The organism is Leptolyngbya sp. BL0902 (assembly GCF_016403105.1).
Lineage (GTDB): Bacteria > Cyanobacteriota > Cyanobacteriia > Phormidesmidales > Phormidesmidaceae > Nodosilinea.
In genome coordinates, this window is record NZ_CP046155.1 from 3,440,436 (window position 1) to 3,555,778 (window position 115,343).

A 115,343-nucleotide genomic window follows, 5' to 3' on the forward strand; every position below is an offset into this window, starting at 1 on the left:
TCCCACCGACCAACCCCACGAAAAGTTTGTATTCCCCGAAGAGGTACTGCCACGTGGTAACGCTCTCTAGTAATTCCTTTATCGCGGGGCGCGACCAAGAGTCCACCGGGTTCGCCTGGTGGTCTGGTAACGCCCGTCTGATCAACCTGTCTGGCAAGCTGCTGGGTGCCCATGTGGCCCACGCTGGTCTGATCGTATTCTGGGCCGGGGCCATGACCCTGTTTGAAGTGGCCCACTTCGTTCCCGACAAGCCTCTGTATGAGCAGGGCTTCATTCTGCTGCCTCACCTGGCCACCCTGGGCTGGGGCGTTGGCCCCGGCGGTGAAGTAATTGACACCTTCCCCTACTTTGTGGTGGGTGTGCTTCACCTGATTTCCTCCGCTGTGCTGGGTCTGGGTGGTGTGTACCACGCCGTGCGTGGCCCCGAAGTGCTGGAAGAGTACTCCTCCTTCTTCGGCTACGACTGGAAAGACAAGAACCAGATGACCAACATCATCGGCTACCACCTAATCCTGCTGGGTTGTGGTGCCCTGCTGCTGGTGCTGAAGGCTTGCGTCTTCGGTGGCGTATACGACACCTGGGCTCCCGGTGGCGGCGATGTTCGCGTCATCACCAACCCCACCCTCAACCCCGCTGTGATCTTCGGCTATCTAACCCGCTCCCCCTTCGGTGGTGAGGGCTGGATCGTCGGCGTGAACAACATGGAAGACATCATCGGTGGCCACATTTGGATCGGCCTGATCTGCATCGGTGGTGGTATCTGGCACATTCTGACCACCCCCTTTGGCTGGGCTCGTCGCGCCTTCATCTGGTCTGGCGAAGCTTACCTGTCCTATAGCTTGGGTGCGCTGTCCCTGATGGGCTTCATCGCCTCCTGCTATGTGTGGTTCAACAACACCGCCTACCCCTCCGAGTTCTACGGCCCCACCAACGCCGAGTCTTCCCAGGCTCAGGCCATGACCTTCCTAGTGCGCGACATGCGCCTGGGTGCCAACATCGGTTCCGCCCAAGGCCCCACGGGTCTCGGTAAGTACCTGATGCGCTCCCCCACGGGTGAGATCATCTTCGGTGGTGAAACCATGCGCTTCTGGGATTTCCAAGGCCCCTGGCTGGAGCCCCTGCGTGGCCCTAACGGCCTTGACCTCGACAAGCTGACCAACGACATCCAAGATTGGCAGGTGCGCCGCGCCGCTGAGTACATGACTCACGCGCCCAACGCCTCCATCAACTCTGTGGGTGGCGTGATCACCGAGATCAACTCTGTGAACTTCGTGAACCCCCGTCAGTGGCTGTCTACCTCCCACTTCGTGCTGGGCTTCTTCTTCCTGGTCGGCCACCTCTGGCACGCGGGTCGCGCTCGTGCGGCTGAAGCGGGCTTCGAGAAAGGCATCGACCGCGAAACCGAGCCTGTGCTGGCTATGGGCGACCTCGACTAATCCTTGAGGTTCACCCTCAAGCGAGTCTAGTTATGGGCTCTTACAGCCTGATGACATAACTGATAGCCCTTGTCCTAGGACAGGGGCTTTTTTGTCCCCTATCCCCGCTTTTGTGGGCCTGCGGCCACCCAGGACAGGACTTTCTGGCAAGCTTTTTCGATATAGTAAGGGCTTGCAGAAACGTTGGGGTTAAGGATCATGGCACGGCTGGCACTACTGAGCGTATCGGACAAAACGGGCCTAGTGGAGTTGGCCCAGGCGCTTGTCAACGAGTTTGGGTTTGAGATTGTCAGCAGCGGTGGCACGGCTCGCGCCTTGGCGGAGGCAGGGCTTCCCGTCACCAAAGTGTCGGACTATACGGGGTCGCCGGAGATTTTGGGCGGACGGGTAAAGACCCTGCATCCCCGCATCCACGGCGGCATTCTGGCGCGGCCCGACATGGCCCAGGATGAGGCCGATCTCGCCGCCAATAACATTCGCCCCTTTGACCTCGTGGTGGTCAACCTCTACCCCTTCGAGCAAACCATCGCCAAGGCAGGCGTCACCCTGCCGGAGGCCATCGAGCAAATCGACATCGGTGGCCCCACCATGGTGCGGGCAGCGGCCAAGAACCATGCCTATCTGACCATTCTTTGCCAACCTAACCAGTACGCCGATTATCTGGAAGCGATGCGGGCTAATCAAGGTCAGGTGCCGCTGAGCTTCCGCCAAGCCTGCGCCCAGGCCGCTTTTTGGCACACCGCCAACTACGACCAAGCCATCGCCACCTACCTCACCCAGGCCAATAGCGAAGGCGAAGGAATGCCGACCCAGTGGGCCATGATCGGCCAGCAGCACGCCACCCTGCGCTATGGCGAAAACCCCCACCAAAGCGCCGCCTGGTATCGCACCGGAGCAACGGCCACGGGCTGGGCCGGAGCCGAACAACTCCAGGGCAAAGAACTGAGCTACAACAACCTGGTGGATCTGGAAGCTGCCCGCCGCATCATTGCGGAATTCCCCGACGACCAACCCGCCGCCGCCGTGCTGAAGCACACCAACCCCTGCGGCGTGGCCATGGGCGACAGCCTCGCCACCGCCTACCAACGGGCCTACGACGCCGATTCCACCTCGGCCTTTGGAGGCATCGTGGCGCTGAACCGGGTGATTGACGCCGACACCGCCCAGCAGCTTACGGGCACCTTTCTGGAATGCATCGTTGCCCCCGGTTGCGATGCGGCGGCACGGGAAATCCTGGCCAAAAAACAAAACCTGCGGGTGCTGGTGCTAGAAGATCTGCTGACCGGGCCACAGCAAGCGGCGATGGCCATTGCCGGAGGCTTTTTGCTGCAAAACCCCGACACCCTCCGCGACGACCCCGCCACCTGGCAGATCGTCACCGAGGCCAAACCCACCGAGGCTGACCTGTCCGAACTGCTGTTTGCGTGGCGCGTGGTGAAGCACGTTAAATCCAACGCCATTGTGGTGACGAACCAGCACCAAACCCTCGGCATCGGTGCAGGCCAAATGAACCGGGTTGGCTCCGTCGGCATTGCCCTCACCCAGGCCGGGGACAAGGCCCAGGGCGCGATCCTCGCCAGCGATGGCTTCTTCCCCTTCGATGACTCCGTTCGCACCGCCGCCGCCGCTGGCATTCGCGCCATTGTGCAACCCGGAGGCAGCCGCAAGGACGACGACTCCATCAAAGCTGCCAACGAACTGGGCATCATCATGGCCCTCACCGGAGTGCGGCACTTCCTGCACTAGGCAAGTTTTTCGCAATTTACCTGAACGATGCCCTATCCGCGGTGTGGCAGGTGGCCAGCCAGAGAGTGCAAGCGGCCCAGGCCAAGTTATAACAGACTCCATCCCCAGCAAATCCAGGAAACCAAGCGAGCTCCCTGGGCCAATATCACCCCCCGCCCCCATGCGGGCTGTTTCCTAGGCAGTTAACCCCTAGGCTAGGATGGAGGCGTTGCGCGTGTTTGATGCCCTATGGTTCCTACCCAGTGGTTGGCCAACAGCCGTTTAGCCCTGCCCACAAATCCGGTGGAGGTTGAGGATTCAATCTTGCTGCGGACGTTAGTGCAGGGCTTAGTAACGGTGGGCATTGCCTCGGTAGCGGTGGCGGCGGTGGGGGTCACGCAGGCATCGCTCTGGAACTTGCTGGCGATTCCCCTCAGCGGGGTGGGGGCCTGGGTGAGCTGGCAGCGGCGGCGCAAGCGCAACATTACCCTCAAGTTTGCCATTGCCCTGGGGATGCTGATTGCTCTGGCCGCCTTCTTTTCGCGGATTATCCAGGAACCGGGAGATACCCGCATTATCCTGGCGGAACTCCTAATTCAGCTCCAGGTGCTCCACAGCTTTGACTTGCCCCGCCGCAAGGATTTGGGCTACTCGATGGTGATTGGCCTGATTTTGCTAGCGGTGGCGGCCACCATTAGCCAAACCTTTTCCTTTGCGCCAATGCTGCTGCTATTTTTAGCCTTGGCGCTGCCCATTCTGGTGTTGGACTATCAATCGCGCCTGGGGTTGAAGCCTGCCCCCTGGCGGCAAATGCGGGTGGGGCCAACGTTGCGGCAATTTCTGGTGATGATGGGTATCACCGTTAGCCTGGGGCTGGTGATTTTTATCTTTTTGCCGCGTCTGCCGGGGTATCAAATTCAAAACTTTCCGGTTAGTTCCACCATTGATATTGATGAGGGTTTTGATGGTCAGTCGATCATCAATCCGGGCTATCTCAACGATGCTGGCCAGGGGGAACAGGGCTTTGGGGAAGGCGGCGGCGGCACGATTCAGGGGCGAGGCCAATCCACAGGGCCAGGGAATGTAGATAGCACCTTCTACTACGGCTTTAACCAAACCATGAACCAAAACCTGCGCGGCACCATGACGCCCCAGGTAGTATTGCGGGTGCGTTCCCAGGCCCCAGGGTTTTGGCGGGTGCTGGCCTTTGACCGCTATACCGGGCAAGGCTGGGAAATTTCTCGCAACGAAGAGGTGCAAACCTTACCCCGGTCTCGCTTTGCCAACAAAACCCTGCTGCCCATTGAGCCCACCCTCAACCGCAGCCGGGAGGTGGTGCAGACCTACACCGTGGTCAACAGTTTGCCAAACCTAATTCCGGCCCTAGCCCAGGCGCGGGAACTGTACTTCCCGACCCGTGAGGTGGCCATTGATCGGGAGGGAAGTCTGCGGTCGCCCGTTGGCCTAGAGGAGGGGATTACCTACACGGTGGTATCGCGGGTACCCTTTCGAGATCGATCCCTGCTGCGCGAAGCGGCAACGGAATACCCTGCCGAAATTCGTCAGCACCATCTGCAAGTGCCGGAGGCCATTCGTGACCGCGTTCGCCAACGTACCGAGGAACTCCTAGCCACCTCCCCCACCCCCCTCACCGATCCCTACGAAAAAGCCCTCTACTTGGCCCAAGCCCTCAAACAGCGCTACACTATCCAGCCTGACCTGCCCTTTTTTGCCGACGATCAAGACTTAGTCGAAGCCTTTTTGTTTATCACCCAGGGCGGCTACCCCGACCACTTCTCAACGGTGCTCACGGTGATGCTGCGCTCCATTGGTATTCCAGCTCGCCTCGTGGCAGGGTTTGGTGAAGGCCAGTTCAACCCCTTCACCGGGTTTTATGTGGTGCAAAACACCGATGCCTACGCCCTCACGGAGGTCTACTTTCCCCAGTACGGCTGGTTTGGGTTTGACCCCATCCCCGGCCATGAGCTGCTGCCCCCCAGCCTGCGCGAGTACGAAACCTTTAGCACTGTGCGCCAGGTGTGGAACTGGGTGGCGGGCTGGCTTCCCTCCCCCGTGTTGAGCTGGCTAGACGGTCTGCGACAGCTTGCAACGGAGGCGATGGTCTTTGTCCTTCGCGCCCTAGGCGGGCTGTTTCGCCTAGGCTGGGTGGGGATTGCCCTAGGGCTGGCCGGAGCCACGGCCCTCGCTTTTGTAGGCTGGCTGGCTTGGAACTGGCTGCGGCTGGGCTGGCGACGGTGGCGATGGCGGCAACTGCCCCCTACCGAGCGCCTTTATCAACAAATGCTGACCTGGTTGGAGGAACAGGGCCACCCCAAGCGCCCCAGCGAAACCCCCTCGGAATATAGCCAGCGCCTATATCAGCAAATCCACGCCACCCAGGCCCAGGCCGCTGGAGAAATTGCCCAGGCCTATGTGCGCTGGCGCTATGGTGGAGAAGCCCAGAATGCGACCTATCTCGCTGAAAAACTCACCCTCATTCGCCGTAGCTATGCGGCCCAAAATCGTCCCCGCTGGCGATTGCGTCAGGGCTAAAGGCATCAGGCCCTGAGGTTTTCCTAGGAAGACTGAAAAACCAGAGGCTCTGCCCGCCAGACGACACCACCTCCAAGCGACCGATCCGGTCAGTCGGGGGACGGCTTGGCGGCGGCCAAGGAGTCATCGCATTGCAGGTTGAGTGGTTCCCAACGCGTCCAGATGAAGCCCCTGGGCTGCTTGGGCCAGAGATTCTAGGGATTCGGGGTTTTCTAGGTAGGGGCACACCCCGAGGACGGGAGTCTGCGTGAGTCGGGTGATCATCTCGGCGGGTGCCCAGCGTTCAAGATCCTCTGGGCTGAGGGGATGATTGCAGTTGAGAATGATGCCGCGCAGGTCAACCTTTTGTTGACGGGCGAGGGCCACGTTAGCCACCGCCTGGGCGATGGCTCCCAGTTTCACAGGCACTACCAGCACTACCGGAAGGTGCCATGCCGCCGCTAAATCCGCTACGGTCATTTCGTCGGTAACGGGGGATCCAAGTCCGCCCAAACCTTCTACCAAAACGCGATCATGGGTTTGAATCAGGGTTTGCAGCCGATTCCAAACGACGCCTAGGTCAATGGGGCGCTGCTCTAGGGCGGCGGCGAGGGGCAGAGCCAGGGGAGCCTCAAAATACTGGGGGGCGATGGCATCGAGGGGCAGATCCGGGAAAAAGACCCGCTGGTAGAGTTCGCGATCTCCCTCCCCGGACTGTAGGGGCTTGAGGATGCCGATGGATTGCTGGGGATAGTATTTTCGCCAGTAGGCCAGCAGGGCACTTGTCACCACGGTTTTGCCCACCTCGGTGTCGGTGCCTGTAATTAACAGCGCATTCAAAGCAACCATGGCTAGATATCCAAATCCGCTAGCTTCATTTTGGGGCCGTAGGTTTCGATGAACTCGCGGCGGGGGGCCACCCGATCACCCATCAGAATCGTAAAGATCCGGTCGGCCTCGGCAGCGTCTTCAATTTCTACCCGTTTCATGGTGCGAGTGGTGGGATCCATAGTGGTTTCCCAGAGTTGCTGGGGCATCATTTCCCCCAAACCCTTAAACCGCTGCACGGTGTAGTTGGCGTTGGCCGGAAACTCGTTTTGAATGAGCTGTTGCAGCTCCCACTCGTTGTAGCAGTACCAATGGTTGCGGCCCCGCTCTACCTTGTACAAAGGCGGGCAGGCGATGTAGACATAGCCCTGATCTACCAGTTCCCGCTGGTAGCGGTAGAAGAAGGTGAGCAGCAGGGTGCGAATGTGAGCACCGTCTACGTCGGCATCGGTCATCAGGCAGATGCGGTGGTAGCGCAACTGCGACATATCGAATTCTTCGCCCTTGATGCCTAACCCTAGAGCGGTAATTAACGCCTGGATTTCAGTGTTTTTATAAATCTTGGCATCGTCGGTTTTTTCGATGTTGAGGATTTTACCGCGTAGAGGCAAAATGGCCTGAAAACGACGATCTCGACCCTGCTTTGCACTCCCACCTGCAGAGTCGCCCTCGACGATGAAAATTTCTGATTCGCTGGGGTCGCGGCTGCTGCAATCCGCCAGCTTACCGGGCAGGGTGGAGGATTCTAGCACCGACTTGCGGCGCACCAGTTCCCGTGCTCGTCGGGCAGCTTCGGCGGCGTTGAAGGCTTGGATGGCTTTTTCGAGGATGGAATCCGCCACGCCGGGGTGGAAGTCCAGGTACTCGGTCAGGGCTTCGCCGACGAGGGAATCCACGATGCCGCGCACCTCGGTATTGCCCAGCTTGGTTTTGGTTTGGCCCTCAAATTCAGGATCGGGTACCTTTACCGACACAATGGCCGTTAGCCCCTCGCGGATGTTTTCCCCGGCCAGGTTCGATTCGGCATCCTTGCGTTTGTTGCGCTTGCGGGCAAAGTTGTTGAGGGTGCGGGTCAGCACCGCCTTTAGCCCCTCTAGGTGGGTACCGCCGTCGATGGTGCGAATGTTGTTGGCAAAGCCCAGCAGGTTGTCGGAGTAGGCATCCACACACCATTGCAGCGCCGCTTCCACCTGCACCCCGTCGCGCTCGGCGGCAATGTGGATGATCTCATCATGGATGGGTTGTTTATCGTGGTTGATGTAGGCGACGTATTCGGTGATGCCGCCCGCATAGTGGTAGGTGGAGACCCTGGGCTGATCGGACTTCAGCAGTTCCAGTCGATAGTCGGTGAAAACAATTTCAATCCCGGCGTTGAGGTAGGCCAGTTCTCGCAGGCGACCGGAGAGAGTGTTGTAGTCGAACTCGATCCCGGTGGTAAAAATTTGGGTATCGGGCAGAAAGGAAACCGAGGTACCGCGCCGCTTTTCGGTCAGCGGCGTGACAACCAGTTCGCCCATGGGCACACCCCGTTCGTAGCGCTGTTTGTGGGCCTTACCCTCACGCCACACGGTCACTTCCACCCATGCCGACAGGGCATTGACCACGGAAATACCCACCCCGTGCAGACCGCCAGATACCTTGTAACCGCCGCCACCAAACTTGCCCCCGGCGTGGAGCACCGTCATCACCGTTTCTAGGGCCGACTTGCCCGTGCGGGGGTGAACGTCGGTGGGAATGCCGCGCCCGTCGTCGGTGACACTGACGGAACCATCGGCATTGAGGGAAATATCGATGCGCTTACAGTGCCCTGCCAGCGCCTCATCGACGGAGTTATCAACAACCTCGTACACTAGGTGGTGAAGGCCGCGCGGCCCCGTGCTGCCAATGTACATCCCTGGACGTTTACGAACAGGCTCAAGCCCTTCCAGTACTTGAATCTGATCGGCACCGTAATCGGTTGTCATTCGGGTACGCTCCAAAGGTGGGCTTAAATGGGGGCCTGAACGGGCTTATAAGCCACCTGCTTAACAGACAGGCCAAAACGCCCTGAAATTATAGCACAAACCCGTCACAGAGGATTCTAAAGCAGACTGAGATGCAGATTGATCTGGGGATGGAACCCACAAAATTTTCGGTTGTAGAACCTAGCCCATTTTCAGGGAATTTTGTTGATTCAAGTGTACCATTTTTGCTGGTGATCGGCGGCGCAACGGCCACGGGAAAATCTGGATTAGCGATGGCTTTGGCCAAACGCCTCAACGGTGCGATTCTGAGTGCCGATTCCCGACAAGTATACCGAGAGTTTGATATTGGCACCGCCAAACCGTCCCAGGCTGACCAAAATCGGGTGCCCCACTATTTAATCGACCTCTGCGACCCCACCGAAACCCTCACCCTGGCGGAGTATCAGCAGCAGGCCCAGGGATTGATTCGTCAGTTTCACCAGGCTGGGAAATCTGTTCCCCTGCTGGTGGGCGGCACCGGACTTTATATTGATGCCATCGTGAAGGGACTGAAAATTCCCCCCGTGGCCCCTCAACCCGCCCTGCGACAGCAAATCAGCGATCTCGGCCAGTTCCACGCCTACGCGCTGTTGCAATCCCTCGACCCCGCCGCCACCCAGCGCATCCATCCCAACGATGCCGTTCGCACCGTCCGCGCCCTAGAAATTTTCTATGTCACCGGGCAAGCGCCCTCGACCCTACAAGGGGAGAATCCGCCCACCTATCCGATTCTGTACCTAGGGCTAGATGGCGACCCTGATACTCTGCACCGCCGCATTGCCCAGCGTGCCCACGCCATGATTGAGATGGGCCTTGAGGAGGAGGTGCTCCATTTAGCCAAAAAGTACGGCTTTGATCTGCCCTTACTGCAAACTCTGGGCTATGCCGAAATGCTGCCCTACGTGCGGGGTGACATTGCGCTCAACACGGCCATTGAGGCCATCATTCTCCACACCCGGCAGTTTGCCAAACGTCAGCGCACCTGGTTTCGCAATCGGGCCACGGTGCAGTGGTTTAACCTAGGGGCAACCGATTTAGTTGATCAGGTGTGGAACTGGCTGCTGGCAACCGAGTTATTAGAGGTCAAGTAGGGCTGATGGAAGCACCCTAGGGCTTACCCAAGACGTGACGTTAGTGTTTCTAAGAATGGAGCTAAGCGGATTCGAACCGCTGACCCCTTGCATGCCATGCAAGTGCTCTACCAACTGAGCTATAGCCCCTTGTGCGCCTAGCGCATCATCAATAGTGGCCTAAGAGGGGGGCACTCGTCAACCCCATTTTTGGGCAAATTTTGCGGTTAGTGGTGTGGTGGCTCCTTGGGTGATTCATCCCGCCGAAACGTAGGCCCCGTTTTCGGGCGCTGGCTGGGTTCCAAAGCCTCGGGCTAGAGAGTGAGTCTAGGTGTTTGGCCAGACTTGACCCAAGGGTGTTCCAAGAGTTTGCCCCAAGTTTTGCATCGGGTGAGGCGGCAGGCCGTCATCCGCGATAGAGTCAGGAGAGAGAAGCGTGATCCTGTCCAATCGGTTATTGACTATGGTGTTTTCTGGTTCTGCCCCCGTCCCCGATGCTGAGGCCGTGCAGGATATTTTGCTGCGGCTGCGACGCAAGCAGGGCACCTGGGTCGATTGGGCGCAGGGGTGTCAAGCTTTGCAGCGGGCTAAGTTTACTCCCCAGCAGATTTTTGAAGAAACGGGCTTTGAACCCATCCACCAAAACCAAATCATGGTGGCAGAGCAGGTGTATCAGTCCATCCTCAAGGTGGGGGTGACGGAGGCGACCCAGGCCCACTTTACCGAGCGGGGCAGCGATGCCCTCTACGAACTGCGGATTCTTTCCCAGACGGATCGGGCCAGCGTGGCGGATTTTGTTCGGCGGCACGGGCTGGACTCTGAAGAGGTGCGCGACCTAGTAAAGCCCATCAAGGAGTACAGCTACCGTAAGGAAAATCCTCCCGGCTTTGGCGATGGCCCCGGCGAGGCGGTGGCCTTTCACTTTTGGAAGCTGGCCCGCCAGAAGGATGATTTGCAGGATCGTTCGCGCCTGATTGCCCAGGGCTTGCGCTTTGCCGAAAGTGCCGAATCGCGTCAGCAGATTGAGCGACTCCTGACTGATTTTACGGTGGTCAAAGCCCGTACCGCCCCCCGTCTGCCCCTCTACCGGATTGAGTCGGAAAGCGAACTGCCTCGGGTGATTCCGGTGGTGGGGCAACTGCCGCTGTCGGTGGATGACCTGAAGGCCGTCCCGGTGGCCTTACCGGAGGATCCCTTTGGCCTGGTGAGCGCCACGGGGCCAAGCGCCTGGGCGGCGGTTCCTGGCTGGCAGGTGATTTTTCGGGCCGAAGACCCGGTGGGGTTGCTCACCCAGGCTAACCAGTTGCCCAATATGCCCGCCGATGCCCCCAACGAAATGGTGCTGGTGGTGGTGGATCGGGCGGATCGTACCTGGCATGAAGACAGCTATTTTCTTACCGATGAAGACAGCCAGTTGGGGTTGGTGTGGTCAGAAACGCCGCTGGAGGGCGGCATCCTAGGTCGGGTGATTTTGGTGCTGCGGCCCAAGCGCATTTTGGACGAAGACTACAACCGGGAACTGTGGCAACTTGAGGAATAGGGCCGCTCATCCCTTGCCGTGAGCCCCCTTTGAAATACGTCCCCTTAAAACCGAAATTCCATCAATGACAGGAGCGAATTATGGGCATTGAACGACGGATGTCGCGGGCGATGTTTGCCCCCACAGAAATGGTTGAACTGCGGCAGACTTGCTTTACGCCGGGACGTCTGTTTGAGCCCGGAAAGTATATCGTTGGCGACCTGCCCGATATCGCCTTTGAGATGGGTCTGGTGGATAAACTGCCCCCGGTACGAGGCAAAAGTGAGGAGATTGATCCCCAAACCTAGGGCGGGGTGATTCGTTCAGGAAAGGCCGTATGATGAAGGGCGGCGATGCCACTGTTTTCACCCTTAGCGGGCCGTTCTCTCCATGAAGATTACCTACGATCCAGAACGCGACATTTTACAAATTGCCTTCAGCAGCGGCGACATTGACGAAACGGCCCGTCTTTCGCCCAATCTCATCCTCGACTACGACGACGATGGCCATGTGCTAGGCATGGAAATTCGGCAAGCTTCCCAGCGCGTGGAAAGCCCCATGACCGTCTGCTTCACCGTTGGCCCTGCCAACATGGACAAACCACCGATTTAACCCACCGCTCTGCCTAGGATGCCCCCAAGCTGCTGGGGCACAATGCTGGCTAAAATGCCCGCCAGACTAGGGTTCTGGTGGATAGCACGTCAGCGATCCGTCGTTTAGGAGCCAGGGTCAGAGGCGGGGCTATCCGGCCTCGGAGGGGAGTTGTTTAGCACCTGGAATGATTGCAGGGAAGGCCACTTGCCACCACTGTTTAGCTTCCTCTGAGGCAGCCTGGATCATGGCATCACCTAACCGAATAGCCTCAGCGTATTGACGTTCGGCCTCTTGCCCCAAGCCGCCTGCCTCTACATGGCGAAGAATGGACTGGACAATGGGCAACGCAATGCTGATGCCAAACAGGGTATTAAATCCAGCCATCACTGCGGGGGCAGATAGCAGAACGGTCAACTCTGGAAAAAGTGCTATGGCAGCCACCAGAATCAGAAAGAAAATGGGTGCTGCAATACCAGCACTGACGGCTGCATCTGTGACCTTGCGGCGAAATTCTTCGGCGGTAATGTCTCCTCGGTAGAGATCAAGGGTGTGGGCCAGGGCTGTAACCAGGGCTTGGGTAACTATGGCCGTTCCTGTGGACGCAATTCCCAATTTGGCGATGGTGGTCGAGTTCTTGAGGACAGAATCTACCGCATTGGCAAATCGGATATAAATCTGTTCTTGCCCAGTCATCGGGTTGGCCCCCCGCCGTAGATTGGCCGTACCGACCTCCCAGACAATGTTGCTGGCTTCATTCCCTCCACCTTGGGCATGGGCACGAATATGACTACCGTGCTTATCGGCCAGGAAAATCCGCATATCGCGTTCACTGGCTCCCAGCTTAGATGGGCCGGGGATTTTGTTGAATAACCCCATAACATCGGCTTCAGTACGCGGGGTATCTCCCGCCCGAACGCCAGCCGTCTGCATCCGTCGCGCCAATTTGGGCATCTCTTGGGCTAGCTCTTGGGCTGTACGGGGCAGATCTTTTAGGGCTTGGGTAACAACTAGGCCAGAGGTGGCGGCTCCGGCCACAGCGGCTTGCCAGGTTGTGATGGCATCGCCAATATCTTGCCATGACAGATCTCGAACAGCGGTCTGAGCTTGCTGCTTGGCCTGGGCGAACTGTTCTGGCGCTTGGCTCAGCGTCTCCAGTCCTTTTTGCACCGTTTCTTGGCCCAGGGATTGTATTTGCTGGATTGGCCTTGTGCCCGTTGCGGTTGCTTCGTCGAGGGCGGTCTTAGCCGCTTGGGTCGCTTGACTCACCTGATGCCCCAAGGATTGGGCCGACTCTGCTGCTGCGCTCGATAGTTGTTTCGCTTTGTCAAACAGGTTCATAGGGTTGAGTCCTCAAGAAGTCCCATGGCTTGGAGTCGTAGATCTAGGATGCCCAGGCTGCCGCCGTAAATCACGATGCCAGCATTACCCCGGCGTTCTAGGGCCACCGGGAGATTGAAAAGAAGAGGTGAGCCCAGAGTCCTGCGTTGTTTGATAGCGATGGGTACGCTCGGCTACCTAGGCAACAGCAGCCTCATCAGCGGGATCTGAAGCCTATAGCCCGCCCACAAACTGGGCAAGGCGACTCATCCCTTCTTCGATGGTGGCCATATCGGTGGCGTAGGACAGGCGAATGGTGCCCTCGGCTCCAAAGGCAATACCAGGGATGGCGGCGACGTATTTTTCGTCGATCAGGCGGTTACAGAACTCTAGGGACGGAATACCGAGAGCCTGGATGTCAATATAGAGATAGAAAGCTCCTTCCGGCTCACCGCAGCTTAGCCCTGGAATTTGGCGGCAGCGGTCGATAATGACCTGACGGCGTTCTGCAAAGGCTTTGCCCATAATTTCGATGCAGTCCTGGGGGCCTTCTAGGGCGGCGATAGCGCCGTACTGGGCAAAGGTGCAAACGTTGGAGGTGCTGTGGCTTTGAATAGTGCTGACCGCCTTGATGATGGGCTCTGGCCCCGCCAGGTAGCCCAACCGCCATCCGGTCATAGAATAGCCCTTGGCAAAGCCATTGCTAATGATGGTGCGCTCGAATGCCGCAGGGGAAACGGCCCCAATGCTCCGATGAGTCGCGCCGTTGTAGAGGATTTTTTCGTAGATTTCGTCGGAGACAACCCAAATATCCGCCGCCACCACCACCTCCGCTAGGGCGGCGACTTCGGCAGGAGAATAGACCATCCCCGTGGGGTTGGAGGGGGAATTGAGCACAAACAGCTTGGTTTTGGGGGTAATCGCCTGCCGCAGTTGATCGGGGGTAATGCGATAGCCTTGCTCGGCGGTGGTGGGCACAATCACCGGAGTACCGCCCGCCAACTGCACCATCTCAGGATAGCTGACCCAGTAGGGCGCAGGGATGATCACCTCATCGCCCTCCTCAATGAGGGCCATGATCAGCCCGTAGAGGGAGTGCTTGCCGCCGTTGGTGACAATGATATTTTCTGGGCCATAGCAGAGGTTGTTGTCCCGTTGCAGTTTGCTGGCAATGGCTTGGCGCAGGGCAGGTTCTCCGGCGGCGGGGCCGTAACGGGTTTTACCTTGATCAAGGGCAGCTTTGGCGGCAGCTTTGATGTGGTCGGGAGTATCAAAATCGGGTTCCCCGGCGCTGAAACTGCATACGGGCAACCCTTCCGCTTTCATGGCTTTGGCCTTGGCCGCAATGGCGAGGGTCATGGAGGGAGTAACGCGCGTCACACGGCTAGCAAGGGCAAGCGAAGGCATGGCCAGAGCAGTAGATAAACCAACATTTCACCTAGGGTAGCGTCGTTCTGGCTATTTCTACCGCCTTTTTTCCTGACATTTCTGCCTATTTCAGATGCCGCTGGGGCCAAGGCCAGCGGGGATAGGGGCAACGTTGGGCGCTGACCCAGGGGCCTGGGCATGGAGAGGGGGCACGTGGGGAGAGCCGAGATGGGCGACCCATCCTAGTCACGATCCGCGTCACAATCCGCGAAGTTATGAAGGCAGAGTTTTCCTGACCGAGGTGATGGGGGGCTGTAACAAGGACTAGACGCGCTAAAAAGTCAATTCACTATGCAATCTTTCTCCGCTTGGCCCGTTCGCTGCTGCTTGGTCGGTGTTGCGGGTTTTACCCTAGGCGTAGCCCTCGTGGTTAGTGATTCTCCGTTGACGGCAGGCCAGTCCGCTGAGCCTCGCTCATTTTTTCTAGAAGCCCAGGGCGAGGATCGGGGCAGTGGTCGCCTCCATCAGCCCGCCTTGATCCATCAGGCCGCCATCCGGGGCAGTGGCCGCATCAGTCCTACCCCCCCGACACCCGATGTTCAAGCCCAGACCACGGCCTACCGGGGCAGTGGTCGTATTGATCCCCACAGCCCCAACCGAGTCTAGCCGCTATCCTACCCAGCCCAGAACAGGCTACACTGCGTGTGGGTGCCTTCTTAAGATCTTGATTTTCCGTACCCATGGCTGATTCTGATCCGCAATCAACCGTTACATTTCCCGTTACCTACGATGAAGAACTGATTCGTCAGCTCAGCCCCAGCGCCATCGATCAAATTCTGCTGTATTTGGCCTTCAGTGCCATGCGGACTGGGGGGCACCGCCACGGGGCTTTTCTCGATGCGGCGGCCACGGCGGCCAAATGTGCCATCTACACCACCTACCTAGAGCAGGGCGAAAACCTGCGGATGACCGGGCATCTACACCACATCGAGCCGAAGCGGGTGAAGGCGATTGTGGAGGAAATTCGACAGGCGCTGGTGGAGGGCAAGCTGCTGAAGCTGCTGGGTTCCCAAGAGCCTCGCTACCTGATTCAGTTTCCCTATGTGTGGCTGCACCGCTACCCTTGGCAGGCCAAACAGTCGCGGGTTTTAGGCACCTCCCTCACCCCCGATGAAAAGGCTAGTCTGGTCAGCAAGCTTCCCCCCCATAGCCCCCCAGCACGCATCATCAACTCCTTTCAGTTCCTAGAGCTGATTGAAGCCCTGCACGAAAAATCCCAAGAAGACTTGCCCTCCAGCCATCGCGTCGATCTCAGTGAAGCCCTCGCCGAACACATTCGCCGCCGCCTGATTTACTCCGGCACCGTGATTCGCCTGGATACCTATGGAGGAGCCTCCTACTATGCCCTAGCGCGAAGTTCCTATTCCCCGGCTGACTCGGAAGAACGCATGTACGCCATGATTGAGGATACGGCCCAGTATTTCCGCATGATGCGCGAATGGGCCAGCCATCGTTCGGGAACCATGCGGGTGCTAGAAGAACTAGACATTGCCGCTGAGGATGTGGATCGGGCCTTCAAGGATCTCGATGAAATGATTCGGGCCTGGGCCGATAAGTACCATCGTCCGGGCGGCGAACCCATCCTGCTCCACATGGCCGTGGGCCACCATGCTCCCTAGGGGTTAGCCCCCCAAACCCCACAGAGCCTAGACGATCCGCATTTGACCGTCGGCTTCGGTCGATCCCTCGTCGTAGCCAAGGTGGCGGCGGGCGGCGGCGGTCACTACTCGCCCCCGGGGGGTGCGCTGGAGGTAGCCAATCTGCATCAGATAGGGTTCGTAGACTTCCTCAATGGTTTGGGAATCTTCTCCGGTGGCGGCGGCCATGGTTTCTAGACCCACAGGCCCCCCGCCAAAGTGTTCGATCATCACCGCCATCAGCCGCCGATCTGTCCAGTCTAGGCCGCAGGGATCGACGTTGAATAATTCTAGGGCTTCGGCGGCGAGGGCTTCGGTAATCGGCCCCGTGGCCTTCACTTCCATGTAGTCGCGCACCCGTCGCAGCAGACGGTTGGCGATGCGGGGGGTACCCCTGGCACGGCGGGCAATTTCAGCAGCTCCAGCAGGCTCGATGGGGGTATTGAGTACGTCGGCGGTGCGCTGCACAATCTGGGTAAGTTCGTCGATATCGTAAAACCGCAGCCGCTGAATCAGGCCAAAGCGATCCCGCAGCGGAGAGGTGAGGGCTCCCACCCGCGTGGTGGCCCCAACCAGGGTAAAGGGAGAAAGGGGCAGGCTACGAGTTCGGGCCGACTGCCCCTTGCCAATCGTGATATCGAGGCGGGCGTCTTCCATGGCGGGATACAGAATTTCCTCCGTCACCCTGGGCAGGCGGTGGATTTCGTCAATGAACAGCACATCCCCCGGTTTGAGGTTTACCAGCAGTCCGGCAATGTCGCGGGGGCGCTCTAGGGCAGGGGCGGTGGTGATTTTACAGGCCACCCCCATTTCCTGGGCTAAAATCAGCGCCATGGTGGTTTTCCCCAGCCCTGGTGGCCCATAGAGCAGCAGATGATCTAAGGGCTCCTGGCGAGACTTGGCGGCTTTGATGGCGATGTCGAGCACTTCCTTTAGGGCCGACTGCCCGATATATTCCTGCAAGCGCTGGGGCCGAAGCCGCTCCTCCGGGGCCGTGGCTTCATCCCCCTGAGTTGCGCCTCCCTTCACCAAGGATGCCCCCGCCGTTGATAACTCTGGCGTTGATGACTCTGGCGTTGATAACTCTGGCGTTGATGACTCTGGGGGCATCTCCCCGGTCGGGCCTGGGGGCATCGGCAGGTCGGGCTGCACAGCCTCCTCTGGGGCAGCGATGGAGGTCTCTCCGGTCTGGCCAGACGGGGGCTTTGGCTTGCCTTTGCCCCGCCGCCCCTGGGCCGTTGCCGGGGAGGGGGAATTGGGGTCGGGCTGATGGGAGGAGACAATGGCCATGGGAAACCCACTTGCAGAAGGCTCCTCTATCATACGGCGGGCCGCAAAGCGGGTGTCTCGGCTCGGTCTAATCGGGGCTCACGGGGCTTGAACTTGTCCTAAGAATGTTGCTAAAACCGATGGAAACCAAGAACGGTGCCCCCGTTGAGGGCATAGTGGAGGGGAAGCCTTGGGGGAGAAGGGCATTGGTACTAAGGCCATGCTTCCCAGGGCCGTGGGTAATGCCCCCGTTGGCGAAGGAGAGTCCTATGGTATCAACCACGCTGCGAGAACTAATCCAACGGTACTACCAGGCCGGATCCCGGGATTTGCACGGGCTAGACCTCCAGGGCCTAGACTGGAAAGGTGCCCACCTGGCCGATGTAGATTTGCGACGGGCCAACCTCAGTAAGGCCAACCTGTTTCAGGCGGATCTCACCCACATCAACGGCTACCAACTGCTGCTGGCCCATGGCGACTTGCGGGAAGCCTCCCTGGCCGAGGCAGTGCTCATTGAGGCGGATCTACGGCGTATCCACGGGCACCGGGCCACCCTGGTCAATGCCGACCTTCGCAAGGCCATCTTGGCCCACAGCGAACTCAGCCACGCCAACCTAGAGGGGGCTAACCTCAGCCATGCCGACCTCAGCCACGTAAATTTCTACTGGGCCAACCTGCGCCACGCCAACCTCACGGGGGCCAACCTCACCGGGGCCGACCTCACCGGGGTGAAATGGCAAGACACCGTTATGCCTGATGGCACCCTGCGTTCTGACTAGGACAAACCGAGCCAGCTCGCGCCCCACCTGCTCCTAACCCTGACCAGGGGAAAGGGCTAATCCTCCGCAATTTGCAGTTCATGGATATTCCAGAATGCGCCGCCGATGGCCGTGTACTGCACCCCCTCCACGGTATTACGCACCGCCGCCAGGGAGAGATTGTTGATCAGGTAGATAAAGGGCAGGTATTCCTGGGTCAGTTGCTGGGTTTCCTTGTACAGCTCAAAGCGTCGCTCCTCATCAATTTCCTGGGCAGCCTGGATGTAGAGATCGGCGATGCGGCGTTCCCAGTCGGCAGCTTGCCAGCCCTCTAGGGGCGTTTGGCTGGGGCCAGCCTGTTGGTTAAAGGCGTGCAATGCGCCATCCAGCAGCCACACATTGGCACCGCCGTTGGGTTCTAGCCCCCCGGTTAGGCTCAGAATGCAGGCTTCCCACTCCAGGCTATCCGTGAGGCGATCGACCAGCACGTTGAAGGCAAGGGGCTGAAAGTCTACCTGAATGCCCAGTTGCTCCAGATCGCTTTTAATTTGCGCCCCGATGGCTTCGCGGATGCGGTTGCCAGAGTTGGTAATCAGGGTAAACCGCACCCGGTTGCCGTCGGGGTCTACTAATTGACCCGAACCATTGATCGAAAAGCCCGCCGAAATTAGCAGTTCCTTGGCTTTTTCGGGATTATAGTCGTAGGTGCGAAGGCCCATTTCCGGCGGCGCAAAGAAGGGGCTGGGCACGGAGATCGGGGAGGTTTGGACAGCCCCTAACCCTTGGAAAATGTTGTTGATCAGGGTGTCTCGGTCGATGCCGTAGGAAATAGCCTGCCGGAAAGTGACATCGTTAAACCAGCGGGAGCGAATGGGATCCACTAGGGGTCTACCGTTGCGGCTGGCCTGATTGAGGTTAAAAAAGAAAAAGTTGGTGCCCAGGTCGGGGCCACCGTTGTAAATGGTGAAGTTGCCGCGCTCCTCCTCCTGCTTCAGCAAGGAAAAGAAACCGGGCTGCACCCCAACGGAATCTAGGCCCCCGGATCGAAATTGCAGGAACGCCGTATCCGTCGATCCAACAATTTGCCAAACCACTTGATCGATGAAGGGCTGGGGGTTGCCCGTCTCATCCTTGCGCCAGTAGTGGGGATTACGCTCAAAAATCACGCGCTCCCCAGGGATGTATTGGCCGAGGCGATAGGGGCCATTGGTAATAATTTGAGCCGGGGGCGTATCGGTGCCCCAGGTGGATAGGAATAGGGGGGTGCCGTCGGAGCCTCGGGTTTCTACCGCTGGGCGCAGAATGTGGGCCGGGATGATTTCTGTGGCGGTGTTGCGCAGAATGGGGGCAAAGGGTTCGGGCAGGGAAAACTGCACCCGCCGCTCGTCCACCGCCGTGACGGTGGGCAGCAAGCCCTGGGTGCCGATGCGGAAGCTATCGCGGCCATTGGTGGGGATGTCGGGGTTAAACAGCACGTCGTAGGTAAAGACCACGTCCTCCACGGTCAGCGGTTCCCCATCCGACCACTGCAATCCCTCCCGCAGGGTAAACACAATGGTTTTGCCGTCCTCAGAAATGTCCCAGGTCTCTGCCAGGGCCGGAATCACGTCTCCGGTCAAACCGTCGGTGCCCGTCAACCCCTCAAAAGTCCAGGGAAAAATGTTGGGCGATTCCTGGCTCAAAATCGGGTTAAAAGTTTTGGGATCGCTGAGGGTGCTCAACACCAGACGCGGCACATTGGCCTCGGCCTTGGCAAACTGCTCTAGGCTGCACCCTCCCAGGGGCAGCATAAACACAAGGACGAGCAGCGCCGCTACCATCCCGCGCCACCGCCGCCAAGGCCGCGAGATCTGCCCCTTCAGACTGTGCCAGCCCCGCATGGACAGTTGTGCCATGGAATTCCCCTCTGCCAGTTACCTCAATCACTCACTATAGCGACTGAGGGCGCGATAATCCGTTCCCCCCAGGCCTGGGCAAACCGTGAACAAAGGTATCGCCAGGATTACTAAGGATGAACAAAGATTCTTTTTTGTGACAGCTTTTCATTTTGTGATTGTTTATACAGTTTTTCAGATTATTTTGATTAGTGAGGGGTCGTTCCATCCCCTGCCTGCGCTACTCCACCCTAGCTTTCTCCAGAGGTTCCGCCATGTCTGCCCAAGAACAAGCCCGTGCGCTGATGATGCGTCACCACCACATGATTAAGAATCGCCAGCAATCGATGCTGTGCCGCACCAACGAGGAAGTAGGAATGCCCGGTGATGCCCACCACTGGAGCAATATCCAAGGCAAGCCCTCCGCCAATGCCGCCCGCAGCTACGACCGCAGCGGATCGGCCATGAGCTAGGGGCCGTAGCGCCTAGGGGCAAACCCGCAGTTTTTGAGTGGCCTCATGGCATCCATCCCGCACCCTAACCCTCGTCCTAGGTGTTTACAGACACTCCAGGGACGGGGGTTGCTTGTAGGCTTGGGGGGGAGACGTTAGGCTGTCGTCCCCGCAGCCAGTAGGTTTCCATCTCGCCGCGCCCTTTGATGGGGATGGTGCCCCGCGATTCTAGGTGGTAGCGGTCTTTGAGGCACTCGTAGGTAGCGGCGGTCACTTGAATTAGCCCCGGTTCCCCAGAGGATTCCATGCGGCTGGCCACGTTGACGGCATCACCCCAGAGGTCATAGATAAACTTTTTGGTGCCAATCACCCCAGCCACCACCACCCCGGTATTGATGCCAATCCGAATGCTAATGGGGTCGTCTTCTCCGAGGTCAAAGGCGGCGACCACCTGCTGCATGGCCAGGGCCATTTCGGCCATGGCTTCGGCGTGGTCGGGGCGGGGGGTGGGCAGACCAGCGGCCACCATGTAGGCATCGCCAATGGTTTTGATTTTCTCTAGGCCAAACTGCTCGGCAAGGGCGTCGAAACTGGAGAAAATATCGTTGAGCATTTCCACCAGCCGAATTGGGGAGAATCGGCTGGAAAGCTGGGTAAAGCCCACAATGTCGGCAAACAGAATGGAGACCTCATCAAAATGCTGGGGCACCGAAGCCTGGGTCTTCATCAGTTCGTCGGCGATGGGTTCGGGCAGAATGTTCAGCAGTAGGGTTTCGGCCCGCTGCTGTTCCTCTTGCAGTTTTTCAGCGCTAACCTGTAGCTCGCCCAGCATGTCGTTGACCCGCTGGCTAAGCTGGCTGAGTTCGTCCTGGCCCTGCACCGCCACCCGCTGCGTTAGGTCATTCGAGCGGCCAATCTGCTGCACCTCCTGGCTGAGGTAGACGACCCGCCGCAAAATCACCCGATCCAGCAGCAGCAAAATCGCCCCGGTGGAGATGATGCAAGCCCCCAGCAGCGCCAAACCCAGGGATCGCTGACTGAGTTGCCCCTGGCGGTAAATGTCGCGGGGCAGGGTAACGTCCAAGAGCGCTTGGGGTTGGCCATAGATGTCGGGCCACAGGGCATAGCCTTTGATCAGGTGCCGATCTTGGACGTATAGCCGGGTGGGCGATGGAACCCGCCCCAGGGTGGGGATCTGGACTCGGTTGGCGGCTCGGCGGGTAGCGATTTCAGCCATCATTGGCTCTAGCAAATCCTGGAGGTCGGCATTCAGGAAGCGGCTGTCCCCTTGATTGTCGAGGGAGTCAACCTTTGGATGCACGGTCAGGCTAACCTGGGTGCGGCGGGAGAGATCCGCCACCACGGCCTGGTTCAGATAGCGCCCCATCAGCATGGCTCCCCTCGGTGGGCCAGTGGCGTCACTTCGCAAAATCGGCTCTACCACCGTCAGCATGAGGTGATCATCCGCGCGCATCAACCCCTGGTGGTGGTAGGCCACATGGGGAAACCTGAGCAGCGGGCTATCGGCCTCCAGTTGAGCCAGAATGCCGGGGGGAACGGGGGCAAACTCGCCCTTTTCTAGGTCGTAGGCGTTGCTGTAGATCACCTCGCCCTCGGTGTTCACCAGCACCAGAACATTCATTCTCAGGCTTTCAAAGGCGTATTTCTGAAAGTTGGAGGTCACGTAGGCCGCGTTGCCGTCGCGCATAAATTGGTAGGTGTCATCCCAGGCGGCCCAGTCTTCAGTGAGGCTGTGCAAATGGTTCAGATCACTAATGACCGCCTCCTCGACCCTCTGCACATTGCGCTGGGCGTCCTCCTGCTCTAGGCGATGGTAACTGCGCTGCAAAATTACCGACAAACTGGCATAGACCAACACCAGAAACCCCAGCAGGGGCACCGTCGTCAATAGGAGGGTCTTTTGGCGTAGGTTCATGGTGGGGCGTTCATCGGGCGTTGTGGCAAGGTGAGAGAAGCGGCCTAGGATGGACGGACAACACGGCCCCCCTTGTAGCCTACTTCCTGACTACCGTGGGTGACGAGGAAAATTCAGACAACCCACATAAAATGTAGGGCTTTCATTACCTTTGGCCCGTAGGACGCAGAATACACAGGCAGGGTTGCCCCGCCCCCCGTTGCCTGGTCGAGCCTTGAAATATTTGTTTACATTAAGACAGGGGTTGCTGACCCCAATGTCGTGATCACCTCATCGGGGAGTCTTCCGCCGTGACGATTTTTTCCACCTTTAGCCCAGCGGTGCGGGCCAATTTAGCCGTTCTCTTTGCCGCAGGGCTGTGCTTTTGGTCGGGATTGGCGGGGCTGTTGCCCACCCTGCCCTTGTTCATCGAAACCCTCGGCGGCAGCGGTCAGCAAATCGGCATTGTGATGGCCTCCTTTGCCATTGGCCTCTTGGTGGCCCGCCCCACCCTGTCCCGTTTGGCGGATACCCGTGGCCGCAAACTGGTGATGATCATTGGCCTGATCGCCGTGGCCATGGCCCCCTTTGGCTATCTGCTGGTGCAAATGCTGCCCCACCTCCAGGTTCCGGTGTCCCTGGCAGGGCGAGATTTTGTGGTGGATGGATCGATCCTCGCCCTGATTGCCATTCGTGCCTTCCATGGCCTCAGCATTGCCGCTTTTGTGGTGGCCTACAGCGCCCTAGTGGTAGATCTCGCGCCCCCCGCCAATCGCGGCGAACTGATTGGTTATATGACCCTGGTGAACCCCATTGGCCTTGCCCTGGGGCCAGCCCTCGGCGGCTTTTTGTACGAAGCATCGGGCTTTCGGGTAGCGTTTTTGATGATGGGCGTTCTGGGATTTCTGGGCCTCATCCTGGTGCTGCGCCTAGAGGAACCCCAACGTCCCCATGTAGACCGCACCAACACCGACGCCACCACCTTTTGGAGCCAGCTCTGGTCGGGCCGCGTGCGGACTCCCGCGATGATTTTGCTCTTGGTAGGTCTCGCCTTTGGCACCCTCAGCACCTTTGTTCCCCTCTACGTGCGCGAGGCCGGATTGGCCCTGAACGTGGGCCTGATCTACACCGCCTCTGCCGTGGCCAGTTTCACTTCCCGCATCGTCGTGGGTCGCGCCTCCGATCGTCACGGACGGGGACGATTCATTACCGCCAGCCTGCTGATCTACAGCTTCGCCATGGGAATGTTCTGGCTGGCCGATAGCGCCCCTCTCTTCCTGTTGGCGGGCGTCATCCAAGGCTTTGGGGCTGGAACCCTGATTCCCATGATTGCCGCCCTGATGGGCGACCGCTCCAGCCCTGCCGACCGAGGCCGCACCTTTGGCCTCGCCATGGTCGGCTTTGATGTGGGCATCGCCCTGGCTGGCCCCATCTTTGGCACCATTGCCGATGCCCTCAGCTATCGCGGCATCTTTGGCCTCGCCGGAGTGATGACCTTCGCCGGGCTGTTGATTTTTATCACCGCCTCCAGCAAAGACCTACCCCACTCGCTGCGCTTTGCCCTCGGTCAAGGGCGCGACATCTATGCCGTAGACGGCTGGCAAGGCCAAACCAACCCAGACTAACGCCTACCCACGGTACAATGAGAGCCTGATTGATTATCTCAGTGCTCAACGATTGCTCTCCCCGTTGGTCTGTCTGGGCGATGGTCACGCTGGGGTGTGGAATTTGTTTAGTCAACTCACCACCGTTGAGACCCGTTTAGAGATTCTGGATTGGTATCACCTCAAAGAAAACCTCTATAAAGTCGGTGGGTCGCTCAAGCGCTTAGCAGCGGCGGCAACGCTGCTATGGCAGGGTCAGGTGGAGGCGGCATGGCGCTCTTCGCCAACCATCGGCGCAAGCAAGCCCGCAATTTTGAAGCCTATCTGAGTACCCATCAGGCTCGTATCATCAACTCTGGGGTCTACCAGAGCGAGCAGCTCTGTTCTATTGGCTCAGGGGCGGTCGAGTCAGCGGTCAAACAGATTGGGCGACGCCTCCAAATCTCCGGTGCCCACTGGAATACGGCCTCTGTCAATGCGATGTTGAATCTGCGCTGTGCCTACCTCAATGGGCAACTCGCCAGTTGACTGTTTCATCGAAAGTGGGATGCTCCCTTTTGGGTCTGCTAAAAATGAAATATCGCTGATTTGATTGTCACTTAAATCCAGCGACGTGAGCCCCTTCAGGTCTGCTAAAAATGAAAAGCTCGGCAGGTTGACCTGAGATAGAAACCAATGCCTGATGTGGCTGAACTGCCAGAAAGGAAAGTCCACCAATAGCTCACTGGTTACAGGTCTCAAAAAGAGCCCACTAACGGTACCCTTCCTCGTGATAGAACAGGAGCCTTTTTCAATGCGGTCTGGACTCTTCCAATCCCGTACTGCCATTGCTTGACTGTGCCGTTCAAACCGGGCTTCAGGGATTTCTTCTAGGGGGCGGCCCAGAAGGTCTTCCAGTTGGCGAATGAGGGCTAGGTCAGACATGGGGGTTTAGGCGTGACAGTTCAGGGGAGGGATGGCAAGGCAAGGCTTTGTTAGGTCTTGATCGACAAACTTAATCTACAAACTTAGGCTAGACAGATCACTCATCCCCAGATTGCGCCTCAATCAACAAAAAACCACGGGTTTGGCCCGATACCGAATCTACGGTGTTGATCGCCTGCCACAGCAAATCAGCCTCCACCCACACGGGGGGATACTTGTAGCGCGACACATCCAAAATCAACAACTGGTCGGTATCGGCATCGTAGGCGGCGATGGGGGAAATGTGGCCACCCCGCTCTTGGCCGATGGTGCGGCGCAGGTAGTTGATCAGCACATAGTTGCCGGGGGTGTCGAGGTTGGCACGAATCAGGTCGCGAAATTCCCCTAGGCTGACCTCGCTGCCGTGGTGAATGTCCACCTGAACGGGGTAGGTGGCCAAAATTCCGGCTAGTTCCGCCAGGGTTAGCCCCTGCCGCGCAATGGTGGCCTGGGGAATAATCGCCTCGGTTTGGTCGTTAAACAGATTCTCCTGGGTGAAGTAGCCGCGTTCCCATTCCGGCGCGAGGGGGGCGGGCACATTCAAGGCATTCAGCACCATCACCATACTGGCCACACCGCAAAAGGCTTGGTTAATTTGGGTGACAAACTGGCTGGTCAGGGGCACGTAATCGGCCAGGGCTTCGCTGTCCCGCAACCGCGCCTGTCCCTCAGCAGAATTGAGGTCGGTGAGATGATCCGGCAAGGGCAGGGTTTGGGCCAGCAGCGGAGGAGCCGCGACCAACAGCCCAGCCAAAGGGGCCAGCCAGAGGGCGCAGAATCGTCGTTGTCCGAGCGTCATTAAGGTTTCCTCACATCATGCGAATAACAGCATCAAAAGTTCGATCATCCGCCACAAAGCTATCCAAGGCCATGTCTTCGGTATAACGTAATACTTTTTCTCCTGCGGTCAGAATATCGGTCAGATAAAGTCGAAGATCACGGGACATGGACGGCCTCTTTTTCTACTATCTCTTGTAGCTGAGGCTTAAGTGATTTCCAGCTTACAAGATCCACCTTTTTGCCCAGGTTGTCTTCTAGGTAAAACTTGATATCCATATAGCGATCAAAGGTGATCGGTGGTTCCAACTCAACCAGAATATCAATATCGCTTGTGGGGGTAGTTTCATCCCGTGCCACTGAACCAAATAGAGCAAGGGATCGCACTCCCAAATCCTTTAATGCCGTTTGATGTTGCTTTAAGAATTCCAGAACTGTCTCACGCTGCATCTTGTTTGGCCGACTCCATATTTGATGAACTCTAGAGGTAGGACAATTTCAATCAGTTTTTGCCCTAGGTCACAATCTCTTCACCTAGGGCGACAGTGAAAAACCCCGCTGTACCAAGTCAGCTTGGACGGATGACAGCACTTCCTGGGCCAGTGCCAAGGCAGCTTGGGCATCCTCTTGGGTTGGATCTTCTAGGCTGCTAGGATAGCGGCTCTCAACAGCCCATTCTGTCAACCTTGGCAGGTTAGCAAGTTGGCTACAGGCCCAGTCTTTGGGAAAAAGTGAGGCGAGAAGTTCCAAGTCGTGACGAAACGGAAACTCTATCTGGAGAAAAATTAGGGCTGCTTTTAAGCTTTTCTCAGCAGCTTGTTGCGCCAAAAAGCAAATTTGTGGAGCAAACGTATCCCCTTCACGCGCCAGGGTTTGCGCGGCGGTGAAGTCCCGTTGAGCATAGGCCATCCAGCGGCGAGTCTCAACGATAATTTTATTCATCTCGCTCATAAATCACCTTGCCTTCTCGGAGAGCAGGTCTGAGAATTGGGCCGACTAAATCTCCATACTCCTTAATTTCTGCCGGGGTTGTCACCACAATATCCTTAGCAACGGGTAAATCTGCCAAGATGCTGCGGATAGCGATGGTCGTTTCCCGCTTGTGTGTTAGCTCAGCAAACACCACCAGCAGATCAATATCGCTATCTGCCGTAGCGTCTCCCCTGGCATGGGAGCCAAACAGGATAATTTTGAGGGGATCAAACTGCTCAACGATGCGATCCGTCATCACCTGGAGCCAGGGAACCGGGGTGGGTGGCAAGGGCAAGGGCATAGGCCAGCGGGGGTTGGCAATAGTGGCATGATAGCCCCTGAGCAGGGCATCGGCGTATAGCATGGCGGCTAGCGCGTAGGCGACAAAGGCTTACCGTTCTTGCTTTCGATAGCGTCTAGGGATCCAAAATCTCTAGTACCGCCTTGGGTTGCAGCTTGTTTTTGAACCACACGATGGGCACAGGCACCTGGTTCACGTCCACCCCGGCTTTTTCGAGGTTCAGCCGTTCGGAGATGGCGAGGATCAGGTTGGTGCGGTCGGATTTGCGGACTTGGGCAATTTCTTTGAGGGTGTTCAACTAGGCTTATTGAGACTTAAACCATTCATAGCAAACTAACTGAATGTCATTATGGACAATGGATTCATAAGGCTGTTCTTCTTCATGCGCAGTCAAAAGGTCGCGCCCGATTTCCTGCTCCACAAAAAACTCATCTAAAGAATCTACTAGAGCAAGCCTGTTACCATGCTCTTTAAAGCTATTCCATATTACTCGAATCTCCTTATCGTAAGCTCTCAGCTCTTCATTCATCAGAATACTTGTGACCTTATCCAAGGAATCCATCGGTATATCATTGAGACTTTTTATCCAGTCTTGATCGGTTAAAGCTGTGTAAATGGTGTTGATAAGCTTATTCATTTTTCTAGGAATTCTGGATCTTGTCTGAACTTGCTTAAGTTCCTCTAGAACATTGTTGATTGCGTCCTCCAGAATAGGAAAAATCAAATAATCGAAAATTACTGGCATTAAATTATTAGGGTAGTCATTATATGTACATTCGATCATCTTAAAGATCTTCCGCTTTTCTTTGATAGCAGAAGTATTATCTGTAGATATCTTGCCATTGATTCGATGATAAAAATGCCAAAAATGACGATCTTTAGCTCGAAATGCGAGGAAAACCCCATCTATTCCGTCTGTTCGAGTGCTGTGAATTCCCATAGGAATATCCTCGATCATTTCTTGCCCTGACTGAGCTAGGAAATCTAAAAGAGGGAATCTCATCTGATCGGCAGAAATAAATTCAACACTTTGCTCTAGATCATTGAGTATAGCTGTTTTTTCGGCTTCGCTATCTGCCTGATTAAGACGTATTAGTTCGTCGATTGATCTGTCTGAGATTTCTTCTCCTAGAACACTACCATCTAAGCCGACTTCACTATCGATAGTGGCAATTCGATCTTGAAGACGCTTCACTAGATTGATCAGATTCTCTAGCCCCTCTTCGGGAAAGCAGTTGTAAATGAAGAGCAGGTCATGGAGAGTACCAATGCGATCAATCCTACCAGCCCTCTGAATCATTCGCACTGGATTCCAGTGCAGATCATAGTTAATGAGTATCCCAGCATCCTGAAGGTTTTGTCCCTCAGACAAGACATCAGTACAAATCAGAATATCTATAGGATTGTCCTGAGCATCTTGATATTGTTCTTCGTCTTCACAGTTGGAACTAGGCGCAAATCGTCTAACCTTTTCCCATCGTTGCTGCCCTGATGTTGCTCCAGTCAGTACGTCTATCCTAGGTTTGCGTTTACCCTGTTCATCTACTATCTCCATAGCTTTAAGCCACTCTTCATCCCGAAGGAGTTCTCTATGTAGATATAGAGCTGTTTCTTTGAAGTAGCTAAATACTAAAATTTTTCTGCCTTTCAAATCTGATCTTGTTAGATTCTTAAAAGCCATTAGCTTCCGATCATAGTCTTTTCCTTGCGCTACAGAATCTTGAATTCTCCGTAGCTTGTCGAGAATATCTTTCAAACTCTTAGAGTCATCAGATATTCTTTCTTTTAGCTGATGAATATCATAGTCTGCAATAGAGATATTTTCTAATGAATTCAAAAGTTCACTAATTTCAATATTGCTTTCTGGATCAGTTTCCGCTGCGATGATCTTGCGGAACATTTTTGAATTTAAAACCTTGCTATCATCTATGCAATCTAAAAATTTAGCTTGAAAATTTCTCTGTGTTTGGATACTAGCTTCAAATGCTGCAATTGAACTTTCTAATCGCTTTAGCCATAGAGACTGCATCAAGGCAACCAAAGCTTTATTTCGTTTTACTTGAATCTTCTCATCTCTGCTCTGCCTACGCTTAAAGGATTCAATATTATATGGAGCTAAGTGTAATTGCTCAATCTGTTTTCCGATTTCAGCATATAGCCCTTCAAAGCTATCTTCAAAGTTATAGGTAAATTTTTCTAGCTTTCGCTGGGGAAATCGAATCTCTTTTCCTGCAATCTTAATCTCTTCTCCTGCCTCTTGCCGCTTAATTACATCCTGCCGAGATCGTCTTACCATTGTTTGGAGTAGTAATTCAGTAATGTCAGCATTGCCCTTGGAAAGTGCATTAAAATAGCCTTTTAGATTATGGATTCCCCAGCTTCGATAGTATGAATCTATATTGCGAGCCATGAGTAATATCTGGTGATATAGATCGTAAATACTGTTATTGATAGGTGTTGCTGTTAACAGCACGATCTTTTTATCTCGCTTCCCTGCGCCCAAAAGTTTTTGAAGGTTTTGATAGCGATTTGTTCCAGAGTTTCTAAAATTATGTGACTCATCTATAACGATGATGTCATGATTCTTATAGGCTCCAACATTAAACGTGGTGCGCCCAAGTTCTTCTTGGGAAACGATATCAGCTTTAAGTCCAAACTCATCTAGTTTTTTGCGCCAAATTAAATTCCGAAGCTGAGCTGGACAAATGACTAAGGCACGGGGCACACGACCTGGTTCCCTATCTTTAACTAAGTAATGTTCAATCAGACGCAATCCAATAAACGTTTTTCCCAAGCCTACAGCATCGGCTATCATCACAGATTGGTGGCGATCTAATAGTCTAACGGCTCGCTCAAAACCCTCTTGCTGAAAACTGGCTAAATCTAGTACTGTCCGACCATCGCCGTTGTTCTGAATATCCTCTCGAAAAAGCTCAAATAATGCTTTAATAAAGACCTGATAAGGTGTGTATTGCTTGCTGCCAAATTTCGAGCTTTCTAAAATATCTAAAAGCTTGGGCTTGTAATCTTGATCGACCTCTGGATCGTTCCAAAATTTCTGAAACCAATTCTGTCGAAGATCCCGACTTATTGATTCTTGCTTAATCAGAATGTTTAACTCTGTATTGCCTGACAGACCGGATGGTGTCAAATTACTGGAACCAATGATGCTGTTATGGTCGAAGATATAAGCTTTTGCATGAAGGAATTTAGCACTTGCCCCCTCAGCACCACCATATAGTCTTACTTGTACGTGATCTTGTTTGAGAAAGTTAATTAAGTTCTCAATTAGTGCCTTATAGTCGCGATTAAAATCTTGTTGATCTAATTGCTCCTGGATATTACGACGATAATACGTCCTCAAATCAATGCGATCAATCTCTGCTGGTCTAACAGATGGCTCCCGACCAATCAGTAAGCGTAAGCCGTTTAACTGGTTAAATCCTTCCTGAAGCCTAGACCATACCTCCACCTGGAAATAGCCTGTAACAATGTCTAGCTCTCTCTCTGAATGATGCAGGATAAGCGTGCGGAGTACGTCTTCAAGTTTATGGAGATCATTATCAATATAGTCAGGTAGGTGCATGAGATTTAATCAGCTCCTTATCTAAGAATGACCAGTATATTGCGAGTCGATCCAGATATAAAAATATATTGAAAGCTATATTGACAAGGATTTTTCCTGAATTTCTTCAGATTCTTGATTACTCGTGCTTAGTAAATTATCTGGGGATTGATCATTTTTCTGCATACATTTCATCGAATATATTCCTTGAGAATGCTGTTGCGGTTGGGGTGGCGCAACTTACGCAACGCCTTCGCTTCAATCTGGCGAATGCGCTCGCGAGTGACGTTAAAAATCTGACCAATTTCTTCCAGGGTTTTCATCCGGCCATCATCTAGGCCGTAGCGCAGCCGCAGCACATCCCGCTCACGGGGGCTGAGGGTGCTCAGAACGCTTTCGAGATCTTCCCACAGTAAACTCTTGGATACCTGATCTTCGGGGGTTTCACCATCAAACTCAATAACGTCTCCCAGGCAAGTATCTTCCCCTTTATGAATGGGGGTTTCGAGGGAAAGGGGAAGCTGTTCTGCTTTGGCAATAAAGCGCAGCTTTTCAGTGGTCATTTCCATGCGGACGGCAATTTCTTCCTCGGTGGGCTTGCGTCGCAGTTCTTGGGAAAGTAGCTTGGTCGTCTTTTTAATGCGGGAAATGGTTTCGTACAGGTGGACGGGTAGGCGAATGGTGCGGGATTGATCGGCAATCGCCCGGGTGATGGCTTGGCGAATCCACCAGGTCGCGTAGGTGGAGAACTTGCAGCCTCTTTCGGGATCGAACTTTTCAGCGGCGCGAATCAGCCCTAGGCTACCTTCCTGGATTAAGTCTTGGAATTCAAGACCACGGTTCAAATACTTCTTGGCGGTGGAAACCACCAGCCGCAGGTTAGACTGCACCATTTTGTCTTTGGCCCGTCGCCCCACATGGACGCGATGGCAAAAGGCACCCACGGTAAAGGTGGTGCCTTCGTCCTGCATGACGGCAGCGGCCCATTGCTCCCACTCTTCAGCAGTCAGTTCCTGGGGTAGGCTCTGGAACTTTTCATCCCAGTTGTCAGAAATTTCATCAAAAATGCGCTCTAGCTTCATCAGGTCCGCAATTTTACGGGCCAGTTCAATTTCTTCCTCCGCCCTGAGTAAGCGAGTGCGGCCAATTTCTAAAAGATATATAAGTATACTATCAGATGGTTTTCGCGACCCTTTGCCGCGAGTTGATTCAGCTTTCTTGAATATATTTAAGTCACGAATTATCTGATGTTGTTGATAATGAATCTCGAAAGGTTTCTGATCTCGATTTAATCTAAGAGAATCAATGTATCTTAGTGATCTAAAATCAGGATATATGCGATCTACAGAGAGAAATGCAAAAAAAATTTTCCTTTCATGTCTTGGATTATTAGTAGAAGCACGAGCAGATGCAAATATTATGTTTTCATAGTTATATACTCCAACCAGTACTTTTCTTGATACATTATCTATGCTATCTAAGGCTCTATGTACTTTCTTTAAATATTCTTTTGTCTTCGATAATGTGAGGTCGATAAATCTAAAGTCTATAAAAAATATCTGAAAAATACTACTGCTATCTTTATAATCAGCAATTAAATAAATTTCATTAATGGCACTATTAAATACCGAATATCTAGATCGAATGTCTGCTTCTATTGGATATGGATTGTCTGAAGATTGATATCCGAGTTGTCTAAATAATTTGACAACACCCTCAACAGATATAATCTGGCTAATATCACTTTCGTCCACCAAAAACCCATTGGAGTTTTCATCTGAAGATTCTGAGACATCTTCTATTATCAATTCAATATCAGATGAGAATTCTAGCAGGTCAATCATTTTGGGTGACGCAGGTCCTTACATCCGAGGTATTACGGAGAACATGACTGAAAAATGCACATCAAGATTCAGGAATATTACTAGTCAAGACTTATGGGACTTCCTGACACCCGTTCTTTCTGGAGATGATTTTTATGATGTACAAAGTCTGTTGCATATTGCACAAGCTATAACCTAATAATAAGCGAGTCCATTTAAAGTGGCAACTCTCCTAAGCCGATAGCAAAAGCTTAGGAATTTTGCGTGTATTTACGGAATTATTGGTAAGTAGAGAATTAAGCCAATTCGCTTAGAAATTAGTTCTCAAGCTATATGTACTGTGATTCAGCCATCTATTCCTTCCTCTCTCCTATAATTCCAACACCTCCAAAACGGCCTTGGGTTGCAGCTTGGTTTTGAACCACACGATGGGCACGGGCACTTGGTTCACGTCCACCCCAGCTTTTTCTAGGTTCAGCCGTTCGGAGATGGCGAGGATTAGGTTGGTGCGGTCGGATTTGCGGACTTGGGCGAACTTTTTGCGGAGGTATTCCGGTCGCCAATAGCCGACGATTTCTAGCAGATATTCCCGCCCGTCGGTGTGGACGAGGCGAAAATCGGGAATCATGACGCTGCCGGGGATGGGGATGAGGTCTACTTCGCGCTCCAGTTTCCAGGGAGAATCGGCGGGCCAGCGGTTGACGAAGGATTCTTCAATCATGCTGTCGTAGGGCTTGCCGGGGGGATAGTGGGTGACGAGGCCGCAGTCGCTATCGAGGGTGAATTGGCGGCTGCGGATTTGCTGGCTGTAGCTGTCTTTGATTTGCAGGGTGGCGGTGAGTCGCCAACGGCTGACGTGCAAAATGGCGGGGATCAGCTTGGCGATATCGACCCCGTAGCGGGTGCTGGGTTTGAACAGGCTGGCGGGGCCGTCGATGGTGATGGTGAAGCCCTGGTCGGCGTCGCCTTCGATGTAGGTCATCAGTCGAAACAGCTTGAGGTAGCGGAACATCAGCTTGTATTCCCCCGGATCGTTGCGGTAGAGGTGCATCACCAAATCGCTGGCTTTGTAGAAGACGCCCTGGGTTTGGGAGAGGTTGTAGCGGTGCAGCAGGGCGTCGGGGGCGGGGGCGTCAAAGGTGGTGAGGATACGGTTTTCTTGCAGGTCGGCGTAGAGCCCCTGGCGCACCTCGTCCACGGTGACTTCGCGATCCAATTCCTGACTGAGTTGCTGGCTGAGTTGGTCATAGAGGCGCTGGCTGGTGTTGGGGGAAGGGGCCACCTGGGCGGCGAGGGCAAAGATGCGTTGCCGCAGATCCTCTGGTTCTAGAGGGCTAACCTGCTCGAAGGTGGTGAAGTGGTTTCGCAGCAGATGGGCCAGCCCTCGCCGGATGCGGTAGTTGGTGTCTTCCCCTTCCAAGTCCTGAAGTTGGCGGTTGAGGTCGCCCTGGGTTTGCCCCACTTGGGCCTGGAAAATGTCGATTAAGTCCGTGGCCATGGCCCGATTTGCCCCATTCAAGGCCAACCGATGGGGCTTAATGGCCTCTCCTTGGTAGCGATAGATCAGTAGGTCGCTGGGTAACGTGGCGCTGGCTCCAAAAACGACAGCTTGTTTCAACAGCCTATCGTCCCATAGGCAAGGGAGGCGCAAAAAATCCCAGAGTCCTTTCAGAACCCTGGGATTTAGCATGGGACAGCGTAAACGCTCTGAGGCTGGGAACCGCCCTAGAACACGAAGTTATCGGGGTTGCTGAGGGCCACGGCATCCACCCCTTGGAAGGTGATGAAGTTCGTGAACTGGTTGCGTCCGCCCCCGGTGCGGTCTAGGTCGATGGAAAGCTGGGCGCGGCCACTGTTGCCCAGGTTGCGGATTTGGATCAGGCCATCGGCGAGGGGGTTGGTGCCACCATAGCCGATGCTGGTCAGCAGGTCGGTGAAGACCAGTTGATCGGCCCCAACCTGGAAGTCGGTGATGGTGTCGCCGCTTTGGTTGAGGTGGGTGTAGACGATTTGATCGCGTCCGCCGCCCGTGGTAATCACGTCGGGGCCGGGGCTGGCCAGGATGCGATCCCAGCCGTCGGTGCCCAGCAACACATCGCGCCCGTTGGTGCCGGAGATGACGTTGAAGGGCGGCGGCGGCGGGGTGAACTCAAACACCGAAATAGTGTTGCTGACCTCGTTGGTGGTAATCAGCAGGGGCACGCCCGTGGGGCTCTGGTTGGCGCTGACGAAGGTGAGCCCTTCGATGCCCACATCCCCCGGCACGTTGATGTATTCGATGAAGGTGGGGCTGACCGGATTGGTGACATCGTAGACCACCACATCCCCGGTGCGCTCTAGGCCAATGAAGGCATAGGTGCGCCCGTTCACCACGCCGACCACCACGCCTTCGGGCTCTGGGCCTTTGTTGTCGCTGCGGGTGTCAAAGGTGTTGTCGGTGAAGCTGCCGTTGGAGTTGAAGATGCTGGGCACCTGGGCTAGGGTGAGGCGCTCCAGTTCGTCGCCGCTGTCGAAGACCAGGTTGCCGTTGCTGTCCCAAATGGAGAAGGAACGGGTGCCGAAGACCTCAATGCGGTCGAAGGTGCCGTCGCCGTTCAGGTCGCCCGTGGCGTTGGTGACAGTGAGGCGACCCAGGTTTTCCGGGCGCTTCAGTTCCGCCGCGTTGGGGAAGACGCTGGGGTTCAGCACGTAGCCGTTGGCCCCCACCCGCACCTCTTCCGCAAAGCCTGCGTAGTCGCGGGCATCCCCTTCGTTGGCGGTGATGAAGAAGGTCTGGCCGTTGACGGTGTAGCTGGCGATGGCATCGGGCTGGAACATGCCAAACACAGGCCAGTTTTGGAGGTTAACGCCGCTATCCCGGTCGCTGGCATCCAGGCTGTTCCCCGGCAGGCTGTGGTCTTTGTAGCCCAGGGGAATGATCCGGGTGACGGTGGCCGTGGCGATGTCTACCACCGCGAGGGCGTTGTTCTCTTGCAGGGTGACGTAGGCCAGCCGCCCATCGCCGGAGAAGGTGATGTATTCCGGCTCCAAATCCTGGGCCACGGTGGCACCGGGGCCAAAGATCCGTACCCCAGCGGCCCGCAGAGCATCGGCCTGGTCGTTAAAGGCCCGGAAGTCGGCGGTGCGTACCGTGGCGTTGGCCACCCCGTTGCTGATGTCGATGATGCTGACGGAACCTTCGGGGTCGAAGGAATCGGCCCGTCCGTAGCTGTTGGGTTCGCCCTCATCGGCGGTCAGCACGCGGGTGCCGTCGGGGGAGAACACCACCATATCGGGCAGGTAGCCCACTTCCACGGCGTTCAACAGGGCTCCGGTGGCGGCATCGTAGAAGCTGACCTGGCCTCGGCGCTGGGCTCCGGTGGCGCTGTCCACGATGGCGTAGGCGGCGGCGACGATGCCGTTTTTGATGGCGACGCTGTTGGGCAGCACATTCACCCCCGCCGGAGCGGCAAACCCTAGGGGCAGGTCGCCCACCAAGGACAATGCCCCCGTGGCGCTGAGGCTGAAGATTTCGATGCGGTCTCCGGCCACCACGTACAGCCGCCGACTGGCGGGGTCAAAGGCGGAGATTTCGGCCCCGTTAGCGCTGGTGATGGTACCCACCTGGCGCAGGCTACCCGTGGTGTTGTCCTCGATGGTGACGGTGGCGCTGGTGCTGGCCCCCAATCCGTAGTCCGTCGAGGATACCAGGGTGAGGATCACCGTCTCCGGCCCCTCGTTGGGGTTGGCATCGTTCACCGGGGTAATGGTGATGGTGGCGCTGGTTTCGCCCGCCGGGATGACAATACGACCACTGAGGCGGTTGTAGTCAATGCCGTTGGTGGCGGTGCCGCCCACGGTGTAGGTAACAATCAGATCGGCGGTGAGGTCGCCTTCGCGGGTAACGGTGAAGGTGCCCGTATTCACCACGGTGCCGGATTCTGCCGCATTGGCATCGGTGGCTACAAGGCTAACGGTGGCGGGGGGAGGGGCGTCGTTGTCGGCAATGGCAGCGGTGACGGCGCGAATCCCCAGCCCGTTGAAGTTGGCATCGGCACTGGAGACGCTGTGGGCAATGGTGCCCGTGTGGTCGCCCTCCACCAGGGTGTCATCCACCGCCGTAACGGTGATCACCTGGGGAATGTTCCAGTTGGCGGCGGTAAAGGTAACGGTGGTGCGATCCGTGGTGAGCTGACTGCCGGGATTCAGGGTAATCACCACATCGGCGGTGGGTTGGCTCCGCAGAACCAGGGTGTAGGTGTCGGATGCGCCGCCCTCGGTGACTTGGGTGGTGCCGCCGGATTCGATCAACGTCACCCCAAAGGTGTCGGACGTGTTGAAAATACCGGGGCTGGCCAGGTCGCCACCGCTGGAGGTGCGGGCATTTTGGGTGTTGTTGACCGTAGACGCCACCCAACCCGCGTTCACGGTCGTTGAGTCGAGGTTGTCTGCGGTCGTCCAGGCGCTAAAGCCTTGGGTGCGGGGGGTGCCGGGGAAAGCTTGGTCGCCGTAGGAGAGGCGATCCACTAGGTTGCCCTCAGCGTCATAGAGGTTGATTTCGTCGTTGCGGCCTAGGTTGTTGCTGCCCGCCAAGCCACCAATCACTTTCACCGACGCATCCAAGCCCCAAGCGGCCCGGAATGCCGCCGCCGTGGCCTCGGTCAAAATTACCGATTCACCCGGTTGCACAATGCCAAAGGCACTGAGGTCAAAGGACCCAGGGGTGCGGGAGTCGTCGTCAAAGCTCCATCCGGTCATGTCTACCGGAGCGGTGCCCACGTTGGTGAACTCGATAAATTCGCCGTTGGCCCCCTGGTACATGAACTCGGTAATCTGCATCCGGCCCACCAAAATCAAATCCAGATCCGAGGTCTGGGCATACAGAGTTCCGTTTAAATCCGTCGTCATAGCCTGTAATTCCCTGCTGAGTGATGTCACGACCTGCACGTTATGAAGGCGCTAAAAAATAGAGCAACCCCCAAAGAGGTTCCTCCTATTTCCTGCACGCAAAAAGCAATGTCAAAATTGACCGGGTCTTGGCAGAACTGCATGAAAACCGCCTTCCCTAGACCGGAAAAGCTGGGCTTCATCAGCTTGTTAGCCAACGCTTGCGATCAGCCCATGATCAAAAATCGTCGTCGCGATTTTGCTTAGAGCCGATCCTTGTTTCGGAGTTAATAACACACCAAAAACATCCGTATTTCCACATAAAACTGTAGCAGAATTAACGAAAGGTGTCGGTAAAACTTCGGTTAACACGCCGTTAAGGAGCCTGCCCCTAGCGGCCATCTAGGTTTGTGAGCTAGGTTTGTGAGCTAGTTTGACGACCTTGCGTGCAACGCGCTGACGTAGGAGCCGCCTGTGGGTGGCACCCGAATGAGTGCAGCCCATCCATGCAGCCCATCCATGCAACTCATCCGTGCAGCCCATCCGTGCAGCCCATCAGTGAAACCCCAGGTCGGTGCTTTTGCCCCCATGGACGAGGGCTAACTGGTAATACTTCTGGGCGTGTTCAATTAGATCAAGGGCTTGGGCTTCGGAGACCTCGCGGATGACCTTGCCGGGAACACCCATCACCAGGGAACGGGGCGGCACATCCTTCGTCACCACGGCCCCCGCCCCAATGATGCTGCCGCTGCCGACGCGCACCCCATTCAGCACCACTGCCCCAATGCCGATCAGGCTTCCGGTTTCAATGTGGGCGCTATGGATCACCGCCCGATGGCCCACGGTGACGCGATCCGCCAAATAGGTGGGCTGCCCCGGATCGCCGTGGAGAATCGCCCCATCCTGCACATTGCTGTAGGGGCCGATGGTAATGGACTCCACATCGCCGCGCACCACCGCCCCATACCAAATGCTGCACCCCTCCTGAAGGATGACCTGGCCCATCACCGTGGCATTGGGGGCCACAAAGGCTGCTTGGGAACAATCGGGACTGGGCCAAATCAAAGACATAGGGGAATGCTGACGCGCAGGACAATCATTCAATACAGTATCAGCCGGGACAAGTCCCTCTGGCGGTTCTGGGCCGGAAATTCCCCAGGATTTTAGGGATTTTCGCCCTTCCTCCGCCACGTTGGCTACGGAGTCTGCCGAATCCCAACGGTATAATACGGCTACAGCATCATCTTGATCAGCCCCCTAGAGGAAGTGTCTGGTTTCTGCCCAATGGTTAATTCCGCCCTGCAATACCCCATCTACGGCCCAGAAATCCAGTGCCCCCACTGTCGGCAAACCATCCCGGCCCTCACCCTGACGGATACCTACCTCTGCACCCGCCACGGAGCCTTTGAGGCCAACCCCGACACGAAGGATCTGGTGCATTTGCAATCGGGACGGCACTGGCGACAGTGGGAGGGGGAATGGTATCGCCAACACACCCACCCCGACGGCATCCGCTTTGAAATCCACGAAGCCCTAGATCGTCTCTATACCCAGGGTTATCGGGCGACCAAGGTGATCATTGCCGAGCGCTACAAGGATTTGGTCAACGGCTACCTAGAGCGTAACTCCCCCTGGCGCGGGCAGGCCGATGCCTCCGCCGCCCCGAAACTCTACGGTCTCCCGGTAGACTTTAGCCCCTCCGAAGCGGACGATCCCCAGTGGGCGGTCATTAACTTCACCCTCGAAAAAGAACCCGGAGTGCCCGTTCGGTATCCCTATTTTCGGCTGTTTGAATAACAGGATTGATGGAAGATTTGGATACTCATTTTTGGGGGACTGAGTGATTTTAAGGGATCGAAAATCAGCTCCTGTATTGTCCCCAAGCGCCACACCCATCGAGAGATAGGATTATCCGCCTATCCGATACTATGCTTCACCATGCTTCTATTCGCACCGCCGATATTCACCGGGCCATCGCCTTTTACGAACGGCTAGGCTTTGAGGTGCGGGAGCGCTTCACCACGGGCATGACCCTCGCCTGCTGGATGGAGGGCTTGGGTGGACGGATTGAGCTGATCCAAATTCCAGAGCCCCGTCCCGCCGCCGATGCCTTCCACGACGAGCACTATACGGGCTATTACCACCTGTCCTTTGATCTGACGGATCGGGTGGAGAGTTTGCCCCATTGGCTGGCGGAACTGCGGCAAGCCTTTGGCGTGGGGACCTCTGCAGTGGATGGCATGGCGGATTCCACCCCTGCTAAGGACGGGACGGCGGCGGGTATGCTTAGGGTACTCCTAGAACCCCAGCAGCAAATCATTGGCGATCACGTTTACGAGGTGGCTTTCCTCGCCGATGCCGATGGCCTACCCCTAGAATTTATCCGAGTCCTTGGCCATGTCCACACCCCATGAGGCGCTTCCCTTCATCGACAACTGGGCCTACCTAAAAACCGAGCTGGCTTGGCTGGATCGATTGTTGATGGTGGCGATGTCGCGCCAAAAGCGGGAAATCGAAGAGGTGGATGATTTTGCCATCTCCGATCAGGATCGGGTGACGAGCCACTGGTGGAAGGGGATCGTGTCCCTCAATGGCAAACCGGGCTATGACCATGCTCGTCCGCCCAAGGCCGCTGCTAACCGAGGGGCCAACTACGCCCAGCACCTCGAAGCCCGCATCCAGGCCAGCCAGCAGCAGGGGGTTTCCCTCGCTCTCCCCCAACTGCGGGATCAGCTCCAGCTCAGCGCCTTCGAGAAAAACGTGATTTTGATGGCCCTGGCCCCAGAAATTAACCAGCGCTTCGGGCGGCTCTACGGCTATCTGCAATACCAGCACGACGAATCGGAATGGGATTTGCCCACGGTGGATCTCTGCCTGCGCCTGCTCTGCCGCAACGACCAAGAATGGCGGCAGGCCCGCCCGATGATTGCCCCCAGCGGTCGCCTGGTTAGCCTGGGGCTGGTGGAATGGGCCAGCACCGAAGACACCACCCTGCTCAGCCGCCACCTGCGTCTGGCGGAACCCCTCACCACCTACCTGCTGTCCGAAAACCCCGACCCCAGCCAGATTCAGTCCTGGCTTACCGCCGCCCTGGCTCCGCCCCTGCAAGCCCTGCCCCCCACCGAGGCCGAGCCGCCCCTGGTGCTGCCCGACCCGGTGATCAGCCAACTGGATACCCTCTGCGCCCTCGTCCCATCCGAGGCCCATCCTGTGGTGCTACTTACCGGAGACAAGGGCACAGGCAAAACCCAAACCGCCCGCTGGATCGCCCATCGCCTTGGCCTACCGCTGACGGTGCTAGACCTAGCCGCCACCACCGAAGCCGACTACGAAACCCTCTTTGCTGCCCTTGCCGCCCTGCCCCCTGGGGTGCTGCTGATCAAAAATTCCCAGCCTTGGCTAGGCCGCACCCCCATCCTAGAATCCGCCCTGGTAGAACAATGGCTTACCCAGCGCCAAAGCCAACCGGGCCTAACGCTTTTTGCCGCCCACCCGTTGCACAGCATCAAACTGGCTTGGCGACAGCGCTGTGATGGTGTAATTGGCCTGCCAATGCCCACCGCCACCGCCCGCAAAACCCTCTGGAAACAAGCCCTTCCGGCAGACCTGCCCCTGCACCGCAACCTGCCCTGGACGACCCTGGCCCAGTTCCCCCTCAGCGGTGGCGATATCCAAACCCTGGCCCACACCGCCGCCGCCCTGGCCCGCCAAGATCAATCCCCCAGCCTTATGGCCACCCACCTCCAACAGGCGCTGGCCCTACACCACCCTCGCCTGAAATGGCCCAAGACCACCCAATCCTCCCAGTCCACAAAACCCTAACGGGGCCAATCTACGGATCCTCTAGGAATAGCCTGCGCCACCGTTCTAGGCCATGGAGCGGGGCCGTTTCCTATTCAATACTCACACCGCCAAAGGTTTCGGCGGCTTTGCCCGGTTTGGCGAGGGGGGCCTTTTCCATCTGGCGGGCCTGTTTGCGGTGGGATTGAAAATAGCCCAGCCATGCTGCCGGGGCATCCATGGTTTCGCCACCGTGCTTGGTTTTGCGCTGGCGCACCTGGCAAAGGACGGGGGTGTTGACGCAAGCCCCTGACACAATCACCTGGCCCTTGGTGAGGGAGGGCAGTTCTTGGAGCAAATCCCGTCCGGCGGCTTCCACGCCATACTTCAGGCTTTCCTGGTCTACGGGGTTCACAATCCGCATCAGAAATTGGCTCATGCACTGGGACAGCACATCGGAATCGAGCTTGCCGGGACGTTGGGTAATCAGGCCGACGCCCATGCCGAATTTGCGGCCTTCGCTGAGAATCGTCCGCAGAATTTGCTTGCAGCGGGAGGGTTCGTGGCCGGGGGCAAAGCGGTGGGCTTCTTCGACCAGGATAAACACCGGATAGGGCAGATAGTTTTCGTCGTCGGGGGCGATTTTGTCCTTGGCGGTGTTCATGCGGGCCTGGTAGCTTTGGCGCAGCACCGCCGCACAAATCACCTGCTGTTCTTCCTGGCTAATTTCGTTCATTTGCAACACGGTGACTTGTCCGGGGGCAAACAAATCCTTTGGGGCCAAGTGCTGCATTCGGTGAAAATAATCCGACCGTTCCAGCTTGCCCAATTTCCACTCTAGGGCGGGGGCAGAGGAACCCGTTTTTTCGTTGCCTTCGTCGTCGGTGCTGCGGTCGGATTCGTAGCAGGCGGCGATCAAATCCTGCACATCCCAGCGGTGGTCGCCCAGTTTGTGCTTGCCCAGCAGGCTAAAGGCTTTGTTGAGGATGGCCTGCTGGCGGTCGCTCATGTCGGGCAGCAGGGTCAAAATATCGTAGTAATCCAGGGAGGACATGCGAATGCGGATGTCGTCGGGGGTGAGGATTTTCACCGCTGGGCTATAGCCATCGTCCGCCGCAAAGGCCGGATGGCCGCGCATATCGGTGAGGGTGCCGTACTCGCCGTGGGGGTCAAAAATCAGCACCGCCGCCCGGTTGTAGGGGCTCATCAGTTCCTCAATCAACACCCCCGCCGTGTAGGACTTACCGGAACCCGTCCCCGCCAAAATCGCCATGTGGGTGCTCACCAGTTCCTTCACATCCAGGGCCACGGGCACCCGTCCACCGGGCCGCAGCAGCAGGGAACCAATGTGGGCCGACCCCGCCGCCTGGGGCTGCTTTTTGTTGATGATGGCCTGCAAACTGGCATCGTCCGCCAGGTAGACCTTTGCGCCTGGATCGGGGGCCATGCGGGGGTTAATAAAGCCCAGGGCCGGATGGAAATAGCCCACCACATCCACCGTCACCTCGTAGATCTCCGGGTTGGGATGGGCAAACCCCACCAGGGCGGCGATGGCCTCCGGGTTGATGTCGGGGTCGGCAAAGAGGCGGTCGGGCAGGTGGTCGATCAACGTCAGGGCCGAAATTTTGCCCAAAATCTCCGCCTGGGGCAAGTCCACCACATCCACCCGGTAGTAGACAAACTCGCCAATCTTCACCTGGCGATGGTCGGCGGTGATGAACAAATATTGGTTGCCCGTCTCCCCCGGCCCTTTCACCGTGCCAATCACCGGAAGCTCTGGAGGTTTGGGTTTGGGTGCCATCGGGATGTCCTACTCCGGGGGTGCCGTCCGATTCGTCACCGCAGGGGCCAACGACCAACGGCGGAAACCATTGCCAAAAAAAGTCTAGCACCCTTCTTTAGATCACCCGTACGTCTCTCACCCTAGGCCTGGGTTTGCCTAAAGCATTGCCGCCTCATCGGGCAGATCGGCCAAAAGGCGCGAGACTCGGTGCTGATAATCGGTATCAGTGAGAGCGGGGGTGCTGTCTTCTACACCGACGCTTTGCCCTAGTTCCACCCAGGAGCGACATCCTCGATAGCCGCTGTGCCACGGTAGCGTCACGGGGTTGTTAAACCGATAGGCCCGCAGCAACAGGCCGTAGAGCGGGCGTTCCGACTGCCACTGGAGGCGTTCTTGCACAAATTGGCTTGTCCAAATCAGGTCGGGCACGAGGTCTAGGGCGGCTTCGGTGGAGGGCAGGGTGAACCCGTGGGTAATTTCGGCCCAGCCTGAGAAGATTACGGATTCGGGCTTTTCGTCCGTTGGGGTGGGTTGCACCAGGTCTTGAAACTCTGGCTTAATCAGCCCTGGCTTTTGGTGCTCGAAGGTGGGCAGCAGCAACCCCTGGCGCGTCACCACCGAGAACTGCCCCTGCTGTTCCCGAATGCCGCCCTTCCGCAGCAGCAAAATTGTCTGTCCCTGGAGCAGGGCCGTTACCGCTGCATCCCATTCCTTCAGCGCCCAAGTCAGCATGGGTTATTCCTCGCGCAGGGGTGAATCCAAATCTCTAGCCCATGGTAGGTTAACCCGCCCAAAATGAAGCAGGGGGGAATCTAATCAGGCCAAGGGCGAGACGCAAGGGCGAACACCCGGATCTAGCGGCGATGGCTGAGGTGGCCGAGGGCTTTGAGATAGCCCAGCAGTTCCCGCTGGATCTGGCGGAGGTGCTGGATTTCGGCTTTGCTCAGCCCTGGGTTGAGGGTTGGGCTAGTGGCCTGGGTCAGGGGGCGATGACCCAGTTGGGCCAAGGCTTGGTAGGCTTTCTGGGCGTTGTGAAAGTGGGGATGGTGGCCGTAGTGCTGCTTTCCAGGGCCGTTGAACCAGATCTCTAAACGGCTGGAGGGGCCAGGGGGCAGGGTGGGCCGAAAGGGAGAAATTGGGGAACTTGTCCTCTGGCTGGGGGCTACCAGCTGCTTCACCCAGGTGGAAATTTCTAGGTGGGCCAACAGCAGGGGCCAGTCATCGCGGTTGAGGGGGTGCTGTCGTCGCCATACGGGGGCGGTTTTCCAGGTCTCTAGCCAGGTCAGCAACTCTACAGCGGGCATGGGACGGGCAATACTGTAGCCCTGGGCCAGTTCGCAGCCCAGTTGCAGCAGCAGCTTGCCATGGGCCAAGGTTTCCACCCCTTCCGCCACCACCTGCCGCCGAAACACCTGGGCAAGGTCAATCACCCCTTCAATGATGGCCAGGTCTTGGGGATCCCTCAGCATATTGCGAACAAAGCTTTGGTCAATTTTGACCTGGGCGACGGGAAGTTGTTTGAGGTGGGCTAAGGAGGTTGACCCCGTTCCAAAGTCATCCAGCGCAAACTGCACCCCCATCGCCTGACATGCCTCAATTACCTCGGCCATGCGATCTAGGTTTTTGATGGCATTGGTTTCTATCACCTCAATTTCTAGGGATTGCGCTAGGGCGGCGGGATAGGCGGCGAGGAGAGCCGTCAACCGAGCCACAAAGTCTGGCTGTTGCAGGTGTTGGGCTTCTAGGTTCACGCTAATGGTCAGCGGTAGCCCTGCCCCGTGCCACTGGGCCAACTGGTCTAGGGCGGTGGCTATTACCCATTCCCCCACATCTGTGGCCAGAGGATGTTCGGCTAGGGCCGGGAGAAATTGCGCGGGCAGCAGCAGCCCTTGGTCGGGGTGTTGCCAACGAATTAGGGCTTCGGCCCCCAGCACTTGGCCCGTACCCATATTCACCTTGGGCTGGTAGTACAGCTCAAACTGCTCCTGGGCGAGGGCTTGGCGGAGTTGGTCTAGGCTGGCACGGCGATGGTGGGCGCTGCGGTGGCCATCGGTATCAAAGAGGTAGCAGCGGTTTTTCCCCGATGTTTTGGCTTGGTACATGGCTTGATCGGCCTGTCGCAGCAATTGATCGGCATCGATGGGGTCAAGCTGGGGGTAAAACGTAGCTCCCAAACTGGCCGAAACCTGTAGGGTATCGCCGCCCCACTGCACGGGTTGGGCGGCGGCAGACAGGATGCGCTGCAAAATGGGCTGGCTACCCTCAGGGCTCCCCACATCCAACATCACCGCTACAAATTCATCTCCTCCCAAGCGGGCTAGGGTGTCCTCTTGGCGAAGGGCGCGGGTCATGCGCTTGGCCACAGTAATGAGTAGGTAATCCCCGGCTTCGTGGCCGTGGTTGTCGTTCACCGCCTTAAACCCGTCTAGGTCAATGTAGGCCACCGCCAAGCACTGACGATGGCGCATAGCCTGGGCCATGGCCTGGTGCAGGCGATCCGCCAACAGGACTCGATTAGGCAGGCTGGTGAGGGCATCGTAGTGGGCGATGTGCTCTAGTTCTTGCTGATGAATTTTTTGTAGGGTGATGTTGGAAAACAGGGCCACGTAGCGCTGGGTTTGACCCTCGGCATCGCAGACGGCGCTGATGGTCAGCAGTTCGGCATAGACTTCGCCATCCTTGCGGCGATTCCAAATTTCGCCACACCAGTAGCCCTTGTCCGCTAGGTCTCGCCACATGGCCCGATAAAACGGAGCCTCTTGCAGACCGGATTTCAGCAGGCGAGGATTGCGTCCTAGGGCCTCCTCACGGCTGTACCCGGTGATGTGGGTAAAGGCTTTGTTCACGTCTAGGATGGTGCCCAGGGCATCGGTAATCAAAATGCCTTCGCGGGCGTGGGTGAACACACTAGCAGCCAGTTCCAGTTGTTCGTTGCTGGTGCGTAGTTCCTGCTCAAGCTGCTTGCGGTAGGCAATCTCATTCGTCAACTCCTGGGTGCGATTCTCCACCCGTTCCTCTAGGTGGGTGAGGAGATCCTGAAGGCGGCGGTTTTTGTCTTGGATATCGCGCAAAAAAGCCCGATTTTCCAGCACCGTCGCCACAATATTGGCAATATTGCTGACATAGGGCCGATAGAGGTAGAAAATCTCCTCCGCATCGATGCCTAGCAGCAAATGGCCGTACTGGTGGCGCGGGCTAGATAGGGGAAAACTCTGCTGAACCAGGGGATTGGACGGTCTCGTGCCTAGGAGGGTAGGGCTGGGCTGAAGATGCCCCATCCCTTGGCTGGGGTAGACGATGCCCTCGACACACAGACTAACTTGGGCGACCCCCGGAATTTCCCGCAGGGCTGCCCCTAAAAAAACCGCCATCGCCCCCGAATCGGGCAGCACATCTAACATGCTGGGAATCACCAAGAGGCGACCCAACACCTCAGGCCGCACCGATAGGGGGACAGAGGTAGCATTAGCCATCGAGGGGCAATCCGTGACGGGTCAGGAACTCTTCGGGCGGGATGTAGTAAGGATTGCGGACGATCTGGCCGCGCACCACCATCATCGGATGCACTTGGAGGATCTCAAACAGGGTGGCCCCATCAAACTGGTTGGCATCGTACTGGCAGATGGCCGTGAGGGGATGGGTTTCCATCAGCAAATTGAGGCGAGACTCGTACTCCACCAGTTCTTCGGCCCCGGTGATGTGGGGAGACAGCGCCCAGGACATTTCCCCCGTCACCCGCACGTTAGGCCAGTGGTTTTCTTGGCAGGTATGATGGAGGTCTTTGAGACGGCTAATCATCCCCTTGGCCGTAAAGTGGCCATCGGGGCAATAGACCGTATGGGCGGGGCAGAACATCACATGGTCGCGGTGGCGGGCGTCGGGGGGATGAATGCCAATGGACATGAGGTATTCTTCTAGCAAATCGGCATTATCCAGATCGGCAAAATAGCCCACCAACTCCTCGCTAGTAATGCCGCTGTTGGTATAGCGGGCCACCACCTCGCGCCGCTCGTCCTCATCGTTGAAGATGTAGCACATGTGGGTATTGGCCGGAAAGGGCTCCGCCGTAAACCCCATATCGATAATCGGGCTGGTGGCTGCATCGGTATCAAGCCTGACGGTCGTAGTCATAGGGTAGTCTCCTTACCCAGCGGTAAAGTGCCCAAGTTGCCTCCCCCGCTGGGTGGCAATACAACAACCGGAGAGTTCCAGAACACGATTCCCCGCCCCTGCTATCACCACCCTGGTTTCGTGCTCGTAACCCTGGCTGGTTAGGGCCATATCCGCCCTAGGGGAGAAGATTCCCTAGAAGTCGCCTTATTACGAGTGTGCCCTGTTCTGAAGGCTTGGGCTCTGTGCCGAGCGTTAATTTTTGTAGGTTCTGGGCGGTTTGCTCAGGATTATCCCGGATCGGTCGGCTGGGGTGAGCCCCCCTGGAGGAGATCAATGATCATCCCCTCCTGCGCCAAGGCCGCTTGGGGAAAGGCCGCCTGAATATGGCCTTCAAGCTGGGCGAGGTAACTATCGCTGTGGCAGGGGTTGTGGTGAAACAACAGCAGCCGCTTAACGCCGCTGGCCTTGGCAATCTCCACGCCCATTTCCCACGGGGCTTGGTGATGGCTTTGTAGGTCGGCGTAGGCCATGTCGAGGTAGGTGCCGTCAAAAATCAGCAAATCGGCGGCGGCGGCCAAAAAGAGAAGGTTGGGGTCTGCCACTGCCGCATCGGGATCGGTGTCGCTGGCATAGACCATCGACTTTCCCTGCCATGTCACCCGATAGCCCAGGGCAGCGGTATGAGGATTGAGGCTGACGGTATCAATGCTCACGTCGCCAATCTTGAGGTGGCTACCGGGCTGGATGGTGTGAAAGGCTAGGTCAGCGGTCATCGCCTGCAACGGCTTAAAAAAGTTGGGCCGCAGCATTTGCTCGGTGAGGCGCTGCTTGATGGAGGCCCCATTCAGAGCGGTGGCCCCATAGATGTGTAGATGACTGTCCGCATCGAAGGCGGGATGGAAAAACGGAAACCCCTGGATTCGATCCCAGTGGGTATGGGTAAAAAACAGATGGGCCTCCACGGGCCGATCCTGCTGGGCTAACTGAAGCCCCAGGGATCGCAGCCCCGTACCGCCATCAAAAATCAGGCGTTGATCCGCCACCTGCACTTCGACACAGGCGGTGTTGCCGCCATAGCGCACGGTATCGGGGCCGGGGGTGGGGATATTGCCCCGCACGCCCCAGAAGCGCACCAAAAATTGGGATGGGGGATGATCAGGAACAGCGTCGCGAGAAGAGTGGGATCCAGATGGAACAGCGTAGGACATGGGGCAGCATAGGAACTAGGGCGAAGGTGCAGCACCGCTGGAGGTGAGAGGGTCACGCCACAGAATAAGGGCGTCGCTGAAGGGTTGAAGGGTCGTACCGGGATAGTAGAACTGAAGGATGCGGCTATGGCTCCACCCTAGATTACCTAAATTGTAGGATCCCGCTTGACTAAGACCGACCCCATGGCCCCAGCCACCCCCCACAAAGCTATAGCCCGTGAGCACTGGGCCAGACGGCGTTGGTGCAGTGGCCGTATCGTAGATGGGATCAACGTAGAACAATAAACTGCGGGGAGCCATCAACACCCGCACAATTTCGTCCTTTTCTAGGCGCACCACGCCAATATCGGTTTCAATCTCCAGCGCCTGCACCCGGCCCGACGCGGCCCGTTCCGCCACACGCACCGCCGTCACCCGGTTCAGACCCGCCAAAGGATGCTGACGACGGCCCAAAAAGGTTCGCAATTCCTGGGCAATTTCGGTCAGGGTACTATTGTTGCGCCAGCGGAAAAGTCGCCAGGTTTCTTCATTAAAGCCGCGATTTAGACCAATAAAGGCCCGAAAATTTTCCTCGTTGTTGAGGGGCCGCTGGGTCAAATCCCAGGCTCCAGTAACGGAATCGACCACAGACCGCAGATAGGGACGGTCGGGGCCATTCCACACATCGCTGAAAGGAGCCGTCACGCCGCCCGTGGTAGAAGAATACAGCGCATCCACCAGTTCATTTTGGTAGGTAAGCACCTGGCCGCTGGTAGCCACAATCGCCCGATCCGTCACCGGAGCCGTACCCGTTAGGCCGCGATAGACCTGGCACTGGGTATCGGCACAGAGTTCATAGTCGTCAATTTCAAAGCGGCGCAGGTTGCGCAGGGCATAGGTGCGGGCCAAAATCGCCTGGGCCTCGATGGCCGGAACGGGGGCACCGGGGCCAATTTCGTGGGGCACCACCCCGCGCAGGTAGGTTTCCATCGGCACCGCATTCACCAGGGTGTAGGTGCCGTAGGTGTTGGGCTGAAGCCGCAGGGTACCGCCGTAGACTCGGTTCACGGGCGTTTCCCCTGCCTGAATCACCCGCATCGTGCCGCCGCTGGATTGCAGATCCAGAGTGTCTCGGTGATAACGAAAGCCATTGGCCTCAAAGTAGGATCTTGGAATTTGGCTCAATACTCGGCTATCCAGATGCACCTCGTTGAAGCCGTTTTCCCGCAGGTTTTGCACCAACAGCCGCCGCACCAAGGGGCTGTCGTAGGCTGCGCGGTTGGCCCAGATCTCCCAGCCCCCCGGTTGGGCAATTTCCGGCTCAATGCCCCGCTCTCGCCATTGGTGGGCGCTATATTCTGCACTTTCAAAGCTGCGATGGTTGCTCAGCACCACCCGTTCCTTCAGGGTGGCCTCCGCCAGGGCCGTTGGTGTCACCCCCACCACCACCCGCGTCGTTGTCACCGTTTGAGGCTGGCCGCTGGTCTCAAACCGCAGGGTAAGCTGCTCCCCCGGCAGGGCTTCAATCACCAGGCTGTCCTGCAATTCTTCCCCAAACCGCTGCACAATCCCCACCTGAATCACCGGATTCTGCGCGGCCTGCATCGCACCGCCCCAGCCCAGCCCTAGGGAAAGGGTAATTCCACCCACAAGGCCGCTTGCCACCCCCAGCCACCGCCGCCGCCGTTGGGGTAACGCCTGCCGCCAGGACGCTCGATGCCCCGAAAACCGCCCGTGGTGTTGGTCAAACTTGCCCATCGTGAAACGTCCCCTAGGAGACGAGGGAAACAGCCTAGCTCAATTTGGCATTCTATCGCTTTGGCCCTAGGTTGGCTGTGATGAGTCTCTAGAATCATTACCGACGCCCTAGGATGGAGAAGAAGGCCCATCAACCGATTGCCATGCCGTCCCCTTTTCCCGGAATGGATCCCTACCTGGAACACCCCGAACTGTGGCCAGAGTTCCACAATCGTTTGCTGGTCGCCATTGCCGATAGCCTCGGCCCGTCCCTACGCCCCAAATATCGCGTCGCTATCGAAAAACGGGTCTACCAAGAGGGGCCGATAGATGTGCAAGTGGGCCGCCCAGATGCCTTGATTTTTCGGGGATTATCGAGGGCCGAACTTCCCCTAATGCCGTCCGCCCAGGGGCAAGTTTTGGTAGAGCCGATCATGGTTGAACTGCCCATGCCAGAGGAGGTGACAGAGCGGTTTTTAGAGATTCGTGAAGTGGGCACTGGAGCCGTAATTACGACCCTAGAAATCCTCTCGCCCAGCAACAAACGATCTGGCAAAGGACGGCAGCTTTACGAAGAAAAACGGCTCACGATTTTAGGCAGCCAAACCCACCTGGTTGAGATTGATCTGATTCGCGCCTTTGGGCCACTTCCCCTACGCGGAGCCGTCGTGACCATGCTCTACCGCATCCTCGTCAGCCGTGCCGAACAGCGCCCCCTCGCCGCCCTCTACGGCTTCAACCTGGCCGATCCGATTCCTTCCTTTCCCGTTCCTCTACAGGCCGAAGATCCCGCTATTTGGGTGGATCTCCAAAGCTTAGTCACCGAGGTTTATGACCGAGCCAGCTACGATCTCGCCATCGACTACCAGCAAGATCCTGTACCGCCGTTAGGGGCCAATGATGCCACTTGGGCAGAGGACTGGTTGCGTCAGCAGGGAATCCGATCATAAATCGCGTATTTTCATGCTGTTTACCAGCCTCTTTCCTAATTGGAGCTATCTCCCTGTCCTACGTTTTGGGGAGGTACTTGACTAGAGCTTTCATGACTTCATGGGGCTGAAATTGTAAGGGTCTGTCGGCATTGGGAGCGCTGAGGAAGTCTGTCCATTCAAAGATTTCGGCGAAACCGAGCTGGTGGAGGGCGACGACGATGGAGCTGACGGCGGGTTTGCTGCCGATGATGAGGATTTTGACGGGTTCTCGGTCGGGGTGGGGGTAGGTGTGGAGTTTGAGGGTGAGTTCTAGGTGGACGGGGTCGGGGCTGGTGAGGCGGGTGCTGTAACGGGCGGTAGGGGTTTGCATAATCTGTCAACCACTAGGACGTTGCAAGGCAATCTACCCTGCCTAAAGGTTGACTGTCAACCAGTAGGATGTGTCTTGAGGGGTAATTCTCTGAAACCATGAACACATGGGAAAAGCAGGACAGGCGCTAAAACAGGTTCTAGAGGATTACAGCATCAGCCAGTTTGCGCTGGCGGTGGCGATGGATGTGGAACGCAATAATGTTTACCGCTGGGTGAATGAGAAGCGTGACCCAACGGCGGAAACGGTGGTTGAGATTGTGAGGGCATTAAAAACGCTGAACCCTGAAGCGGCAAAGACTTTTGCTGATTTGTATTTAGGTAATGAAACCTAGCATTTGTACAAATCTCATTGTGTCCGAAATGCTGATAGTCTTGGAAAATCTTTCTACTTTCGACCAAAATCTGCGGGTATCTCACCCCATTTCTCAGTGTTCCATTTCAACACTAGATTTTCATATTCATTACTGATTAGCCAATTTAGCGCTCTATCAACTAAGTCAAATATTTCAGTATTTTGATCGTCTCTTTGTAGTGTAGTTTTGACTTTTTTGTTGATAACCCATATCATAGCTGTCTCTGAATCTGAGTAAATAGGAGTGTTCTGGCCGTTTTTATTAAGATAGGCTAGAGCATGAACAATAGCCAAAAACTCGCCAAGATTATTTGTACCATTTTGCATTGGCTTTTTATGAAAGATGACTTCACGAGTTTTGGTATGAACTCTTCTGTATTCGACTATTCCAGGATTGCCGATGCAAGAGGCATCTACGCAGATGCTATCTGAAATCACTTCCTCTGCTGGCATTATCTTCTTTTTCTTTTCTCTCCACTTGATTACTTCTGATTCTATTGGCACAATCACAGACTGTTCAATCATTCCCAGCGCAACCTCGGCTTCATATCTGCTTGTGAAAGACTTGTACACAGCACCACTGAAACTTTGAATTTGTTCTTCGCACTCTTTCCAGCTATTAAAAATACCTGTTTTCCTGCCCCGCAGCACAGCATAGTATTTCTTTGACGCCATAATTCACCCTTGAAATTAACTTATATTCCATTGTTTTCGATGCCACTCCAAATTTTCTAGATTTGGGAGAAAAATTACTTCTTTTGGCAGGAAAATTCGCTCTCCCCTAAAGTTCGCCATTTCCCGACCTTCTAACGCTGCCTCTTCCGTAAACCTATCCCACGGAATCAAAATGCGGTAGTCATCATCCACCCCAAACCAGCCGTGGTCAAAGGCCCAGTGGTGATTTTTGCAGAGGGCTAGGCCATTGGTAAAGCGATCATTACGAAACTCAGCAAACGGTTGAATATGTGCCCCATCCACAATATTCAGCCCATCCCAGCTTACAACCCGCATTTTGCAAAAAGCACAGCGTTGATCGTAGAGCTTCACCACATTGCGACGAAACGCAGCATTGCGAACAAAGATTTGGTCAGCGTCCTTCAGGTCATCCACATTGTAAGTTGCCCCACCAGAATCGAAAAGCGACTGTTGGATCGCCTCAAACTCATCGTATTTCAAGGATTCTGCAATTTCGCCACCCTTGTCAGGAAACCAGGCTTGGATCAGGATGGTCGTGAGTTCCTGGCGGCTTGTGGGATCGCACAGGAAGGCAAACAGGTCATCATCCAGGTAGGCGTATTTCACCGCAGAGCGCAGGGCTGGCAACGTGCGGATCTTTACCCTGGCCTGAATCGTGGCCTCAAAACCGGGGTTCGGCATCAGGTGCCAGAACCTATCCCCCGTGAGGTGGAAGAACGGAAGGGCAATGTTGGAATGGTGATCGCTGGAAACAAATTGATGCCAGAACTTCAGAAAGTTAGCGGTGAGTTCTGGGGAAAGGTAGATTTCGTTGCGGCTGAACTTGCCCTTCTCAAACAAATCCAGCACCGCCAGCAGCAGGATCGGCTTGTGGGGTGCCGTGCCACGGGCCTTATCCACTCGCAGCTTGGCGAACGCTTTGGCGTAGTAGGTTAAATCGTGCGTCACAACCCTGAACCTTTCGCGTCAGGCTTCTTTGAGCCTGTAGCGGGTGTCTGTCTCTTTAAGGTACCCAGGCGGATTTTGAAAATCATCCGTTTGCGAAATTTTCTTAACCTCTGCCAGCCTTCCCGGAAACCATGGCCCCACTAGGACGGCTTGAAGACTGTCGTGGCAGGGGGTGTCTTGTCAAAACTCAAACAGGTCTTTATCCATATCCCAGAGGTCTGGATCCCAGAGGTCTGGCCTGGAGAGGCTTGAAGGTGATCAGTGATCCCCTCCATCCCCTGGGATCCGATATGCGGCCTACACGCTGGCGGCTTCCCTAGCTAGGAACTTCTCCAGTTCCGTCAGGGCGTCGGCATCTACCTTGGTTTGCATGGGGCAGAATTTGGGGCCACACATGGAGCAAAACTCAGCGGTTTTGTAGATGTCGGCGGGCAGCGTTTCGTCGTGGTATTCCTTGGCCCGGTCGGGATCGAGGGATAGCTCGAACTGTTTGTTCCAGTCGAAGTTGTAGCGGGCGTGGGACATGGCATCATCGCGATCCCGTGCGCCGGGGCGATGGCGGGCAATGTCGGCGGCGTGGGCGGCGATCTTGTAGGCGATCAACCCCTGGCGCACGTCTTCGGCATTGGGCAGGCCCAGGTGTTCCTTGGGGGTGACGTAGCAGAGCATGGCGGCACCGCTCCAGCCCGCCAGGGCGGCACCAATGGCGGAGCTGATGTGGTCGTAGCCAGCGGCAATGTCCGTCACCAGGGGGCCGAGGACGTAGAAGGGCGCTTCGGAGCACTCTTCCATCTGCTTTTTGACGTTGTAGTCGATTTGATCCATGGGCACGTGGCCAGGGCCTTCTACCATCACCTGTACGTCGTGTTCCCAGGCGCGGCGGGTGAGTTGGCCGAGGGTTTTCAGTTCCGCCAGTTGCGCGGCATCGGTGGCATCGTGTAGACAACCGGGACGGAGGGAATCGCCCAGGCTAAAGCTCACGTCGTAGCGCTTGAAGATTTCGATGATGTCGTCGAAGTGCGTATACAGCGGGTTTTGCTTGTGGTGGTGCAGCATCCAGCGGGCCAGGATGCCGCCGCCGCGAGAGACGATGCCCGTGATCCGGTCGCGCACCAGGGGCAGGTGCTCAATCAAAATTCCGGCGTGGATGGTTTGATAATCCACCCCCTGCTGGGCGTGCTTTTCGATGATGTGGAGAAAGTCATCGGCGGTCAGGTTTTCGATAGTGCCGTGGACGCTCTCCAGAGCTTGGTAGACGGGCACGGTTCCAATCGGAATCGGTGAAGCGTTGATGATGGCGGTGCGGATGGCATCCAAATCGCCGCCCCCGGTGGACAAGTCCATCAGGGTATCGGCCCCGTATTTGACGGCGAGGTGCAGCTTGGCTACTTCTTCGTCAATGTTGGAGGAATTGGGCGACGCACCGATGTTGGCATTCACCTTACACTTCGAGGCAATGCCAATGGCCATCGGTTCCAAATTGGGATGGTTGATATTGGCGGGAATAATCATCCGCCCCCGCGCCACCTCATCACGAATCAGCTCTTCCGGCAGGTTTTCTCGCTGGGCCACGTAGGCCATTTCTTCGGTGATCATGCCCTGCCGCGCATAGTGCATTTGGGATACATTGGTATGACCCTGGCGCTTGGCAATCCATTCCGTTCTCATAGTGAACCTCTATAAACACGTAGCGCTAGAGGAGATGGCTACAACAGAAAAGGCTGAATCTCAACGCCGTACAGAAAACCTAAAGTGACGATTCAAAAGACAAGGATCAGGCCGTTACAGCCCAGAACTTATCTACCTTTGAACCCACGAAGAACCCTAGTCAATGACCAAGGATTCCACCATCGATGCCCAGCCCTAGGCCGGACGTTTTCTGCCATCGTCGTTGCGATCTAATGACCTCAAGCAACGCTTCCCTCCGCTGGTATCAACCAGGTCAGGTTCTGAGGGTATGATCTCAGTCCGAATAATCGGACACCCCTAGCTTGGGGCCATCATAGCACTGGTGGCTCGGTCTGTAGCAACGGGCCAGCAGCTTGCAACATTCCGACTCATTAAGCCTTGGGGATTGGGGGTTAGGGATCAGGGATTAGGGATTAGGGATTAGGGATTAGGGATTAAGGATTGGGGGGTGGGGCGTCGGGGGTGGGGAACCTGACGATTGGGGTGCGGCTGCATTCGGGTAAAGCTACTTAGGGCGAAGGAATGCGGGTGTTGCGCTCCCAGAAAACACCGTTGGCATAGCCCTGAATGGCGGGGTTGAGTTCTGCAAGGCTCAGCCGTTTTTCGGCCAAGCAGCAGTAGGTTAAATCTTGCTCAATGCCGACATATTGCCGCCCTAGCTTTTTGGCCACCACCGCCGTTGTGCCGCTGCCCAAAAAGGGATCTAGCACGACGTCGCCCGGTTGAGAGCTGGCTAGGATGAGTTTGGCGATCAGTTTCTCGGGTTTTTGGGTGGGGTGATCGGTATTTTCTGGCATCGACCAAAATGGAATCGTGATATCCGTCCAGAGGTTGGAGGGATGGGTGAGGCGATATTTATTTGGGCTATTTGGGGTATCTTGCCAGTCTTTAGGCTGTCCTTCCTGGGTGCGATAGGGGGCCATCACCTGACGTTTGATTTTGACCGCTTCAACATCAAAGAAGTAATTATTAGAAACAGTGCAAAACCAGATGTCTTCACTATTGTTTTTCCAGTTTCTTTGAGCTCCTCGGCCCTTTTCTCGTTCCCAGGTAATACGATTTCTGATTATAAAATACTGTGCTATGACTGGATAAATCAGAGTAGAGGTTAGCCAATCGGAACAGATATAAACCGAAGCAGTAGGTTTAAGTAATTGTTGAACTTGGCTAATCCATTGTTCTAGCCAGTCGGTGTAGGCTAGATTTTTACGTCGATGAAAGGCATTTCCATTAAAGTTTTTTGTGAGGTTATAGGGTGGATCGATGATGAGTAAATCCACAAATTTTTCTGGCAGATAGTCCAGCGCTTTGAAGACATCTTGCCAAATAATGCTATTGAGAATAGCGTCCGGCTTAACGGTTTGGTGAAGGGTCTGAAGTCGCTGCGAAAACTGTTGCTGTTCCGCCTCTGTTAGGTCTAACGTGCGATTGTGGGGAGATCGATCTTTCATAGGCTTTGGGCAAGAAATCAACAACAGGGCACGAAATAGCATTGCTCAGCATCCTACTAGAAGAGGCCGGGGCCGGGACACCAATCTGGCTGGCTGGGGTACCCAGGTTTCAGCGTCTTTGCTACTGTTAAATCGTGGCTAATCCATCAAATTGCGGCTCCATCTCGTCATGATGGTGGGTGCCGCGCAGCAACGCAGAGAGCCATGGATACCGTCCCCATCACCTACAGTGCGGCCCACACCCTGGTGCCCACCTACGAGTGTTTTAATCGCTGCACCTACTGCAACTTTCGGCAGGAGCCAGGTACGTCGGACTGGCTGGATCTGGCGGCGGTGCAGGATATGCTGCCCCATCTGCATCGGCGGGGCGTGGCGGAGGTGTTGGTGCTGAGTGGTGAGGTGGCCCCCCACAGCCCTCGGCGGCCCGATTGGTTTCGGCACATTTACCACATTTGCGAACTAGCCCTGGAGGCGGGCTTGCTGCCCCACACCAATGCCGGCCCCCTACACCGGGAGGAAATGGCTCAGTTGGCCCAGGTGAACGTGTCCATGGGGCTGATGGTGGAGCAAATGACGCCCAGCCTGCTTGATACAGTGCATCGCCACGCCCCCAGTAAGCGTCCGGCGGTGCGCCTGCAACAACTGGCCTGGGCGGGGGAATTGGGCATTCCCTTTACCACGGGCCTGCTGTTGGGGCTGGGCGAAACCGAAGCCGACTGGGCCGACTCGCTGCGGGCCATCGCCGAGGTGCACCAGCGCTATGGCCACATTCAGGAGGTGATTTTGCAGCCCCATCGCCCTGGGCAGCGGCAGTCGGTGAAGGGCATGGCTTTGGTGGGGGCGTCTCTGCTGCGGGCGGTGGTGCTGGCGCGAGAGCTGTTGCCGCCGGAGATTACCCTCCAAATTCCCCCCAATCTGGTGAGCCGGGACGACCTGCTGGCCTGTCTGGCGGCGGGGGCGCGAGACTTGGGCGGCCTCAGCCCCATCGACGAAGTAAACCCCGACTATGACCACCCCACCGCCGACCGCTTGCAGCATACCCTAGGGACAGACCGCTGGCAGTTGCAGCCCCGCTTGCCCCTCTATCCCCAGTACGATAACTGGCTCGCACCGCCCCTTCGGCCTCTGGTGCAGCACTGGCGACAACGCCTGAGCACCGCCCTCACCCCCAACCCCGTGGCCTAAACGCGCCCCAGCCCCGTTGTTCTAGCTTAGGATGCAGTGCCCCTCACCCGTGGCCCCGCCCTCTGTCGCGAAATCTAACAAACACCTGGATTTTTCCCGAAATGGCCCAAAACCTAGGCCATAATGGGCAGCAACATCTACCCCTCTCTGACCACCTGCGGAGGCGCATGGCAGATGTTATCGGCAAAAATGCGCCCCCTCTCTGTGCCAAAGTTCCATCCCTTATCCCTTCCTAAGCCATGCAAGTCACCTCTCTCTTGCGCCACAGCCTTTTGCTTCCGGCCACGGTGTTGCTCATCACCGGAACCAGCCTCCGCGCCCAGGCCCAACAGGTCTACTCCCCCATCCCCCTGCCCGCCTCGCGGGAAGTCACCGATACCCTCTCCAACCGCGACATCCCCACCGGGTTCGGCGGCTTTGCCAGAGACTACACGGTGCGCCTCGAAGCCGGGGATCAAGTGGCCATTGATGTGTCCTCAGACGAATTCGATACGATGGTGGCTCTCATGGGCGAAGACGGCTTCACCATCGGCGAAAATGACGACGGCCCCGACGGCACCACCAACTCCCTCCTCTTTGCCCGCATCACCCAATCGGGTACCTACACCGTTCGCATTCGCGCCTACGCCGGACAGGGATCGGGACAGTTTCGGCTCAAGGTAGCCCGCCTGCGCGAAGTGCCCTAGCCCTGTCCGCCCCGATGGTGAAGCGATTGCCGTTCCTCTCCCAGCAACGTCCCAGCGGGGAATCCTGGGCTGGGGCTAGCGGTGATGACGGTTCTGCCTGGGGCCAAATTCAGATTTTTGCCAAAACGATCTTGTCAGGGGTGACAATGACTTGCTATGTTATGTAGGCGCTGAAAAAACAGCCCAGCCGGGATAGCTCAGTTGGTAGAGCAGAGGACTGAAAATCCTCGTGTCGGCGGTTCAAGCCCGCCTCCTGGCATTGTTCTAATCTTTGGCTACAACCATCGGATTGGCACTATGACCGCAAGCTCCAACGACCTGCCTTTATCTGAAGGTTTGCCCTTGGAAGAGGCGGATGTTTGGGTCAGGGAAGATAGGCGGGCCTTAGGGCTAGCGTTGAGCAGCCCCGATGACTTTGGGGAAGATGAGCCAGAAAATTTTGAGGAACTCATCCTCGACGACGACATTGCTGACCGTCTAGAGGACGGTATTGCGGTGCATACCGAGAAGCGGGTCGGTCGTCAGCGTCGCATCCATGCCATTACAGATTTGCCCTTCACCGCCGATCAGCTCTGGCAAATCCTCACCGATTACGATAATCTGGCCAGCTTTATTCCCAATCTCACCCGCAGTCGTCGCCTTAGCCATCCCGATGGCGGGATTCGTCTAGAGCAGGTTGGCTCCCAGCGCTTTCTCAACGTGAGTTTTTGTGCCCGAGTCGTGCTCGATGCGGTAGAAACCTTTCCCCAGGAACTCACGTTTTCCCTGGTGGAGGGAGACTTTCGCCAGTTTGAGGGTAAGTGGAGGCTGGAGCCGCTGACGGGGGCGTCCCCTCGCACCCGCCTAAGCTATGACCTGCTGATTTGTCCCCCTCGGGCGATGCCCGCTGGCCTCATTGAGCGCCACATCCGTAAGGATCTGATTCGCAACCTGCACGCCATTGGTGAGCGGGCGGCGGTGTTGTTTGGGGCATCCTAGCCGCCAAGAATTCTGCGCACCCAGGGGATATAGGAATCCGATTAGGGAGGGCCAATCTGGGGAAGTCCATCAGGGAGATCCAATCAGGGAGATCCAATCAGGTGCTCAATGGCGGTGACGAGCTTCTGCATACTGAGGGGTTGTCCCAGGCAGAGGTTGGCCCCGGCTGCGAGGTAGTCGGCTGGGTCAGCGGCTTGGCCAGTGGTCAGGATAATGATGGTGCCCTGGCTTAGGGTTGGATCTTGGCGCAGGTGTTGGATCAGCGCTAGGCTGTCCATGCCGGGGATCTGGGTATCGATCAGCCACACCTGGGGCGGCTCGCGTTGGGCCAGGGCCAGGGCATCGGGGCCAGTCTCGGCTACCAAGAGAGGAAATCCCTTCGCTTTGAGGTAGACCTCAATGGTATTTAACTGTGCCCGACGTTCGGCGGCTAGCAGCACCGAGGGGCGTAGAGTGGGATGGGGGTCGGCAGTTTGCTCTGAGGGCTGGAATTCTTCGGGGGTGGGCGCTTGGTCGGTGGCGGCGGCTGGGGCAGTGGTGGATAGCCCCAGAATGAAGCAACTACCCACGTCCGGCAGGCTCACCAGTTGGAGGCTGCCGCCGTGGAGGGCCATAATTCGTTTCACCAAGGCCAACCCTAGCCCGGTGCCCTGGTATTGCCGATCTAGGGCGCTATCCACTTGCACAAAGGCCTGGGAGAGCTGGGCGATATTATTCGCTGCAATGCCAATGCCCGTATCGGCCACGGAAAGATAGAGGCAGTCGGCGGGGGGAGAGGCTTGGGCCTCGGTGGTGGCGCTGGATTCGATCCGGGGGGCTGCCAGGAGGGTGTGGCAGGGGGCAGACTGAAGGGCGGCAGGAATGACGGGGGTGTGGCCCACCGAAAGGGTAACGGTGCCGCCGGAGGGGGTAAATTTGATGGCGTTGGAGAGCAGGTTGATCAGCGCTTGGCAGAGACGGCGTTCGTCCATGTAGATCAGGGGCAGATCCGGCGGAGTGTCTAGTTCTAGGCTAACTTGCTTGCGTTGGGCCTGCTGGAGCACAAAGGTGCGACTGGTGAGGCAGATTGGCCCCAGGGCAGCGGCGCGCATATCCAAGGAAATCTGGCCCGATTCAATTTTGGCTAGGTCGAGGATATCGTTAATCAAATCCAGCAGGTGGTTGCCCCGCCGTTCGATGGTGGCGAGGGCATTGGCTTGGGCCTCGGTGATGGGGCCAAAGGTGGTATTTTGCAGCCCTTCGGTCATGCCCAGAATGGCGTTGAGGGGAGTCCGCAGTTCGTGGCTCATGTTGGCCAAAAATTCATCCTTGAGGCGGGTGGCGCGGGCTAACTCCTCGTTGCTTTGGTGCAGTTGGGCTTCGGCCTCCCGGCGCTGGCGGTCGAGGCGATAGCCCTCAATCAAAATGCTGCACGTGACCAAAAAGGGCTGAAGGTCTTCGACCATGCTGGCTGGGTAGCCACCGGGGCGGTTGGCAATGCCCACCATGCCCATCAGACGATCCCCTTGGTAGAAGGGCAATCCCAGAAAGGCCAACAGCGGCGGATGCCCACTGGGAATGCCCCCCCGGCGTGGGTCGGTGGCGGGGCTGTTGGCAATGACGGGCTTTCCGGTCATCACCACGGCCCCAAACAGGGTGTTCATGTTGGTGAACTCCATGCCCTGCTCGTAGTTTTCTTCATAGAAGGCTTGGGTGATAGCGTCCCAGGCAATGTTGGTAATGCTGTGGGTTTTGAGGTAGGGCACGCCGCGCACTTTCATTAGGCTGTCCTCCATGTAGGCGCTGCCGTCTTCTCGAAACAGCACCTCGCCAATGAAGCCATACTCGCTGTCGGTGAGGTGGAGCAGGGTGTTCAGCAACCCTTCAAAAATAGTGAGGCGGTCGGCAAGGGTGATGAACTGGGTTTGGGCGGTGCTGATCGCCGTGAGCATTTGCAGGTTATTTTGCAACGCCAGTTCCATCTGTTTGCGGCTGGTGATGTCAAACCGGATGGCGAGGTATTGCACCGGGCGTCCGTCATCGCCCAGGAAGGGAGAAATGGCGGTGTCCATCCAGTAGAGGTGGCCGTCTTTGTGGCGGTTGCATACCTCGCCGCGCCAGATGCGGCCCTGGGTAATGGTCTCCCACATCTCCTGGAAAAATTCCGGCGGGTGATAATCGGCCTTGATCAGGCGGTGGGTTTGGCCCATCAGTTCTTCGCGGCGGTAGCCGGACACCTCACAAAAGCGATCATTGACCGTGGTGATCACCCCGGCCGCATCGGTGATCACCATAATCGCCGCCGCATCCACCGCCCGCCGAAACACCGCTAACTCCTGGCTATGCTGCTGCACCTGGGTTTCTAGGTGTTGGTTCACCTGGTTGAGGGCCTGCTCTAGGCGCTTGCGGTCGCTAATGTCTCGGCAGGTATACAGCCATCGGCTGGGGCCAAGGGCGACGGCCTGAATATGGATCAGCAGATCGTGGCGCTGGCCCGCTTTGTCGTAGAGATAGGTCTCTAGGTTGCGCTGCTCTCGCCGCAATGCAGCCATTTGATCGGCACTCCAGTGGCGAAAGAGCTGATCGATAGACTCCATCGCCTCAATCTCGGCGGTGGTATAGCCCAGCAAATCCGAGACGTTGGGGCATACCCAGGTAAACCGCCCGTCGCCATCGGTCATCAACACCGTATCGGCCAGGTGGGCCAGCACCTCAGCATAGAATTCGGGAGCATTCCCGGCGGGGTTGGGCGAGGTCATGGTGGGAGGCTCCGGGAAAAGGACAACGAAATCCGGCTAGGCTGCACCGTTAGTTGGGGGACGCAGGCAAAAGCGACTGAATCAACCCCAGCAGTTCCTTCAGCCTTACGGGTTTGCTGAGGTAATGATTAGCTCCCGCCTGGAGGCAGCGTTCTCGGTCGCCCTCCATGGCCAGGGCAGTGAGGGCAATGATGGGCAGGGTGGCCAGGTGGGGGTGCTGGCGGATCTGCTGAATGGCGGTGAGCCCGTCCATCCCCGGCATTTGAATATCCATCAGCACCAGATTCGGGGGCTCGGCCAGGGTGGCCTCCACGGCGTCTTGGCCATTGTTGACCACCCGTAGCCGATAGCCCTTGGCCTCTAGGTAGCTGGTGAGGGTGAGGATGTTGGCCTCATTGTCTTCGGCCAGCAGAATCAAAGGCGACAGGGTGTCCGCAGACGGTGGCGGATGGCGGCCCACGGCGGGCAACGGTTTCATCACATCCAAGGGAAGGTCGTCGGTCATGGATTGTACTAGGGGTAAATCGACGGTGAAGCAACTGCCAACGCCCGCTGTGCTGGTGAGGGCCACGGTACCGCCATGGAGTTCCACAATTTGTTTCACCAGGGCCAGCCCCAACCCCGTTCCGGCATATTGACGGTTGAGGGCGCTGTCAATTTGCACAAAGGGCTGAAACAGGCGCGATTGATCGGCCTCGGCAATGCCAATGCCCGTATCGCTAACGGCGATCTGAAGCCGCTGATCCATCGGCGAAACCGAGGCGGTGAGGGTGATTTCACCGCCCTCTGGGGTAAACTTCACGGCATTGCTCAGCAGATTAATCAACACCTGGCGCATCCGGCGTTCATCTAGCCACAGGGTGGGCAACTGGGGGGCCATATCGGTGTGGATCTGAATCTGCTTTTTTAGGGCATGGGAGGCGATGAAGGCTAAACTGGCTGCACAGAGGCGGGATACCTCGGTGGGTTGGCGGTCTAGGGTAATTTGACCTGCCTCAATTTTGGCCACATCTAGAATATCGTTGATCAGCTCAAGCAGGTGATTGCCGCTGCGGTCAATGATTTGCAGGGCGTGGCGTTGTTCTGGGGTAATGGGGCCAAAGGTGAGATCCTGCATCCCCTCTGCCATCCCCAGCACCGCATTGAGGGGGGTGCGCAATTCGTGGCTCATGGTGGCGAGGAATTCATCCTTCAGGCGGGTAGCGCGGGCCAGTTCTTGGTTGGAGAGGGCCAACTGCTGGTTTTGTTCGCTAATTCGTTGCTGGGCCTGCTGCCGTTCTGCCAGTTCCTGCTGAATTTGCGCAAACAGGCTGGCCTGGTAAATGGCAATGGCGATCTGGTTGGCCAAATGCTGCACTAGGGCAATGTCCTCCTCCGACCAAGGGCGAGGGCCATGGCACTGATGCACACAGAGCAACCCCCACAGCTTATCGCCAGAGATCAGGGGCACCACTAGGCTGGCCCGCACCTGAAACCGCTCCAGCACCGAATGTTCCCTGGGGTCTAGGGCCAAAAGATCGGGGACGGTCACGTAGGGATGCCCCTGGTAGATAGGCTGGTAGGCGACTCGCTGGCCATAGTCGGGGACGGGCACGGCCAAAATGGACGGTAGCTCTGCCCCCACCGATTCCGCCACAAATTGCCCAGTCTGACCCTGGGCCTCTGCTCCGATCTGGATCTGGCTATCAAACCGAAAAACGCCCACTCGATCTGCCCCTAACACCTGGCGAATCTCAGGACAGGCCGTGTCAAAGATGGTCTGCAACTCCAGGGATTGCCGGATCCGCTGGGTAATTTCCCGCAGCACCTGCTCCCGCTCGGCCCGCTGGTGTTCCTGCTGCTCGGCCCGCACGCGGTCGGTAATATCCCTGGCGGCGGCGTAGATAAACGTTCCCCTAGGGGCCGACCGCCATTCAATCCAGCGATATTGCCCATCTCGGCAACGATAGCGATTGACGAAGTTCAACACCACACCGCCCTGATCTAAACGGGTCATCTCTTGCAGGGTGCCTGCTAGGTCGTCGGGGTGAACAAACTCCAAAAACTCGCGACCCTCCAATTCCGCTACGGGGTAGCCCAGCACCGTCTCCCACTGCTGGTTGAGGCGCGCAAACCGACCGTCGATGCTGGCAATGCAAAGGAGGTCGAGGGCGACCGAAAAGAACCGATCCAACTCCTCGGTTTTGGCCGCGAGGGAGGTTTCCATGTGCTTGCGGTCGGTGATGTCCGTCAGCATCAGGGTCATCCCCGTGCAGGTGCCCGCCCCGTTCATCCGGGGGCTCACGGAGGCCAGCATAATTCGCTGGGTGCCGTCTCGGCTGCGGAGGGGCAGTTCATACTGGCCACTTCGGCCCAATTGATGGCACTGAAGTTGGGCTTCCAGGGCAGGGCGATCCGCCTCGTCCACAAACTGAAAGAGTGACTGCCCCACCATGGCCTCTTGATCTATCCCTAGGCTTTGGGCCAGGGCTGGGTTGCCCATGAGGGTATAGCCCTCGGCATCAATCACCCAAATGCCCTCGCTGGCGGTGTCTATAATCTGGCGATACTGGCCCTCGCTGTGGCGCAGTGCTTGCTCCATCGCCTTGCGTTCGCGGATGTCGCGAAAAATGCCCTGAATAATCGGTCGATCCGGCAGGGAAATCACCGAGGCACTGATATCGACGGGCACCACCTGGCCATCCTGCCGCCGAAAGTTGACGTCCAGCACCTGGCACACCTGTTGGTTGGCCAACTGCTCAAAGGCAGCGACCACCCTGGGTAAGTCCTCCGGGGGATGGAGTTGGGTGAAGTGCATGGCGGAGAGTTCCGCCATGGTATAGCCCAACAGTTTCTCCGCCTGACGGTTCACCTCCAGAATGTGCCCCTCTAGGTCGGCAATCATAATCGCATCACTGGCTCGATCCATCAGCGCTTGGTAGCGAGTCTCCCGATCCTGTAGCACCGCCATCCGATCTACCCCGCTGGAGTCTGGGTCAGTGAGCGGCCCCTCCGCCATCATCGCGGCCACGCTTTCAATCCCCACCAACCCCACCAGCCGATCTTGATCGTCTACCACGGGCACGGGGGAAGATTGGGCCAACGCGGCGACCATCTCCGGCCAGTCGGGCAGATCTGAGACTCGCCACACCGTACTCACCGGAGTCATCACCTGTTCCACCGATCCCTGAGCCAGGGATTGCGCCATCGACGCCTCCTGCCCCAACCGTCGCACCCCCTCCACTGCGGTCAGTAGACCCCTCACCCGCCGTTCGGCATCCACTACCACCACGCAGCTTTCTCTCAGGGTTTGGTGGAGTCGGTCTTGCGTCCCCTGGGCTTCTGGCGCTTGCTCCTTCGCCTGAGCCATCTGGGCCAAGACGGCCCGCACCGAGGCTTTCCCCTCCACCGTCAGGGGAGCAGTCATCACAGCCCGGTGTTGGGGCAAAGGTGGGAGCGCATCAAACATAGGGATAGCACGGACTGGAGGCTACACTTTAACAGTGTTCACACAACTCCCCTTGGATAAAACCGTACTGCTCCTATTATTTGCAAGACTTCATTCAAGGCGCTACGAGAAGGCCACGGAACTTACGCCATTCCTAGTCCCGTGGCTTTACTGAACCAGGGCATACCAAGATGGCTGAGCAGTTCCGTGTTGATGTACCTTGAATTTGCCTCTGCCCCTGTGGATGAGAGCTGCCAGAGCCGCCAAGGTGTAGCGGTCGCGGGTCAATCCAAGGCTGAGGCCGTCAGAATCGCCCCGTGGTGGCGGAGGTGATCGGCCATAAAGGTGGCGATGAAGTAATACCCGTGGTCGTAGTTGGGCTGCATCCGCAGGGTAAGGGGCTGTCCGGCTTCCTTGCAGGCAGCCTCGAAGACCTCCGGCAGCAGTTGGCCTTGGGTCAAAAACGGGTCAGCGGTGCCCTGGTCAATCAGGATAGGGCGACTGGGCTGAGCGTGGGTTTTCACCAACTGGGTAGCATCGTAGGTGTGCCACAGGGTTTTGTCCTCGCCTAGGTATCCCGTAAACGCCTTCTGGCCCCAGGGGCACTGGCTGGGGGCGGCGATGGGCGCAAAGGCCGAAATCGACTTAAACAACTGGGGATTGCGGAGTCCGCAGACCAAGGCCCCGTGTCCGCCCATGGAATGGCCAAAAATGCCCTGGCGATCCGCCCGCATAGCAAAGTTGGCAGCGATCAGTTCCGGCAGTTCCTCCACCACGTAGCTATACATGCGGTAGTGGCGACTCCAGGGGGTTTGGGTGGCGTCCACATAAAACCCGGCCCCGGTGCCAAAGTCCCAGGCATCGGCTTCGTCGGGCACCGTTTCGCCACGGGGGCTAGTATCGGGGGCCACTAGCATCAGCCCTTGCTCAGCAGCATAGCGCTGGGCTCCGGCCTTGGCGGTGAAGTTTTCCTCGGTGCAGGTCAGCCCCGATAGGTAATACACCACGGGCACCGGGCCATTTTGGGCCTGGGGCGGAATGAAGACCGAAAACCGCATTTCGCACTGGCACTGGCTCGAAAAATGGCTGTAGTAGCCCACGGTGCCGCCAAAGCAAGCGTGTTGATTGTGGAGGGTGAGGGAGGAGGATTGCATAGCGATTTAGCCCTGTTACAGAACAAAAGTTACGGCACGAAAAGACGGCCAACCCCCATCCAGTTTTCGATATCTAACAGGATTTCGAGGATACGGTCGGCGCACCGATTTCGGTAGACGCGATCTGCCAAAAAGCGATTAGCATCTCCAATGGTTATAACCGGAAAAGAATCCAGCGTATTTTCTTCCCGAAGAACCTGTTCTAGAGAGTTTTCCCCTTTCATACTTCGGTTGGCCGTCAGTAAAATCATTTGCTTTGACTGGGCAACTTGCCAAACCATGCGGTCACTGCTATCAATCGGCAAACCGATTTCTTGGAAGGTCAAAAATCGAATTTCGAGGAGTTCTAGCCAGCCCTGACCAGCGATATTCCCCAACAAAAGTTCGGCGTGTCCCCCTAAGTTGTGATCAACCAAGAAGTTCATGCTTCTAACTCATGCCTTGCTTTCTGAGCCTGAAGTTTGGCCCAAAGATCCTCCTGACTAGGTTTCGGATCTACCTTGGCAGAACGCACCAGATGTTCCTGGCAGCGTTGTTCCCAGTAGCATCGATTTTCCTCAGCCTGGGTTAGAACCAGTTGATATTCTGCTTCGACTTCAGATCGATGAGTTTCAATGTAGGATAACGCCGCATTCATTTGTTCCTCAGTTAAGTTAAACAGGGAACGAACAAATTGCGGTGGATATTTCGCTGTCACGTAGTCCATCACATCGTATAGAGTGATACGTGTGCCCGCAATAGACAACCCCCGTTCGGTACGAGTGATGGTCGATGGGTTTTGGGATACGGATGTCATATCCATAGCCTTTGAATCTTTGTAGGAGATAGTTTTAGGTTAGCTCATTTCAAGCTTAGCGATGGCCAGTGGAACTTTGTCCTACGGACTGCTTGCGACGTATCAACAACCCGGTTTCTTTGTAGGCATTTTAATCGTCGATACCTTTAATTGAGAAACCGGGTTTTTAGGCTAGATCCCTAAAACGTCACCACGGTGCGGATGCTTTCGCCTTTGTGCATGAGGTCGAACCCGTGGTTGATTTCCTCTAGGGGAATGACGTGGGTGATCAGGTCGTCGATGTTGATTTTGCCGTCCATGTACCAGTCCACAATTTTGGGGACATCGGTGCGGCCCCTGGCTCCTCCAAAGGCGGTGCCTTTCCACACGCGCCCCGTCACCAGTTGGAAGGGTCGGGTGCTGATTTCTTCGCCCGCTCCGGCCACGCCGACGATGACGCTAACCCCCCAGCCCTTGTGGCAGCACTCTAGCGCCTGCCGCATGAGGTTGACGTTGCCGACGCATTCAAAACTGTAGTCGGCTCCGCCCCCGGTGAGGTCTACTAGGTAGGGCACTAGGTCGCCTTCGACTTCCTTGGGATTGACGAAGTGGGTCATGCCAAATTTTTCGGCTAGGGCTTTTTTCTTGGGGTTCACATCCACGCCGATGATTTTGTCGGCCCCCACCATGCGGCAACCCTGGATCACGTTCAGGCCAATGCCACCTAGGCCAAAGACCACCACGTTCGCCCCCGGTTCCACCTTGGCCGTGTTGATCACCGCACCAATGCCTGTGGTGACGCCGCAGCCGATGTAGCAGACCTTATCGAAGGGCGCATCGGGCCGGATTTTGGCCAGGGCAATTTCGGGCACCACGGTGTAGTTGGCGAAGGTGGAGGTGCCCATGTAGTGAAACAGCGGCTGGCCATTGTGGGAAAAGCGGCTGGTGCCGTCGGGCATCAGGCCTCGGCCCTGGGTGCCGCGAATGGCTTGGCAGAGGTTGGTCTTAAAGCTGAGGCAATACTCGCACTGGCGGCATTCCGGCACATACAGCGGAATCACATGATCCCCTGGCTTGAGGCTGTGGACATCGGGGCCAACTTCGACCACCACACCCGCTCCTTCGTGGCCTAGCACGGCGGGGAACAAGCCTTCGGGATCCCTGCCCGACAGGGTGTAGGCATCGGTGTGGCAGAGGCCCGTGGCCTTAATTTCCACCAGCACTTCCCCCACCCTTGGCCCCTCTAGCTGAATCGTTTCAAGGGTGAGGGGTTGTCCGGCGGCATGGGCAACGGCGGCTCTAACGTCCATAGCATCTCCAATTCTGTAGGCCAAGGGGTGAGTAAGCGGCGATCTCGCCCAGTTTTGGGAGAAAAAACAACCTTCGTCAGCTTAGCAAACTTGCTCGGCCAACTTAGCTGCCGCCTCGTGGATGGGGATAACTAGCATCCGAGGCGATCTGTCAACGGAGGTTAAACGGATTTCAGTATCTGGCATTACCAAACCTTAAATAAACTTCCTCCAGCGCTTAATCCTCTGTTTAACCGCCTATGGGAATCTAGCTCTGGCTTGATCGCCCATGGGGGTCTGGCCCGCCTCGGGCTATCCGTGGGCGACATTCGGGAGGAGATTTGGGGAGCAGTATGGTGTGTCGATGGCATCGGGTGCTGATGGCTCTGATGGTGACGGGAGCGCTGGGTGCGGTACGTCCGGCCTTGGCCCAAACCTCGTCTTTGACGATTGAAATCTCTGCGTTGGGGGCCACAGCCTACGACGATCTGCGGCTTCAGGCAGAAGCAGCGGCGCGAGATCGGGTGAATCAATACTTTCAGCAACACCCCGACCGTGCTGCCGTGGAGGTTGTGGTGCTGGGGGAACGCAACGGCAATCTAGTGCCGATTTTGACGGCAACGGTGTCCCGCGCTGAGTGGCGACCCCAGGCCCCGGTGCAGGAATGGGCCAGGGTCTTTGCGGCTCAAACCTTTCTAGAGCCTCGCCGGGGAGCGGGTCGAGCCCCCGCTGTGGCCCAGGCCACGGCTCCTACGACTAATCTTTCCCCGGAAACCATCGCCAGCCTGGATCGCGCCTTTGATGCGGGTACCCTCTCCCCCGCCATGGCTCAGCAGTACCTCAGTTATTTGGACTAAGGACGGGGGGAAGGATCTCGATAGCGCCTCGGTGGAGCGATCTGGCTTAGCCCTCTGGCGGAATCGTCACCCCATGATTCGGCCCCTCGCCTGTCCATTGCAAGTTTCCTAACGTTCATCGCGCCTCTGCGGTTGGCGTTGGGCTGTTCAGTGACGCCTGCGGTCACACATTTGTTTGTAACGCCCCTAACAACAGGGCCTTGTCAACAACGAGAGAGAGAACAATCCATGAAGCTGATTCACGACGAAAACCCCAGCAATCGCTCCGGCAATCGTCCCTTTGAGGATGTGTTGCGGGCCAGTTTGTCTCGCCGCCACCTGTTGGCCCGTAGTGCGGTTCTAGGCGCAACTGGGTTCCTGGCTTCCATGGCGGGCAACCGGGCGCTGGTGAATGTGGCCTCTGCCGGCACCAGCCTAGCCGACGCAGAATCCCTGGCCGAAGCAGGCACCACCCTGGCCCAGCGGGGCGGCAGCCTGATCAACTTCCCGCTGCTGCCCGCCGCTGAAGGATCTGGCCCCATGCCCGGAATTTCCTCGGCCTACCAGTATGATGTGCTGATTCCCTGGGGTACGCCGTTACAGCCCGGAGTGGCGGAATACACAGGCAACCCCAACACCCGCCCCTCCGCCGAAGACCAGACCAAGATGGTCGGCATTGGCCACGATGGCATGTGGTTCTTCCCCCTGGGTAACGACAGCAACACCCACGGGGTGCTGGCCATCAACCACGAGTACGGCACCAACCCCCACGTCCTCGGTAAGGCTCAGCCCACCAGCCTCAGCGATGTGCGCCTGTCCCAGCACGCCCACGGCGTCAGCGTGGTGGAAATTCGCAAGACCAATGGCCGCTGGCAGCCCGTCACCAACAGCCGCCGCAACCGCCGCATCCACGCCAACACCCCCGTTACCTTCAGCGGCCCTGCGGCAGGCAGCGCGGTGCTCAAAACTCCGGCGGGCAACGCTCCCCTGGGCACCCTGAACAACTGCGCCAACGGCTACACACCCTGGGGCACCTACCTCACCTGCGAAGAAAACTTCAACGGTTACTTTGGGGTACCCAGCGGCACCAGCTTCACCCCCACCCCAGAACAGCGCCGCTATGGCTTCAGCGCCAACGGCTTTGGCTACGGCTGGCAGAATTTTGATCCTCGCTTCAACCTGGCCAATCCCCAGTACAAAAACGAAGAAAACACCTACGGCTGGGTGGTCGAGATTGACCCCATGGATCCTAACCAAGTGCCCGTGAAGCGCACCGCCCTGGGCCGCTTCAAGCACGAAAGCGCCGAGATCGTGGTGGGCCAAGGCGGTCGTGTGGTGGCCTACATGGGCGACGACGAACGCTTTGACTACATCTACAAGTTCGTGTCCTCTGGCAACTGGCGGTCGATGCGGGCGCGCGGCATCAGCCCCCTCGACGATGGCAAGCTCTACGTGGCCAAGTTTAACGACAACGGCACCGGAAGCTGGCTGGAACTCACCATCAGCAACCCTGCCCTCGCCGCCCGGTTTAGCAGCCAAGCCGAGGTACTCACCTACGCCCGCATCGCCGCTGACATCCTAGGGGCCACACCCATGGATCGCCCGGAATGGGTGGCCGCTGCTCCCAACGGCGACATCTACTGCACCCTGACCAACAACAGCCAGCGCGGCAGCACCGGACGCCCCGGAGCCGATGCCGCTAACCCCCTGGCCCCCAACCCCGATGGCCACATCATCAAATGGCGCGACAGCAGCAACCATGTGGGCACCTCCTTCACCTGGGATATCTTTATCCTGGCACGAGACACCCATGGGGCCAACGACGAGCGCACCTTCAGCAGCCCCGATGGCCTGTGGGCGGATCGCTTTGGGCGGCTGTTTATCCAAACCGATGGCACCCAGCGGAAGGGTCTGAATGACCAAATGCTGGTGGCCGATACCAACACTGGGGAAATCCGCCGCCTGTTTACTGGGGTGACGGGCTGCGAAGTAACCGGGGTGGCCATTACCCCCGACCAGCGGACGATGTTTGTCAACATCCAGCACCCCGGCGATGGCAACCCTGCCCAGACCAACTTCCCTCGGCCCTTTGATGGCGTCACGATTCCCCGCGATGTCACGGTGGTAATCACCCGCAAAGACGGCGGCGTTATTGGGTCGTAGCTAGGGTAAACGCTAGCGTCCCTGTGGGGAGGGCTGTGGTTGCAGTTCTCCCCACAGACCCCATCTGGCTGACGGAGACAGCGCCCAAAAGCATAGATTTCTAAGCTATCGGAGATGTATCCGGCTACCAAGCCTCTCTCAGACCGGGCGACGATACCCATGCGCCAGTGCTGAGACATCCCAGCCTAAACCTTGAGAATCTGGCACAGCCATCCATGGCTACAAAATGGCCTGGGGTAGCATAGGGCTATTTGTAGGCACTGGAGGCTTTCCTGTGAAACGGGCACTGGCACTGGTTTTACCGACGCTCCTCCTAGGTGGTGGGGTGGCCCTAGCATTGCCGACCTTGCAGGGCTGCTCGATGGTCGCCTGGGCCAACGAAACCCGTCTGTTTGGTCGCAACGGCGAGGGCGGTCGGGAGGGAAGACCCGGCCAAGATGGACGGTCGGGAACCGCTGCCACGGTAATCGCTGATGGCAACCCAGCCAGCTTCACCCTTTCAGGAGAAGGGGGCGAGCCTGGAGAAGACGGGGAAACAGGGTATCGGCCTCGCTGCGAACGCCAGCCGGGGGATGTGAATCACCACTTACAAGCTGCCCACGGCGGCAATGGGGGCCAGGGAGGACGAGGGGGGCAAGGCGGCCATGGCGGCGACTTAACCATTTACTACGGCGATCTGGCTCAGCTTCAGCGTATTTCTGTCATGTCTCTTGGGGGACGAGGGGGCCGGGGCGGGCGGGGTGGCCAAGGCACCCTAGGCTGTCGCTGCCAGGTGCGCCAGTGGGAGCAGCAAACCTGCACAGGTACTCCTGGCCAGAGTAACTATCGCTGCCAAACCCAGCGCTATCGATGCAGTGACGGGCGGACGGGTGCCCAAGGACGTCCTGGTGCCGACGGGCAGGCGGGCGAAGACGGCCAACTGTGGCTTGTGAATCAACGGGAGCCGCTACAGCCAGACAATCCCACGCAGTCGGCCCGGTTGGCCACCTTCTCCACCCAACCGCTAACCCTCTCTCGCAACCTCTGGGAGACCCGCACGGGGGCCAATCGGCTATTGGCTCAAGGATCGCAGGTGCGCGACAGCTACCAGATCTACACCGGGCGCGTGGAGGGCACCGTCCAACTCGATTGGCAAGCGCCCCGGCCAATTCAACTGTTTGCCAGGGAAAACCTCACCGCCGAAATCCAGCCCGACGGCACCCTAGCCGCCACCTTCTCCGAGGAGCTCTGGGCAGACTACAGCACCCAGTCCTCCGCCAGCGGCCTGACGATCACCATCCACCAAGTGGTTCGCCGTCAGGATGTCACCCGTCTGGCCTGGGGCGGTACCCAGGGCCAAGGCCCCAACCTGCGGGCAGTGGTGCTAGATTTGGGCGGCGAATCGGCCTTTGTAGACACTCGGTTCCGCGTTACCCTGCGCACCACTAGCGACGATCCACGGGATAGCCGTCGCCCCCGCTATACCACGGTCTATGAAGCCATCCTGCCGCCGGATCAGGTTGTCCTAGAGAACAATCGCTTTGAACTGGCCCTGGGGCAACTCCCCATTGATGCCCGTTTCCTGCGCCCCGGCACCTACGCCCAGTTCGACATCACCGCCCTGCGCTCCTTGGGGGATCAGTCCGCCGAGCAAACCCTCACCTGGCAAGGGCAACTTTAGGGGCGGGGGGAGTTCAGGGCAATCGAGAACCTACACCTGAATCAGACGGAACCCACCTGGCAGGGGCAGCTTTAGGGGCGGGGAAAGTCTTGATTCAGCAAGCCCAGGAGGTCAACTTCGGAAAGGACAGAGATGCCTAGTTTTTCCGCCTTTTCCAGCTTAGAACCAGCCTTTTCGCCCGCAACGACGTAATCCGTGGCCTTGCTGACGCTGCTGGTGACTTTGCCCCCAGCGGCCTCAATTTTGGCGGCGGCTTCGGTGCGGCTGAGGCTGGGCAGGGTTCCGGTGAGGACGAAGGTTTTGCCTGCCAGGGGGCCAGGGGCGGATTCTGGGGCACTGTCCTCGGCGGCAAGCTGAAGTCCGGCCCGTTGCAACCGTTCAATTAGCACCCGATTTTCAGGCAGATGAAACCAATCCGCCACCGATTGGGCAATTTCGGGGCCGATGGTGTGGACGGCGGAGATCGCCTCGGTATCGGCGGCGGCGAGGGCTTCCACGGAAGAAAATGCCTGGGTCAGGGTTTTGGCGTTGACGGTGCCCACATGGCGAATCCCCAGCCCATAGAGCACCGCCGCCCAGGGGCGAGTCTTAGATGCGGCGATGGCGTTAACCAACTTTTCCGCCAGTTGTGGCCCCATGCGGTCGAGGGGTAGCAGTTTTTCGGTCGTCAGGTCATACAAATCGGCGACGGACTGCACCAGCCCTCGCTCCACAAACTGCTTCACCCACTTTTCCCCAAGGCCCTCAATATCCAGGGCATCGCGCCGCGCCCAGTGAATGATGGCCCCCTGAACAATGGCCGGACAGGCGCTATTGATGCAGCGGGTCACGGCTTCCTCGTCGGGCTTAACCAGTTCCGAGGCGCATTCGGGGCAGTGGGTGGGCATGGTGACGGGGGTGGCCGTGGCGGGCCGCAGTTCCGCCATCACCCGCACCACCTCCGGGATAATTTCTCCGGCCTTGCGGACGATCACCGTATCGCCCTGGTGGATGCCCAGTTCCGCCAGTCGTTCGGCATTGTGGAGGGTGGCACGGGCGACGGTGGTTCCGGCTAGGGACACTGGACGCAGTTCGGCTACAGGCGTTACCGCCCCGGTTCGGCCCACCTGAAAGCTGACGGACTCTAGAACCGTGGGCACTTCTTCGGCGGGGTATTTCATCGCCACGGCCCAGCGAGGAAACTTTTGGGTAAAGCCCAGCCGCTCTTGCAGGGCAATGTCGTTTAGCTTCACCACCACGCCATCGGTCATGTAGGGCAGGGTGGCGCGTTCCGTGGCCCAGCGGTCGTAGTAGGCTTGCACCTCAGTTTCCGACTGGCAGAGCTGACGGTTGGGGTTGACCCGAAACCCCAACCGCTGGAGCAGGTCGAGGGCTTGCCATTGGGTTTCCGATTCCGCTTCTAACCCGTGGAGGGTGTAAGCGAAGAAGTCGAGTTTGCGCTGGGCGACGATTTTGGAATCTAGCTGGCGCAGGGTTCCGGCGGCGGCGTTGCGGGGGTTGGCAAAGGGGGCTTCATCCCGGCTGAGGCGCTCTTGGTTGATTTGCTCGAATACGTCCAGGGGCAGAAAGGCTTCGCCGCGCACCTCCACCACCGGGGGCGGGTTCTCCAGTTGCAGGCGCAGGGGCACGGAGCGAATGGTTTTGACGTTTTGGGTAATCTCTTCCCCAGACACCCCATCCCCACGGGTGGCCGCACGGGTGAGGATGCCGTTTTCGTAGGTGAGGGCGAGGGCGTTGCCGTCAATTTTCAGTTCCGCCACGTAGGCCGCTTTGCCTACTTCGGGGGCCTGTCTGCGCCAGCGGTCTTCCCAGGCCCGAAATTCTGCCAGGTCAAAGGCGTTCTCCAGGCTGTAGAGGGGGATATTGTGCTGAACCGAGGTGAACTGGGTGGCGGGTTTTTCGCCCACGCGCTGGGTGGGGCTGTCGGCGGTGATTAGGTGGGGATGGGCCGTTTCCAGGTCTTGCAGTTCCCGGTAGAGGCGGTCGTACACCTCGTCGGGCATGGTGGGATCATCCAGCACGTAGTAGGCATAGCTAGCCGTCTGAAGCTGTCGCCGCAGATCACCTATCCTGGCTTCCAGAGCAGCAAGGTCAGACGCGGGGGCGGCGGTGTGATGGTCAGACTCCATGGCCAGAAATTTTCCTTGGGGCTGGGTTTGGGAGGTCGAAGCAGGCTTGTTCAGAGGATAGTGTAGCGCTGTTTGGTGGCCTCTCCGTGGGCCTGGGCGGCGTTGATTGACCCACCGCACAGCAGGCTACACCAGGGCAATCAAGCCTCGCCCGACAGGCTGACCACCCACCCTAGCGCACGAGGAAACTGTACTCCTACTGCTGAACGAGGGAGACATCGGGGCTGTCGGATCTGAGGATCGCTCACAAGTTAGCAGCGCAGGTAGTGCATTAGGGTGGCGATGGTCTCAGCGGGCAGGCTGAGGCGGCGCTGAAGGTCGGCCATGTTGCGAAAGGGGCCTCGGTGCTGCCGATCTCGCACCATGGCTTGGGCGAGGGACTCTGGCAGGTTGGGGACACGGGCCAAATCGGCTAGGGTTGCTTGATTGATGGCCACTGGGCAAATCACCAGGGGGCTGAGGTCATCGTAATAGCAAAAGGCCAGCACCGGAGCGAGGGGCTGAAGGCTTTGCAACGTTACCCCCAGAGCAGCGGCCAGATCGTCGAGGGCATGGAAGCTCACGCCGCTCTGACGCAGTTGCACCAACACCTGGGCCTGACGGATGGAAACCCCCGGCAGCCGCAGCCAGTCATCCACGGTGGCCTGGTTCACATCCAGCCGGAAGCCTAACTCCGCCGCCGCCACCACCTCCGCCAAGGACGCCAGCCGATAGGTTGGGTCTTGGGCCAGCCGTTGGGCCAGGGAAGCAGGTGGCCCCTGGATCTGCTGCCACTGTTGACTCCACTGTTGCAAAACCCGTGCCAGCGTTCCCATCAGCCCACCTGATCCAGCAATTGACGGCGCTTTTGCTCAAATTCGGCCTCGGAAATCAGCCCTTCCTGGCGCAACCCGTCCAGTTCTCGCAGGGCTACCCCTAGGGCGTTCACCTGGGTGGGGTCGATGGGGGTGGCAGGCTTAGCCGGGGTGGCAGACTCGGTCGGTTCAGCCCCAAAAAACTCTGGCGGACGCCCCAACAACCAAGCCCCTTCTAGGGCACAGGCAATATGGGGAATGGGTGTCCAACTGAGCAGCAGATAGGTCAGGCCCCAGCCCGGTTGACCGAGATAAAACTTATGAATGCCGGATCCAAAGGGAATAATCGCTCCGCACCAAGCCAGGGCTACCGCAATGCTGCGACGGCGGGGTTCTGAGGAAGACAGCGTCATACCAAAGGCTCACAGGAGAGGGGTAAGCAGCCGGAATCGGGCAAGGTTGGGCTGTATTCGTTAGTATACTCTCCATAAATGTGGGTCTGAATATCCCTAATTTCACGGTTGTGCCGTAGAAATTATCTCAAAAAAGAAATTATATTTGGATCCACCTGATTGGGTGCCATCGTGCAAGAGTCGTTTCGTTTCCTACCCCCCTAGCCCTTTGGATGACTCCTCCTTCCCCCCTGACCCCCGCCTGGTTTAGTCAATTCTCCGACCCCTACGCTGTCCTGGGGGTGTCCGTTACGGCGGATGATCGGCGCATCCTCAAGCGCTATCATCAGGTGGCCAAGCAACTCCATCCCGACGTGCAGAGTGATACGTCGGCGGATCAGGCCGCGTTTATTACCCAAACCCTGACGAAGTTGGTGAACCCGGCCTACCAACGGCTGAAGCAGGAAAAGCAGCGCAGCGAGGTGCTGGCCACCCTGCGGTTCAAGGTTCGGCGGCTGGTGCGGGAGGGGCAGTTCCATCCCCAGGGGGAGGCTAGCCTGCACCTGCAAACGGTGCCCGAAGCGGAGGTGGACACGGTCTATGAACACACCCTCCAGCAGCTCAGCGAAGCCCAGTACGACTCGGTGGACAGCTTTACCACCTGCACCCACCAAATCAGCGAACTGAATCTGGTCTATTTCCAGCGCAAGATGGGGGATGTGGTCATCCGCGAAAAGCGGGTGGGGATGGTGAAGGTGCCCAGCCACGGTGCCGCTCCAGCGGGGCCAGGTGCCCCCGGTCAGAAAGCCCCCACCGAGGAGGCTCCGGTGGCCTATTCCGACCGCCATTACCAGCGGGCGCGGGAATACCTACGGGCCAAAAACGCCCCCGCCGCCATCCAAGAACTGAAGGATGCCCTAAAACTAGAGCCCCAAAACAGCAATTTTCATTCCCTGATGGGGCAGGCGTACCTGCTAAATAACCTGCCGGGGATGGCCAAGGTGCATTTTAAGCAAGCCCTGCGGATTGACCCTAACAACAGCGTGGCCCAAAAGTATGCCCGCCAGCTCAACCTAGACCTCAACCCCGCTGCGGCCTCGCCCTCGGCCTCATCCTCGCCCTCTCCTCCCCCGTCTTCTCCTCCGCCCAGCAAAGGACTTTTTGGTCGTTTGTTTTCCAATACCTCGCAGTAGCCCACGGGCGTAATTCATCCAGCTAGGGCTACTAAGTCCAGCTAGGGCTACTAAGTAGGGTTATCTCCCCTTGGCCTTGGCCCGGTCTAGCCCCTACGCTCATAGAAACTCAGATCCTTCGTTTACCACCGCCAAGCCATGGGATTTTTTGATTCTGAAATTATTCAACAGGAAGCCATGCAACTGTTTCAGGACTATCAAAACCTGACGCAGTTGGGCAGCAATTACGGCAAGTTTGACCGCGAAGGCAAAAAGATGTTCATCGAACAAATGGAGTCGATGATGGAGCGCTACCACATCTTTATGAAGCGGTTTGAACTGTCGGAGGATTTCACCGCCAAAATGACCGTCGAGCAGCTTAAAACCCAGCTCGGCCAGTTTGGCATGACCCCCGATGCCATGTTCCAGCAAATGCAGCAAACCCTAGAACGCATGAAGGCCGAAATCGAGTCCTAGAGCGGCTAAGAACAACCCTGTGCCAGTAAATAGACTGGCAGGGCGAAATAGGGCAACTTTTGCCTGAAATTAGAGGTCAGTATCGAATAGGTCGGAACGCATCGCGCCAGATTTAGCCAGCGGTGGTAAGGTTGAAAACGTCTTGCCAATCTGGGTAAGTCTACCTGGCAGGCTCCCTCCGGCAGTTGTTTACCTCCTCCTCAGGCCATGACACAGCCCCACCCGCGCCCGCTTTCTGGGCTTCTGTTGAATCGTTTTTTGACCCTGTTTAAAATCAGCCTGGGGCTGTCCCTGTGGTGGCTGGTGGCGCTGCCCGTGCAGGCGGCGGTGGAAATGCGGGTGGCCGTGGCCGAAGGGCGGGATCAGTTGGCGGTGGGCAGCTCTACCCCGGCCCTCGTCAAAACCATAGGCGGGCAAAGCGTGGGCCAAATTCCCCAGGGCCGCGCCGTCACCGTGACCACCGAGGGCGGTGCTCTAAAACTGGCGGACTGGCGCGATCAAGCCTTTTGGGTAGAGCCCACCGGAAATGGCTACATCTATATCGATAACGCCTGGTATCGGGGGCGGGTGCTGGTGGTGCCCAATGGCAGCAGCGTCACCGCCGTGAACTGGGTGGATTTGGAAGAATACCTCTACAGCGTGCTAGGGGCCGAAATGCCCGCCAGTTGGCCCCAAGAAGCCCTCAAGGCCCAGGCGGTGGCGGCGCGTTCCTTTGCCCTCAACCGTCGAGATCGCAGCCTATCGTCGCCCTTTGATGTGGGTAACACCACCACCCACCAAGTCTACCGAGGGCTGGCCAGCGAAGCCCCCTCCACCATCGCCGCTGTGAACGCCACCCGTGGCCAGGTGATCACCCACAACGGGCGAGTGATTGAAGCGGTGTTCCATTCCTCCTCTGGGGGCCACACCGAAAATGTGGAAGACGTATGGCAACAGCCGCGCCCCTACCTCCGCAGCGTGCCCGACTTTGACCAAGAAGCCCCGGTGTTTCGCTGGTCAGAAACCTTCACCGCCAGCCAGTTTCAGCAGCGGGTAACGGGCATCGGTCGGCTTCAGTCGGTAGCCATCGAGCGGCAAACGCCCCAGGGGCGGGTGTCCTCCATTCGCCTCCAGGGCACCCAGGGTAGCCGCACCCTCACCGGAACCGAACTGCGCCAAGCCCTCGGTCTCCGCAGCGCCCTGTTTTCCGTTGCCATCCAGGGCGATACTATCCGCTTTGATGGACGCGGCTTTGGCCACGGCATCGGCATGAGCCAGTGGGGCGCACGGGGGCTGGCCCTCCAGGGCTATAGCTATGCCCAAATTTTGGCCCACTATTACCAAGGTACGGCCCTCTCCCTGATCCAAATTGCTCAGAACTAGGGGGTGCTGGGTCTCCGGTCATCGGGGGGAGGATGCCTCAGGGACAGGAGACCCTAGGGCGAGGAGACCTCGCCCCTACGGATTGGGTTTGGGTTGGCTGGGGCGGCTGCGTTGTAGGTTGTAGCGCTGGGCTTTGGACAACTTGCGGGCGCTGGCAATGTCTCCCTGACTAAACCGAGCTTCGAGATCGTCTAGGGCAAAGCTTTCCTCCGCCAGCATTTCCGAGGGAGGGCAAGCCGCCATAAAGGCTTTGGCATTGCGTAGGGAACCCATGGCCTGAGCGTAGTCGCCCTGATCGCTGTACTGAATCGCCTCTTCCCTAGCCCGTGCCGCCATCAGCAGGGCCACCTGTTCCTGCACGTCGGCCACGGGGGGGAAGTCGCCCATTTGTTCGGCCTTCACCACGGGTATCGAGAAGGCGGTACGCAACACCTGGCGTTTGGGCTGGTTGGGGTCGTCCCAGGCGAGGCGGATGTCGCACAGTTCCGTGGTGGCATCCAGGGCCGGAATTTGGAGCCGCATGACGATGTTGATCGGGCTACCCAGCACCAGGTTGGGCAGCTTGTAGCGCTTCGTATTGGTAAGGTCAAAATCGTTCAGCACGTCCTTCACCACCGCGCCATGCTTGGATTTTAGGCCCAGACTGACCCGATGGCCCACCGTGGCCGAGAGCCCATTTAGTTCGGTCTGAAAAATGTCGGGCAGTTGCCGTGGCGATTCGATGTGGTAGAAGTTGCCGTCGCCGCTGCGGGCCATAGCTTCCATCAGGTCTTCGCTGTAGTCATTGCCGACGCCGAGGGTGGTGGTGCTCACGCCCCGTTGAGAGAGGCCGTGGACATCGTTGGCGATGGTGTCGGGGTTGGTTTCGCCCACGTTGGCCAAGCCATCGGACAGCACCAGCACCCGGTTGAGGTGGTCGTTGTGGAGGTAGCTGCTTACCTGAAGGCCACCCTGCACCCAGCCCTGGTGGAGGGCCGTGCAGCTTCCGGCTTGAATTTGGCGAATTTTGGCCAGAATTGCGCCCTTATCCGTGGCCAAGGTACTGGGGACGAGGACACTCACATCGCTGTCAAACATCACCACGCTCACCCGGTCGCTGGGCAGCAGATTTTCCACCGCAAAGCAGGCCGCTTGCTTGGCATAGTCCAGCTTAGCCCCGCTCATGGAGCCAGAGCAGTCGATGGCCAGCCCCAGGTTCAAGGGGGGCCGATCCGTAGTGATTTCAACCTCCGGCGGCGTGATGCGAATCAGCACATCCAAGGTGGTTGAGCGCTGGGCGGCAACGGCCCCATGCATGGGAATAACGGTAATGGTGGGTTGAGGAGCAGCGGTAGTCATGGGGGGTCTCCTAAAATCAGGATGGGTTAGAAGAAGAATGAGGCGACCACGAACTAGATGGTGACGAACCCGACGGTGACGCACTAGACAGCGACGAACCCGACGACGAGGCTAAAACCTGGGCAATCAGTTGCAGCAGGGCATCCCGCTCCTGGGGCGTGGTGGGATAGCGAAAGTCTTCCCGAATATGGAGTTCCAAGCCCTCCAGCAATGGATGACGCACCCAGCGAGAGGCGGTTGGGGCCGCAGGAGACACGGGCGGCGGCGCAGATCGAGCCACACCCGCAACCCTTGGCCCAGACCCCAGGGAGATGGGTTCGGCAGACCGGGCTTGCACCTTCGCCAAAAACGCCAGGGCCGGATTGGCCGCTTCCACGGTTAACTGAGTGCCGCCTTGCAGCAGCACCTCCAGGTCGTGGTTGGTTTTGTTGGAAATCAGTTGCCCAATGGCACCGGAACCGTAGCCCTCGGTCAGCAGCCGCCGCAACACTAACAACTGCAACAAATGACGATAGGTATATCGCGCTTCCCGGCCTTGTTTTAGGGGTTTATCTAGCAGGCCGCTGGTGCTGTAATGGCGCACTAATCGGGCATTGACGGTCTCTTGTATCCGACTCTCCGCACCACCGTCGGGCAAGAACTGGGGTAGAAGCTGATTGGCCACTTCTACAAAATCATCCAAGGCCCACTGGGTAGCTTGGTCAGCAAATCGCTGAAGTTGGTGCATGGCTCTAATGTAATCTAGACAGCATGAGTTGTCAATAACAATTTGAGTTGTCACTTTTTGGGCCACCCATCGGTCGATGTGGAGGGAGGCTGCGTAGCGTCCCAAGTCCTCGTCTATGGGGGATGTGCCGTCTTGACCGCCATGCTACTTTCCTAAAGTACCCGTTTGGCCTCGCAACCTAACCTATCCTCGGCCCCTGCGTTAGCAAGGACAGGGCGATTAAGTCATGAAACAGTGACAAGTCAGGATGAAGCGGGTGTCGATCTGCGATCTCGATGAGGGCGCGTCTGGAGGCTTATGCCTGGGCGAATTGGGGGATTTTGGACAAATCGCAGGCCCAAGAATCGGCGTTAGGGATTGCCAACATCTCGCTTGAACTATCAAATCAGGGGTCTAGAATATAGCGTTGGTCGTTGTTTTGGCCTGTCTGTAGACCCTTTAAGTTTCGGCATTTGCGATGGCTACGCCCTTGGCCCGTGGAGGCCCGTAGTCGCCCGTCCCCGTTCTAGTTCAGCATCACCCCTATGACTTCCGATCTGCGCTTTCTCATGTGTTCGCCTCAGTTTTACGAAGTGGACTATGTCATTAACCCCTGGATGGAGGGCAACGTCCACAAGTCCTCCCTAGAACGCGCCCAGGAGCAGTGGCAGGGGCTATATCAAAAAATTTCCGAGCGGGCCAATGTTGACCTGGTTAAACCCCAACCCGGTTGGCCGGATCTGGTGTTTACTGCCAATGCGGGGTTAATTTTGGGCGATCAGGTGGTACTGAGCCGATTCCTTCACCCCGAACGCCAGGGCGAAGAGCCATTCTTTAAAGAGTGGTTCGAGTCCCAGGGCCACACCGTCCATGTGCTGCCCCCCGACCTGCCCTTTGAGGGTGCTGGCGATGCTCTATTGGATCGAGAAGGGCGCTGGTTGTGGGCGGGCTACGGCTTCCGCACCGAGCTCGATTCCCATGCCCTGGTGGCGGAATGGCTGGGGATTGAAGTCCTGTCCCTGCACCTAATGGACGAGCGGTTTTATCACCTAGATACCTGCTTCTGTCCCCTCACGGGCGGCTATTTGCTGTACTATCCTCCGGCGTTTGACTCTTACTCCAACCGTTTGATCGAAATGCGGGTGCCCGCCGAAAAGCGCATCGCCATCGACGAACCCGACGCCATCAACTTCGCCTGCAACGCCGTCAACATTGGCCAGACGGTGATCATGAACCAGGCCAGCGACGACCTGAAGGCCCAACTGGCGGCGGCGGGCTTTGAGGTGGTGGAAACGCCCCTCACCGAATTCCTGAAGGCAGGCGGCGCGGCCAAATGCCTCACCCTGCGCGTCAACGAACCCGTCCACCCCGAACCCACGGGGGAAAGCGGCATCATCTCTCGCACCGTCACCATGACCGGGCACCTGCTGGATTCTGGCCTGGTGAACCGGGCGCTGGATCTAGTCGTGGAAGGGGGCGGCAGCTTCCAGGTGCTGAAGTTTGACCTGGGCACCCAGCGCCAAAGCACCTCCACCGCCGACATCCGTGTCTCGGCTCCCAGCCAGGAGGTGATGGATGAAATCATGGCCCAGCTCATCGACCTCGGTGCCGTGGCCCCGCCAGAGGAGGAAATCGACGCCCGCTTGGTGGCCATTACCCAGGCCGGAGTCGCCCCGGACGATTTCTATAGCTCCACGATTTATCCCACCGAAGTTCGCATCTGCGGCCAGTGGGTGCGGGTGGAAAACCAGCGCATGGATGGGGTGATTGTGGTTCACTGCGTACCCCAGCCCAGTGCTGTGTGCAAACTGCTGCGCGATTTGGAAGTGGGCGATCAGGTGATCGTCGGCTACGACGGCATTCGCAGTGTCCGCAACACCGCCGACCGCAGCCGCACCGCCCACCAGCAGGAGGAATTCAGCTTCATGGGTTCCGGCGTGTCTAGCGAACGGCGGGTGGAGCTCATCGTCGAGCAAGTGGCCTGGGAACTGCGCCGCCTGCGGGATCAGGGCGGTAAGGCCGTCGTCGTGGCTGGCCCCGTCGTCATCCACACCGGGGGCGGCGAACACCTGTCTCGCCTCATCCGCGAGGGCTACATCCAGGGTCTCCTCGGCGGCAATGCCATCGCCGTCCACGATATCGAACAGGCCATGCTGGGCACCTCCCTCGGCGTGGATATGAAGCAGGGCACCTCCGTCCGGGGCGGGCACCGTCACCACCTGCGGGCCATCAACAGCATCCGCCGCTGCGGCAGTATCGCCAACGCCGTGGAGCAGGGCGTCCTCACCAAGGGCGTGTTCTACGAATGCGTCAAACATGGCGTGCCCTTCTCCCTGGCGGGTTCCATCCGCGACGACGGCCCTCTGCCCGACACTAAAATGGATCTGATCGAAGCCCAATCCGACTACGCCCGCCTGATCGAAGGCTGCGACATGATCTTGATGTTCTCCACCATGCTCCACTCCATCGGCGTGGGCAACATGACCCCCGCTGGCGTCAAAATGGTCTGCGTAGACATCAACCCTGCTGTCGTCACCAAGCTGGCCGACCGGGGTTCCCTGGAATCCACCGGGGTCGTTACCGATGTCGGCCTGTTCCTTAGCCTGCTGGTGAAGCAACTGGATCGGCTGACCCAGCCCCATGTGATGGCGTAACCCTGAGTATTCGCAACGCCGCACATCACGCCTAGCTACTAACCGCTGCCCATTCTCCTGAGTCCTGATAAGGTAGGACTTCCCGGAGGTGAGCGGCGGTTTTCCACAGAGAGCACAATTCTCTGCTAGGATGTAGCTTCGCCAGTTCATCCGGTCTGGGCTGGCAGCAGAATTTGCTAGATTCGCTCGTTTTTTAGCCATTCTTTTGACGATTGTTCACTGCTCTTAGGCTGGGCCCAGGGAATCGCTTTGGGATTAGGGGCACCACTCGGAGCCATATTTTCATGACGTTTGACTCACTCGGCCTTTCGGCTGGTCTACTTCGTGCTGTCACGGATCAGGGTTACACCGAACCCACCCCGATTCAGCAACAGGCGATTCCCGCCGTGCTGCAAGGCCAAGACTTGCTGGCCAGCGCCCAAACAGGAACGGGCAAAACCGCAAGCTTCACCCTGCCGTTGCTGCAACGGCTGACCAGCGCCCCCGGCAACGGTCGTCGCACCCCTCGCGCCCTTATCCTCACCCCTACCCGCGAACTGGCGGCTCAGGTGGGCGACAGCGTGAAGACCTACGGCAAATACCTGCCCCTGCGTACCGCCATCGTCTACGGCGGCGTGAAAATTGGCCCCCAGTTCAAGCAACTGCGCCAGGGTGTAGATATTCTGATCGCCACCCCCGGACGGCTGCTGGATCACGTCAATCAGCGCACGGTAGACCTCAGCCATGTGGAAATTCTGGTGCTGGATGAGTGCGACCGAATGCTCGATATGGGCTTCATCCACGACATCCGCAAAATCATGGGGCTGCTGCCGGAAACGCGCCAAACCCTGATGTTTTCAGCCACCTTCTCCCGGCCTATTCAACAACTGGCCAGCACCCTGTTGAACGACCCCGTGCAAATTGAAGTGGCTCCCCGCAACACCACCGCCGAACGGGTGGAGCAGGTGGTTCACCCGGTGGATCGCCACCGCAAGCGGGAGTTGCTGTCCCACATGATCGGCTTCCACAACTGGGAGCAGGTCTTGGTGTTTACCCGCACCAAGCACGGGGCCAACCGTTTGGCGGAACAACTGGCCAAGGACGGCCTTCGTACCGCCGCCATCCACGGCAACAAAACCCAGGCGGCGCGGGCCAAGGCGCTGCAAGACTTCAAAACGGGTCGGGTGCGGGTGCTGGTGGCGACGGACGTGGCCTCTCGCGGCATCGACATCGACCAACTGCCCTACGTGGTGAACTTTGAACTGCCCAACGTGGCGGAAGACTACGTTCACCGCATTGGCCGCACCGGGCGGGCGGGCAACGAAGGGCGGGCCGTTTCGCTGATCAGCGACGATGAACTGCACCTGCTCAGCAAAATTGAGCGGATGCTGAAGCAGCCCATCGACCGGGACGTCGTTCCCGGCTATGAGCCTTCCTTTGACATCAAAGCCAAGCCCGTGGAACCCGTGGAGCAGCCCCGTCGCCGTTCGGGTCGTCGTCCTAGCGGTGCCCAGTCACGGCGGTCGGCCCCGTCCACCGCTGGAGCCAGAACCCATGGCCAACGCCAAGCCGCTCCCAAAAAGCGGGTGCAAAGCGCCTAAACTGCTACTGCGGGGGGGCCGTCCGTACCTGGTCGCGCCCTCCGTTTTTGGCGGCATAGAGGGCTTCGTCGGCCTGTTTGAGGAGGCTGGCGGCTGAAGAGTCAGCGGAGGGAATGCAGCTTGCCACCCCCAGACTCATGGTGACGATGGTATCAATGGCGGAGCTGCGGTGGCTGATGTGGCGATCTCGGATGGCGCGGCGGATGGCCTCGGCTACGGTCTCCGCCCCTTTGAGATCAGTATTAGGTAGGATGACGGCAAATTCTTCGCCGCCGTAGCGGGCCACTAAATCGCCGGGACGCTTGGCTGTGTGGTTGAGGGTACGAGCTACGAGCCGCAGGCAGTTATCCCCTGCTTGGTGGCCGTAGAGGTCGTTAAAACCTTTGAAATAGTCAATATCCGCCAGAATGATGGAGAGTGGTGCTTTTTGGCGGGTCATCCGTCGCCACTCTTCCTCTAGGTGTTGCTCAAATCGACGACGATTGGCCACTTGGGTAAGACCATCTAGGTAAGCCATACGGCGTAGGCTTTGGTTGGCGAGGGTCAGCTGGCGATGGAGTTTGGCCTGCTGCACGGCAATTCCCACCTGGGTGGCCAAGCTTTGTAATAGGCGCACATCGGCGGTGCTCCACTGGCGGGGGGTGCTGCACTGATGGGCAATCAACAGCCCCCAGAGGGTTTGCTCTTGCAGCAGCGGCACCACAATTTCCGCCTGAATTTTGAAATATTCCAAAAACATGAGCTGGTCTTCGGAGAGCCCTTGCTCGTAGATGTTGGCCACAGCCATGCCCCGCCCTTGGCGATAATGGGCCAGGAACTTTTCGTCTACGCTCCAAGGATCGCGCACCGCCCAGCCCATCATGGCCGGGTAGGCGGGGGCACAGGCTTCTTGAATCACCTCGCCGCTCATATCGGGCGCACATTGTAGAATGATCACCCGATCCGCCTCGATAAACTCGCGCACGGCAATCACCGTTTGTTCGAGGATGCTGTCGAGATCCAGCAGATTGCGGATGCGCTGGGCAATTTCGCTGACCAGCCGCTCCCGCTGAGCTTGCAGCTTCAAGGCTGCTTCCGCCTGCTTTTGGGCTGAGATATCCAGCGTTACCCCGACTAGGCGCGGCGTGAGTTTAGGGCCATGGAAGACCTGCCCCTGGGAAAGCAGCCACCGCACGGTACTATCGGGCAGCACGATACGAAACTCTACGTCATAGCGCCTTTGCCGCAGGATCGCCTCCTGGAGGGCCTGATCGACCTGGCACCGATCTTCGGGATGAATGTGCTTAAAGATAGTTTGGTAGTGGCCGTCAAACTCGCCAGGGGCCAAGGACAGTAACTCCTGCAATTCCTCCGACATGACAAGCATATCGGCCCGGATATCCCAGTCTAGAGTGCCCATCTGGGCTCCTTTTAGGGCTAAGGAGAGGCGTTCCTGTTGCTCTTGTAGGGATAAAGACTGAAGCTGGCAGGCGTTGAGTTCGGCGGCAATCCCTGGAGGCCAGGGCAGACTGGGTAGGCCAAAGGTGCCGTCTGGCGTCAATACCCCCACCCAATGTCCGGCGGTATTGATCAGGGCATGATAGGGCAACGAGCAGGGCGGCAACGATCCCTTCATTGAGCTGATCTGGGGATGAGGGATGAGGGATGCTAGGGGCATCATCCAATCTGCGAGGGGAGCTTGGTCAAAGGCGACGCCAGCGGTCATGGCCCTAGCCACATCGGCATAGGTCAAAACCCCCGCTAGCCTGCCGCCCCTCTGGAGCACCAGGGCGTAGGTCTTGGTGGCCGCTGCCATAGCGCCTACCCCCTGGCTGAGGGATAGGTGGATGTCGATCTCTAGGGGCGTGGGGTCAAGGGCAAAGGACTGGTCAGGAGGATTGGCCAGGGTGGGGGAAGACGGCGGCAGATTCGTCGCCGGAGCATCATCATGGGGTGTCACAGAGGAATCGACCAAGGAGAGTGACCTCACTGAGGCCATAGCAGGGGATAGAATGACGCGACCGCACCGGAGAAGGGGATGGATAGAGCGCACCTAGGATGGAGCGCATCCAGGATGGAATACACCCAGGGTAAACCTTGCCCAACAGAGTAGGGCCGCCCTGCCTGGGCCATCGATCAAAGACCCAACGATGGTGAAGGACACTCGCTGCTCCCCCATGGCCACGGTCATCATCAGCGGATGGCCGTGGCGCTGGGTGGATAACGCTGTAATCCTGCTTGTTTTTGGGTTTGATCCTCCACGTATATCCTGGGTTGCTGCTCCCAGGCCGCTCTCCGCTTGAATACGCACGCTCCCTGGGGGGATCAGTGCAATCTTCGGTGTAATGTACAGAATGCCCAATAGAGCGGTCGGGGATCACAGAACCCAACAACCTGTAACAAACTAGAGCTTTATCTTTCGCAACAATTGAAAAGAAAGGGCCATGGAGGGTAAATCCTTGCGGTATGGTGAAGAACAGGCCACGCCCTACCACCTTTTCATCCTTTTTTTTCGCCATGACCCTGGCTCAGCCGCCCCATCGTAAAGCCAAAGCCCTACGCCCCGGTGCCCCTCGCCCCGCCAAAGAGCTCTGTAGTGAGTGCGGCTTTTGTGACACCTACTACATCCACTACGTCAAAGATGCCTGTGCGTTTCTGAACCAGCAGTTCCCTACCCTAGAGCAGCAAAGCCACGGGCGGCAGCGAGATTTGGCCCAGGATAATGAGGTGTACTTTGGGGTTCACCAAGACATGGTGGCCGCCCGCAAACACCAGCCCATCGAAGGGGCACAGTGGACGGGGATCGTCAGCTCCATCGCCATTGAGATGCTGACCCAGGGCAAGGTGGAAGGGGTCGTGTGTGTGCAAAACACCGAAGAAGACCGCTTCCAGCCCAAGCCCGTAATTGCCACCACGCCGGAGGAAATCCTCGCCGCCCGCGTCAACAAGCCCACCCTGTCGCCCAACCTCTCGGTGCTAGAGCAGGTGGAAAAGTCCGGCATGAAGCGGCTGCTGGTGATTGGGGTGGGTTGTCAAATCCAGGCGCTGAGGGCCGTGCAGGACAAGCTGGGCCTGGAAAAGCTTTACGTCCTCGGTACCCCCTGCGTGGATAACGTCAGCCGCGCCGGACTGCAAAAATTTCTGGAAACCACCAGCCGCTCGCCGGAGACGGTGGTGCACTACGAGTTCATGCAGGACTTCCGGGTGCATTTCAAACATGAGGACGGATCCACCGAAACCGTACCCTTCTTTGGCCTCAAAACCAACCAGCTCAAGGACGTGTTTGCCCCCTCCTGCATGAGCTGTTTTGACTACGTGAACGGCTTGGCCGACCTGGTGGTGGGCTATATGGGCGCACCCTTTGGCTGGCAGTGGCTGGTGGTGCGCAACCAAACTGGGCAAGAAATGCTGGATTTGGTGATGGATCAGCTAGAGACCCAGCCCGTTATGTCCCAGGGGGATCGGCACCAGGCCGTGCAGCAAAGCATTCCCGCCTACGACAAAGGTGTAACGCTCCCGATGTGGGCCGCCAAGCTGATGGGGATTGTGATCGAGCGGATTGGCCCCAAGGGGTTGGAATACGCCCGCTTCTCCATTGATTCCCACTTCACCCGCAACTATCTCTACCTGAAGCGGAACCATCCCGAAAAGCTGGAAGCCCACGTCCCCGACTTTGCCAAAAAAATTGTGTCGCAGTACAAACTGCCCGACTAGCCGACCTATCGGGTGGGATGCACTAGGGGCAAGGCCAGCCGCGCCGCCCCCACCATGCCAGCCCGGTTGCCCAGTTCGGCCACCAACACCTGAAGCCCCTGGCGGGAACTGGGCAGCACCCGTTCCTCCAGTTCTTGGCGCACGGTGGGCAAAAAGAGATCGGCGGCGGCACTGACCCCACCCCCCAAAATAATCGCCTCCGGGGTGAGGACGTAGACCAGGCTGGCCAAGCCCGCCCCCAGCCAGCGTCCGTAGGTCTGCCAGAAGGTGATGGCTTCCACATCCCCGGCCTGGGCCTGCTGGTACAGTTCGGCGGGGGATCGCCCGGTTTGGCGCTGGATAGCCTGAACCGAACAGTATTGCTCTAGGGAACCTCGGTTGCCGCTGTTGCAGGGGGGGCCATCGGGGTTGAGGGTAATCAGGCCCAGCTCGGCGGCGGTGCCCTGACGGCCCACAAACAGTTCCCCGTTGAGAATAACCGCCCCTCCAACCCCCGTGCCCAGGGTGAGCAGAATCAGGTCTTGGAAATTGCGCCCCGCCCCCAGCCAAGCTTCTCCCAATCCGGCACAGTTGGCATCGTTGGCCACCAGGGTGGGCCGTCCGGTTTTGTCCTCCAGCCAGTCGGCAATGGGCACATCCCTCCAGCCCGCTAGGTTAATCGCCACCCGGGCGATGCGTCCGGCGGCATCCGCAGGGCCAGGGGTGCCTAGGCCAATGGCTCCGGCCTCGCGGTGGGGATCCAGTTGGTCGATGGCGACAGCGATGGCGCTGACCACGGCGGCGGGGGTGGCAGGCTGGGGGGTGGGCACCGTCAGATCGGCGAGGCAATCCCCGCTGACGGTAAAGCGTCCTAATTTGATGGCGGATCCGCCCAAATCAATACCAATGACCTGCTGTGCCGCTGCGCCCATGGTTGGGGTCTCCTGGTTTGCCAATACTGAGAACAATCAATGCTGATAGTTCACTATACTGGCCTCCCATCCCAAAACAGCCCCTTGGGATGGATCTCCATCTAGCCGGGGATGCCTTCGACGCCAGCGCCCCATCAGATCACCGGAACCCAGGCGCTTTTGGCTCAAGTACTTTGAACGCGCTGCTGGGCGGCGGATTGAAAGGCGGCGCAGTATTGCCGATGCCCGCCTGGAAAGACCACATTCAGGCGGAGGGGATCGGTGGTGTCGCGGGGATCGCCGGGGCCTTCGAGGACACTGGGCAGGCCGTTGTGTTGCCCGATTTTCAGCGGTTTCCGGTTCTTTACCTGGCCACCGCTGCTGTCTACATAGGTGACGAGGTTGCCCCGGTGAAAGCGTTTTCCCAAATCTTGGATGAGCTGCAAAAAGAGGCGATCACTGCCCCCCCGCTGCACCACGGGCTGACCATCTGTGCCCAGGCTCCAGCGGCTGGTGACGGTATCCCCCACCCCCACTAGGGTCGGCATCCGGGCAGGGTCGAAGTGGGCCTCGGCTAAGGCCAGCAACTCTGGCAGGCTACGGGGAGCCTGACGCACGCTGAAGCCTTCCCCCAGGGGAAACTCGCCCGTATGCTGGGCATAGTAGCGGTTCAGCAGGGCCAGCACCCCCGCTTCCTTGATGGCCCCTCGCACCATAAACTGAAAATCTGTGGTGCCCGATTCCGTTTCTGTCCCCGGATCTAGCACCTCCTGGCCATCGGCTCCCCGGCCACGATTGGGGGCATAGTGGACAAAAAAGGACTCCCCTAGCCCGCGCTGCGCCGCCTGATCCAGCAGGTTCGTCATCAAAGCAGCCATGGCCCGTTGCAGGTCGGCATAGATGGCCCCATCGCGATCTCCCGCCGCCTGGAGTTGGGCATGAAGCGTATTGAGGTTGACCGTCGGCGAAGCCAGATTATCCAGCACCGAGGCTTCAATACCTTGCTGCATCGCCGCTGCTGCTAGCAGTCCTGGGCGCTGCTGAAAAAAAGCCCTGAGCCCCGCCCGCATCTGACCGGGCACCGCCGCCAAAAACTCCAGCTCCGCCGCACTCACCCCTGGGTGGCTCCCTTGGCCCGTTCGTCCTTGCCACTGCACGCCCCCCGCCGCCAGTCCTGGTAGATAGCCTGCGTGGGCCTTGGCCTGATCGTGTCCGCCCCAGGCCCGCTCCACCAAGGGATTCACGCCCCGCGTTCCCGTATGTTCGCCATTGGTCAGCACATAAAAATGCCCTGCGAAGGCTTGGGTGGCCTGCACGTAGGCTAGGTCAATCTGCCGATCCAGCGGATCCGCCACCAGCTCCATGCACACCCCATCCAAATCCTGAATGATCAACACATTGGGCGTGGTGGCGAGAAACTGCACCCAAGCGCGGTGATCTAAGGACAAAACCTGCTGGTGCAGCGGGACGGAAGTTGCGGAAAACGCCATGGAGGTTCAAAGAAAGTAACAGGTTTTCCCAACCTACCAGGGTGCTTTTTGTCCGCCATCTGGCCCAGGGCTGAAACAGCATCCGTCTAGACTGTGCTGAATACCCTGCTGATGGCTGCTGATGGCTGCTGGTCGTTGCCCACGGCCTCGGCGCAATCAAGCCGCAGGTTTCAACCGTCAGATCAATCGTCAGATCAATCGGCGTGTTTAGGCGTGTTTAAACAACGGGATAATCCAAGCAGCGACGATGCTGACTAAAATTGCGACTTCTAGGGCGATCAGCGCCGTCATGGGCCGAAACCAGGTGGCCCAGGCTCCCTGCTGGGTAGCGGCCCACCATGTCTTGATCTGCTGGGGCCAATGGGCGGGGCTGTCTTTTTCGCGAAATCGCCAGGTCAGCATGGAGAGCAGCAGCGGCGACCCGCCCACCTTGGCGCTCATCAACAGATGGAGGGCGATGGCCAGCACCATGATGATCCAGGAAATCAGGTGGGCATAGTACCAGGCGTGATACAGTTCGCCCTCGGGGAGCCAATCGGAGCCCATCATTTTGCCGCTGAAGAGGGCAAAGGTGAGGGCCAGCAGGGCTAGGGTATTAGTAATGCGGTTGAGGGTGTACCACCAGGCGGGTTTGCCGACCTGGGCCAGCTTTTGCAGGGTGTCGGGCTGCACCAGGCGGCGCTGGCCCGGACGACAGGCATAGACCACAAAGGCGGGAAAAATCAGCAGCGTCCACATCCCAAAGGTGCCGTGGATGCTTTCAATTTCGGGAAACTTGGGTAAAGGAATCCCACCCCAGCGACCATCGTAGGTGTCGTAGGTCCAGTAGGCGGAGAGGATTGCGCCGATCAGACACAGCCCGGTGAGGCCATGCAAAACCCGCAGCAGCAAGGGTTGGTAGGGAGCAGAGGATTTTGCCATGGGGAGTTGTCACACGATAAGAATCCACAAATAATCAGACACCACCAGCGAGACTCTGGTAGCGAGAATCCGCAAGCGATGACCACAAGGTTCTAAAAGTCCTATTTTAGAGATTCCAGTTCGATCTGTTGGGCGGTGGCTTGGCGCACGGCCTGGAGGGCGCGTTGCACCACCTCCACTCCGGCGTCGGGTTTGCAGGACTCTTCGGTGAGGAGGCGTTTCCACTGGCGGCTGCCCGGTTGTCCGGCAAACAGCATCAGCAGGTGGCGGGTAATTTTGTTCAGCTTCAGCCCTCGGCTCGTCCAGTGGTCGATGTAGGGCAGCAGGGTTTCGGCCACCTCAAAGCGGGTCAGGGGCGCGTCACTGACCCCAAAGAACCGCCGATCCACCTCGGCAAACAGGTAGGGATGATCGTAGGCAGCGCGGCCAATCATCACCCCGTCCACCGGGCCAAGCTGGGCGGCAACCTGGTCGAGGGTGACAAAGCCGCCGTTGATTTCAATCCACAAATGGGGAAAATCCTGCTTGAGGCGGTGGACATCGCCGTAGCGCAGGGGTGGCACGGTGCGGTTGTCTTTGGGGCTGAGTCCTTGCAACCAGGCCTTACGGGCATGGACGGTGAAGTGCCGACATCCGGTTTGGGCCACGGTGTCCACAAACGTCACCATGTCTTCGTAGCGATCCAGGTCGTCCACGCCAATGCGGTGTTTGACGCTGACAGGCAGCGGACTTGCCGCCCGCATTGCCGCCACGGCCTCGGCCACCCGCTGGGGCTGGGTCATCAAACAGGCCCCAAAGTTGCCGCTTTGCACCCGGTCGCTGGGGCAGCCCACATTGAGGTTGATGGCGTCGTAGCCAAAGTCCGCCGCCGCCCGCGTGGCCTCCACCAGCAGGGCCGGATCATCGCCCCCCACCTGCAACACCAGGGGCCGCTCATCGGCGGTGAACCCCAGCAAATGATCGCGGTTGCCGTAGCGAATGGCCTGGGCCGTCACCATCTCGGTATACAGCAGCGTGCGACGGCTAATCTGCCGCATAAAGTAGCGATAGTGCCGATCCGTGCGATCCATCATTGGCGCAAGGCTGAGGGGCACCTCAAGGGTGGCGTTAGTCATGGCAGAATGGGTTTCTCCGACTCCCCTCTCCCGTCCTGGAAGAGGGGCTGGGGGTGAGGGTCAAAAGAATATTGTGTTCTACCGAGTCTAGCATCCGAGCCTTGGCCTAGGCCGTGGTTAGGGGAGCACCGTTGAAGAACTGGGCTTCGGCGGCGGGGATTTGCACCTGTTTGAGCTGTGCCCGAAGAACGTCGCCCTCGATGACTTCCGATTCCAGCAGTTGCTGGGCCAGGGCTTCCAGCAGGTCGCGGTTGTGGCTCAGCACGCTGAGGGCATACTGATGGCCCGCTTCCACCAGGCTCTTTACCTCCTCGTCAATGGCCTTGGCAGTGTCTTCGCTGATGGGGCGACGGGCATTGCCCATGCCGTTATCCAGAAACAGGTTGCGCTGGGCGCGGTCGTAGGCCAGGGGGCCAAGCACCTGGCTCATGCCGTAGGACGTGACCATTTGTTCGGCCAGATCCGTGGCCCGTTGCAGGTCGTTGGCGGCTCCGGTGGTGATGTGGCCAAAGATGATTTCCTCCGCCGAACGGCCCCCCAGCAGGGTAGCAATCTGGCCCTTCAGTTCGGCCTCATCCCGCAGGAAGCGATCCTCGGTGGGCAGTTGCAGGGTGTAGCCCAGGGCCGCCATGCCGCGAGGCACGATGGAGATTTTTTCCACCTCGTCGGTTCCGGGCACCACCGCCCCCACCAGGGCATGGCCCACTTCGTGGTAGGCGACAATTTCCTTTTCCTTGTCGTTGAGGACGCGGCTTTTTTTCTCTAGTCCGGCGACGACCCGCTCAATGGCTTCGGCAAAATCCTGCTGCTCCACGTGGCCACTGTTGCGGCGGGCGGCGAGCAGGGCGGCTTCGTTGACCAAGTTGGCTAGGTCGGCCCCGGCAAAGCCCGGAGTGCGGGTAGCGATCTGCTTCAGATCCACCGTTTCCGCCAGCTTCACATCCTTGGCGTGGATGTTGAGGATGGCCTCACGCCCCTTGAGATCGGGACGGTCTACCAACACCTGACGGTCAAACCGACCGGGACGCAGCAGCGCGGGGTCGAGGGTTTCGGGTCGGTTCGTTGCCGCTAGGACGATCACCGTGGTATCCCCTGCCTCAAAGCCGTCCATTTCCGTCAGCAGTTGGTTGAGGGTTTGTTCGCGCTCGTCGTTGCCGCCATAGAAACTGCTAGATGCACGGGATTTGCCGATGGCATCGAGTTCGTCAATAAAAATGATGCAGGGCGCTTGTTTTTTCGCCTGGTCAAACAGGTCGCGCACGCGGGAAGACCCCACCCCCACAAACAACTCCACAAATTCCGAGCCGGAAATGCTGAAGAAGGGTACTCCGGCCTCTCCAGCAACGGCCTTGGCCATCAGGGTTTTGCCCGTTCCCGGTGGGCCAATCAGCAGCACCCCCTTGGGAATTTTGGCCCCCAAATCGGTGAAGCGCTTAGGGGTTTTCAAAAAGTCCACAATTTCCACCAGTTCGGCCTTGGCTTCTTCCACCCCGGCCACATCGTCGAAGGTGATTTTGCCGTTTTCCCCCTCCACATACACCTTGGCCTTGCTCTTGCCGATGGACAGCGCCCCCTGGGGGCCACCACTGCCCCGCGCCAGGAAAAAGCGCCACACCGCAATGAAGATAATCGGCGGAATCACCCAGCTCAGCAAACTGCTAAACCACTGGCCCTTTGGCGGCGGCACAGCGGCAAATTCTACGCCGTTGTCTTCCAATCGCTGGGGCAGTTGCAGGTCAAAAATGGGCGTGGTGACGTAGACCTCACCGGGCTGGCCCTCGGCATCCTTAAGCTGATAGCGAATTTCGTTTTGCCCCACCGAGGCCCGCAGCACTTCCTGATCCTGCACCCGATGGATGAACATGCTGTAGGGTTCCTTGGCAATCTGGGAGCCAAACAGGCTAGGAGCCAGCAAGTTTAGCAGCAGAAATCCGGTGGCGACCCACAGTAGAACATTGGCAATCGTCCGAGGCCGACTGGGCTGGGGATCTTTGTTGACAGGCATGGTGATTCATCTCAAAAGAGCAAGGACAGGGGCGGTGGAGGACACCCAACTGTTCTGAAAATCAGCATAGTGGAGGGCTAGGGCGTTTTGTAGGGAGGGAAATCCGCCCTGCTTAGCTACTGCCAAGCCATGGTTTACCCTAGGTATCTCGTCTCTAATCCGCATCACGCCTCTCAATTGGGCCAGCGCCAGGAGCAAGCTCTCCTCGACCTACGGTAAGAACGCACAGGCCAGATTGGTTTCACCCTATTGCTCGATAGCTTGATTCCTCGGTAGGCTCAGGGTATCCATCAACGATTGGTTAAAATCACGCCCAGAATCACCAGCAGCCCCCCCAGCAGCAGCGAGGGCGAAGGGATTTCGTTGAGCATTACCGCCGCCAACAGAATGGCAAACACGGGCACTAGGTTAATGAATACCCCTGCCCTAGCGGGGCCAAGCTGACGCAGACCATCGTAGTACCAGCTAAACCCCACGGCGGATCCCAACACGCCCAGGTAGAGGATGCTGGCCCAGGCCGTGAGGCTGGCGGTGGGGATCACTGTTAAAAGACCATCGGCTAAGGCTGGCCCCAGCAGCATCAAGGCCCCCGCCCCACAGGCGTAGGTCGTGGCCGCAAAGGGGGAAAGGGACTGCATCACCCGCTTGCCCAGCAGAGTATAGATCATCCAACTCACCACACAGCCGAGGATCAGCAGTTCCCCCCGCCCCACCTCGCCGCGCACCAGGGCCAAGGGGTTGCCGCCGCTAATCACCACCCCCGCCCCCAGCAGCGAGAGGCCGATCCCCAGCCCTTTTCGTGGCGTGATGGAGTCTTTCAAAAACAACGCCGCCCCTAGGGCAATGGCTACCGGGTTGAGGGCAATGATCAGCGCCGCCCGTCCGGCTTCAACGGTTTGTAGGCCCGAAAAGAAGAAGACATTGTAGGCAAAAATCCCCGTTAGGCCCAGCCCCAAAATCGGCCACCACAGGTACTTGGGCGGACGAGACAACGCCCCTTCTACCGCATAGGTCAGCGCCACCAGGGCCAGCGTGGCCACCGCAAACCGACAAAACGCCGCCGCAAAGGCTCCCATCTCCTGCGCCACCAGCCGCCCAGCGATGAAGGTGCCGCCCCACAGGGCCATGGTCAGCAGCAGCTTTAGGTAAATCCATGGCAGCGGGGGCATGGCGACATTTAGCCTCAATGAAGAATCGCAATGGTTTCAGGAATCGGGCGGCGGGTGTTGTAGCGACCGAGAAGAACGTCCATTATGCCCTGTGGATGGATGCCATCATGCCCCTTGCGCTGCCGCTACTCACCACTAGACCCGAACTAGGACAGGCCGACTTACCCACCCTAGTGGCCTTTTATGAAGCCTGCGAACAGGCCGATCCCCGCGACCATGCCCCCACCCTAGATCAACTTCAGCATCGGCTGGATCACCCGCCCCCCGGTGGTCGGCACCGTCGGCAGTATTGGGAAACGGCGGACGGACAACTGGTGGGCGTGGTCAACCTGTGGATGACTGATCCCAGAACAGATATTCCTCCAGAGCCGTCCTTGCCCGCCTCTTTCGCCCCTCCTACATCTCAGGAAAAGTCAGCGTTAGGCCCCTATCCGCCCGTGGTGAATGGCCATTTGGGCATCATGGTGCATCCCAGCTACCGCCATCAGGGTTTGGAATCGACCTTGCTCGACTGGGCTGAGAATTTTGTGCAAACCTACGGGCAAACCACCCAACGGGATGGCCCTATTCCGGTTTATCTGCGGGCAACGGTTGCTCAAGATCGCACGGTAGAGCAGGAGAGCTATGGGGCGCATGGGTTTCAGATGGTGCGTTGTTTTCAAACGCTTCAGCGATCCCTCCTCCTCCCGGTGGATGCCCCATCGTGGCCAGCGGGCTTTGGCATGCAGCGGGCGGATACCGTTCAGGTCGAGGACTGGGTGGCGCTGTTCAACGACGCCTTTGTGGATCACTGGCGCTTTGTGCCCCTCACCGTGGCTCAGCATCAGCATCGACGGCAAAGCCCCACCTACCAGCCCGATTTGGACTGGGTGGCCGTGGCCGCAGACGGCACCCTGGTAGGGTTCTGCACCGCCCACATCCCCTACGAAGACAATGCCCGCCACCATCGCCAAGAGGGCGAAATTACGCTGCTGGGCACCCGTCGCGGCTACCGTCGGCAAGGATTAGCGCGGGCCATGCTGCTCTATGGGTTGCAGCAGCTTCAAGCGGCGGGCCTCGATACGGTGATGATCGGCGTAGACCGAGATAACCCCAACCAGGCCAAAGCCCTCTACGAATCCCTGGGCTTTGGCCTCAAAGAGAGCTGGCTGAACTATTTCAAGGTGTTCACCTGATCCAGCAGCCACGCATACCAATGATCCAGCCCTTCGCCGGAGGTGGCCGACAGCGGGAAAACCTGAATATCGGGGTTCACCTGGCGAGCATAGGCGATGCAGCGATCCACATCAAAGCTGACGTAGGGCAGCAGGTCAATTTTGTTCAGCAGCATAATCTGGCTGGCCCGGAACATGTGGGGATACTTCAGCGGTTTGTCATCGCCCTCCGTTACCGAGAGAATGGCCACCTTCGCCCGTTCCCCCAGGTCAAACAGGGCCGGACAGACCAGATTGCCCACGTTCTCAATCATCAGTACCGAATGGGCCGGAGGTTGCAGAGTTTGCACACCGCGCCGCACCATTTCCGCTTCCAAATGACAGCCCGTGCCCGTGTTCACCTGCACCACACCACAGCCCGTGGCCCGAATCCGCTCGGCATCGTGGAGAGTGGCCTGATCGCCCTCAATCACCGCAAAGGACAGGCGATCCTTGAGGTCGTTGAGGGTCTGGGTCAGTAGCGTGGTTTTGCCCGCACCGGGGGAACTCACCAGATTCAGGGCCAACACATCGCGGCCCTCAAACCAGCCCCGATTTTGGGCGGCGATCAGGTCGTTTTTGGCGAGGACGTTGAGTTCTAGGGTGTGGAGGGAGTGGGGAAGTCGGGAGTCGGGAGTCGGGAGTTGGGAGTCGGGATGGGAGTGAGGGGGATCGTTGGGGCTGTGGGGGTGATTGTGGTCGTGATCATGCCCATGATCGTGTCCGTGGTCATGATTGTGGGCATGGGAGGCATTATCCGGTGGCCCGTGGCGGTGGGTGAGGGTTTGGCCGTTGGGCAGGGTGTGGGTGTGTTCGGCGGTGGGGTCAGCGAGGGAGGTGGTTTCCCCGGTGGCGAGGTTGGTGAGGGTGGGTTCGGCCCCGTCGGAACAGCCGCAGGTTACGCACATGGCACGGTCTCCATAGAAAGAATCACCAGTCCTTGTCCGGCAACGATGTCGATGGCTAGGCTATCGCATTGATCGCAAATGCCGTAGGGCATATCCAGGGGCATTTCGTGGCCGCAGGTTCGGCAGCGGCCTCGTCCTGGGATGGTTTTAATGTCTAACTCAGCCCCGGCCAGGGGGGTGTTGGGGATGCAGGCATCAAAGCAGAATTGGATAGAATCGGGCAAAATCGCAGAGAGTTCGCCAATCTCTAGGGTAATGCGGCGCACGGAGGCCCCCTGAGCCGCCTCAATCACGGTGTCAATAATCGTCTGGGTGATGCTCAGTTCGTGCATAACCTAATCCAATTGCCCTTGATCCCATGCCGGACTCGCCCTGTACCCACCCTACAACCGATGCCGCAGACAGGCCATAAAGAAGCCGTCCATATTCTGGCGGTGGGGCCAAACCTTGATCCACCCGTCCGGGGATGGGGAGAGTCCGGGGATGGACTCGGCATCGGGGGGCTGAATGTGCCATTGGGGATAATCTTGCAGGAAGGCTTGAATCACCCCTTCATTTTCGGCGGGGTGGAGGGTGCAGGTGGCATAGACCAGGGTGCCGCCCGGTTTGGTGCAGCGGGCCGCTTCAGATAGCAGGGCTTGCTGCTGGGGCACTAGAGCTTGGATGGAGTCGGGGGTTTGTCGCCAGCGGGCATCGGCGTGGCGGTGCAGGGTGCCGAGGCCAGAACAGGGGGCATCTACCAACACCCGATCTCCCTGGCCGTGGAGGTGGGCCAAATCGGTGCTGTTGCCCAGGTGGGTGCGAATACTGTGAAGTTGCAGGCGCTGGGCATTGGCCGTCACTTTTTTGAGGCGAGAGGCGGTGCGGTCGCAGGCCCAAACGGTGCCCTGATCGCCCATCATTTCTGCTAGGTGGGTGGCCTTGCCCCCCGGTGCGGCGCAAAGGTCGATCACCGTTTCCCCCGGTTGCGGGTTCAGCAGTTGGCCCACCCGTTGGGCGCTGGCATCCTGCACGGCCCACCAGCCCTCGCCATAGCCCGGGAGGTCGGTGATGGCTCCAGAATGCTGGCTCAGCCGCAAGGCCCAGGGCAGGCCAGGGAGTCGCTCGGTGGCGATTCCCGCTGTGGACAGGGCTTGTTCCACGGCTTCTAGGGTGGTTTGCAAACGATTCACCCGCAGATCCAGACTAGGTACTTGGTTAAACCACTGGCATAGCTGATCGGCCTCTGGATCACCGAGTTGTTGCCGCCACAGGTCTACAATCCAGTCGGGATAGCTGTGGCGCACCCCCAACGCTGCCGTGGGATCTTCCGGCAGAATCAGAGGGTCGGCCCCCTCCGCCGTCAGTCGTTCGTACTGCCGCAGCAGGCCGTTCACCACCTTAGACAGTTGCCCTAAGCCGTTGGCCTTAGCCAAATCCACACTGGTATTCACCGCCGCCGAGGCCGGAATGGATTTGAGATAGCGCAGTTGATAGAGGCCCATCTGCAACACCAACCGCAACACCGGGGGCTGTTTCTCGGCGGAGCGCGTGCCCAGTTGGGAAATCAGCCCGTCCAGGGTGCGCTGCCGTCGCACGGTGCCGTAGACCAGTTCCGTCATCAAAGCGGCATCCTGGGAGGAGAGCTTGGCCTGGGCCAAGGTGCGATGTAGGGCCACGTCGGCGTAGGCTCCCCCTTGCACCTGAAGCAGGGCCGAGAGCGTCCACTGCCGCGCCGTTGGAGGATTTGTCTTGGGAACCGTTGCCGCCATCACACCCTACCCCTGCTGTTCAACCCTTGTGCTTTCCTTCCAGGCCCCATCCGTCACACAAAAGCCCGGACATCGGTCAATCGCCGACCATCCGAGCCTTTGTGACAGAGTTTGAGCAAGGCTATTTTTTAGCGGCCTTCGCGGCCTTCGCGGCCTTTGCGGCCTTTGCCGGACGACGCTTAACGGCATCCTGGTCGTTTTTGCGACGGCGACGATCTCGCCAATCGGCAGCCGTGAGGTAGGCCACGCCCCCAGTGACAACCACCAGGAGAACGAGGGCCAACACGGCAAGGACGCTAAAGGCTTGGGCTTCTAGGGTGGCTTCCATGGCTAATGTGGTGGCTGACAGCAGGTGAAAAACCTTAGAAGCTGCTAGAAGCCGTTGCGGCCCCACACCACCATGGAGAGGGAGAAGGTGAAGACAACCAGCAAAGAAACCCAGCCCAAGGTCAAAATGTCCATAATTGCAACGAGTTGATAGACAACAACACAGCCATACCTATCATACGGTAAAGGCTTACATCTGCTGACATCGAAGGCCATTGGCGAAGGGAGGAATCCATGGAAACCGCACCAGGGGCAACCCAACCAGGACAAACCAGCCAAGATCGGATTGCCTCAGTCCAATCGGCAACGCTGACGGGCTTCATCGCTGGACTCGCAGGGGCGGGGCTGTTATTGTTGCACCGCGTTGCGGCCTTGGGGTGGGCGGCGGCGGCGGCATCTACCATCGACGGCCTAGCAGGGCTGACCTTCTGGATTAGCGTAGCCATTGCGGCCCTATCGGGGGCCTTGTTTGGCATCACCTACCGCTATGCCGTGCGCCAAGACACCAGTTCCTACCTGCGTTCGGGAGTCATCTTTGCCTTCAGCTTTGTCCGGGGGCTAGCCCTCGTCAATGTGGGAGCCGCCGTGAGTATGATGGGCTGGCCGTTTTTGATTGCCATCACCGAAAGCCTGCTGATGTTTGCCGTGGCAGCGGCGGTTTTGGAATTGGCATTGCGTCGGGGCTGGGTGGCTACCGTTCCCGGACGTATGGAGGCCGAGAAATAATGCAGGTAGGGCGATTACGACTAGGCGGGATCACAGGTTTGCTGGCGGATATCGCTACAATGGCCTATAGCAGTGAATAAGTAGCCTATCCTCATGATTCCTACCGTTATTGAGCAATCCGGGCGTGGTGAGCGCGCATTTGACATTTACTCCCGTCTGTTGCGCGAGCGGATTATTTTCCTCGGCCAAGAGGTGACGTCCGATTCCGCCAACCTGATTGTGGCGCAAATGCTATTTCTGGAAGCTGAGGATCCCGACAAAGACATTTACCTCTACATCAACTCCCCCGGTGGGTCGGTGACGGCGGGCCTCGGCATCTACGACACCATGAACCACATTCGGCCCCAGGTCTGCACCATCTGCGTGGGCCTTGCCGCCAGCATGGGAGCCTTTTTGCTGGCCGCCGGAGAAAAGGGCAAACGCATGAGCCTGCCCAACTCCCGCATTATGATCCACCAACCCCTCGGCGGTGCCCAGGGCCAAGCCACCGATATCGAAATTCAGGCCAAGGAAATCCTCTACCTGAAGCAGCGCCTCAACGAATCCCTCGCCAACAACACCGGGAAGCCCATCGAAAAAATTGCGGAAGACACGGAACGCGACTTCTTCATGAGCCCCCAAGAAGCGGTGGAGTACGGCCTAATTGACCAGGTGATCGACCGGGCCTCTGTGGGGGGGCGTCCGATGGTGGTGGCCTAGGTTGCGTGCAGCCTAGGGGCCAGGGGTAGGCTGGGTCTCAAGGAACAGCAAGAACTCCAGCAGTTCTTCATCGCTCAGTTCATGGCGAGACCGTTTGCCATAGGTCTTCTCTAGGAACTCTCGCCCCTGGTTGACGTTCCAGCCGAGGCGTTGAAGTTCCACATCGGTCTGGGCAATGATGTCTGACAGGTCAATGGAGGGGGTGGGCACCCCGTCGAAGCTCAGCAGATCCTGGGCCAAGGAAGGAGAAGCCAAGGCCCCATTGTTTTCGGGAGGCACCGTCGCCGACTCTACCGGACTCAAATCCAAGTCTAGAAACGAGCGTTCTAAACCTGGATCGTCAGGCTGGGGCAGCGATCTAGGGGCTGGGGGAACGTTAGGCCATCGGTCTTCTGACGCTGGGGCGCTAGGTCGTGGCGGCTCTTGGCTAGGGTGCACAGGCCCATCAGTCTCCGTTCCCCCTGACACCCCATGGAGGGGTGTTGGAGATGCCCCAGGGCTGATCGGCGGCGTCGCCAAGCTAGGGGGCATGCCATCGCCCCACTCAGCAGCACCCATATGGTGGAGGGCGCGGACATAGGCCGTGTCCTCAGCGGTTTCTAGCACGGCATGGGCAGCCATCCCCGTTGCCAAAGTTTGATCGGCTACCACCACCACCACCCGCACGAGGTAAAGCCCGTCGTGGATTTGAACCAACTCAGACACCAGGCCCCCTTGGGGATATTGCTGACGAAAGGCGGTGAGTAAGCTTCTCAGCACTGGGCATTGCTCCTAGGATGGACGGACAGGGGGACGTTTAACCGTACTACGCCGGGGCCAACGGAGCAGGTTAGACTAAGCCTAAGGCCCCTTGGGTAGATTTGAGCACTCCGCTGACTCAGAACCCCTGGCCGAGCAGTCGCTCCTTCAGAGCGCAACGATTCATCAAGACCCGATTTTTCGGATCAACGAACCACCCAACGCTAACGGCTGCCCAGGGTAGCCCCACTGAATTCATGCTAGACCAACTGCTCGATATTTCGACCAACCTTGGGGTAGATACCCTGCTGCTGCTGCCTGTGCTCATTGCTCTGGAAGCGGTGCTTTCCGCCGACAACGCCATTGCCCTAGCGGCCATCGCCCAGGGGTTGGAGGGGGAAAAGTTGCAGCAGCAAGCCCTCAACTTTGGCTTGCTGATTGCCTTTGTGCTGCGGGTGGCCCTGATTTTGGCAGCGGGCTGGGTGCTTCAGTTTTGGCAGTTTGAAGTGATGGGGGCAGCCTATCTGCTGTGGCTGGTGTTTAAGCATTTCACGTCTGAAACTGACGACGCCGATCAACACCATGGCCCCCGGTTTACCTCCCTGATCCAGGCTATCCCCATCATCGCCTTCACCGACCTCGCCTTTTCCCTGGATAGCGTCACCACGGCCCTCGCCCTGTCGAAGGATACCCTAGTCATCCTGCTGGGTGGGTTAATTGGGGTGCTGACCCTGCGGTTCATGGCAGGGCTGTTTATCCGCTGGTTGGAGGAGTTTGAACATTTAGAAGATGCGGGCTTTGTCACCGTTGCCTTTGTGGGGGTGCGGCTGTTGGCACGGGTTGTGGATCCATCTCTGGTACCGCCCGAATGGCTGATGGTGCTGCTGATTGCCGTAGTGTTTGCCTGGGGATTCTCCAAGCGCACCGAACCTACCCCCCCGTCCTCACCGGACGTGGCCCTGGTGGCCCCCCACAACGCTCCCTTGCCCACCGTAACCGACCTAGACAAGGCCCAGATCGCCAGCGCGGAAAAGTCCACGCCCTCCGACAACGCCGACCTTGGCTATGCCGAGCGATCCTAGCTCCCCAGGTAGCCCCAGGTAGCCCCAGAAAAGAGGGTATCCCCCCGGTTATCGCGCCTACTTGGGTATCCCTTCGATACCCTTGGTCTTATTTTTTGACTAAGATTAAGAAAAGATTTAGAAAATGTTAAGAATGCGCCAAGGGGGGACTATGGCTGGCTCTAACCCATCGTCGGATGATCAGGATCTGCATCGTCTGCTGTTTCCCAAAAGTCGGTATTACGGCGAGTTCTCGCCCCAGCATTTGACCTTTAACGCCAACCTGCAAGAGTTTGCCAATCGGGTGAACTACATCTCCTGCCTCAATACAGGCGGCAAACTGTCCTCGGAGGACGCCTACCAGCAAATCCGAGGGCTCTATCAACAACTCAAGCAGAGTAAGCAAGGCCTGGGAATTTAGGGGAAAACGCGAACCGGAGCCAGCTCAAAGGAGACGCCCCCGGAGCCCGATTGTCGGGGTTGGGAGGAGGTCATTGCTGGAAGCCAGCCTGTCGGAGGGCATAGGTCTGGAGGTCGAACTGAGCCAGTTCTTGGGCGGCATCGCAGCAAAAATGAAAGAGTCAATATCGGCCCAGGCCCGTTGGGCTTGCTGGGCTACTGCCAGTCCTTCAGCATGGCGATAGAGGGCAATTAACAGCCATGCTTCCTTCCTATACCAGTGGTGATCCTGGTTAGAATTGGCCGCACGAGTCGCTTGCAGCACTTGTTCTAGTTCAGCCTCTGTCATCGCCAGATGTCCTTGTCGAGGATCAGATGTCATCCTTTGCCATTATGGACGACTCAACCGCTGGGGTGGCTAGGCGAAAAAAACGCCCCTTCCTGGGAAGAGGCGGCACCAATGGAGGGATTGGGCTGGGGGTGATGAAGATTTGGAACAGAGGCGTTGGCCATGGTGTCTGGCTAGCGACTTCTGGTACAGCGCGATGGGCCTGACGTGGCCTGCTCAAGCCTTCTTTCCTCAGTTAAGCGGAGGTGGACAGGGCCGGACTGGGGTGGCTTGGCGCGATTTTGAACTTCGCTAGGTTGGCCAGTTCTTGGAGTTGCTGGATGGCTTCGGCCCCTTCCAGTTTCATGAGTTCACGGTCGTCGCGCATTTCCGTCCAGGTAATGCCGTAGTCGGACACGAGGAAGCGGATCAAGTGGTTGTCGCCGAGGCTGACCATGAAGGAGGCGCTGTTCATCTGGCCACCGCAGGTATAGCAAGAGGCGAGGTAGCCCAGCCCTTCGAGCACCGTAGCGAGGGCCTGAAGGTTCATGACCAGGTCTTTCACAAATTGTCGATGCTGCTCCGCAAGTCTAACGAACATACCCAACCTCCTCGTAATTCCTCTCGATTGTAGCCCAAAAGTAAAGTGATCCTTAAGATTGTGACAATTTGACCGATGGCCTGCATGGCTAGGGGGTCTTTTGTCAGACGAGTCTGGGGTCGGCTATCCGTGGGATACTGCCCTTACATAGAACTGGATCTGGAACTAGGTGTCCGTAGTGTTAGCCACGAAATGGCCCCGGTTTCCGGCGATTTAGCACGATCTCTCGACGCTTGGCCCCATAGATAGGGATTAGGGGCTGGCCCAATTAAAGCTCCAGTAGTTCGCGGTATAGCCCTTTAATCAGGTTGTCTAATTGCTCGTCAGGGCAACAGTCAATCAGGGCATGGAAGACATCCAGCAATTTAGCGGCGCTGTCTCCCATCATGGGGCTGAGGCCCCATACGTCTTGCACCCAGTCTTGGGGGTCGGTAGTATCGAAGATGAGGCGTTCGAGCAACTGCTGGGCTTCAGCCTTAGAAACGGACATGGCATCCTTTGCGATAGGGGCACTTAGCCATCTTAGCGGTAAGTCTGATTCAGCGCCCCATTCCTTAACCTCTCTCGGTGAACCCATGACCGCCTACTCATCGCCCTCTGCCGCTGCCTATGTCCTAGAAGAAGAGGCGTGGTGGGTGCAGCGCTGGGTGGATTTGCTGAACGCCTATCGGTTCAAAAAGCGGCTGGAGCGAGGGCGCATCTATGCGCGGGAGGGGCACATCCTCAGCCTGGAATATGCCGGGGCGAAGGTGACGGCCCTGGTGCAGGGCACCGCCGAGGAGCCCTACAAGCTGTCGATCTGGCTGGATACCTTCAGCGCCGAAGACTGGAACTACGTGATCGATTCCCTCTCGGAGCAGGCGATTCACTCGGCCCAGTTGCTGGCGGGGGAAATGCCCGCCGACATTGAAGCGGTGTTTACCGCCAATGGCCTCAGTTTGTACCCCTTCAGTCTGGGGGAGGTGCATTCCAAATGCAGTTGCCCCGACCCCAAAAACCCCTGCAAGCACATTGCGGCGGTGTATTACCAACTGGGCGACTTGTTTCGGGAAGATCCCTTTGTGCTGTTTCAGTTGCGGGGCCGCAGCCGCGAAAGTTTGCTAGAGGCGTTGCGGCTCAAGCGTCGGGTCATCCCGCCCACCGAGGCAGAAACAGACGCGGCCTTGACCGCCCCGGAGGCCAGCCCCAGCCGTCCGGTGGACACGGTGGATCTGACCCCATTTTGGCGCTACGACGACCCCCTCGACGCTGACCTAGTGGTGATTACCCCCTCCGAAACCACGGTGCTCGATACCCTGGGCAAGCTGCCCCTGCCGCCGGAGGATGCCCCCGCCGTGATGGCGAACCTCAAAACCCTCTACCAATCCGCCGCCCAACAGGCCATGATGCGGGCGCTGGGCTAGGGCCAAATCCGCTGGGTGCGAGAATACCAGCGCAGCAGCACACGGGCCAAGTGGTGGGGATGGTGGCGTACGGTGAGGTCGGGGCGTTCGTCCATGATGTTGGCGGCAATAATGCGACGACCCGAAGCAATCACGGCCTCTCGGTCGAGGATGACGGGGCCAACTCCCTGCTGGGCATAGTGGCGGACGACGGCTTCAGCGGGAGGTGTTTTTTGTACCAGCACCGCATCAAACAGGTGTTGACCACAGGCGGCATCCAGGGCGCGAATGTGGTCGGAGACGGCAAAGCCCTCGGTTTCCCCCGGTTCGGTCATGATGTTGCAGACGTAGACGCGGGGCACGCGCTGGGCGGCGATGGCTTTGACCAGGTCGGGCACCAGCAGGTTAGGAATGATGCTGGTATACAGACTGCCGGGGCCAATGATGATGTAGTCGGCTTCTTCGATGGCGCGGATGGCTTTGGGTAGGGCGGGCGGATTGGGCGGCAAGCAGCCAATCTGGACGATGCGGCGACGGGCCTCAGCAATTTTAGATTCGCCCACAATGCGTCGACCGTTATCCAGTTCGGCCCACAGTTGCACATCGCTGAGGGTGGAGGGCAACACCTGTCCCCGCACCGCCAATACTTTGGAACTCGCGGCAATGGCCTGCTCTAGGTCGCCCGTAATTTCGCTCATGGCGGTGAGAAACAGGTTGCCAAAGCTATGGCCCACCAGCCCGCTGCCCGCCTCAAAGCGATACTTAAACAACTCCGTCAGCAGCTTTTCTTCGTCCGCCAGGGCCGACAGACAGTTGCGGATATCCCCCGGAGGCAGCACACCAATTTCCCGCCGCAGCCGTCCCGAAGACCCGCCATCATCGGCCACGGTGACAATGGCGGTGATGTTGGAACTGTAGTGCTTCAGCCCCCGCAGCAGGTTCGAGAGCCCGGTGCCACCGCCCACCACCACAATCTTCGGCCCCCGCGATAGCCGCCGCTGGGTGAGCAGAGCGTCCAAAAGCTCCTCCTCATGGCCCGGAATCAGCACATCGGTGATGGCTCCCACGGTGCGGGTTTGGCCCCACAAAATCAGCCACAGCCCCAGCAAAATTCCTAGGGGGCCGCTGATGTAGTTGGGGACATAGGTGGTAAACGTCCGCAGCGCCGCCCCTAGCATCTGCCCGGTATAAAACACAGGGGTGAGCCGCAGCCAAATCATCAGACCAGTGCCCACCATCAGCACCCCCATCACGCTGATGAACAGCCACCGCTTCACCAACAGCCCCGGAGCCAGCCACCACACCAAACGACTGGCCCGCCGTGGAGATGACCTGGAGGATCGCCGCCACCGATGGATCTGCTCAAGGAGTATGGACAGGGGGGTGGGCCGCATCGGGGGAGAAAACCAAGATCAACATCGGGTCATATTTAGGGTAGAGCGCCACCCCCACCCCAATGACTAAGGTCGGACTCCAGAGCGTAGCGGGTATCTCTTCCCAGGGATAGTGTAGCTTCTATCACCCTGGGCAAACGCCCGCCATAGCGGTCAGGTTGGACGGAATCGGGGGACAAAGGGCAGGAATCAGCAGCGGAGTACCAATCTCTATAGTTGGATATAGCTAGGGGGAGCCCAGTTTCTGTCGCTGTGCAGAGGGGGATCTAGGGCTCCAACGCTTAGGGTGTAGGAGATGTTCACACCAAGGAGCCAATTCACTATGGCTATTGAAGATCGCATGAAGGCGACCGCTAAAAATGTTGAAGGTAAAGTGCAGGCAGCGGTTGGCGAAATTACAGGCGACCCCAAGGATCAAGCCGTTGGTAAGGCCAAGCAAGCCGAAGCCCGCATCATCCACGCCGAGGAAGATGCCAAGGACAAGCTCAAGGAAGTCATTGATTAGTACGGGCTAGCATCGGGGCTATTGAGTCGATAAGCCCTAGATCAACCCCCAGGGATCGCATTGATTCCTGGGGGTTAGGTCATGGGATGGTCAAGGCACCGGGCGTTTTAGCCACCCGATCCCTAATCAGTCTAGGCTTCATCCAAAGCGGCAATGCCGGGGAGTTCCTTGCCTTCCAGCAGTTCCAGGCTGGCACCGCCCCCGGTGGAGATGTGGCTCATTTGCTCGGCCACGCCCACTTTTTCCACCGCTGCCACGGAATCGCCGCCGCCGATGATGGTGGTGACGCCTTGGGGGGTGAGTTCTGCCAGGGTGTGGGCGATGGCTTCGGTGCCTGCCGCAAACTTATCGAACTCAAACACGCCCATGGGGCCGTTCCAAATCACGGACTTGCACTGCTTCAGCGCCTCTTGGAACACCGTCACCGAGTCAGGGCCGATGTCGAGACCCATCCAGCCGTCGGGGATGGCTTCCACACTGACGGTTTGGGCGTTGGCATCGGGGGCAAACTTGTCGGCCACCACCACATCGGTGGGCAGTAGCAGGTCAACGCCTTTTTCCTTGGCCTTGGCTTCTAGGGCTTTGGCCAGTTCCAGCTTGTCTTCTTCTACCAGAGAACCGCCGACGCTGAGGCCACGGGCTTTGTAGAAGGTGAAGATCATGCCGCCACCGATCAGCAGCTTGTCTACCTTATCCAGCAGGGTTTCGATCACGCCGATTTTGCTGGACACCTTGGAACCGCCGATAATCGCCGCCAGGGGACGCTGGGGGTTTTCGATGGCCGCTTGCAGGTATTGCAGTTCTTTTTCGATCAAATACCCGGCCACGGAGGGGCTGAGGTACTTGGTGACGCCCTCGGTGGAGGCGTGGGCGCGGTGGGCGGTGCCAAAGGCATCGTTCACATACAGATCCGCGTTGGCAGCGAGGGCCTTGGCGAAGTCAGGATCGTTGGCCTCTTCGCCAGCGTAGAAGCGCACGTTTTCTAGCAGGGCCACCTGGCCGTTGCCCATGCCGTTAATGGCGGCGGCCACCTCGTCACCGATGCAGTCGTCGCACTTGATCACCTCTTGGCCCAGCAGTTCGCCTAGGCGCTTGGCCACGGGGGTGAGGCGCATACTCTCGACCACCTGGGCCTTGGGACGACCAAAGTGGCTGGTCAAAATTACCTTGGCCCCTTTGCCCGTCAGGTCTTGGATGGTGGGCAGCGCTGCCCGAATGCGGGTGTCGTCGGTGATGGCCCCTTGGTCATCCAGGGGCACGTTGAAGTCGGCCCGCACCAACACCCGCTTTCCTTCGAGATCGGCAGCGGTCAGACTGGCCACAGATTTTTTGACCATAACAAGAAACCTCCCAAAAACGGCGTAAGAGCTTTGTTAGCGTTGTTTATTACGTTATGCGGCGGGATGGCGAAAGCGGGCGCAACCTTGTCTAAGGTAGAACTTAGCAGGCTAGTACTGCCTAACCAACCTCCGGTGTCTGTCGTAATATTTACCTAATCGACGCCATTATTCTACCGGAGTCCGAGTTCCCTTTTGATTCTGCCCTAGGGATTGGCCATGTTTAAGATCGTTCTCTTTCCCATCGACATGAGTGCCGAGGCGCAACAGGCAAGCCCCAAGGTGGCTGAACTGGTGAAGTTCCACCAAAGCCGCCTGGTGCTGCTCTCGGTGGTAGAACCTGTAGAACCCGATGTCGCTGGCGATCAGCAAACCTCCCCGGAGGCGGTGGCGGCGCTGCTGGGGAAGGCCAAGGATGTGTTTGCCCAGCAGGGCATCGACGCTGAAGCGATTGAACGGGAAGGCCAGCCCGCCTTTGTGATCTGCGATGTGGCCGACGAACTGAACGCCGACCTAATTGTGATGGGCTGTCGTGGCGTGGGCCTAATCGAAGACATCCAGGCCGAAAGCGTCACCACCCGCGTCATCAACCTCTCCCCCTGTCCGGTGTTGATTATTCCCTAGCGTTGTGCTAAGGCCCAGAAAAAATCGCTTCTTCGAGATCCTTGCGGCTGAGGGAATATTTGAAAATCCGCTGCACATCCTTGCCGTCGGCTCCGGCGTTGACATAGCGCACCACCAGGGCATCGATGTCTAAAATCACATCGGCTTCCCAGAGGGGGCGCTGTACGTGCCAGCGGTGGGGCACGTCGCTATTTTGTTCGCAGCCCTGGCGACGCAGCCAGTCTTCAATATCCGGCAGGGTATGGTTATAGAGGGGAGTGCTCGCGGTGGGAAGAGCCATAGAAACAACCTAGGAGAGTAATCAATCGGGTGGGCGTCGTTCCTCTCCTAGCCTACAGCCAAGTGGGTGCCCCCTGAGCAGAACGAGGGCGAGGGGGGGATGGCAAGCTGGGCGCAGGGTCAGCCTCCTTCGGTAGAGGCTCCTGGCGGTCTGGGGTAGGAGGCGCATCGGAGGTTAGGGTAGCGGCCTCTGGCAGTTCGGGATTGATAGCATAGTCTCCACGGGTAAGGCCCACCGTGACCACCAGGGCCAAGCAGGCCACAAAGGTCAGCCCCAGGATAAACAGGGCAAAAATTTCCCCGGCAGACAGGGGCCGATCCGTGGGGTCGAGGTACAGGTTCGATGGTTCCTTGCGGCGGGGCACGGTGCTGCTGGCCCGCGACAGGGGTTCCAGCGGCTGCATCACCGAAATGCGGGAATAGCCCACCTGTTTATCGTAGGTCCAGCGGCGGTCGGGGCTGCTGAGGATGCCGTAGGCTTCGTTGAGCTGCTGAAACTTTTCGGTGGCTTCCTCCTCCGGTAGGGTGGTGGTGTCGGGGTGGTAGAGCTTGCTCAGTTCCCGAAACGCCTGCCGAATTTGCTGGGGGCTTGCGGTCGGCTTCACCCCCAGTCGGTCGTAGTAGGTTTCGGGTCTTGGGTTGGGTGCAGGCATAGACGCCACGGGCCTTTTATCCGCAAAGGTTGATCGGCACAGAAAAACAGTAATGGCTAGGCTAACACGGGGCCGATTCCCATTCCATGAGCGACCGACTGAGGCGAATTTGGGCCAGGGTAAACACCACCGGAATCACCCGACCGTAGTTGGTGGCAATGGTGCGCCAGCCGAGATCCGCCAGAAACCACGTCCACAGGGCGGGGCCAAGCCAAGCCAACAGGGTACGGGTTGCGCCATAGCGGGCCGCATTCACCGCCACCCCACGGGAGGCCATGCCCAGGGCCACCCGGCTCTGGATTTGGGCCAGGGCCGTTCCTCCACCCCGCACCAGGGTTTGCTTGGCCAGTTCATAGCGGGCTACCTGAAACATCACCTGACGGGCCAAATGGTGCAGCAACCAAGGCCGCAACAGCGCACTCACCGCCAGGGCGCTGCCCCCCTTCACCAGCAGCCCCGTGGGATTGGCCTGCAATGCCTGGGGCAAGGTCTGGAACTGGGGCGACTGGGCCAGGGTTTGCCGCAACTCCTTCTGCGCCTGTTGCCGCTCTTTGGGGGGTAATTTCTTCCAGGCTGTCTCAATTAAATGGAGAAATACCTCCGCCTCTAAGTCCTCGGTGGGCCAGGTTTCGGCGTAGGGCAGGCGCAGATAGCGGCACACCTGCACCAGGGATTGGCGATAGGTCATGGTCTGGCTTTGGCCGTGCAGCACCGTCAAGCCATCCGCTGCGAGAAACCGAAACCGCTGCTCCAGTCGATCTAGCCACTCCTGCCGCGAACCGCCCTTGACCGTCAGCGGGTCTAAACGACTCAGGTAATCCAGCGGGTTAAATTTGGGCCGAAACAACATTTCGGTTAACGCCTGGAGTTCTTCCTCCGTGGCCAATTCTAGGGCCGAACGCAGCTCATCCACCACCGCTCACCGTTCGATCATTACCCCTTAATTTTTACACCATCCCAGCGGATAGGTAGCAAAGGAACCGATCACTCGTCGGTGCGATAGCGCACAGTGATACGCCCTTGGCCCAGGTCAAGGATTTCGCCGCCCAGGGCTTGGATGCGCTCAACGGCAATTTGGCGTACTTGGTCATCCACAGCGAGGTTAATCACCTGAACCCAGGCGCTAATTTGGGCAGCTCTGCTGGCGGAATTTTCGGTGAGGAAGGCAGCGGTTTGACGGGAGGCTTCTGCCACTGAGGCCGCTTCCGGCTCATCGGATTGATCGGCCCACTCGGCGGCGGTGATGAAGGACTGACGGGCCGCGTCACCATCCCCTAAAAACAGCAGTTGATCAATACCGAGAAAGCGCCAGACCCGATAGCCACCGGAGGGGAGGGTGGGGGTCATGGAGGTCAGCCCCCGCTGCATCATTTCGATGGTGCGTTCTGGCTGGCCTGCAAAGAGGGAGGTGCTGGCGGAAAGGTAGAGGTAGGGGGTGACAAAGCGCGGATCGCGGTCAACGATCACCTCGAAAAATTCGGGGCTGACGGTGTAACCCACCTGGAGACGGGCATCGACATTACCGAAGTACTGCAAAAAGTTGAGGAACGTCCAGTTCGCGATTAGGTTGTCATAGCCGAAGCTGGGCATTCGACGCAGCAAGGAAAGACGCAGGCGATCCTGGTCTTCCTGGAGGCGTAATTGTTCGGGGCCTTGGGCTCCGGTGGCGACGGCCTGAAGTGCTTGGAACTGCCGCCACTGAAGCCCGCCAATGGCCACTCCCAGCAGCGCCAGCAACCCCGCCATCGTCAGGGCATGGCGCAGGGACTGGGGGTTGAGACGCGCTAGGGGAGCCATAGATCGGGACAGCGGGGTTAGTCGGCGTCGGTGTCGGTAGTTTCAGCGTTCACCTTGGGCACAAAGCCCGGTTTCTCTTTATTTTCCCAGCCGGGGGGGCGCTTGGAGTTATACCAGGCAATCGACCCAATGCTGATGGCGGCGATGAAGCCCACCACATAAACCAGCACAAAGGATGAAGGGAGGCCGCTACCGACCGCACCAAGGGTGAATATCATGGGAATTTGCACTCCAAACTTAGAGAAAACGATTTTAGAGACAGCGATTAGGGGTGGGTATCCCAAATTATAGATGACCACCGCCCTAGCCTACCTTGGGCGCGAGATTGGGCGAGAGAGCCGCCTTGGGATAGGCAATGCGCTTGTGGTTGTACTGCTGCCACACCTGCACAAAAATATCGGCAATCACAGTCATGTGTTCGCGGGTAAGGCCCGATTCCACCAGTTGGTTTTCCTTCCAGCGGGTGCGGAGGATGCGGTTGACCATGGCGAGGGCTTCGTCGGGGGTGGCCTCGGTGAGGGATCGCAGGGCCGCTTCGCAGGAGTCGGCCAGCATGACAATGCCCGTCTCTGGGGACTGGGGAATGGGGCCATCGTAGCGGAAATCGGCCTCCTTCACGGTAATGGTGGGATCGGCCTGGGCCATTTCCTGCGCCTGGTGGTGGAAATAGCTAATCAGCATGGTGCCCTGGTGTTCGGGGATGAACGCTTGGAGTGCCCTGGGCAGGCGGCATTTGCGGGCCATTACCAGCCCCTCGCTAACGTGGCGCTTGATGATGGTGGCGCTGAGCCAGGGGTCGTTGAGCTGGTCGTGCTTGTTGGGGCCACCCATCTGGTTTTCGATGAAGCCCAGGGGGTCGTGCATCTTGCCGATGTCGTGGTAGAGGGTGCCCGCCCGCACCAGTTCCACATTGCAGCCCAGGGCGCGGGCGGCGGCTTCAGCCAAACTGGCCACAAACAGGGTGTGCTGGAAGGTGCCCGGAGCCTCGGAGGCCAACCGCTTCAGCAGGGGCCGATTGGGGTTCGACAACTCGGCCAGGCGGATCGGGGTGATCAAATCAAAGACGTGCTCTAGGTAGGGACTGAGCCCCAGGGCCACAATGCTGGAAAGGACGCCGTAGATGCCCTGCATGGCGGCTCCGGCCAAAATACCCGACCAGGCCGACACCAGCGACACTGGATTGACAATCATCGTCAACAGCAGGTAAACCACGCCCTGGGTCAACCCGACACTCCCCCCTAGCAGGGCCAGTTCCTCACGGGAACGCATCCGCCCCGCCAGCAGGCTGCACACCATGGCCCCCGCCACCCCTGCCACCCAAGACACCCCGCTCACGGTGGATCCAATGGGCAGCAGCACCGCCAAGAGCCCCACCAGGGTACCCCCCAGCACTGGCCCATAGAAATTCCCGGCCAGTAGGCCAATGGCTGGCAAGCCATAGGCGGCCACTCCGAGGGCTTTGAGGATGCCTGCACTCACCACCATGGCCGAGAGCAAGATGTAGTCTTGCTGGCGCAAATGCTGGGAACTCCAGCGTTCGATCACCAAAAAGAGGCCGATACCGCCGGACACCAGCCCCCCAAACAGGGCTAGCC

The 115,343-nt window shown here is 58.1% G+C and carries 102 protein-coding genes, 2 tRNA genes, 1 pseudogene and 1 riboswitch (2 of these 106 cut by a window edge); of the genes and pseudogenes, 40 read left to right on the forward strand and 65 right to left on the reverse strand.

The features are described 5' to 3' along the window. The 4 genes from psbD to GFS31_RS15250 all read left to right on the forward strand — a co-directional run. Positions 1-70, forward strand: the end of a protein-coding gene (gene psbD, locus GFS31_RS15235) for a photosystem II D2 protein (photosystem q(a) protein) (protein WP_198805646.1). Its footprint begins 989 nt before the window's first position; 70 of the gene's 1,059 nt are visible here — the last part of the coding sequence; its start codon lies off the left edge, out of view; it ends in the stop codon at positions 68-70. Beyond that, positions 54-1,436: a photosystem II reaction center protein CP43 gene (gene psbC, locus GFS31_RS15240; protein WP_198805647.1), complete on the forward strand. Its 1,383-nt coding sequence runs from the start codon at positions 54-56 to the stop codon at positions 1,434-1,436. The genes psbD and psbC overlap by 17 nt, the downstream gene beginning before the upstream one ends. A 198-nt stretch (positions 1,437-1,634) precedes the next feature. Continuing rightward, complete coding sequence (gene purH / locus GFS31_RS15245; protein WP_198805648.1) at positions 1,635-3,182, forward strand: bifunctional phosphoribosylaminoimidazolecarboxamide formyltransferase/IMP cyclohydrolase; 1,548 nt, start codon at positions 1,635-1,637, stop codon at positions 3,180-3,182. Between the two features lie 228 nt (positions 3,183-3,410). Continuing rightward, entirely contained in the window at positions 3,411-5,714 is a 2,304-nt protein-coding gene (locus GFS31_RS15250; RefSeq protein WP_198805649.1) for a DUF3488 and DUF4129 domain-containing transglutaminase family protein, read from the forward strand. A 123-nt stretch (positions 5,715-5,837) separates the two neighbouring features. On the opposite strand, the gene bioD is transcribed toward GFS31_RS15250, so the two are convergent. Both bioD and gyrB read right to left on the reverse strand, forming a co-directional pair. Next, positions 5,838-6,542: a dethiobiotin synthase gene (bioD, locus tag GFS31_RS15255; RefSeq protein ID WP_198805650.1), complete on the reverse strand. Its 705-nt coding sequence runs from the start codon at positions 6,540-6,542 to the stop codon at positions 5,838-5,840. Positions 6,543-6,544: 2 nt separating this feature from the next. After that, the gene (gene gyrB, locus GFS31_RS15260) at positions 6,545-8,485 is read right to left on the reverse strand and encodes a DNA topoisomerase (ATP-hydrolyzing) subunit B (RefSeq protein WP_198805651.1); all 1,941 of its coding nucleotides are present in this window, start codon (positions 8,483-8,485) and stop codon (positions 6,545-6,547) included. Between the two features lie 149 nt (positions 8,486-8,634). On the opposite strand from gyrB, the gene miaA reads away from it, so the two are divergent. Beyond that, positions 8,635-9,615 (forward strand): tRNA (adenosine(37)-N6)-dimethylallyltransferase MiaA, encoded by a 981-nt coding sequence (gene miaA, locus GFS31_RS15265; RefSeq protein WP_198808245.1) that lies wholly within the window; start codon positions 8,635-8,637, stop codon positions 9,613-9,615. 56 nt (positions 9,616-9,671) lie between these two features. On the opposite strand, the gene GFS31_RS15270 is transcribed toward miaA, so the two are convergent. Further along, positions 9,672-9,744, reverse strand: a tRNA-Ala gene (locus GFS31_RS15270). Between the two features lie 313 nt (positions 9,745-10,057). Here GFS31_RS15270 and GFS31_RS15275 point away from each other — a divergent pair. From GFS31_RS15275 to GFS31_RS15285, 3 genes are all read left to right on the forward strand, one after another. After that, positions 10,058-11,134 (forward strand): RuBisCO accumulation factor 1, encoded by a 1,077-nt coding sequence (locus GFS31_RS15275; protein WP_198805652.1) that lies wholly within the window; start codon positions 10,058-10,060, stop codon positions 11,132-11,134. 80 nt (positions 11,135-11,214) lie between these two features. Then, entirely contained in the window at positions 11,215-11,421 is a 207-nt protein-coding gene (locus tag GFS31_RS15280) for a hypothetical protein (protein WP_198805653.1), read from the forward strand. Positions 11,422-11,503: 82 nt separating this feature from the next. Then, the gene (locus tag GFS31_RS15285; protein WP_198805654.1) at positions 11,504-11,725 is read left to right on the forward strand and encodes a DUF2283 domain-containing protein; all 222 of its coding nucleotides are present in this window, start codon (positions 11,504-11,506) and stop codon (positions 11,723-11,725) included. Positions 11,726-11,854: 129 nt separating this feature from the next. Here GFS31_RS15285 and GFS31_RS15290 read toward each other — a convergent pair whose 3' ends face one another. Together GFS31_RS15290 and GFS31_RS15295 are read right to left on the reverse strand one after the other, a co-directional pair. Beyond that, positions 11,855-13,045, reverse strand: a complete 1,191-nt coding sequence (locus GFS31_RS15290) for an HNH endonuclease (RefSeq protein WP_225907441.1) — start codon at positions 13,043-13,045, stop codon at positions 11,855-11,857. A 213-nt stretch (positions 13,046-13,258) separates the two neighbouring features. Next, complete coding sequence (locus GFS31_RS15295) at positions 13,259-14,431, reverse strand: pyridoxal phosphate-dependent aminotransferase (protein ID WP_198805655.1); 1,173 nt, start codon at positions 14,429-14,431, stop codon at positions 13,259-13,261. A gap of 312 nt (positions 14,432-14,743) precedes the next feature. Here GFS31_RS15295 and GFS31_RS15300 point away from each other — a divergent pair, with 312 nt between their 5' ends. Both GFS31_RS15300 and hetR read left to right on the forward strand, forming a co-directional pair. After that, complete coding sequence (locus GFS31_RS15300; RefSeq protein ID WP_198805656.1) at positions 14,744-15,058, forward strand: hypothetical protein; 315 nt, start codon at positions 14,744-14,746, stop codon at positions 15,056-15,058. A gap of 74 nt (positions 15,059-15,132) precedes the next feature. Beyond that, a complete protein-coding gene (gene hetR, locus GFS31_RS15305; protein ID WP_198805657.1) occupies positions 15,133-16,071 on the forward strand; it encodes a heterocyst differentiation master regulator HetR in 939 nt (312 codons plus the stop codon). Between the two features lie 27 nt (positions 16,072-16,098). Here the strand turns inward: hetR and ruvB are convergent, their stop codons facing one another. Next, entirely contained in the window at positions 16,099-17,379 is a 1,281-nt protein-coding gene (gene ruvB, locus GFS31_RS15310) for a Holliday junction branch migration DNA helicase RuvB (RefSeq protein WP_225907442.1), read from the reverse strand. A 248-nt stretch (positions 17,380-17,627) separates the two neighbouring features. On the opposite strand from ruvB, the gene GFS31_RS15315 reads away from it, so the two are divergent. Then, positions 17,628-18,137, forward strand: a complete 510-nt coding sequence (locus tag GFS31_RS15315; RefSeq protein ID WP_198805658.1) for a pentapeptide repeat-containing protein — start codon at positions 17,628-17,630, stop codon at positions 18,135-18,137. Between the two features lie 56 nt (positions 18,138-18,193). Here the strand turns inward: GFS31_RS15315 and GFS31_RS15320 are convergent, their stop codons facing one another. After that, entirely contained in the window at positions 18,194-20,011 is a 1,818-nt protein-coding gene (locus GFS31_RS15320; RefSeq protein WP_263974852.1) for an ABC transporter substrate-binding protein, read from the reverse strand. A 254-nt stretch (positions 20,012-20,265) separates the two neighbouring features. On the opposite strand from GFS31_RS15320, the gene GFS31_RS15325 reads away from it, so the two are divergent. After that, the gene (locus GFS31_RS15325; protein WP_198805659.1) at positions 20,266-20,463 is read left to right on the forward strand and encodes a hypothetical protein; all 198 of its coding nucleotides are present in this window, start codon (positions 20,266-20,268) and stop codon (positions 20,461-20,463) included. Positions 20,464-20,539: 76 nt separating this feature from the next. Here the strand turns inward: GFS31_RS15325 and GFS31_RS15330 are convergent, their stop codons facing one another. Beyond that, entirely contained in the window at positions 20,540-22,378 is a 1,839-nt protein-coding gene (locus GFS31_RS15330; RefSeq protein WP_225907443.1) for an adenylate/guanylate cyclase domain-containing protein, read from the reverse strand. 290 nt (positions 22,379-22,668) lie between these two features. Between GFS31_RS15330 and GFS31_RS15335 the strand changes: the two genes are divergently transcribed. Beyond that, positions 22,669-23,982, forward strand: coding sequence for an MFS transporter (locus tag GFS31_RS15335; RefSeq protein ID WP_198805660.1), 1,314 nt, complete (start codon positions 22,669-22,671; stop codon positions 23,980-23,982). Between the two features lie 16 nt (positions 23,983-23,998). After that, a pseudogene (locus GFS31_RS15340) lies at positions 23,999-24,489 on the forward strand (ISKra4 family transposase); the annotation flags it as partial. Here GFS31_RS15340 and GFS31_RS15345 read toward each other — a convergent pair. From GFS31_RS15345 to GFS31_RS15400, 12 genes are all read right to left on the reverse strand, one after another. Next, positions 24,370-24,885 (reverse strand): leucine-rich repeat domain-containing protein, encoded by a 516-nt coding sequence (locus GFS31_RS15345; protein WP_198808325.1) that lies wholly within the window; start codon positions 24,883-24,885, stop codon positions 24,370-24,372. The pseudogene GFS31_RS15340 and the gene GFS31_RS15345 overlap by 120 nt on opposite strands. 97 nt (positions 24,886-24,982) lie before the next feature. Further along, positions 24,983-25,723: a phytochelatin synthase family protein gene (locus GFS31_RS15350; protein WP_198805661.1), complete on the reverse strand. Its 741-nt coding sequence runs from the start codon at positions 25,721-25,723 to the stop codon at positions 24,983-24,985. Between the two features lie 10 nt (positions 25,724-25,733). Then, positions 25,734-25,871, reverse strand: a complete 138-nt coding sequence (locus GFS31_RS15355; protein WP_198805662.1) for a hypothetical protein — start codon at positions 25,869-25,871, stop codon at positions 25,734-25,736. Beyond that, on the reverse strand, positions 25,861-26,151 hold the full coding sequence (locus GFS31_RS15360) for a nucleotidyltransferase family protein (protein WP_198805663.1): 291 nt from the start codon (positions 26,149-26,151) through the stop codon (positions 25,861-25,863). Before GFS31_RS15360 ends, GFS31_RS15355 begins: the two co-directional genes overlap by 11 nt. Before the next feature lie 84 nt (positions 26,152-26,235). After that, on the reverse strand, positions 26,236-26,643 hold the full coding sequence (locus tag GFS31_RS15365; RefSeq protein ID WP_225907444.1) for a HEPN domain-containing protein: 408 nt from the start codon (positions 26,641-26,643) through the stop codon (positions 26,236-26,238). Continuing rightward, positions 26,636-27,037: a nucleotidyltransferase domain-containing protein gene (locus GFS31_RS15370; protein ID WP_225907445.1), complete on the reverse strand. Its 402-nt coding sequence runs from the start codon at positions 27,035-27,037 to the stop codon at positions 26,636-26,638. The genes GFS31_RS15365 and GFS31_RS15370 overlap by 8 nt, the downstream gene beginning before the upstream one ends. Before the next feature lie 52 nt (positions 27,038-27,089). After that, positions 27,090-27,272, reverse strand: coding sequence for a DUF790 family protein (locus tag GFS31_RS15375; RefSeq protein WP_198805664.1), 183 nt, complete (start codon positions 27,270-27,272; stop codon positions 27,090-27,092). Positions 27,273-27,278: 6 nt separating this feature from the next. Next, positions 27,279-30,560: a helicase-related protein gene (locus tag GFS31_RS15380; protein ID WP_198805665.1), complete on the reverse strand. Its 3,282-nt coding sequence runs from the start codon at positions 30,558-30,560 to the stop codon at positions 27,279-27,281. 170 nt (positions 30,561-30,730) lie between these two features. After that, entirely contained in the window at positions 30,731-32,383 is a 1,653-nt protein-coding gene (gene rpoD, locus GFS31_RS21700; RefSeq protein ID WP_315865622.1) for an RNA polymerase sigma factor RpoD, read from the reverse strand. Positions 32,384-32,732: 349 nt separating this feature from the next. Continuing rightward, positions 32,733-33,980: a DUF790 family protein gene (locus GFS31_RS15390; protein WP_225907446.1), complete on the reverse strand. Its 1,248-nt coding sequence runs from the start codon at positions 33,978-33,980 to the stop codon at positions 32,733-32,735. A 107-nt stretch (positions 33,981-34,087) separates the two neighbouring features. Continuing rightward, positions 34,088-37,249, reverse strand: coding sequence for a choice-of-anchor I family protein (locus GFS31_RS15395; protein WP_198805667.1), 3,162 nt, complete (start codon positions 37,247-37,249; stop codon positions 34,088-34,090). Positions 37,250-37,783: 534 nt separating this feature from the next. Beyond that, positions 37,784-38,299 carry a gamma carbonic anhydrase family protein gene (locus tag GFS31_RS15400; RefSeq protein ID WP_198805668.1) on the reverse strand — a complete coding sequence of 172 codons (516 nt, stop codon included), beginning with the start codon at positions 38,297-38,299 and terminating at the stop codon, positions 37,784-37,786. 213 nt (positions 38,300-38,512) lie between these two features. Here GFS31_RS15400 and GFS31_RS15405 point away from each other — a divergent pair, with 213 nt between their 5' ends. From GFS31_RS15405 to GFS31_RS15415, 3 genes are all read left to right on the forward strand, one after another. Next, positions 38,513-39,025: a TIGR02652 family protein gene (locus GFS31_RS15405; RefSeq protein WP_198805669.1), complete on the forward strand. Its 513-nt coding sequence runs from the start codon at positions 38,513-38,515 to the stop codon at positions 39,023-39,025. Positions 39,026-39,156: 131 nt separating this feature from the next. Next, positions 39,157-39,642: a VOC family protein gene (locus GFS31_RS15410; protein WP_198805670.1), complete on the forward strand. Its 486-nt coding sequence runs from the start codon at positions 39,157-39,159 to the stop codon at positions 39,640-39,642. After that, positions 39,626-41,050 (forward strand): AAA family ATPase, encoded by a 1,425-nt coding sequence (locus GFS31_RS15415; protein ID WP_198805671.1) that lies wholly within the window; start codon positions 39,626-39,628, stop codon positions 41,048-41,050. The genes GFS31_RS15410 and GFS31_RS15415 overlap by 17 nt, the downstream gene beginning before the upstream one ends. A gap of 70 nt (positions 41,051-41,120) precedes the next feature. On the opposite strand, the gene GFS31_RS15420 is transcribed toward GFS31_RS15415, so the two are convergent. From GFS31_RS15420 to GFS31_RS15445, 6 genes are all read right to left on the reverse strand, one after another. Then, positions 41,121-42,809: an ATP-binding protein gene (locus tag GFS31_RS15420; RefSeq protein WP_198805672.1), complete on the reverse strand. Its 1,689-nt coding sequence runs from the start codon at positions 42,807-42,809 to the stop codon at positions 41,121-41,123. A 138-nt stretch (positions 42,810-42,947) separates the two neighbouring features. Further along, complete coding sequence (locus GFS31_RS15425; protein WP_198805673.1) at positions 42,948-43,523, reverse strand: DUF1802 family protein; 576 nt, start codon at positions 43,521-43,523, stop codon at positions 42,948-42,950. Positions 43,524-43,645: 122 nt separating this feature from the next. After that, complete coding sequence (locus GFS31_RS15430; protein WP_198805674.1) at positions 43,646-46,264, reverse strand: putative bifunctional diguanylate cyclase/phosphodiesterase; 2,619 nt, start codon at positions 46,262-46,264, stop codon at positions 43,646-43,648. After that, a complete protein-coding gene (locus GFS31_RS15435; protein ID WP_198805675.1) occupies positions 46,257-46,922 on the reverse strand; it encodes an MEDS domain-containing protein in 666 nt (221 codons plus the stop codon). The genes GFS31_RS15430 and GFS31_RS15435 overlap by 8 nt, the downstream gene beginning before the upstream one ends. 269 nt (positions 46,923-47,191) lie before the next feature. Beyond that, positions 47,192-48,112 (reverse strand): MBL fold metallo-hydrolase, encoded by a 921-nt coding sequence (locus GFS31_RS15440; protein WP_198805676.1) that lies wholly within the window; start codon positions 48,110-48,112, stop codon positions 47,192-47,194. A 15-nt stretch (positions 48,113-48,127) separates the two neighbouring features. Further along, complete coding sequence (locus tag GFS31_RS15445) at positions 48,128-49,849, reverse strand: SpoIID/LytB domain-containing protein (protein ID WP_225907447.1); 1,722 nt, start codon at positions 49,847-49,849, stop codon at positions 48,128-48,130. A gap of 143 nt (positions 49,850-49,992) precedes the next feature. On the opposite strand from GFS31_RS15445, the gene GFS31_RS15450 reads away from it, so the two are divergent. Continuing rightward, the gene (locus GFS31_RS15450; RefSeq protein ID WP_198805677.1) at positions 49,993-50,778 is read left to right on the forward strand and encodes a DUF4058 family protein; all 786 of its coding nucleotides are present in this window, start codon (positions 49,993-49,995) and stop codon (positions 50,776-50,778) included. 58 nt (positions 50,779-50,836) lie between these two features. On the opposite strand, the gene GFS31_RS15455 is transcribed toward GFS31_RS15450, so the two are convergent. Next, entirely contained in the window at positions 50,837-51,130 is a 294-nt protein-coding gene (locus GFS31_RS15455; protein WP_198805678.1) for a hypothetical protein, read from the reverse strand. 106 nt (positions 51,131-51,236) lie between these two features. On the opposite strand from GFS31_RS15455, the gene GFS31_RS15460 reads away from it, so the two are divergent. Then, on the forward strand, positions 51,237-51,464 hold the full coding sequence (locus GFS31_RS15460; RefSeq protein WP_198805679.1) for a transcriptional regulator: 228 nt from the start codon (positions 51,237-51,239) through the stop codon (positions 51,462-51,464). 53 nt (positions 51,465-51,517) lie between these two features. On the opposite strand, the gene GFS31_RS15465 is transcribed toward GFS31_RS15460, so the two are convergent. From GFS31_RS15465 to GFS31_RS15480, 4 genes are all read right to left on the reverse strand, one after another. Further along, positions 51,518-52,159: a viroplasmin family protein gene (locus GFS31_RS15465; RefSeq protein WP_225907448.1), complete on the reverse strand. Its 642-nt coding sequence runs from the start codon at positions 52,157-52,159 to the stop codon at positions 51,518-51,520. 15 nt (positions 52,160-52,174) lie between these two features. Continuing rightward, a complete protein-coding gene (locus GFS31_RS15470) occupies positions 52,175-53,128 on the reverse strand; it encodes an HNH endonuclease (protein ID WP_198805680.1) in 954 nt (317 codons plus the stop codon). A 297-nt stretch (positions 53,129-53,425) separates the two neighbouring features. Then, positions 53,426-54,796 (reverse strand): phosphomethylpyrimidine synthase, encoded by a 1,371-nt coding sequence (gene thiC / locus GFS31_RS15475; RefSeq protein WP_198805681.1) that lies wholly within the window; start codon positions 54,794-54,796, stop codon positions 53,426-53,428. A 234-nt stretch (positions 54,797-55,030) separates the two neighbouring features. Then, positions 55,031-55,126: riboswitch (TPP riboswitch) on the reverse strand. Between the two features lie 200 nt (positions 55,127-55,326). After that, positions 55,327-56,268, reverse strand: coding sequence for a DNA-methyltransferase (locus GFS31_RS15480; RefSeq protein ID WP_198805682.1), 942 nt, complete (start codon positions 56,266-56,268; stop codon positions 55,327-55,329). A 204-nt stretch (positions 56,269-56,472) separates the two neighbouring features. On the opposite strand from GFS31_RS15480, the gene cofG reads away from it, so the two are divergent. The 4 genes from cofG to GFS31_RS15500 all read left to right on the forward strand — a co-directional run bounded on the left by cofG (position 56,473) and on the right by GFS31_RS15500 (position 59,117). After that, positions 56,473-57,453 (forward strand): 7,8-didemethyl-8-hydroxy-5-deazariboflavin synthase subunit CofG, encoded by a 981-nt coding sequence (gene cofG, locus GFS31_RS15485; RefSeq protein ID WP_198805683.1) that lies wholly within the window; start codon positions 56,473-56,475, stop codon positions 57,451-57,453. 239 nt (positions 57,454-57,692) lie between these two features. Then, the gene (locus GFS31_RS15490) at positions 57,693-58,139 is read left to right on the forward strand and encodes a PPC domain-containing protein (protein WP_198805684.1); all 447 of its coding nucleotides are present in this window, start codon (positions 57,693-57,695) and stop codon (positions 58,137-58,139) included. Between the two features lie 186 nt (positions 58,140-58,325). Further along, positions 58,326-58,398, forward strand: a tRNA-Phe gene (locus GFS31_RS15495). Positions 58,399-58,436: 38 nt separating this feature from the next. After that, a complete protein-coding gene (locus GFS31_RS15500) occupies positions 58,437-59,117 on the forward strand; it encodes an SRPBCC family protein (RefSeq protein ID WP_198805685.1) in 681 nt (226 codons plus the stop codon). A gap of 83 nt (positions 59,118-59,200) precedes the next feature. Here GFS31_RS15500 and GFS31_RS15505 read toward each other — a convergent pair whose 3' ends face one another. The 6 genes from GFS31_RS15505 to GFS31_RS15530 form a co-directional block, all read right to left on the reverse strand. After that, the gene (locus tag GFS31_RS15505; RefSeq protein ID WP_198805686.1) at positions 59,201-61,855 is read right to left on the reverse strand and encodes a PAS domain S-box protein; all 2,655 of its coding nucleotides are present in this window, start codon (positions 61,853-61,855) and stop codon (positions 59,201-59,203) included. A 49-nt stretch (positions 61,856-61,904) separates the two neighbouring features. Next, on the reverse strand, positions 61,905-65,303 hold the full coding sequence (locus GFS31_RS15510) for a PAS domain S-box protein (protein ID WP_198805687.1): 3,399 nt from the start codon (positions 65,301-65,303) through the stop codon (positions 61,905-61,907). A gap of 263 nt (positions 65,304-65,566) precedes the next feature. Next, positions 65,567-66,436 (reverse strand): S-formylglutathione hydrolase, encoded by an 870-nt coding sequence (gene fghA, locus GFS31_RS15515; RefSeq protein ID WP_198805688.1) that lies wholly within the window; start codon positions 66,434-66,436, stop codon positions 65,567-65,569. Between the two features lie 29 nt (positions 66,437-66,465). Next, positions 66,466-66,861: a DUF5615 family PIN-like protein gene (locus GFS31_RS15520; RefSeq protein ID WP_198805689.1), complete on the reverse strand. Its 396-nt coding sequence runs from the start codon at positions 66,859-66,861 to the stop codon at positions 66,466-66,468. Continuing rightward, positions 66,858-67,238, reverse strand: coding sequence for a DUF433 domain-containing protein (locus GFS31_RS15525; protein WP_317135038.1), 381 nt, complete (start codon positions 67,236-67,238; stop codon positions 66,858-66,860). The genes GFS31_RS15520 and GFS31_RS15525 overlap by 4 nt, the downstream gene beginning before the upstream one ends. Positions 67,239-67,411: 173 nt before the next feature. Further along, complete coding sequence (locus tag GFS31_RS15530; RefSeq protein ID WP_198805690.1) at positions 67,412-68,521, reverse strand: S-(hydroxymethyl)glutathione dehydrogenase/class III alcohol dehydrogenase; 1,110 nt, start codon at positions 68,519-68,521, stop codon at positions 67,412-67,414. A 332-nt stretch (positions 68,522-68,853) separates the two neighbouring features. Here GFS31_RS15530 and GFS31_RS15535 point away from each other — a divergent pair, with 332 nt between their 5' ends. The 3 genes from GFS31_RS15535 (at position 68,854) to GFS31_RS15545 (ending at position 73,159) form a co-directional block, all read left to right on the forward strand. Further along, the gene (locus tag GFS31_RS15535) at positions 68,854-69,357 is read left to right on the forward strand and encodes a hypothetical protein (protein WP_198805691.1); all 504 of its coding nucleotides are present in this window, start codon (positions 68,854-68,856) and stop codon (positions 69,355-69,357) included. A 228-nt stretch (positions 69,358-69,585) separates the two neighbouring features. Then, a complete protein-coding gene (locus GFS31_RS15540; RefSeq protein ID WP_225907449.1) occupies positions 69,586-71,499 on the forward strand; it encodes a PhoX family protein in 1,914 nt (637 codons plus the stop codon). A gap of 274 nt (positions 71,500-71,773) precedes the next feature. After that, positions 71,774-73,159, forward strand: a complete 1,386-nt coding sequence (locus GFS31_RS15545; RefSeq protein WP_198805692.1) for a hypothetical protein — start codon at positions 71,774-71,776, stop codon at positions 73,157-73,159. A gap of 71 nt (positions 73,160-73,230) precedes the next feature. On the opposite strand, the gene ligA is transcribed toward GFS31_RS15545, so the two are convergent. From ligA to GFS31_RS15560, 3 genes are all read right to left on the reverse strand, one after another. Next, the gene (gene ligA, locus GFS31_RS15550) at positions 73,231-75,288 is read right to left on the reverse strand and encodes an NAD-dependent DNA ligase LigA (RefSeq protein ID WP_198805693.1); all 2,058 of its coding nucleotides are present in this window, start codon (positions 75,286-75,288) and stop codon (positions 73,231-73,233) included. Between the two features lie 251 nt (positions 75,289-75,539). Further along, on the reverse strand, positions 75,540-76,103 hold the full coding sequence (locus tag GFS31_RS15555) for a ComEA family DNA-binding protein (protein ID WP_198805694.1): 564 nt from the start codon (positions 76,101-76,103) through the stop codon (positions 75,540-75,542). Continuing rightward, the gene (locus GFS31_RS15560) at positions 76,103-76,495 is read right to left on the reverse strand and encodes an NINE protein (protein ID WP_198805695.1); all 393 of its coding nucleotides are present in this window, start codon (positions 76,493-76,495) and stop codon (positions 76,103-76,105) included. Before GFS31_RS15560 ends, GFS31_RS15555 begins: the two co-directional genes overlap by 1 nt. A 212-nt stretch (positions 76,496-76,707) precedes the next feature. On the opposite strand from GFS31_RS15560, the gene GFS31_RS15565 reads away from it, so the two are divergent. The 3 genes from GFS31_RS15565 to GFS31_RS15575 all read left to right on the forward strand — a co-directional run bounded on the left by GFS31_RS15565 (position 76,708) and on the right by GFS31_RS15575 (position 79,485). After that, complete coding sequence (locus GFS31_RS15565; protein ID WP_198805696.1) at positions 76,708-77,667, forward strand: J domain-containing protein; 960 nt, start codon at positions 76,708-76,710, stop codon at positions 77,665-77,667. A 138-nt stretch (positions 77,668-77,805) separates the two neighbouring features. After that, positions 77,806-78,123, forward strand: a complete 318-nt coding sequence (locus GFS31_RS15570; RefSeq protein WP_198805697.1) for a DUF1825 family protein — start codon at positions 77,806-77,808, stop codon at positions 78,121-78,123. Between the two features lie 258 nt (positions 78,124-78,381). After that, entirely contained in the window at positions 78,382-79,485 is a 1,104-nt protein-coding gene (locus GFS31_RS15575) for a SpoIID/LytB domain-containing protein (RefSeq protein ID WP_225907450.1), read from the forward strand. Positions 79,486-79,560: 75 nt separating this feature from the next. On the opposite strand, the gene GFS31_RS15580 is transcribed toward GFS31_RS15575, so the two are convergent. Beyond that, complete coding sequence (locus GFS31_RS15580) at positions 79,561-80,823, reverse strand: vWA domain-containing protein (protein ID WP_198805699.1); 1,263 nt, start codon at positions 80,821-80,823, stop codon at positions 79,561-79,563. A 16-nt stretch (positions 80,824-80,839) separates the two neighbouring features. Then, entirely contained in the window at positions 80,840-81,655 is an 816-nt protein-coding gene (locus tag GFS31_RS15585) for a MerR family transcriptional regulator (protein ID WP_225907451.1), read from the reverse strand. Between the two features lie 419 nt (positions 81,656-82,074). On the opposite strand from GFS31_RS15585, the gene GFS31_RS15590 reads away from it, so the two are divergent. Both GFS31_RS15590 and GFS31_RS15595 read left to right on the forward strand, forming a co-directional pair. Then, a complete protein-coding gene (locus GFS31_RS15590; RefSeq protein WP_198805700.1) occupies positions 82,075-84,183 on the forward strand; it encodes a TIGR00300 family protein in 2,109 nt (702 codons plus the stop codon). Between the two features lie 284 nt (positions 84,184-84,467). Further along, the gene (locus GFS31_RS15595; protein WP_198805701.1) at positions 84,468-85,763 is read left to right on the forward strand and encodes a DEAD/DEAH box helicase; all 1,296 of its coding nucleotides are present in this window, start codon (positions 84,468-84,470) and stop codon (positions 85,761-85,763) included. Positions 85,764-85,767: 4 nt separating this feature from the next. Here GFS31_RS15595 and GFS31_RS15600 read toward each other — a convergent pair whose 3' ends face one another. Beyond that, positions 85,768-87,717, reverse strand: coding sequence for a diguanylate cyclase domain-containing protein (locus tag GFS31_RS15600; protein ID WP_198805702.1), 1,950 nt, complete (start codon positions 87,715-87,717; stop codon positions 85,768-85,770). 542 nt (positions 87,718-88,259) lie between these two features. Between GFS31_RS15600 and GFS31_RS15605 the strand changes: the two genes are divergently transcribed. Further along, positions 88,260-89,456: a Coenzyme F420 hydrogenase/dehydrogenase, beta subunit C-terminal domain gene (locus tag GFS31_RS15605; RefSeq protein WP_198805703.1), complete on the forward strand. Its 1,197-nt coding sequence runs from the start codon at positions 88,260-88,262 to the stop codon at positions 89,454-89,456. A gap of 5 nt (positions 89,457-89,461) precedes the next feature. Here the strand turns inward: GFS31_RS15605 and GFS31_RS15610 are convergent, their stop codons facing one another. From GFS31_RS15610 to GFS31_RS15635, 6 genes are all read right to left on the reverse strand, one after another. Further along, the gene (locus GFS31_RS15610) at positions 89,462-90,367 is read right to left on the reverse strand and encodes an ROK family protein (RefSeq protein WP_198805704.1); all 906 of its coding nucleotides are present in this window, start codon (positions 90,365-90,367) and stop codon (positions 89,462-89,464) included. 164 nt (positions 90,368-90,531) lie between these two features. After that, the gene (gene stpA, locus GFS31_RS15615) at positions 90,532-91,836 is read right to left on the reverse strand and encodes a glucosylglycerol 3-phosphatase (protein WP_198805705.1); all 1,305 of its coding nucleotides are present in this window, start codon (positions 91,834-91,836) and stop codon (positions 90,532-90,534) included. 207 nt (positions 91,837-92,043) lie between these two features. Continuing rightward, positions 92,044-92,757: a cytochrome b/b6 domain-containing protein gene (locus tag GFS31_RS15620; RefSeq protein WP_198805706.1), complete on the reverse strand. Its 714-nt coding sequence runs from the start codon at positions 92,755-92,757 to the stop codon at positions 92,044-92,046. A gap of 101 nt (positions 92,758-92,858) precedes the next feature. Continuing rightward, entirely contained in the window at positions 92,859-93,872 is a 1,014-nt protein-coding gene (dusA, locus tag GFS31_RS15625; RefSeq protein ID WP_198805707.1) for a tRNA dihydrouridine(20/20a) synthase DusA, read from the reverse strand. A 106-nt stretch (positions 93,873-93,978) separates the two neighbouring features. Then, complete coding sequence (ftsH4, locus tag GFS31_RS15630) at positions 93,979-95,877, reverse strand: ATP-dependent zinc metalloprotease FtsH4 (RefSeq protein WP_198805708.1); 1,899 nt, start codon at positions 95,875-95,877, stop codon at positions 93,979-93,981. A 290-nt stretch (positions 95,878-96,167) separates the two neighbouring features. Next, entirely contained in the window at positions 96,168-97,046 is an 879-nt protein-coding gene (locus GFS31_RS15635; protein WP_198805709.1) for a DMT family transporter, read from the reverse strand. Positions 97,047-97,153: 107 nt separating this feature from the next. On the opposite strand from GFS31_RS15635, the gene GFS31_RS15640 reads away from it, so the two are divergent. Then, on the forward strand, positions 97,154-98,221 hold the full coding sequence (locus GFS31_RS15640) for a GNAT family N-acetyltransferase (RefSeq protein WP_198805710.1): 1,068 nt from the start codon (positions 97,154-97,156) through the stop codon (positions 98,219-98,221). Here GFS31_RS15640 and hypB read toward each other — a convergent pair. From hypB to petN, 5 genes are all read right to left on the reverse strand, one after another. Next, positions 98,200-99,147 carry a hydrogenase nickel incorporation protein HypB gene (gene hypB / locus GFS31_RS21065; RefSeq protein ID WP_225907452.1) on the reverse strand — a complete coding sequence of 316 codons (948 nt, stop codon included), beginning with the start codon at positions 99,145-99,147 and terminating at the stop codon, positions 98,200-98,202. The genes GFS31_RS15640 and hypB overlap by 22 nt on opposite strands. Beyond that, a complete protein-coding gene (locus tag GFS31_RS15650; RefSeq protein WP_198805711.1) occupies positions 99,138-99,479 on the reverse strand; it encodes a hydrogenase maturation nickel metallochaperone HypA in 342 nt (113 codons plus the stop codon). Before GFS31_RS15650 ends, hypB begins: the two co-directional genes overlap by 10 nt. Positions 99,480-99,530: 51 nt before the next feature. Next, entirely contained in the window at positions 99,531-100,898 is a 1,368-nt protein-coding gene (locus tag GFS31_RS15655; RefSeq protein ID WP_198805712.1) for a 16S rRNA (cytosine(967)-C(5))-methyltransferase, read from the reverse strand. 121 nt (positions 100,899-101,019) lie between these two features. After that, the gene (locus GFS31_RS15660; protein ID WP_198805713.1) at positions 101,020-101,226 is read right to left on the reverse strand and encodes a hypothetical protein; all 207 of its coding nucleotides are present in this window, start codon (positions 101,224-101,226) and stop codon (positions 101,020-101,022) included. 44 nt (positions 101,227-101,270) lie between these two features. Further along, positions 101,271-101,360 carry a cytochrome b6-f complex subunit PetN gene (petN, locus tag GFS31_RS15665; protein WP_039726352.1) on the reverse strand — a complete coding sequence of 30 codons (90 nt, stop codon included), beginning with the start codon at positions 101,358-101,360 and terminating at the stop codon, positions 101,271-101,273. Between the two features lie 99 nt (positions 101,361-101,459). On the opposite strand from petN, the gene GFS31_RS15670 reads away from it, so the two are divergent. Next, entirely contained in the window at positions 101,460-101,951 is a 492-nt protein-coding gene (locus GFS31_RS15670) for a hypothetical protein (protein ID WP_198805714.1), read from the forward strand. A 93-nt stretch (positions 101,952-102,044) separates the two neighbouring features. Then, on the forward strand, positions 102,045-102,650 hold the full coding sequence (clpP, locus tag GFS31_RS15675) for an ATP-dependent Clp endopeptidase proteolytic subunit ClpP (RefSeq protein ID WP_198805715.1): 606 nt from the start codon (positions 102,045-102,047) through the stop codon (positions 102,648-102,650). 12 nt (positions 102,651-102,662) lie between these two features. On the opposite strand, the gene GFS31_RS15680 is transcribed toward clpP, so the two are convergent. Continuing rightward, on the reverse strand, positions 102,663-103,409 hold the full coding sequence (locus tag GFS31_RS15680) for a hypothetical protein (protein ID WP_198805716.1): 747 nt from the start codon (positions 103,407-103,409) through the stop codon (positions 102,663-102,665). Between the two features lie 236 nt (positions 103,410-103,645). On the opposite strand from GFS31_RS15680, the gene GFS31_RS15685 reads away from it, so the two are divergent. Further along, the gene (locus tag GFS31_RS15685; protein WP_198805717.1) at positions 103,646-104,470 is read left to right on the forward strand and encodes a TerC family protein; all 825 of its coding nucleotides are present in this window, start codon (positions 103,646-103,648) and stop codon (positions 104,468-104,470) included. A gap of 151 nt (positions 104,471-104,621) precedes the next feature. Beyond that, positions 104,622-104,870 (forward strand): hypothetical protein, encoded by a 249-nt coding sequence (locus tag GFS31_RS15690; protein ID WP_198805718.1) that lies wholly within the window; start codon positions 104,622-104,624, stop codon positions 104,868-104,870. Positions 104,871-105,432: 562 nt separating this feature from the next. Here GFS31_RS15690 and GFS31_RS15695 read toward each other — a convergent pair. Together GFS31_RS15695 and GFS31_RS15700 are read right to left on the reverse strand one after the other, a co-directional pair. Then, the gene (locus GFS31_RS15695) at positions 105,433-105,777 is read right to left on the reverse strand and encodes a DUF1815 family protein (RefSeq protein ID WP_198805719.1); all 345 of its coding nucleotides are present in this window, start codon (positions 105,775-105,777) and stop codon (positions 105,433-105,435) included. A 268-nt stretch (positions 105,778-106,045) separates the two neighbouring features. Continuing rightward, entirely contained in the window at positions 106,046-106,267 is a 222-nt protein-coding gene (locus tag GFS31_RS15700) for a hypothetical protein (RefSeq protein WP_198805720.1), read from the reverse strand. A gap of 85 nt (positions 106,268-106,352) precedes the next feature. Here GFS31_RS15700 and GFS31_RS15705 point away from each other — a divergent pair, with 85 nt between their 5' ends. Then, a complete protein-coding gene (locus GFS31_RS15705; RefSeq protein ID WP_198805721.1) occupies positions 106,353-107,180 on the forward strand; it encodes an SWIM zinc finger family protein in 828 nt (275 codons plus the stop codon). Here GFS31_RS15705 and GFS31_RS15710 read toward each other — a convergent pair. After that, on the reverse strand, positions 107,177-108,553 hold the full coding sequence (locus GFS31_RS15710) for a uridine diphosphate-N-acetylglucosamine-binding protein YvcK (RefSeq protein ID WP_198805722.1): 1,377 nt from the start codon (positions 108,551-108,553) through the stop codon (positions 107,177-107,179). The genes GFS31_RS15705 and GFS31_RS15710 overlap by 4 nt on opposite strands. 322 nt (positions 108,554-108,875) lie before the next feature. On the opposite strand from GFS31_RS15710, the gene GFS31_RS15715 reads away from it, so the two are divergent. Beyond that, the gene (locus GFS31_RS15715) at positions 108,876-109,058 is read left to right on the forward strand and encodes a CsbD family protein (RefSeq protein ID WP_198805723.1); all 183 of its coding nucleotides are present in this window, start codon (positions 108,876-108,878) and stop codon (positions 109,056-109,058) included. 131 nt (positions 109,059-109,189) lie between these two features. Here GFS31_RS15715 and GFS31_RS15720 read toward each other — a convergent pair whose 3' ends face one another. Continuing rightward, positions 109,190-110,395: a phosphoglycerate kinase gene (locus tag GFS31_RS15720; protein WP_198805724.1), complete on the reverse strand. Its 1,206-nt coding sequence runs from the start codon at positions 110,393-110,395 to the stop codon at positions 109,190-109,192. Positions 110,396-110,614: 219 nt separating this feature from the next. On the opposite strand from GFS31_RS15720, the gene GFS31_RS15725 reads away from it, so the two are divergent. Further along, complete coding sequence (locus GFS31_RS15725) at positions 110,615-111,019, forward strand: universal stress protein (protein ID WP_198805725.1); 405 nt, start codon at positions 110,615-110,617, stop codon at positions 111,017-111,019. Positions 111,020-111,026: 7 nt separating this feature from the next. On the opposite strand, the gene GFS31_RS15730 is transcribed toward GFS31_RS15725, so the two are convergent. From GFS31_RS15730 to GFS31_RS15755, 6 genes are all read right to left on the reverse strand, one after another. Then, positions 111,027-111,299 (reverse strand): DUF3143 domain-containing protein, encoded by a 273-nt coding sequence (locus GFS31_RS15730; protein WP_198805726.1) that lies wholly within the window; start codon positions 111,297-111,299, stop codon positions 111,027-111,029. A gap of 52 nt (positions 111,300-111,351) precedes the next feature. Beyond that, entirely contained in the window at positions 111,352-111,951 is a 600-nt protein-coding gene (locus GFS31_RS15735) for a J domain-containing protein (RefSeq protein ID WP_198805727.1), read from the reverse strand. Between the two features lie 61 nt (positions 111,952-112,012). Beyond that, positions 112,013-112,864, reverse strand: coding sequence for a YaaW family protein (locus tag GFS31_RS15740; RefSeq protein ID WP_198805728.1), 852 nt, complete (start codon positions 112,862-112,864; stop codon positions 112,013-112,015). A 71-nt stretch (positions 112,865-112,935) separates the two neighbouring features. Continuing rightward, a complete protein-coding gene (locus tag GFS31_RS15745) occupies positions 112,936-113,748 on the reverse strand; it encodes a hypothetical protein (RefSeq protein ID WP_198805729.1) in 813 nt (270 codons plus the stop codon). Positions 113,749-113,765: 17 nt separating this feature from the next. Next, positions 113,766-113,966 (reverse strand): photosystem II assembly protein Psb35, encoded by a 201-nt coding sequence (gene psb35 / locus GFS31_RS15750; RefSeq protein ID WP_198805730.1) that lies wholly within the window; start codon positions 113,964-113,966, stop codon positions 113,766-113,768. Between the two features lie 85 nt (positions 113,967-114,051). Beyond that, positions 114,052-115,343, reverse strand: partial view of an HD family phosphohydrolase gene (locus tag GFS31_RS15755; RefSeq protein ID WP_198805731.1) — the 3' portion only. 1,255 nt of this gene lie beyond the right edge of the window; only the last 1,292 of its 2,547 coding nucleotides appear in the window; its start codon lies off the right edge, out of view; its stop codon occupies positions 114,052-114,054.

Bases quoted from the DNA above. Each gene is read 5' to 3' on its own strand.
- purH (WP_198805648.1), top strand. From the start codon at position 1,635: ATGGCACGGCTGGCACTACTGAGCGTATCGGACAAAACGGGCCTAGTG.
- GFS31_RS15370 (WP_225907445.1), bottom strand. From the start codon at position 27,037: ATGCTATACGCCGATGCCCTGCTCAGGGGCTATCATGCCACTATTGCC.
- GFS31_RS15300 (WP_198805656.1), top strand. From the start codon at position 14,744: ATGCAATCTTTCTCCGCTTGGCCCGTTCGCTGCTGCTTGGTCGGTGTT.
- GFS31_RS15460 (WP_198805679.1), top strand. From the start codon at position 51,237: ATGGGAAAAGCAGGACAGGCGCTAAAACAGGTTCTAGAGGATTACAGC.
- bioD (WP_198805650.1), bottom strand. From the start codon at position 6,542: ATGGTTGCTTTGAATGCGCTGTTAATTACAGGCACCGACACCGAGGTG.
- cofG (WP_198805683.1), top strand. From the start codon at position 56,473: ATGGATACCGTCCCCATCACCTACAGTGCGGCCCACACCCTGGTGCCC.
- GFS31_RS15670 (WP_198805714.1), top strand. From the start codon at position 101,460: ATGGAAACCGCACCAGGGGCAACCCAACCAGGACAAACCAGCCAAGAT.
- GFS31_RS15610 (WP_198805704.1), bottom strand. From the start codon at position 90,367: ATGGGCGCAGCGGCACAGCAGGTCATTGGTATTGATTTGGGCGGATCC.
- petN (WP_039726352.1), bottom strand. From the start codon at position 101,360: ATGGACATTTTGACCTTGGGCTGGGTTTCTTTGCTGGTTGTCTTCACC.
- psb35 (WP_198805730.1), bottom strand. From the start codon at position 113,966: ATGATATTCACCCTTGGTGCGGTCGGTAGCGGCCTCCCTTCATCCTTT.
- GFS31_RS15725 (WP_198805725.1), top strand. From the start codon at position 110,615: ATGTTTAAGATCGTTCTCTTTCCCATCGACATGAGTGCCGAGGCGCAA.
- GFS31_RS15570 (WP_198805697.1), top strand. From the start codon at position 77,806: ATGGGATTTTTTGATTCTGAAATTATTCAACAGGAAGCCATGCAACTG.
- dusA (WP_198805707.1), bottom strand. From the start codon at position 93,872: ATGACTAACGCCACCCTTGAGGTGCCCCTCAGCCTTGCGCCAATGATG.
- GFS31_RS15280 (WP_198805653.1), top strand. From the start codon at position 11,215: ATGGGCATTGAACGACGGATGTCGCGGGCGATGTTTGCCCCCACAGAA.
- GFS31_RS15730 (WP_198805726.1), bottom strand. From the start codon at position 111,299: ATGGCTCTTCCCACCGCGAGCACTCCCCTCTATAACCATACCCTGCCG.
- GFS31_RS15315 (WP_198805658.1), top strand. From the start codon at position 17,628: ATGGTATCAACCACGCTGCGAGAACTAATCCAACGGTACTACCAGGCC.
- stpA (WP_198805705.1), bottom strand. From the start codon at position 91,836: ATGGCGTTTTCCGCAACTTCCGTCCCGCTGCACCAGCAGGTTTTGTCC.
- GFS31_RS15380 (WP_198805665.1), bottom strand. From the start codon at position 30,560: ATGCACCTACCTGACTATATTGATAATGATCTCCATAAACTTGAAGAC.
- GFS31_RS15605 (WP_198805703.1), top strand. From the start codon at position 88,260: ATGACCCTGGCTCAGCCGCCCCATCGTAAAGCCAAAGCCCTACGCCCC.
- GFS31_RS15505 (WP_198805686.1), bottom strand. From the start codon at position 61,855: ATGACCTCGCCCAACCCCGCCGGGAATGCTCCCGAATTCTATGCTGAG.
- GFS31_RS15440 (WP_198805676.1), bottom strand. From the start codon at position 48,112: ATGTCCTACGCTGTTCCATCTGGATCCCACTCTTCTCGCGACGCTGTT.
- GFS31_RS15275 (WP_198805652.1), top strand. From the start codon at position 10,058: ATGGTGTTTTCTGGTTCTGCCCCCGTCCCCGATGCTGAGGCCGTGCAG.
- fghA (WP_198805688.1), bottom strand. From the start codon at position 66,436: ATGCAATCCTCCTCCCTCACCCTCCACAATCAACACGCTTGCTTTGGC.
- GFS31_RS15595 (WP_198805701.1), top strand. From the start codon at position 84,468: ATGACGTTTGACTCACTCGGCCTTTCGGCTGGTCTACTTCGTGCTGTC.
- GFS31_RS15700 (WP_198805720.1), bottom strand. From the start codon at position 106,267: ATGTCCGTTTCTAAGGCTGAAGCCCAGCAGTTGCTCGAACGCCTCATC.
- gyrB (WP_198805651.1), bottom strand. From the start codon at position 8,485: ATGACAACCGATTACGGTGCCGATCAGATTCAAGTACTGGAAGGGCTT.
- GFS31_RS15325 (WP_198805659.1), top strand. From the start codon at position 20,266: ATGTCTGCCCAAGAACAAGCCCGTGCGCTGATGATGCGTCACCACCAC.
- GFS31_RS15660 (WP_198805713.1), bottom strand. From the start codon at position 101,226: ATGGAAGCCACCCTAGAAGCCCAAGCCTTTAGCGTCCTTGCCGTGTTG.
- GFS31_RS15395 (WP_198805667.1), bottom strand. From the start codon at position 37,249: ATGACGACGGATTTAAACGGAACTCTGTATGCCCAGACCTCGGATCTG.
- GFS31_RS15560 (WP_198805695.1), bottom strand. From the start codon at position 76,495: ATGACGCTGTCTTCCTCAGAACCCCGCCGTCGCAGCATTGCGGTAGCC.
- GFS31_RS15410 (WP_198805670.1), top strand. From the start codon at position 39,157: ATGCTTCACCATGCTTCTATTCGCACCGCCGATATTCACCGGGCCATC.
- GFS31_RS15405 (WP_198805669.1), top strand. From the start codon at position 38,513: ATGGTTAATTCCGCCCTGCAATACCCCATCTACGGCCCAGAAATCCAG.
- GFS31_RS15400 (WP_198805668.1), bottom strand. From the start codon at position 38,299: ATGTCTTTGATTTGGCCCAGTCCCGATTGTTCCCAAGCAGCCTTTGTG.
- ruvB (WP_225907442.1), bottom strand. From the start codon at position 17,379: ATGGCCATTGTCTCCTCCCATCAGCCCGACCCCAATTCCCCCTCCCCG.
- GFS31_RS15720 (WP_198805724.1), bottom strand. From the start codon at position 110,395: ATGGTCAAAAAATCTGTGGCCAGTCTGACCGCTGCCGATCTCGAAGGA.
- GFS31_RS15490 (WP_198805684.1), top strand. From the start codon at position 57,693: ATGCAAGTCACCTCTCTCTTGCGCCACAGCCTTTTGCTTCCGGCCACG.
- GFS31_RS15415 (WP_198805671.1), top strand. From the start codon at position 39,626: ATGTCCACACCCCATGAGGCGCTTCCCTTCATCGACAACTGGGCCTAC.
- GFS31_RS15690 (WP_198805718.1), top strand. From the start codon at position 104,622: ATGGCTGGCTCTAACCCATCGTCGGATGATCAGGATCTGCATCGTCTG.
- ftsH4 (WP_198805708.1), bottom strand. From the start codon at position 95,877: ATGCCTGTCAACAAAGATCCCCAGCCCAGTCGGCCTCGGACGATTGCC.
- GFS31_RS15530 (WP_198805690.1), bottom strand. From the start codon at position 68,521: ATGGACGTTAGAGCCGCCGTTGCCCATGCCGCCGGACAACCCCTCACC.
- GFS31_RS15695 (WP_198805719.1), bottom strand. From the start codon at position 105,777: ATGTTCGTTAGACTTGCGGAGCAGCATCGACAATTTGTGAAAGACCTG.
- GFS31_RS15710 (WP_198805722.1), bottom strand. From the start codon at position 108,553: ATGCGGCCCACCCCCCTGTCCATACTCCTTGAGCAGATCCATCGGTGG.
- GFS31_RS15590 (WP_198805700.1), top strand. From the start codon at position 82,075: ATGACTTCCGATCTGCGCTTTCTCATGTGTTCGCCTCAGTTTTACGAA.
- GFS31_RS15250 (WP_198805649.1), top strand. From the start codon at position 3,411: ATGGTTCCTACCCAGTGGTTGGCCAACAGCCGTTTAGCCCTGCCCACA.
- GFS31_RS15685 (WP_198805717.1), top strand. From the start codon at position 103,646: ATGCTAGACCAACTGCTCGATATTTCGACCAACCTTGGGGTAGATACC.
- ligA (WP_198805693.1), bottom strand. From the start codon at position 75,288: ATGGAGTCTGACCATCACACCGCCGCCCCCGCGTCTGACCTTGCTGCT.
- GFS31_RS15500 (WP_198805685.1), top strand. From the start codon at position 58,437: ATGACCGCAAGCTCCAACGACCTGCCTTTATCTGAAGGTTTGCCCTTG.
- GFS31_RS15450 (WP_198805677.1), top strand. From the start codon at position 49,993: ATGCCGTCCCCTTTTCCCGGAATGGATCCCTACCTGGAACACCCCGAA.
- GFS31_RS15365 (WP_225907444.1), bottom strand. From the start codon at position 26,643: ATGAATAAAATTATCGTTGAGACTCGCCGCTGGATGGCCTATGCTCAA.
- thiC (WP_198805681.1), bottom strand. From the start codon at position 54,796: ATGAGAACGGAATGGATTGCCAAGCGCCAGGGTCATACCAATGTATCC.
- GFS31_RS15555 (WP_198805694.1), bottom strand. From the start codon at position 76,103: ATGGGAACGCTGGCACGGGTTTTGCAACAGTGGAGTCAACAGTGGCAG.
- clpP (WP_198805715.1), top strand. From the start codon at position 102,045: ATGATTCCTACCGTTATTGAGCAATCCGGGCGTGGTGAGCGCGCATTT.
- miaA (WP_198808245.1), top strand. From the start codon at position 8,635: ATGGAACCCACAAAATTTTCGGTTGTAGAACCTAGCCCATTTTCAGGG.
- GFS31_RS15455 (WP_198805678.1), bottom strand. From the start codon at position 51,130: ATGCAAACCCCTACCGCCCGTTACAGCACCCGCCTCACCAGCCCCGAC.
- GFS31_RS15480 (WP_198805682.1), bottom strand. From the start codon at position 56,268: ATGAAAGATCGATCTCCCCACAATCGCACGTTAGACCTAACAGAGGCG.
- GFS31_RS15525 (WP_317135038.1), bottom strand. From the start codon at position 67,238: ATGGATATGACATCCGTATCCCAAAACCCATCGACCATCACTCGTACC.
- GFS31_RS15620 (WP_198805706.1), bottom strand. From the start codon at position 92,757: ATGGCAAAATCCTCTGCTCCCTACCAACCCTTGCTGCTGCGGGTTTTG.
- GFS31_RS15465 (WP_225907448.1), bottom strand. From the start codon at position 52,159: ATGGCGTCAAAGAAATACTATGCTGTGCTGCGGGGCAGGAAAACAGGT.
- GFS31_RS15535 (WP_198805691.1), top strand. From the start codon at position 68,854: ATGGTGTGTCGATGGCATCGGGTGCTGATGGCTCTGATGGTGACGGGA.
- rpoD (WP_315865622.1), bottom strand. From the start codon at position 32,383: ATGATTGACCTGCTAGAATTCTCATCTGATATTGAATTGATAATAGAA.
- GFS31_RS15355 (WP_198805662.1), bottom strand. From the start codon at position 25,871: ATGTCCCGTGATCTTCGACTTTATCTGACCGATATTCTGACCGCAGGA.
- GFS31_RS15715 (WP_198805723.1), top strand. From the start codon at position 108,876: ATGGCTATTGAAGATCGCATGAAGGCGACCGCTAAAAATGTTGAAGGT.
- hetR (WP_198805657.1), top strand. From the start codon at position 15,133: ATGGCTGATTCTGATCCGCAATCAACCGTTACATTTCCCGTTACCTAC.
- GFS31_RS15580 (WP_198805699.1), bottom strand. From the start codon at position 80,823: ATGACTACCGCTGCTCCTCAACCCACCATTACCGTTATTCCCATGCAT.
- GFS31_RS15420 (WP_198805672.1), bottom strand. From the start codon at position 42,809: ATGGCACCCAAACCCAAACCTCCAGAGCTTCCGGTGATTGGCACGGTG.
- hypB (WP_225907452.1), bottom strand. From the start codon at position 99,147: ATGTGCGTAACCTGCGGCTGTTCCGACGGGGCCGAACCCACCCTCACC.
- GFS31_RS15320 (WP_263974852.1), bottom strand. From the start codon at position 20,011: ATGGCACAACTGTCCATGCGGGGCTGGCACAGTCTGAAGGGGCAGATC.
- GFS31_RS15705 (WP_198805721.1), top strand. From the start codon at position 106,353: ATGACCGCCTACTCATCGCCCTCTGCCGCTGCCTATGTCCTAGAAGAA.
- GFS31_RS15510 (WP_198805687.1), bottom strand. From the start codon at position 65,303: ATGTTTGATGCGCTCCCACCTTTGCCCCAACACCGGGCTGTGATGACT.
- GFS31_RS15430 (WP_198805674.1), bottom strand. From the start codon at position 46,264: ATGGCTAATGCTACCTCTGTCCCCCTATCGGTGCGGCCTGAGGTGTTG.
- GFS31_RS15520 (WP_198805689.1), bottom strand. From the start codon at position 66,861: ATGAACTTCTTGGTTGATCACAACTTAGGGGGACACGCCGAACTTTTG.
- GFS31_RS15285 (WP_198805654.1), top strand. From the start codon at position 11,504: ATGAAGATTACCTACGATCCAGAACGCGACATTTTACAAATTGCCTTC.
- GFS31_RS15435 (WP_198805675.1), bottom strand. From the start codon at position 46,922: ATGACTACGACCGTCAGGCTTGATACCGATGCAGCCACCAGCCCGATT.
- GFS31_RS15745 (WP_198805729.1), bottom strand. From the start codon at position 113,748: ATGGCTCCCCTAGCGCGTCTCAACCCCCAGTCCCTGCGCCATGCCCTG.
- GFS31_RS15735 (WP_198805727.1), bottom strand. From the start codon at position 111,951: ATGCCTGCACCCAACCCAAGACCCGAAACCTACTACGACCGACTGGGG.
- GFS31_RS15360 (WP_198805663.1), bottom strand. From the start codon at position 26,151: ATGCAGCGTGAGACAGTTCTGGAATTCTTAAAGCAACATCAAACGGCA.
- GFS31_RS15425 (WP_198805673.1), bottom strand. From the start codon at position 43,523: ATGCTGACTTGGGCGCTGAAGGAATGGGATGCAGCGGTAACGGCCCTG.
- GFS31_RS15635 (WP_198805709.1), bottom strand. From the start codon at position 97,046: ATGCCCCCGCTGCCATGGATTTACCTAAAGCTGCTGCTGACCATGGCC.
- GFS31_RS15350 (WP_198805661.1), bottom strand. From the start codon at position 25,723: ATGACGCTCGGACAACGACGATTCTGCGCCCTCTGGCTGGCCCCTTTG.
- GFS31_RS15650 (WP_198805711.1), bottom strand. From the start codon at position 99,479: ATGCACGAACTGAGCATCACCCAGACGATTATTGACACCGTGATTGAG.
- GFS31_RS15445 (WP_225907447.1), bottom strand. From the start codon at position 49,849: ATGGGCAAGTTTGACCAACACCACGGGCGGTTTTCGGGGCATCGAGCG.
- GFS31_RS15640 (WP_198805710.1), top strand. From the start codon at position 97,154: ATGCCCCTTGCGCTGCCGCTACTCACCACTAGACCCGAACTAGGACAG.
- GFS31_RS15330 (WP_225907443.1), bottom strand. From the start codon at position 22,378: ATGAACCTACGCCAAAAGACCCTCCTATTGACGACGGTGCCCCTGCTG.
- GFS31_RS15655 (WP_198805712.1), bottom strand. From the start codon at position 100,898: ATGGCGGCAACGGTTCCCAAGACAAATCCTCCAACGGCGCGGCAGTGG.
- GFS31_RS15295 (WP_198805655.1), bottom strand. From the start codon at position 14,431: ATGCCTTCGCTTGCCCTTGCTAGCCGTGTGACGCGCGTTACTCCCTCC.
- GFS31_RS15290 (WP_225907441.1), bottom strand. From the start codon at position 13,045: ATGAACCTGTTTGACAAAGCGAAACAACTATCGAGCGCAGCAGCAGAG.
- GFS31_RS15565 (WP_198805696.1), top strand. From the start codon at position 76,708: ATGACTCCTCCTTCCCCCCTGACCCCCGCCTGGTTTAGTCAATTCTCC.
- GFS31_RS15540 (WP_225907449.1), top strand. From the start codon at position 69,586: ATGAAGCTGATTCACGACGAAAACCCCAGCAATCGCTCCGGCAATCGT.
- GFS31_RS15345 (WP_198808325.1), bottom strand. From the start codon at position 24,885: ATGTCTGACCTAGCCCTCATTCGCCAACTGGAAGACCTTCTGGGCCGC.